This is a genomic window from Frigidibacter sp. MR17.14 (genome assembly GCF_037095735.1).
Lineage (GTDB): Bacteria > Pseudomonadota > Alphaproteobacteria > Rhodobacterales > Rhodobacteraceae > Frigidibacter.
In genome coordinates, this window is the sequence record NZ_JBAWKD010000003.1 from 268,519 (window position 1) to 378,634 (window position 110,116).

General features: G+C 69.3%; 110 protein-coding genes, 2 tRNA genes and 2 pseudogenes (1 of these 114 cut by a window edge). 33 read left to right on the plus strand and 81 right to left on the minus strand.

Going from position 1 to position 110,116, the window contains the following annotated elements:
- Positions 1-45: 45 nt before the first annotated feature.
- From V8J36_RS09935 to V8J36_RS09950, 4 genes and pseudogenes are all read right to left on the minus strand, one after another.
- A complete protein-coding gene (locus tag V8J36_RS09935; protein ID WP_336467136.1) occupies positions 46-591 on the minus strand; it encodes a GNAT family N-acetyltransferase in 546 nt (181 codons plus the stop codon).
- A gap of 244 nt (positions 592-835) precedes the next feature.
- Positions 836-1,105, minus strand: a complete 270-nt coding sequence (rpmA, locus tag V8J36_RS09940) for a 50S ribosomal protein L27 (protein ID WP_336467137.1) — start codon at positions 1,103-1,105, stop codon at positions 836-838.
- 21 nt (positions 1,106-1,126) lie between these two features.
- A pseudogene (rplU, locus tag V8J36_RS09945) lies at positions 1,127-1,492 on the minus strand (50S ribosomal protein L21); the annotation flags it as partial.
- A 234-nt stretch (positions 1,493-1,726) separates the two neighbouring features.
- Positions 1,727-2,689 carry a hypothetical protein gene (locus tag V8J36_RS09950; RefSeq protein ID WP_336467138.1) on the minus strand — a complete coding sequence of 321 codons (963 nt, stop codon included), beginning with the start codon at positions 2,687-2,689 and terminating at the stop codon, positions 1,727-1,729.
- A 171-nt stretch (positions 2,690-2,860) separates the two neighbouring features.
- On the opposite strand from V8J36_RS09950, the gene V8J36_RS09955 reads away from it, so the two are divergent.
- Both V8J36_RS09955 and mqo read left to right on the plus strand, forming a co-directional pair.
- Positions 2,861-2,950: transfer RNA gene (locus tag V8J36_RS09955), tRNA-Ser, on the plus strand.
- A gap of 407 nt (positions 2,951-3,357) precedes the next feature.
- A complete protein-coding gene (gene mqo / locus V8J36_RS09960) occupies positions 3,358-5,067 on the plus strand; it encodes a malate dehydrogenase (quinone) (protein WP_336467139.1) in 1,710 nt (569 codons plus the stop codon).
- A gap of 52 nt (positions 5,068-5,119) precedes the next feature.
- Here mqo and V8J36_RS09965 read toward each other — a convergent pair.
- Positions 5,120-5,194, minus strand: a tRNA-Val gene (locus V8J36_RS09965).
- A gap of 132 nt (positions 5,195-5,326) precedes the next feature.
- Between V8J36_RS09965 and V8J36_RS09970 the strand changes: the two genes are divergently transcribed.
- Positions 5,327-5,878, plus strand: coding sequence for a hypothetical protein (locus tag V8J36_RS09970; protein ID WP_336467140.1), 552 nt, complete (start codon positions 5,327-5,329; stop codon positions 5,876-5,878).
- Positions 5,879-5,899: 21 nt separating this feature from the next.
- Here V8J36_RS09970 and V8J36_RS09975 read toward each other — a convergent pair whose 3' ends face one another.
- The 4 genes from V8J36_RS09975 to V8J36_RS09990 form a co-directional block, all read right to left on the minus strand.
- Complete coding sequence (locus V8J36_RS09975; RefSeq protein ID WP_336467141.1) at positions 5,900-6,748, minus strand: ATP-binding protein; 849 nt, start codon at positions 6,746-6,748, stop codon at positions 5,900-5,902.
- Positions 6,745-7,632, minus strand: coding sequence for a twin-arginine translocase subunit TatC (gene tatC / locus V8J36_RS09980; protein ID WP_336467142.1), 888 nt, complete (start codon positions 7,630-7,632; stop codon positions 6,745-6,747). Before tatC ends, V8J36_RS09975 begins: the two co-directional genes overlap by 4 nt.
- Before the next feature lie 53 nt (positions 7,633-7,685).
- A complete protein-coding gene (tatB, locus tag V8J36_RS09985) occupies positions 7,686-8,261 on the minus strand; it encodes a Sec-independent protein translocase protein TatB (protein ID WP_336467143.1) in 576 nt (191 codons plus the stop codon).
- An 84-nt stretch (positions 8,262-8,345) separates the two neighbouring features.
- Entirely contained in the window at positions 8,346-8,555 is a 210-nt protein-coding gene (locus V8J36_RS09990) for a twin-arginine translocase TatA/TatE family subunit (protein WP_336467144.1), read from the minus strand.
- A 166-nt stretch (positions 8,556-8,721) separates the two neighbouring features.
- Between V8J36_RS09990 and V8J36_RS09995 the strand changes: the two genes are divergently transcribed.
- Together V8J36_RS09995 and V8J36_RS10000 are read left to right on the plus strand one after the other, a co-directional pair.
- Positions 8,722-9,081 carry a helix-turn-helix transcriptional regulator gene (locus tag V8J36_RS09995; protein ID WP_336467145.1) on the plus strand — a complete coding sequence of 120 codons (360 nt, stop codon included), beginning with the start codon at positions 8,722-8,724 and terminating at the stop codon, positions 9,079-9,081.
- Positions 9,082-9,176: 95 nt separating this feature from the next.
- Positions 9,177-9,734 carry a hypothetical protein gene (locus V8J36_RS10000; protein WP_336467146.1) on the plus strand — a complete coding sequence of 186 codons (558 nt, stop codon included), beginning with the start codon at positions 9,177-9,179 and terminating at the stop codon, positions 9,732-9,734.
- Here the strand turns inward: V8J36_RS10000 and V8J36_RS10005 are convergent.
- Positions 9,731-10,825 (minus strand): ABC transporter ATP-binding protein, encoded by a 1,095-nt coding sequence (locus tag V8J36_RS10005; protein ID WP_336467147.1) that lies wholly within the window; start codon positions 10,823-10,825, stop codon positions 9,731-9,733. The genes V8J36_RS10000 and V8J36_RS10005 overlap by 4 nt on opposite strands.
- Before the next feature lie 74 nt (positions 10,826-10,899).
- A complete protein-coding gene (locus V8J36_RS10010; RefSeq protein ID WP_336467148.1) occupies positions 10,900-11,691 on the minus strand; it encodes an SDR family oxidoreductase in 792 nt (263 codons plus the stop codon).
- A 236-nt stretch (positions 11,692-11,927) separates the two neighbouring features.
- Between V8J36_RS10010 and V8J36_RS10015 the strand changes: the two genes are divergently transcribed.
- The 4 genes from V8J36_RS10015 to V8J36_RS10030 all read left to right on the plus strand — a co-directional run bounded on the left by V8J36_RS10015 (position 11,928) and on the right by V8J36_RS10030 (position 16,319).
- On the plus strand, positions 11,928-12,944 hold the full coding sequence (locus V8J36_RS10015) for a Hint domain-containing protein (protein ID WP_336467149.1): 1,017 nt from the start codon (positions 11,928-11,930) through the stop codon (positions 12,942-12,944).
- A 165-nt stretch (positions 12,945-13,109) separates the two neighbouring features.
- On the plus strand, positions 13,110-14,708 hold the full coding sequence (locus V8J36_RS10020; protein WP_336467150.1) for a peptide chain release factor 3: 1,599 nt from the start codon (positions 13,110-13,112) through the stop codon (positions 14,706-14,708).
- A 94-nt stretch (positions 14,709-14,802) separates the two neighbouring features.
- A complete protein-coding gene (locus V8J36_RS10025; protein ID WP_336467151.1) occupies positions 14,803-15,594 on the plus strand; it encodes a VPLPA-CTERM sorting domain-containing protein in 792 nt (263 codons plus the stop codon).
- A 119-nt stretch (positions 15,595-15,713) separates the two neighbouring features.
- Complete coding sequence (locus V8J36_RS10030; RefSeq protein WP_336467152.1) at positions 15,714-16,319, plus strand: hypothetical protein; 606 nt, start codon at positions 15,714-15,716, stop codon at positions 16,317-16,319.
- On the opposite strand, the gene V8J36_RS10035 is transcribed toward V8J36_RS10030, so the two are convergent.
- The 3 genes from V8J36_RS10035 to V8J36_RS10045 form a co-directional block, all read right to left on the minus strand.
- Complete coding sequence (locus V8J36_RS10035; RefSeq protein ID WP_336467153.1) at positions 16,320-17,138, minus strand: transglutaminase-like domain-containing protein; 819 nt, start codon at positions 17,136-17,138, stop codon at positions 16,320-16,322.
- 30 nt (positions 17,139-17,168) lie between these two features.
- The gene (locus V8J36_RS10040; RefSeq protein WP_336467154.1) at positions 17,169-17,588 is read right to left on the minus strand and encodes an OsmC family protein; all 420 of its coding nucleotides are present in this window, start codon (positions 17,586-17,588) and stop codon (positions 17,169-17,171) included.
- A gap of 242 nt (positions 17,589-17,830) precedes the next feature.
- Positions 17,831-19,216 (minus strand): esterase-like activity of phytase family protein, encoded by a 1,386-nt coding sequence (locus V8J36_RS10045; protein WP_336467155.1) that lies wholly within the window; start codon positions 19,214-19,216, stop codon positions 17,831-17,833.
- A 251-nt stretch (positions 19,217-19,467) separates the two neighbouring features.
- On the opposite strand from V8J36_RS10045, the gene V8J36_RS10050 reads away from it, so the two are divergent.
- A complete protein-coding gene (locus V8J36_RS10050) occupies positions 19,468-21,021 on the plus strand; it encodes a DEAD/DEAH box helicase (RefSeq protein WP_336467156.1) in 1,554 nt (517 codons plus the stop codon).
- A gap of 114 nt (positions 21,022-21,135) precedes the next feature.
- On the opposite strand, the gene V8J36_RS10055 is transcribed toward V8J36_RS10050, so the two are convergent.
- The 24 genes from V8J36_RS10055 to V8J36_RS10170 all read right to left on the minus strand — a co-directional run bounded on the left by V8J36_RS10055 (position 21,136) and on the right by V8J36_RS10170 (position 42,879).
- A complete protein-coding gene (locus tag V8J36_RS10055) occupies positions 21,136-22,812 on the minus strand; it encodes a ribonuclease J (protein ID WP_336467157.1) in 1,677 nt (558 codons plus the stop codon).
- Positions 22,809-23,588: a type III pantothenate kinase gene (locus V8J36_RS10060; RefSeq protein WP_336467158.1), complete on the minus strand. Its 780-nt coding sequence runs from the start codon at positions 23,586-23,588 to the stop codon at positions 22,809-22,811. Before V8J36_RS10060 ends, V8J36_RS10055 begins: the two co-directional genes overlap by 4 nt.
- Positions 23,589-23,611: 23 nt before the next feature.
- Complete coding sequence (locus V8J36_RS10065; RefSeq protein WP_336467159.1) at positions 23,612-24,373, minus strand: biotin--[acetyl-CoA-carboxylase] ligase; 762 nt, start codon at positions 24,371-24,373, stop codon at positions 23,612-23,614.
- Positions 24,363-25,805 (minus strand): NADH-quinone oxidoreductase subunit NuoN, encoded by a 1,443-nt coding sequence (gene nuoN / locus V8J36_RS10070; protein WP_336467160.1) that lies wholly within the window; start codon positions 25,803-25,805, stop codon positions 24,363-24,365. Before nuoN ends, V8J36_RS10065 begins: the two co-directional genes overlap by 11 nt.
- 10 nt (positions 25,806-25,815) lie before the next feature.
- Complete coding sequence (locus V8J36_RS10075; protein ID WP_336467161.1) at positions 25,816-27,357, minus strand: NADH-quinone oxidoreductase subunit M; 1,542 nt, start codon at positions 27,355-27,357, stop codon at positions 25,816-25,818.
- 21 nt (positions 27,358-27,378) lie between these two features.
- Positions 27,379-29,517 (minus strand): NADH-quinone oxidoreductase subunit L, encoded by a 2,139-nt coding sequence (gene nuoL / locus V8J36_RS10080; RefSeq protein WP_336467162.1) that lies wholly within the window; start codon positions 29,515-29,517, stop codon positions 27,379-27,381.
- A gap of 7 nt (positions 29,518-29,524) precedes the next feature.
- The gene (gene nuoK, locus V8J36_RS10085) at positions 29,525-29,830 is read right to left on the minus strand and encodes an NADH-quinone oxidoreductase subunit NuoK (protein ID WP_336459646.1); all 306 of its coding nucleotides are present in this window, start codon (positions 29,828-29,830) and stop codon (positions 29,525-29,527) included.
- A gap of 88 nt (positions 29,831-29,918) precedes the next feature.
- On the minus strand, positions 29,919-30,530 hold the full coding sequence (locus tag V8J36_RS10090; protein ID WP_336467163.1) for an NADH-quinone oxidoreductase subunit J: 612 nt from the start codon (positions 30,528-30,530) through the stop codon (positions 29,919-29,921).
- A 24-nt stretch (positions 30,531-30,554) separates the two neighbouring features.
- The gene (locus V8J36_RS10095) at positions 30,555-30,962 is read right to left on the minus strand and encodes a carboxymuconolactone decarboxylase family protein (RefSeq protein WP_336467164.1); all 408 of its coding nucleotides are present in this window, start codon (positions 30,960-30,962) and stop codon (positions 30,555-30,557) included.
- Positions 30,959-31,450: an NADH-quinone oxidoreductase subunit NuoI gene (nuoI, locus tag V8J36_RS10100; RefSeq protein ID WP_336467165.1), complete on the minus strand. Its 492-nt coding sequence runs from the start codon at positions 31,448-31,450 to the stop codon at positions 30,959-30,961. Before nuoI ends, V8J36_RS10095 begins: the two co-directional genes overlap by 4 nt.
- A 4-nt stretch (positions 31,451-31,454) precedes the next feature.
- On the minus strand, positions 31,455-32,492 hold the full coding sequence (gene nuoH / locus V8J36_RS10105; protein WP_336467166.1) for an NADH-quinone oxidoreductase subunit NuoH: 1,038 nt from the start codon (positions 32,490-32,492) through the stop codon (positions 31,455-31,457).
- 15 nt (positions 32,493-32,507) lie between these two features.
- Entirely contained in the window at positions 32,508-32,939 is a 432-nt protein-coding gene (locus V8J36_RS10110; protein WP_336467167.1) for a hypothetical protein, read from the minus strand.
- Positions 32,940-32,943: 4 nt separating this feature from the next.
- Positions 32,944-34,965, minus strand: coding sequence for an NADH-quinone oxidoreductase subunit NuoG (gene nuoG, locus V8J36_RS10115; RefSeq protein WP_336467168.1), 2,022 nt, complete (start codon positions 34,963-34,965; stop codon positions 32,944-32,946).
- Positions 34,966-34,977: 12 nt separating this feature from the next.
- The gene (locus V8J36_RS10120; RefSeq protein WP_336467169.1) at positions 34,978-35,187 is read right to left on the minus strand and encodes a hypothetical protein; all 210 of its coding nucleotides are present in this window, start codon (positions 35,185-35,187) and stop codon (positions 34,978-34,980) included.
- 23 nt (positions 35,188-35,210) lie between these two features.
- Positions 35,211-35,597 (minus strand): hypothetical protein, encoded by a 387-nt coding sequence (locus V8J36_RS10125; RefSeq protein ID WP_336467170.1) that lies wholly within the window; start codon positions 35,595-35,597, stop codon positions 35,211-35,213.
- A gap of 14 nt (positions 35,598-35,611) precedes the next feature.
- Positions 35,612-36,907, minus strand: coding sequence for an NADH-quinone oxidoreductase subunit NuoF (nuoF, locus tag V8J36_RS10130; RefSeq protein ID WP_336467171.1), 1,296 nt, complete (start codon positions 36,905-36,907; stop codon positions 35,612-35,614).
- A gap of 34 nt (positions 36,908-36,941) precedes the next feature.
- Positions 36,942-37,160 carry a DUF5337 domain-containing protein gene (locus tag V8J36_RS10135; RefSeq protein WP_336467172.1) on the minus strand — a complete coding sequence of 73 codons (219 nt, stop codon included), beginning with the start codon at positions 37,158-37,160 and terminating at the stop codon, positions 36,942-36,944.
- A gap of 6 nt (positions 37,161-37,166) precedes the next feature.
- Entirely contained in the window at positions 37,167-38,369 is a 1,203-nt protein-coding gene (locus tag V8J36_RS10140) for an NADH-quinone oxidoreductase subunit E (RefSeq protein WP_336467173.1), read from the minus strand.
- On the minus strand, positions 38,369-39,577 hold the full coding sequence (locus tag V8J36_RS10145) for an NADH-quinone oxidoreductase subunit D (protein WP_336467174.1): 1,209 nt from the start codon (positions 39,575-39,577) through the stop codon (positions 38,369-38,371). Before V8J36_RS10145 ends, V8J36_RS10140 begins: the two co-directional genes overlap by 1 nt.
- Positions 39,578-39,579: 2 nt before the next feature.
- Entirely contained in the window at positions 39,580-40,476 is an 897-nt protein-coding gene (locus tag V8J36_RS10150) for a sulfotransferase (protein ID WP_336467175.1), read from the minus strand.
- 3 nt (positions 40,477-40,479) lie between these two features.
- A complete protein-coding gene (locus tag V8J36_RS10155) occupies positions 40,480-41,097 on the minus strand; it encodes an NADH-quinone oxidoreductase subunit C (RefSeq protein WP_336467176.1) in 618 nt (205 codons plus the stop codon).
- A gap of 10 nt (positions 41,098-41,107) precedes the next feature.
- Entirely contained in the window at positions 41,108-41,632 is a 525-nt protein-coding gene (locus V8J36_RS10160; protein ID WP_336467553.1) for a NuoB/complex I 20 kDa subunit family protein, read from the minus strand.
- Positions 41,632-41,997, minus strand: a complete 366-nt coding sequence (locus V8J36_RS10165) for an NADH-quinone oxidoreductase subunit A (RefSeq protein WP_336467177.1) — start codon at positions 41,995-41,997, stop codon at positions 41,632-41,634. Before V8J36_RS10165 ends, V8J36_RS10160 begins: the two co-directional genes overlap by 1 nt.
- Positions 41,998-42,207: 210 nt before the next feature.
- Positions 42,208-42,879, minus strand: coding sequence for a glutathione S-transferase family protein (locus tag V8J36_RS10170; protein ID WP_336467178.1), 672 nt, complete (start codon positions 42,877-42,879; stop codon positions 42,208-42,210).
- 206 nt (positions 42,880-43,085) lie between these two features.
- Here V8J36_RS10170 and V8J36_RS10175 point away from each other — a divergent pair, with 206 nt between their 5' ends.
- Positions 43,086-43,700 carry an OmpW/AlkL family protein gene (locus V8J36_RS10175; RefSeq protein ID WP_336467179.1) on the plus strand — a complete coding sequence of 205 codons (615 nt, stop codon included), beginning with the start codon at positions 43,086-43,088 and terminating at the stop codon, positions 43,698-43,700.
- A 73-nt stretch (positions 43,701-43,773) separates the two neighbouring features.
- Here the strand turns inward: V8J36_RS10175 and V8J36_RS10180 are convergent, their stop codons facing one another.
- Positions 43,774-44,442, minus strand: a complete 669-nt coding sequence (locus V8J36_RS10180; RefSeq protein ID WP_336467180.1) for an HAD hydrolase-like protein — start codon at positions 44,440-44,442, stop codon at positions 43,774-43,776.
- A gap of 121 nt (positions 44,443-44,563) precedes the next feature.
- On the opposite strand from V8J36_RS10180, the gene glmU reads away from it, so the two are divergent.
- The 7 genes from glmU to V8J36_RS10215 all read left to right on the plus strand — a co-directional run bounded on the left by glmU (position 44,564) and on the right by V8J36_RS10215 (position 51,405).
- Positions 44,564-45,910 (plus strand): bifunctional UDP-N-acetylglucosamine diphosphorylase/glucosamine-1-phosphate N-acetyltransferase GlmU, encoded by a 1,347-nt coding sequence (glmU, locus tag V8J36_RS10185; RefSeq protein WP_336467181.1) that lies wholly within the window; start codon positions 44,564-44,566, stop codon positions 45,908-45,910.
- Positions 45,911-45,912: 2 nt separating this feature from the next.
- Positions 45,913-47,727 (plus strand): glutamine--fructose-6-phosphate transaminase (isomerizing), encoded by a 1,815-nt coding sequence (gene glmS / locus V8J36_RS10190; RefSeq protein ID WP_336467182.1) that lies wholly within the window; start codon positions 45,913-45,915, stop codon positions 47,725-47,727.
- Positions 47,724-48,383: a DNA alkylation repair protein gene (locus V8J36_RS10195; RefSeq protein ID WP_336467183.1), complete on the plus strand. Its 660-nt coding sequence runs from the start codon at positions 47,724-47,726 to the stop codon at positions 48,381-48,383. The genes glmS and V8J36_RS10195 overlap by 4 nt, the downstream gene beginning before the upstream one ends.
- A 116-nt stretch (positions 48,384-48,499) precedes the next feature.
- A complete protein-coding gene (locus V8J36_RS10200) occupies positions 48,500-49,312 on the plus strand; it encodes a class I SAM-dependent methyltransferase (protein WP_336467184.1) in 813 nt (270 codons plus the stop codon).
- Between the two features lie 80 nt (positions 49,313-49,392).
- On the plus strand, positions 49,393-50,394 hold the full coding sequence (gene moaA / locus V8J36_RS10205; protein WP_336467185.1) for a GTP 3',8-cyclase MoaA: 1,002 nt from the start codon (positions 49,393-49,395) through the stop codon (positions 50,392-50,394).
- Between the two features lie 116 nt (positions 50,395-50,510).
- Positions 50,511-50,885, plus strand: a complete 375-nt coding sequence (locus tag V8J36_RS10210; RefSeq protein WP_336467186.1) for an ArsR/SmtB family transcription factor — start codon at positions 50,511-50,513, stop codon at positions 50,883-50,885.
- Positions 50,878-51,405, plus strand: a complete 528-nt coding sequence (locus V8J36_RS10215; protein ID WP_336467187.1) for an SRPBCC family protein — start codon at positions 50,878-50,880, stop codon at positions 51,403-51,405. Before V8J36_RS10210 ends, V8J36_RS10215 begins: the two co-directional genes overlap by 8 nt.
- 160 nt (positions 51,406-51,565) lie before the next feature.
- Here the strand turns inward: V8J36_RS10215 and eno are convergent, their stop codons facing one another.
- The 4 genes from eno to V8J36_RS10235 all read right to left on the minus strand — a co-directional run bounded on the left by eno (position 51,566) and on the right by V8J36_RS10235 (position 55,079).
- Positions 51,566-52,843, minus strand: a complete 1,278-nt coding sequence (eno, locus tag V8J36_RS10220; protein WP_336467188.1) for a phosphopyruvate hydratase — start codon at positions 52,841-52,843, stop codon at positions 51,566-51,568.
- Between the two features lie 32 nt (positions 52,844-52,875).
- Positions 52,876-53,799 (minus strand): DMT family transporter, encoded by a 924-nt coding sequence (locus V8J36_RS10225; protein ID WP_336467189.1) that lies wholly within the window; start codon positions 53,797-53,799, stop codon positions 52,876-52,878.
- Between the two features lie 12 nt (positions 53,800-53,811).
- Positions 53,812-54,240, minus strand: a complete 429-nt coding sequence (locus V8J36_RS10230) for a Fur family transcriptional regulator (protein ID WP_336467190.1) — start codon at positions 54,238-54,240, stop codon at positions 53,812-53,814.
- A gap of 131 nt (positions 54,241-54,371) precedes the next feature.
- Positions 54,372-55,079 (minus strand): endonuclease/exonuclease/phosphatase family protein, encoded by a 708-nt coding sequence (locus V8J36_RS10235; protein WP_336467191.1) that lies wholly within the window; start codon positions 55,077-55,079, stop codon positions 54,372-54,374.
- A gap of 77 nt (positions 55,080-55,156) precedes the next feature.
- Here V8J36_RS10235 and V8J36_RS10240 point away from each other — a divergent pair, with 77 nt between their 5' ends.
- Positions 55,157-55,846 (plus strand): hypothetical protein, encoded by a 690-nt coding sequence (locus V8J36_RS10240; protein ID WP_336467192.1) that lies wholly within the window; start codon positions 55,157-55,159, stop codon positions 55,844-55,846.
- Between the two features lie 150 nt (positions 55,847-55,996).
- On the opposite strand, the gene V8J36_RS10245 is transcribed toward V8J36_RS10240, so the two are convergent.
- Together V8J36_RS10245 and V8J36_RS10250 are read right to left on the minus strand one after the other, a co-directional pair.
- Positions 55,997-57,442 (minus strand): protein adenylyltransferase SelO, encoded by a 1,446-nt coding sequence (locus V8J36_RS10245; RefSeq protein ID WP_336467193.1) that lies wholly within the window; start codon positions 57,440-57,442, stop codon positions 55,997-55,999.
- 26 nt (positions 57,443-57,468) lie between these two features.
- Complete coding sequence (locus V8J36_RS10250) at positions 57,469-58,554, minus strand: NAD(P)/FAD-dependent oxidoreductase (protein ID WP_336467194.1); 1,086 nt, start codon at positions 58,552-58,554, stop codon at positions 57,469-57,471.
- A gap of 71 nt (positions 58,555-58,625) precedes the next feature.
- Between V8J36_RS10250 and V8J36_RS10255 the strand changes: the two genes are divergently transcribed.
- Positions 58,626-59,051 (plus strand): cupin domain-containing protein, encoded by a 426-nt coding sequence (locus V8J36_RS10255; RefSeq protein WP_336467554.1) that lies wholly within the window; start codon positions 58,626-58,628, stop codon positions 59,049-59,051.
- 414 nt (positions 59,052-59,465) lie between these two features.
- On the opposite strand, the gene adh is transcribed toward V8J36_RS10255, so the two are convergent.
- A complete protein-coding gene (gene adh / locus V8J36_RS10260) occupies positions 59,466-60,992 on the minus strand; it encodes an aldehyde dehydrogenase (RefSeq protein ID WP_336467195.1) in 1,527 nt (508 codons plus the stop codon).
- A 659-nt stretch (positions 60,993-61,651) separates the two neighbouring features.
- The gene (locus V8J36_RS10265; RefSeq protein WP_336467196.1) at positions 61,652-62,752 is read right to left on the minus strand and encodes an anhydro-N-acetylmuramic acid kinase; all 1,101 of its coding nucleotides are present in this window, start codon (positions 62,750-62,752) and stop codon (positions 61,652-61,654) included.
- Positions 62,753-62,900: 148 nt separating this feature from the next.
- Here V8J36_RS10265 and tyrS point away from each other — a divergent pair, with 148 nt between their 5' ends.
- A complete protein-coding gene (tyrS, locus tag V8J36_RS10270; protein WP_336467197.1) occupies positions 62,901-64,151 on the plus strand; it encodes a tyrosine--tRNA ligase in 1,251 nt (416 codons plus the stop codon).
- Between the two features lie 79 nt (positions 64,152-64,230).
- Here the strand turns inward: tyrS and V8J36_RS10275 are convergent, their stop codons facing one another.
- The 3 genes from V8J36_RS10275 to V8J36_RS10285 all read right to left on the minus strand — a co-directional run bounded on the left by V8J36_RS10275 (position 64,231) and on the right by V8J36_RS10285 (position 66,784).
- On the minus strand, positions 64,231-65,541 hold the full coding sequence (locus tag V8J36_RS10275; RefSeq protein ID WP_336467198.1) for a VPLPA-CTERM sorting domain-containing protein: 1,311 nt from the start codon (positions 65,539-65,541) through the stop codon (positions 64,231-64,233).
- Positions 65,542-65,718: 177 nt separating this feature from the next.
- Positions 65,719-66,291 (minus strand): peptidylprolyl isomerase, encoded by a 573-nt coding sequence (locus V8J36_RS10280; RefSeq protein WP_336467199.1) that lies wholly within the window; start codon positions 66,289-66,291, stop codon positions 65,719-65,721.
- Positions 66,281-66,784 carry a peptidylprolyl isomerase gene (locus tag V8J36_RS10285; protein ID WP_336467200.1) on the minus strand — a complete coding sequence of 168 codons (504 nt, stop codon included), beginning with the start codon at positions 66,782-66,784 and terminating at the stop codon, positions 66,281-66,283. The genes V8J36_RS10280 and V8J36_RS10285 overlap by 11 nt, the downstream gene beginning before the upstream one ends.
- Positions 66,785-66,951: 167 nt before the next feature.
- On the opposite strand from V8J36_RS10285, the gene V8J36_RS10290 reads away from it, so the two are divergent.
- From V8J36_RS10290 to V8J36_RS10315, 6 genes are all read left to right on the plus strand, one after another.
- The gene (locus tag V8J36_RS10290; RefSeq protein ID WP_336467201.1) at positions 66,952-68,142 is read left to right on the plus strand and encodes a phosphoglycerate kinase; all 1,191 of its coding nucleotides are present in this window, start codon (positions 66,952-66,954) and stop codon (positions 68,140-68,142) included.
- Positions 68,143-68,302: 160 nt separating this feature from the next.
- Complete coding sequence (locus V8J36_RS10295) at positions 68,303-69,193, plus strand: fructose bisphosphate aldolase (protein ID WP_336467202.1); 891 nt, start codon at positions 68,303-68,305, stop codon at positions 69,191-69,193.
- 199 nt (positions 69,194-69,392) lie between these two features.
- Positions 69,393-69,698: an FtsB family cell division protein gene (locus V8J36_RS10300; protein ID WP_442902473.1), complete on the plus strand. Its 306-nt coding sequence runs from the start codon at positions 69,393-69,395 to the stop codon at positions 69,696-69,698.
- A 178-nt stretch (positions 69,699-69,876) separates the two neighbouring features.
- Positions 69,877-70,887, plus strand: a complete 1,011-nt coding sequence (pdhA, locus tag V8J36_RS10305; RefSeq protein WP_336467204.1) for a pyruvate dehydrogenase (acetyl-transferring) E1 component subunit alpha — start codon at positions 69,877-69,879, stop codon at positions 70,885-70,887.
- A 15-nt stretch (positions 70,888-70,902) separates the two neighbouring features.
- Positions 70,903-72,261 (plus strand): pyruvate dehydrogenase complex E1 component subunit beta, encoded by a 1,359-nt coding sequence (locus V8J36_RS10310; RefSeq protein ID WP_336467205.1) that lies wholly within the window; start codon positions 70,903-70,905, stop codon positions 72,259-72,261.
- A gap of 10 nt (positions 72,262-72,271) precedes the next feature.
- Positions 72,272-73,576 (plus strand): pyruvate dehydrogenase complex dihydrolipoamide acetyltransferase, encoded by a 1,305-nt coding sequence (locus V8J36_RS10315; protein ID WP_336467206.1) that lies wholly within the window; start codon positions 72,272-72,274, stop codon positions 73,574-73,576.
- A 125-nt stretch (positions 73,577-73,701) separates the two neighbouring features.
- Here V8J36_RS10315 and V8J36_RS10320 read toward each other — a convergent pair whose 3' ends face one another.
- The 26 genes and pseudogenes from V8J36_RS10320 to fabG all read right to left on the minus strand — a co-directional run bounded on the left by V8J36_RS10320 (position 73,702) and on the right by fabG (position 97,122).
- Positions 73,702-74,565 carry a hypothetical protein gene (locus V8J36_RS10320; RefSeq protein WP_336467207.1) on the minus strand — a complete coding sequence of 288 codons (864 nt, stop codon included), beginning with the start codon at positions 74,563-74,565 and terminating at the stop codon, positions 73,702-73,704.
- Between the two features lie 71 nt (positions 74,566-74,636).
- Positions 74,637-75,446, minus strand: a complete 810-nt coding sequence (gene cysE, locus V8J36_RS10325; protein WP_336467208.1) for a serine O-acetyltransferase — start codon at positions 75,444-75,446, stop codon at positions 74,637-74,639.
- Positions 75,447-75,562: 116 nt separating this feature from the next.
- The gene (locus tag V8J36_RS10330; RefSeq protein ID WP_336467209.1) at positions 75,563-76,270 is read right to left on the minus strand and encodes a DUF2793 domain-containing protein; all 708 of its coding nucleotides are present in this window, start codon (positions 76,268-76,270) and stop codon (positions 75,563-75,565) included.
- Positions 76,271-76,444: 174 nt separating this feature from the next.
- Positions 76,445-80,404 carry a baseplate multidomain protein megatron gene (locus V8J36_RS10335; protein WP_336467210.1) on the minus strand — a complete coding sequence of 1,320 codons (3,960 nt, stop codon included), beginning with the start codon at positions 80,402-80,404 and terminating at the stop codon, positions 76,445-76,447.
- A 37-nt stretch (positions 80,405-80,441) separates the two neighbouring features.
- Positions 80,442-80,903, minus strand: coding sequence for a peptidase (locus V8J36_RS10340; RefSeq protein WP_336467211.1), 462 nt, complete (start codon positions 80,901-80,903; stop codon positions 80,442-80,444).
- 229 nt (positions 80,904-81,132) lie between these two features.
- The gene (locus V8J36_RS10345) at positions 81,133-82,002 is read right to left on the minus strand and encodes a DUF2163 domain-containing protein (RefSeq protein WP_336467212.1); all 870 of its coding nucleotides are present in this window, start codon (positions 82,000-82,002) and stop codon (positions 81,133-81,135) included.
- 11 nt (positions 82,003-82,013) lie between these two features.
- On the minus strand, positions 82,014-82,646 hold the full coding sequence (locus V8J36_RS10350) for a DUF2460 domain-containing protein (RefSeq protein WP_336467213.1): 633 nt from the start codon (positions 82,644-82,646) through the stop codon (positions 82,014-82,016).
- A gap of 512 nt (positions 82,647-83,158) precedes the next feature.
- Entirely contained in the window at positions 83,159-83,821 is a 663-nt protein-coding gene (locus V8J36_RS10355; RefSeq protein ID WP_336467214.1) for a phage tail tape measure protein, read from the minus strand.
- Positions 83,808-84,041, minus strand: coding sequence for a phage tail assembly chaperone (locus V8J36_RS10360; RefSeq protein WP_336467215.1), 234 nt, complete (start codon positions 84,039-84,041; stop codon positions 83,808-83,810). Before V8J36_RS10360 ends, V8J36_RS10355 begins: the two co-directional genes overlap by 14 nt.
- Positions 84,042-84,144: 103 nt before the next feature.
- A pseudogene (locus V8J36_RS10365) lies at positions 84,145-84,468 on the minus strand (gene transfer agent family protein); the annotation flags it as partial.
- A 13-nt stretch (positions 84,469-84,481) separates the two neighbouring features.
- Positions 84,482-84,892: a phage major tail protein, TP901-1 family gene (locus V8J36_RS10370; protein WP_336467216.1), complete on the minus strand. Its 411-nt coding sequence runs from the start codon at positions 84,890-84,892 to the stop codon at positions 84,482-84,484.
- A gap of 81 nt (positions 84,893-84,973) precedes the next feature.
- On the minus strand, positions 84,974-85,381 hold the full coding sequence (locus tag V8J36_RS10375) for a DUF3168 domain-containing protein (protein WP_336467217.1): 408 nt from the start codon (positions 85,379-85,381) through the stop codon (positions 84,974-84,976).
- Positions 85,378-85,719, minus strand: coding sequence for a head-tail adaptor protein (locus V8J36_RS10380; protein WP_336467218.1), 342 nt, complete (start codon positions 85,717-85,719; stop codon positions 85,378-85,380). Before V8J36_RS10380 ends, V8J36_RS10375 begins: the two co-directional genes overlap by 4 nt.
- The gene (locus V8J36_RS10385; protein WP_336467219.1) at positions 85,719-86,330 is read right to left on the minus strand and encodes a head-tail connector protein; all 612 of its coding nucleotides are present in this window, start codon (positions 86,328-86,330) and stop codon (positions 85,719-85,721) included. Before V8J36_RS10385 ends, V8J36_RS10380 begins: the two co-directional genes overlap by 1 nt.
- Positions 86,331-86,415: 85 nt before the next feature.
- The gene (locus V8J36_RS10390; RefSeq protein WP_336467220.1) at positions 86,416-87,597 is read right to left on the minus strand and encodes a phage major capsid protein; all 1,182 of its coding nucleotides are present in this window, start codon (positions 87,595-87,597) and stop codon (positions 86,416-86,418) included.
- Positions 87,587-88,168 carry an HK97 family phage prohead protease gene (locus V8J36_RS10395; protein WP_336467221.1) on the minus strand — a complete coding sequence of 194 codons (582 nt, stop codon included), beginning with the start codon at positions 88,166-88,168 and terminating at the stop codon, positions 87,587-87,589. The genes V8J36_RS10390 and V8J36_RS10395 overlap by 11 nt, the downstream gene beginning before the upstream one ends.
- Complete coding sequence (locus tag V8J36_RS10400) at positions 88,168-88,410, minus strand: GTA head formation protein, RCAP_rcc01685 family (protein WP_336467555.1); 243 nt, start codon at positions 88,408-88,410, stop codon at positions 88,168-88,170. Before V8J36_RS10400 ends, V8J36_RS10395 begins: the two co-directional genes overlap by 1 nt.
- Positions 88,411-88,417: 7 nt before the next feature.
- Complete coding sequence (locus tag V8J36_RS10405) at positions 88,418-89,611, minus strand: phage portal protein (protein WP_336467222.1); 1,194 nt, start codon at positions 89,609-89,611, stop codon at positions 88,418-88,420.
- Positions 89,612-89,763: 152 nt separating this feature from the next.
- Positions 89,764-91,065, minus strand: coding sequence for a DNA-packaging protein (locus V8J36_RS10410; protein ID WP_336467556.1), 1,302 nt, complete (start codon positions 91,063-91,065; stop codon positions 89,764-89,766).
- Position 91,066: 1 nt separating this feature from the next.
- On the minus strand, positions 91,067-91,399 hold the full coding sequence (locus V8J36_RS10415; RefSeq protein WP_336467223.1) for a hypothetical protein: 333 nt from the start codon (positions 91,397-91,399) through the stop codon (positions 91,067-91,069).
- A 311-nt stretch (positions 91,400-91,710) separates the two neighbouring features.
- Complete coding sequence (gene mltG / locus V8J36_RS10420; RefSeq protein ID WP_336467224.1) at positions 91,711-92,904, minus strand: endolytic transglycosylase MltG; 1,194 nt, start codon at positions 92,902-92,904, stop codon at positions 91,711-91,713.
- The gene (gene fabF, locus V8J36_RS10425) at positions 92,904-94,169 is read right to left on the minus strand and encodes a beta-ketoacyl-ACP synthase II (RefSeq protein ID WP_336467225.1); all 1,266 of its coding nucleotides are present in this window, start codon (positions 94,167-94,169) and stop codon (positions 92,904-92,906) included. The genes mltG and fabF overlap by 1 nt, the downstream gene beginning before the upstream one ends.
- Before the next feature lie 48 nt (positions 94,170-94,217).
- Positions 94,218-95,171, minus strand: coding sequence for an arginase family protein (locus tag V8J36_RS10430; protein WP_336467226.1), 954 nt, complete (start codon positions 95,169-95,171; stop codon positions 94,218-94,220).
- 2 nt (positions 95,172-95,173) lie between these two features.
- A complete protein-coding gene (locus tag V8J36_RS10435; protein ID WP_336467227.1) occupies positions 95,174-95,692 on the minus strand; it encodes a GNAT family N-acetyltransferase in 519 nt (172 codons plus the stop codon).
- Positions 95,693-95,875: 183 nt separating this feature from the next.
- Positions 95,876-96,109, minus strand: coding sequence for an acyl carrier protein (locus tag V8J36_RS10440; protein WP_150422503.1), 234 nt, complete (start codon positions 96,107-96,109; stop codon positions 95,876-95,878).
- Positions 96,110-96,384: 275 nt separating this feature from the next.
- Positions 96,385-97,122 (minus strand): 3-oxoacyl-ACP reductase FabG, encoded by a 738-nt coding sequence (gene fabG, locus V8J36_RS10445; protein WP_336467228.1) that lies wholly within the window; start codon positions 97,120-97,122, stop codon positions 96,385-96,387.
- Between the two features lie 293 nt (positions 97,123-97,415).
- Between fabG and V8J36_RS10450 the strand changes: the two genes are divergently transcribed.
- Positions 97,416-97,817 (plus strand): hypothetical protein, encoded by a 402-nt coding sequence (locus tag V8J36_RS10450; protein WP_336467229.1) that lies wholly within the window; start codon positions 97,416-97,418, stop codon positions 97,815-97,817.
- Between the two features lie 7 nt (positions 97,818-97,824).
- Here the strand turns inward: V8J36_RS10450 and fabD are convergent, their stop codons facing one another.
- Complete coding sequence (gene fabD, locus V8J36_RS10455) at positions 97,825-98,769, minus strand: ACP S-malonyltransferase (protein WP_336467230.1); 945 nt, start codon at positions 98,767-98,769, stop codon at positions 97,825-97,827.
- A 181-nt stretch (positions 98,770-98,950) separates the two neighbouring features.
- Here fabD and V8J36_RS10460 point away from each other — a divergent pair, with 181 nt between their 5' ends.
- Positions 98,951-100,198, plus strand: coding sequence for a cytochrome b/b6 domain-containing protein (locus V8J36_RS10460; RefSeq protein WP_336467231.1), 1,248 nt, complete (start codon positions 98,951-98,953; stop codon positions 100,196-100,198).
- A 233-nt stretch (positions 100,199-100,431) separates the two neighbouring features.
- Here V8J36_RS10460 and recA read toward each other — a convergent pair whose 3' ends face one another.
- The gene (recA, locus tag V8J36_RS10465; RefSeq protein WP_336467232.1) at positions 100,432-101,505 is read right to left on the minus strand and encodes a recombinase RecA; all 1,074 of its coding nucleotides are present in this window, start codon (positions 101,503-101,505) and stop codon (positions 100,432-100,434) included.
- 217 nt (positions 101,506-101,722) lie between these two features.
- Here recA and V8J36_RS10470 point away from each other — a divergent pair, with 217 nt between their 5' ends.
- On the plus strand, positions 101,723-102,313 hold the full coding sequence (locus V8J36_RS10470) for a hypothetical protein (protein WP_336467233.1): 591 nt from the start codon (positions 101,723-101,725) through the stop codon (positions 102,311-102,313).
- Between the two features lie 28 nt (positions 102,314-102,341).
- Here the strand turns inward: V8J36_RS10470 and V8J36_RS10475 are convergent, their stop codons facing one another.
- The 3 genes from V8J36_RS10475 to V8J36_RS10485 form a co-directional block, all read right to left on the minus strand.
- Positions 102,342-104,660 carry an ATP-binding protein gene (locus V8J36_RS10475; RefSeq protein ID WP_336467234.1) on the minus strand — a complete coding sequence of 773 codons (2,319 nt, stop codon included), beginning with the start codon at positions 104,658-104,660 and terminating at the stop codon, positions 102,342-102,344.
- Between the two features lie 186 nt (positions 104,661-104,846).
- Positions 104,847-106,040 carry an RsmB/NOP family class I SAM-dependent RNA methyltransferase gene (locus V8J36_RS10480; protein WP_336467235.1) on the minus strand — a complete coding sequence of 398 codons (1,194 nt, stop codon included), beginning with the start codon at positions 106,038-106,040 and terminating at the stop codon, positions 104,847-104,849.
- 557 nt (positions 106,041-106,597) lie between these two features.
- A complete protein-coding gene (locus V8J36_RS10485; protein ID WP_336467236.1) occupies positions 106,598-107,350 on the minus strand; it encodes a Crp/Fnr family transcriptional regulator in 753 nt (250 codons plus the stop codon).
- A 115-nt stretch (positions 107,351-107,465) separates the two neighbouring features.
- On the opposite strand from V8J36_RS10485, the gene V8J36_RS10490 reads away from it, so the two are divergent.
- The 3 genes from V8J36_RS10490 to moaC form a co-directional block, all read left to right on the plus strand.
- Complete coding sequence (locus tag V8J36_RS10490) at positions 107,466-107,828, plus strand: hypothetical protein (protein WP_336467237.1); 363 nt, start codon at positions 107,466-107,468, stop codon at positions 107,826-107,828.
- A 1,120-nt stretch (positions 107,829-108,948) separates the two neighbouring features.
- Positions 108,949-109,770, plus strand: coding sequence for an indole-3-glycerol phosphate synthase TrpC (trpC, locus tag V8J36_RS10495; RefSeq protein WP_336467238.1), 822 nt, complete (start codon positions 108,949-108,951; stop codon positions 109,768-109,770).
- Positions 109,767-110,116, plus strand: partial view of a cyclic pyranopterin monophosphate synthase MoaC gene (gene moaC, locus V8J36_RS10500; protein WP_336467239.1) — the 5' portion only. It continues 130 nt past the right edge of the window; the window shows 350 of its 480 coding nt (coding positions 1-350); it begins with the start codon at positions 109,767-109,769; the stop codon falls past the right edge of the window. Before trpC ends, moaC begins: the two co-directional genes overlap by 4 nt.

A 110,116-nucleotide genomic window follows, 5' to 3' on the forward strand; every position in this document is an offset into this window, starting at 1 on the left:
CCTTGTTCTCAACGGGGGCGAAGCCTCGCCTTGGGACCTTCGGCCTCAGGCCATCTTGCGCAGGTAGGTCCAGGTCGGGACCCGGGCGTTGCGCGCCACGGACCAGCTTTCGGCATCGCCCAGATAGTCGAAGCCGCAGTTGGTCAGCACGCGGGCCGATCCCGGGTTGTCCTGGAAGACCTCGGCGAACAGCGTGCGCGCGCCATGCGGATTGGCCGCGACCAGAGCCGCGACGGCCTCGCTCGCGAAGCCCGTGTTCCAGAAGCCCGGGGCGACCCAGTAGCCGATCTCGGACTGGTCGTTCTCCATCCGGGTCAGCGACACCAGCCCCAGCACCTCGGCCAGCCCCTGCTCGGATCCGTCCATCGCCCAGACGTCCTCGACCCTTCCCGCCGACATGGCACGGGTGACGAAGGCCTCGGTCGCGCCGGGGGGCAGCGGATGCGGAATCGCGCGGGTGCCCTCGGCCACGCGGCGGTCGGCGGTATAGAGCGCGATGAGCCCGGCATCGGACTTGCGCAGCGGTCGCAGCACGAAGCGCTCGGCCTCGATCACCGGTTGGTCCGCCAGCAGGATGGTGTCCTGGATCATCGTCGTCTCCTTCCGCTTGCGCGGTCTCCCTCCACGAGATGTGGCGGGTGTTTACTCATCAATCCACCGCCCAAGGGCGGAAACTTGCCGAAAACCCGGCAATCCGGGGGTTTTTCGCGGCTTTGTGACCCGGAAACCGCAATTCCCGCCACCGCCGCCGTCATCCCCGGCCCCGAGGGCGAAACGAAAAGGGACCGGCCCTGCGGCCGATCCCCCTCTTACAGAAACCCTGTGAAGGTTCGGCTTACTCGGCCGCCTCCGCGAGCGGGAGAACCGAGATGAAGGTGCGCCCCTTGAGGCCCTTCTTGAAGGCGACCTTGCCTTCGGTGACGGCGAAGATGGTGTGGTCACGGCCCATCTCGACGCCCTCGCCCGGCCACCAGGTGGTGCCGCGCTGACGCACGATGATGTTGCCCGGGATCGCAGCCTGGCCGCCATAGAGCTTCACGCCAAGACGGCGACCGGCGCTGTCGCGACCGTTGCGGCTGGAACCGCCTGCTTTCTTGTGTGCCATGGGGGATTACTCCTTCGCTTCGGCGGTCTTGGTGCGCGCACCGACCGCGGCCTTCACGCCCGACTTTTCCGCGCCCGAGGCGAGGACGTCGGTGATGCGGACCAGCGTCAGGGTCTGACGGTGGCCACGGGTCCGCTGCGACGAGTGCTTCCGGCGGCGCTTGTGGAAGGTGATGACCTTGTCGGCCTTGATCTCGTCGATCACTTCCGCCTGCACGGCGGCACCAGCGACCAGCGGCAGACCGAAGACCGGGGCGTCGCCGCCGACCATCAGGATGTCGTTGAACTGGATCTTGTCGCCGGCAACAGCGTTCAGGCGCTCGACGCGGAGCACGTCGCCCGCCTGCACCTTGTATTGCTTGCCGCCGGTCTTGAGGACCGCAAACATGGGTCGTTCCTTTTCAATGTCCGCGTCCTGCGGCCCCCGTTGCCGGGTGTTCGTGACGGGGGATCCCGCCGCCTTCGGACTGCGCGCCCCGCGAGGGGCGTTGGTGTCATAGAGAATCCCGGCGGGTCCCGGGGGGCCGCCGAAGATGCGGGCTTATCCCGGATCGCCCCCCGCCTGTCAAGACGCCGCGTCAACCGCCCGTGCTGTCGCAAGGGGCGCGGTGCTCGCTGCGGGCTAAAGCGTCTGGCCCGCGATGCGATGCGCCGCGGCCACGCCCATCCGGTGCGAGACATCGACGAAGACCGCGTCGAAGCCGGCGAAGATCGCGGTGTTCAGCGCCCGCCCGGGACCCGAGGCCGAGAAGGCGGTGTAGTCGGCCAGCTCGCGCTCGCTCAGCGGCGCATAGGCCAGCGCGAGATAGGCGAAGAGCCAATCGCGCGATTCCGCGCGCAACGCCTCTTCCTGACCCGCGGCCTTGGCCAGCAGGTCTTCTTCGGCCATCGGTTCGGGGAAGGCGCCGCCCTCGGACAGGCCGCGCCAGAAGGCGAGATTCGCGTTCAGCCCGCCGATGACATTGGCCTCGACCATGTCGCCGGCCTCGATGAAGGCACTGAGCGAGCGGAAGCGCGGATCGCGCGCCGCCATCATGTCGCCGGCCTTCAGGGTCGCGTCATCCTCGACATCGGGATCCAGCATCGCCCGCCGGGCCGAGACCTCGAGCGGCACCGCCCGCGCCCCGACCCCGTCGGTGAAGAAGCGCGCCATCGGTTCGAGGTCGCGGGCGCCGAGGCTGTCGCGGAAGGCGCGGAAGAAGATCGGCGACGTTCGCTCGGGCGCGTAGAGCGCGCGGACCTCGTCGATCCAGCCGCCCCCGCCCTTGCCCGGGAACAGCTCGCCCTCGACATCCTCGGCATAGCCCGCGCCCTCGTCCTGCATCAGGGCGATGATCTCGGGCAGCGCGAGCAGCCCGCCCAGCCGCTCGACCGGGTCCTCGGCCGCGGCGGGCGCCTGCCCGGCCTGGGACGTGACAGGGGGCCTGTCGGAAACCGATCCGGGCGCCGGCACCGGTGCTGCCGGGGCAAGCGTGGTGCCTGCCGCCTGCGCCAGCGCCGGTCCCGGCAGCGCAAGCGCCAGAAGCGCCGTCACGGCGAGGGGACGAAGCGGGCGAAGCGGGCGCGGACGGGGTGCGGGAGACATGTCGGAAACGCTAGTGCGGCGCGTGTCGCTTGCCAATGGGGAGGTTCTCCGGCGCGGTGGTTTGCACGGCGGTTTGAGGGGTTGTGAAAATTTCCGCCGCGGGGTGTGAAAATCGGGTTGCAGCCCGCGCGAAGCATCGCTAAATCCCCGCTCCACGACGACCCCTGACGCGGAGAGGTGGCAGAGTGGTCGAATGCGGCGGTCTCGAAAACCGTTGTCGGTGCGAGCCGACCCAGGGTTCGAATCCCTGTCTCTCCGCCACAGGTCGCCGGGTGAAATCCCCCGACATCACAGAACGTTGCGCCTGACCTCAGGCCAGCCTCACGCGCGCTTGGGCACCTTCCGGGCCGTCGCCGGCGCGGCCTGTCCGTCCGCCGTGTCGCACTCCCTGCCCCGCACCGCTGCCGTCCCGGTCATGTCTTCGCGCCAGACGAGGTCCAAGCATCGCGCGACCGGGTCCGGCACCCTGAAAGCATGCGCCGAAGAATCACCCCATCGCGAAAGCGCAAGGATTTTCTTTGCATGGGTGCCATTCTGACGTGACGTTAGATCAGCTTTGACAGGTTCGGCATGCATAAGTATGCCGCCCCTACGGGAGGAAGACCGCCAACCGGCCCGGATCCACGCGATCCCCGGGCCGGAGGGCACCGAAGCTTGGAGTCCTCCCCTTGTCCGATCCCAAAGACACCGCCACGACCGGCGGCACCTTCCGCGTCACCCGCCGCCGCCTGCTGGGCACCGCGCTGGGCGCGGGCGCCGTCCTCGTCGCCTCGAGCCTGCTGTTCGGCGGCCAGTACCGCGCCGAGACCGCGGACCGCAGCGTCGACGTGCTGATGATCGGCGGCGGCATCATGTCGGCGACGCTGGGCGTCTACCTGACCGAGCTGGAACCGGACTGGAGCTACGAGATCTTCGAACGCCTCGACGGCGTGGCCGAGGAAAGCTCGAACGGCTGGAACAATGCCGGCACCGGCCATTCGGCGCTGTGCGAGCTGAACTACTGCCCGATGGACGAACAAGGCAATGTCCAGATCGCCAAGGCGATCCAGATCAACGAATACTTCCAGATCTCGCGCCAGTTCTGGGCCCATCAGGTGACCCGCGGCGTGCTGGGAACCCCGCGCGGCTTCATCAACGCGACCCCGCACATGAGCTTCGTCTTCGGCGAGGAAAATCGCGACTACCTCCACAAGCGATTCGACGCGCTGAAGGCCAGCCCACTGTTCACCGGCATGGAGATCACCGACGATCCCGCGACGATCGCCGAGTGGCTGCCGATCATGATGGAGGGCCGCAAGGGCGACGAGGTCATCACCGTCAGCCGCTCGAACCTCGGGACCGACGTGAACCTCGGCGAGATCACCCGCCAGTTCTACGCCTTCCTCGGCCAGACCGGGAAGGGCCGCGTCACCACCGGCTACGAGGTCCGCTCGATCACCCGCAACGCCAACGGCAGCTGGCGGGTCTCGGCCTTCGACATGGCCGATGACAGCCGGATCCAGACCGTCGACGCGCGCCACGTCTTCATCGGTGCCGGCGGCGCGGCGCTGCCGCTGCTGCAGCTTTCGGGCATCCCCGAGGCCCAGCAGTATGGCGGCTTCCCGGTCGGCGGCGAGTTCCTGGTCACCGACAACCCCGAGATCGCCAAGCGCCACCTCGCCAAGGCCTACGGGCTGGCCTCGACCGGTTCGCCGCCGATGTCGGTGCCGCATCTCGACACCCGCGTGCTCGACGGCAAGACGGTGATCCTGTTCGGGCCCTTCGCGACCTTCGCGCCGAAGTTCCTGAAGAACGGCTCGTATTTCGACATGCTCGAGGCGACGACGATGGAGAACGTCCTGCCGCAGCTGCAGGTCGGCCTGCACGAATTCGCGCTGGTCAAGTATCTGGTCGGCCAGCTGATGCTGTCCAAGGAGCAGAAGATGGACGTGCTGCGCGAGTACATGCCGCTGGCGAAGGACGAGGACTGGCGGCTGTGGCAGGCCGGCCAGCGCGTGCAGATCGTCAAGAACGAGCCGGGCAAGGGCGGCGTGCTGAAGCTGGGGACCGAGGTCGTGGTGTCGGCCGACCGCTCGCTGACCGCGCTGCTCGGCGCCTCGCCGGGCGGCTCGACCTCGCCGGGGATCATGCTGGAACTGCTGGAACGCGCCTTCCCCGAGAAGGTGAAGGCCGAATGGCACGACAAGCTGCTGGCGATCATCCCGAGCTACGGGCGCAAGCTGAACGAGGCGCCCGAGATGCTGCAGGCCGAATGGGACCGCACCGCCGAGGTGCTGGAACTGGCGCTGCCGATGCCGAGCCTCGATGGCGTGGCGCCGGGCGTGAAGCCGGTCGAGGATCCCGCAGCCGTGAAGAAGGTGCCCGACATCCAGCTGTAAGCCGCGGGCGGTCGCGGGTCCGTCCCGCGGCCGCATCTGCATCGAAGGAGGATGGTGGGTGATGAGAGGGTCGAACTCCCGACATCCTCGGTGTAAACGAGGCGCTCTACCACTGAGCTAATCACCCGGTAGGCGCCGTTTAGCCGCCCCGCGCGCGTGGGGCAAGTCCCCGCTCTGTTAGCGTGGCGTTTACCTGACCTGCGCAGGCTTGGGCCGCGGGCGGTCGCGCGTCGCGGCCGCGGGGGACGGAGCGCGCAGCATGCAGAACTTTCAGGGATGGCTCGACCGCGTCGGCAAGACGTTCTTCGACAACGATTTCGACGGCTATGCCGACACGATGATCCTGCCCTTCGTCATGGTGACGGCCCGCCAGACCATGGTGATCCAGAGCCTCGACCAGCAGCGCGAAGGCTTCGACGCCTTCCGGGCGCTGATGGACCGGCTGGGGGCCACCGACCTGTTCCGGCTGGGCGCCGGGGTCTATCCCGTCGGCAGCACGATCCTGTGCGGCAGCTATGAAACCCATCTGCTGCGCAACGGCCAGCGCCTGATCGAGGCGTTCCGGTCCTCTGCAATGCTGCGTCTGGGCGACGACGGGATCTGGCGCGCGGCCTGCATCGCCAACAGCCTGACCAACCTCAGCTGGCCGATCCGCACCCTGCAGAGCGAGGCGAACGATGCCCCCCTCGCCCGCAAGGACCCCAGCCCCGACTGGATGAAGCTGGCCCGCCAGAAGCTGCCGCCCCTGCCCGGCCTGCCGCCGCAGGCCGGCACCTACGACCAGGGCGACCCGGGCGCGCACTGGCCGTAAGCGGCGCAACGTGCCGCCGGTTCAGACGGCGATGCCGCGCCGCCCGGCGAGATCGGTGAAATACTGCCAGGCCACCCGGCCCGAACGCGCCCCGCGCGTGGCCTGCCATTCGATCGCCTCGGCGCGCAGTGTCGCGTCGTCGATCTCGACCCCGTGGGCATCGCAATAGCCGCGGATCATCGCCAAGTAGTCGTCCTGATCGCAGGGATGGAAGCCCAGCCACAGGCCGAAGCGATCCGAGAGCGAGACCTTTTCCTCGACGGCTTCCGAGGGGTTGATCGCCGTCGACCGCTCGTTCTCGATCATGTCCCGCGGCATCAAGTGCCGGCGGTTCGAAGTCGCGTAGAACAGCACGTTCGCCGGCCGCCCCTCGATCCCGCCGTCCAGCACCGACTTCAGCGCCTTGTAGTGCTGGTCGTCATGGCTGAACGACAGGTCGTCGCAGAACAGCACGAAGCGCGTGCCGGCCGCCGCGCGCAGGTGGCCCAAAAGCCGGCCCACCGTCGCCAGATCCTCGCGCGCAAGCTCGACCAGCTTCAGCGGCAGCCCCTCGGACAGAAGCTGCGCATGGATCGCCTTCACCAGGCTCGACTTGCCCATCCCCCGCGCGCCCCAGAGCAGCGCGTTGTTCGCGGCATGGCCCTGCGCGAAGCGGCGGGTGTTTTCCAGCAGCGTGTCCCGCGCCCGGTTCACGCCCACCAGAAGCCCGATGTCGATGCGCGAGACCTGTCCCACCGGCTCGAGCCGGTCAGGCCCGGTGTGCCACAGGAAGGCATCGGCAGCCGCGAAGTCCGGGGCCCGGCCCGGCGCCGGGGCGATGCGCTCCAGCGCCTCGGCGATCCGCGCCAGCGTCTCGGTGTCGAAGCTCATTCGCGCTTCTCCGGCAGGCCGGGCTCTTCCGGGTCCTCGACCCACAGGCCCTCGGCCCGCAGCTTCGCCTCGCGCTTCTTCTCGATGCGCCGGATCAGGTGGATCGAAATTTCGTACAGCGGGTAGATCGCGCAGAACATGATCGACTGGCTCAGCACGTCCGGCGGGGTCGCCAGCGCCGAGACGATCAGGATGCCGACCACCGCGTATTTGCGCACCGAGGCGAGCCCGTCGGCCGAGATCAGCCCCGCCTTGCCCATCAGCGTCAGCAGTACCGGCAGCTGGAAGCACAGGCCGAAGGCCAGCACGAATTTCATCGTCAACCCCAGGTAGGCCTGGACCGACCCCTGGAAGACGATGCCGGCGGGCGGCGCGTTCGGGTTCACCGGCACGTTCGAGGCGGCCTCTGTCGGGGTCGCGGCCAGCGGCCCCTGCTGGAAGCTCAGGAAGAAGTCGAAGGCGATCGGCAGCACGACGTAATAGGCGAAGGCCGCACCGATCACGAACATGATCGGCGAGGCGATCAGGAACGGCAGGAAGGCGTTCTTCTCGGACTTGTAGAGCCCCGGCGCCACGAACCGCCACATCTGGTAGGCGATGATCGGGAAGGACAGCACCAGCCCGCCGAAGAGCGAGATGTTGACGGCGACGAAGAAGCCTTCCTGCAGCGCGATCAGCACCAGCCCGCAGGCCTGCCCGCGGCCTTCGAGCGCGCCGCAGATCGGCACGGTCAGGAAGTTGAAGATCGGGTTCCAGACCATGAAGCAGACGCACATCGCCGCCACGAAGGCGGCGAGCGACCACATCACCCGGGTGCGCAATTCTGCCAGATGCTCGATGAGCGGGGCGGCGCTGTCGTCGATCTCGTCGGTGGAGGCGGTCATGCCCGTCGGTTCCTTGGTCTGTTCTGGTCGGGGGGTTCAGGGGACGGCGGCCCTCAGGCCGCGCCGCCCTCTCCGCCGGCGGTCGTGGGCAGCCCGTCGGCTGGTGCGGCGCTCGGGGCGGCGCTCTCGCGGCTGCGCAGCGTCGCGACCCGGCGCACCGGGTCGGCGGCCGGCGCATCGGCACCCGCGTCCGGGGCGGCGGCGACCGTTTCGGGCACGGCTTCAGGCAGGGCCGAGGCCGGCGTCTGCCCGATGGTGCCGATGCCGACGCCATCCTTGCCCGCGGCGGCCTTCGCGGCCCGCGCATCGGCCAGCGCCTGCGTCGCGGGACCCATCGGCTTCTTGGGAAGCTTCGGGTCCCATTTCTCGAAGCGGTCGGCGGCCTTCTCCAGCGCGTCCAATCCCAGCGACTTCTTCGAGGTCACGTTGCGCAGGTCCTTGGCGACATCGTCGACCCCGGCCTCCTTCGCGGCATCCTCCATCGCGCGGCTGAATTCGCGCGCCATGGACCGCGCCTTGGCGGTGATCCGCCCCAGCTGGCGGAACATTACGGGCAGGTCCTTGGGACCGACCACGACCAGGGCCACGACCCCGATCAGGAGCAGCTCGCTCCAGCCGATATCCAGCATTGTCTCAGCGCCTCCGAGCGCCGCGCCAGAGCGGCGCGGCCACCGTCCATGTGAGCGTCAAACCGATCCTCTCCGCGGCGCGGATCAGACCTTTTCCTTCTCGCTCTCGGGGGTGACGTCGCGGGTGGTGCGCGAGGTCTCGATCTCGTCGTTGCCGTCCTTCACGCCCTGCTTGAAGGCGGTGATGCCCTTGCCGACCTCGCCCATCAGCGACGAGACCTTGCCGCGCCCGAAGAGCACGAGGACGATGACGGCGATCAGAAGCAGGCCGGGCAGGCCGATGTTGTTCAGCATTGTCTTGTTCCCCAGTCAGCCGCGCGCCCATCCGGGGCGGCGGTCACAGAAATCCCGGAAGCCTTGATACGCCCTGCGCAGAGTCGCGAAAAGACGCGCAGGGGCTCGCGCCCGCGCTCAACTGACAGTAATTTGTCAGTTGCACCCAGCCACGGGGGAACCGGCGATGAAGCGCGACCAGAGGCTTTACGACATCGTGCAGCAGATGCGCGACGGCCGGCTGCACACGGCCGAAGAGCTGGCGGCGACGCTGGGCGTGTCGGTCCGCACGATCTGGCGCGACATGGCGATCCTGTCGCAGACCGGGATGCCGGTCTCGGGCGAGCGGGGACTTGGCTACATACTGCGCGCGCCGCTGGTGCTGCCGCCCACGCTGATGACCCCGGACGAGCTGCAGGCGCTGGTCCGCGGCCTGCGCCATGTCGCGGGCGACGAGGCCGACTCCCTCGCCCGCCCCGCCCGCACCCTGCTGGCCAAGGTCGCGACCCTGCTGCCACAGGCGGCGATCGACGAGGGCGAGGGGTGAAACGCCGGGACGCTCGTCAACCGTGGCACCGCATGCTCTAACCAAAGGGGTGATTGCATTCACGCGTGTGCCGAGACCGTGACGGAGAATGACGAGTGACGACGAAGGACAGACAGGCCTGGCTTGAAGAGCAGGTGGCGAAAACCCTGCAGCGGATTGCCGGTGAGACCGACGCGAAGAAGCTGCGCTCCCTTCACACAAACATCACCGCGCACCCCGAGATCAACGAGGACCAGCGCGAACGTCTTGACGATGCCGTGGTGACGCGGCTCTGGGCTGTAGCCCCCAAGGTCGCAAGGGCGGTCAGCGGCCCAAAGGACGGCCCCGGCCGGATTTACCTTCAGAAGGTCCTCGACGAGCTGAACGCTGCGTACGATCTTTCGGGCAACCAAGTCGGTTCGCATGTGAAGACTGGCGGCGACATGCTTGCCGGGCGACTGCATGTCTCGGTCTACATTTCCTACAAGACCATGGACGCACGCAACCTGCGCCTGCGCTGGGCGCAGGATCTGCCGGACAGCGATCCGCGGCTCGAGCTATCGCTGCGCCATCTTGGAAAGACATCGACCTGCACGGACCTGCACGAGACCTCGACCGACGGGACCGCCATGGCCGCCCGCTACCGGGCCGAACTCACGAAACTGCTGGACTAGCCCGGAAAGACGAAGCAACGGTCGCGACGGATTGTCAGCCACAGCGGCGTGCCGGGCTTGGGCAGGAACACCGCCGGCACCGTCGCGCGCAGGATCGAGCCGTCGAACTCCATGCGGAACTCGACGAGGCTCTCGCGCCCGAGGAACCGCGCGCGTTCCACGATGCCGCGCGCCGGCGTGCCGTCCTGCACCGTCGGGTTCGGCCCGCGGCCCGAGCGGTCGAAGTCGATCTTCAGGTGCTGGGGCCGGATCACGATCTCGACCTTGCCGCCCTCGGCATGGCCCGGGGTCAGGAAGGCGCCGAACGGCGTCTCGGTCAGCGCGCCCTGCACCCGCCCCTCGATCACGTTGATGTCCGAGAAGAAGGCCGCCGCCGCCCGGTCGACCGGCGCGTTGTAGAGGTTGTAGGGCGCGCCCATCTGCACCACGCGCCCGCCGCGCATCAGCGCGATCTGGTCGGCCATGCGCATCGCCTCGTGCGGCTCGTGGGTGACCAGCAGCACCGCCGTGCCCTCGGCCTTCAGCACCGACAGCGTGTCGTCGCGGATCCCGTCGCGCAGCCGCTCGTCAAGGCCCGAGAACGGCTCGTCCATCAGCAGGATCCGCGGCCGCGGCGCCAGCGCGCGCGCCAGCGCGACCCGCTGGCTCTCGCCCCCCGACAGCTCGTGCGGATACATGTCGATGTAGCGACGCATCCGCACCTGCTCGAGCAGTTCCTCGACCCGCCGGCGCTTGGCCGCGCGGTCGAGGCCCTTCAGCCCGAAGGCCACGTTCTCGGCCACCGACAGATGCGGGAACAGCGCGAAGTCCTGGAACATCAGCCCGATCGAGCGCTGTTCAGGCGGGCAGTGCAGGGCCCCGTCCGACACCGGCCGCCCCTCGACCAGCACCCGGCCCGCGTCCTGCCGGTCGACCCCGGCGATGATCCGCAGCGTCGTCGACTTGCCGCAGCCCGAGGGGCCGAGCAGGCAGGTCACCTCGCCCGCGGCCAACCGGAACGACACGTCGTCGACCACCGCCCGGCCGGCGAAGCGGCGGGTCAGGTTCTCGACGGCAAGGCGCGGGGCGGCGGGCGGCAGGGACTGGGGCACGGAAGGGCTTCGGCTTTCTGGCAAGGATCGGGGGCGGGCTTAGCAGCCGCCCCCGCCCGGGGCAACGCCAAGGCTCAGAGCGTCGAATTCATCGCGCCGCCGTCCAGCAGCCAGTTCTGCCCGACGATGAAGCCCGCATGGGCCGAACACAGGAAGGCGCAGGCCGCGCCGAACTCCGCGGCTGTGCCATAGCGCCCCGCCGGGATCGTCGCCTCGCGCCGGGCGCGTACCGCGGCCTCGGTCATGCCCTCGCGCGCGGCGGCGCCCTTGTCGAGCGAGGTGCCGCGGTCGGTGTCATGGATCCCCGGCAGCAGGTTGTTGATGGTGACGCCCTGACCTGCCACCTGCCGCGCGGTGCCCGCGACGAAGCCGGTCAGCCCCGCGCGCGCGGCGTTCGACAGGCCAAGCTGCGCGATCGGCGCCTTGACGGATTGCGAGGTGATGTTGACCACCCGCCCCCAGCCGCGCGCCATCATCCCCGGCAGGCAGGCCTGCATCAGCGCGATAGGCGTCAGCATGTTGGCGTCGAGGGCCCGGACGAAATCCTCGCGGTCCCAATCCGACCAGAGCCCGGGCGGCGGGCCGCCGGCATTGGTGACGAGGATGTCGATCTCGCGCCCCTGCCCCAGCGCCGCCTCGAGCACCGCCGCGCGTCCCCCGGCGGTGGTGATGTCGCCCGCCACCGCGGTGACCTCGACGCCGGTCGCGGCGCGGATCTCGGCCGCCGTCGCCTCCAGCGCCTCGGCGCCGCGCGCGTTCAGCACCAGATCGACGCCTGCCTCGGCCAGCGCCAGCGCCGAGCCACGCCCCAGCCCCTTCGAGCTTGCCGTCACCAGCGCGCGCCGTCCCTTGATGCCCAGATCCATGCGGCTCTCCCTTGTCCGGTCTGCCGTGCCCGATGGCCAAGCAGAGCCTTGTCGCGCGCGGGGCGCTGTGACAGGAAAGCCCCGCCGCCGCCGAATTTGGATCAAATATGAAACATTCTTTCGGCAGACACGTATTCGGGGCGACCATGACAAGGTCGGCCCCGGCCCACAACCCCGGAACGCCCCCCGCGCGGCCCCGCGCGCGGGCCACGTGCAGTCGAGACGGACCCCGCAGGATGACCACGCGCCAGAGCCCAGACACCCTTGCCGCCGCGCCGGCCTTCGCGCTGGCGCTGTTCTCGGCCCATGACATCTGGGTGGTCGCCGGCGCGAACCAGGGCGACGGGCTCGACGATCCCGACAGCTGCGAACCCGGCGACATCTACCGCCTCGACCCCGCCGCCGAGCCGCTGACGCTGCGGCTCAGCGCCACCTCGGGCCAGCAATGCGTGGCCGCGGGCTCGGCGCTGGGGGCGGCGGGGGATCCGGTCGCCCCGGTGGCGCTGCTGACCCTGATGGCGCCCGACGGCGACCGGCTCGAACTGCTGGTGATCCGCCACGCGCCGAGCGGCGCGGGCTTCGTGCTGCCCTTCTCGCCGGTCGCGCCGCGCACCGACTACACGCTGATCTCGATCGAACCGCCGCCGGCCGACGTGCGCCTGGCCGATGTCGCCTGCGCCTCCTTCGCGGCCGGGACGATGATCACAATGGCCTCGGGCGCCCAGCGCGCGATCGAGACGCTCTCCCCCGGCGACCGGGTGCTGACCCGCGACAGCGGCGCGCAGCCGGTGGCCTGGGTCGGGCGCGCCACGCTGCGCGCGCAGGGCGGCTTCGCCCCGGTCGCGATTGCGCCGGGCGCGCTCGGCAATGCGGGCGAGTTGCGCGTCAGCCAGCACCATCGCCTCTTCCTCTACCAGCGCGCGGGCGAGCGGCTCGCCCCCACGGCAGAGCTTCTGGTGCAGGCCAAACATCTTGTCGGCGATGACGAGATCCGCGTCGTCGAAGGCGGCTGGGTCGATTACGTGGCGCTGGTCTTCGACCGGCACGAGATCGTCTATGCCGAGGGCATCCCCTGCGAAAGCCTGATGGTCTCCGAAGCGACCCTGAGCCTTCTGCCCCGCGACCTCTCGGACGAGGTCAAGGCGCGCTTCCCCGGCCTCAGCCACCACCAGCATTTCGGCACCGAGGCCGGGCGTGAAACCTTCGACGCCGAGGCCCGCGCCGCCCTCCTGCGCCGCCGCGGCCGGGGCTGAGCCTCCGCCCGGTGGACAGCCGCGCCTCCGGCGGGGATATTTGAGCCAATGAGAAAGCGCCCATTCTCATTGGTCCGAATATCCCGGGGATGAGGGCGCAGCCCGAGGGGGCACCGCCCCCTCTCCGCCATTGCCCAAGAAGCGCGAAGCGGCTATCTGCCGGGCATGCTCGACAATCGCCCCGCCCTTCCGCCCGAAATCGCCCGCCGCCGGACCTTTGCGATCATCTCGCACCCCGACGCCGGCAAGACCACGCTGACCGAAAAGTTCCTGCTCTTCGGGGGCGCGATCCAGATGGCCGGCCAGGTCCGCGCCAAGGGCGAGGCACGGCGCACGCGCTCGGACTTCATGAAGATGGAGCAGGACCGCGGCATCTCGGTCTCGGCCTCGGCGATGTCGTTCGACTTCCGCCAGTACCGCTTCAACCTCGTGGACACGCCCGGCCACTCCGACTTCTCGGAAGACACCTACCGCACGCTGACCGCGGTCGATGCCGCGATCATGGTGATCGACGGCGCGAAGGGCGTCGAAAGCCAGACGCGCAAGCTGTTCGAGGTCTGCCGCCTGCGCGACCTGCCGATCCTGACCTTCTGCAACAAGATGGACCGGGAAAGCCGCGACACGTTCGAGATCATCGACGAGATCCAGGAAAACCTCGCGATCGACGTGGCCCCGGCCTCCTGGCCGATCGGCATGGGGCGCGAGTTCATCGGCGCCTATGACCTGCTGCACGACCGGCTCGAGATCATGGACCGCGCCGACCGCAACAAGGTGGCCGAGACGGTGCAGATCACCGGGCTCGACGATCCGAAGCTTGCCGATCACGTCCCCGCCGACCTGCTCGCGAAGCTGCGCGAAGAGGTCGAGATGGCGCGGGAACTCCTGCCCGCCTTCGACCGCAAGAGCTTCCTCGAAGGGCACATGACGCCGATCTGGTTCGGCTCGGCGATCAACAGCTTCGGCGTGCGCGAGCTGATGGACGGCATGGGCGAATACGGCCCCGAGCCGCAGCCGCAGACCTCGGACAGCCGCCAGATCGGGGCCGAAGAAAGCCCGGTCACCGGCTTCGTCTTCAAGGTGCAGGCCAACATGGACCCCAAGCACCGCGACCGCGTGGCCTTCGTGCGCCTCGCCTCGGGGCATTTCGAGCGCGGCATGAAACTGCTGCACGTGCGTTCGAAGAAGCCGATGGCGGTGACGAACCCGGTGCTGTTCCTCGCCGCCGACCGCGAGCTGGCGGAAGAGGCCTGGGCGGGCGACATCATCGGCATCCCGAACCACGGGCAATTGCGCATCGGTGACGCGCTGACCGAGGGCGAGCCGCTGCGCTTCACCGGCATTCCCAGCTTCGCGCCCGAGCTTCTGCAATCTGTGCGCGCGACGGACCCGATGAAGGCCAAGCACCTGGAAAAGGCGCTGATGCAATTTGCCGAGGAAGGCGCCGCGAAGGTCTTCAAACCCTCGATCGGCTCGGGCTTCATCGTCGGCGTCGTCGGCGCCCTGCAGTTCGAGGTTCTGGCCAGCCGGATCGAGATCGAATACGGCATCCCGGTGCGCTTCGAGCCGACGCAGTTCCAGTCCGCGCGCTGGGTGCAGGGCGACAAGGCGGCGATCGAGAAGATGGTCAACGTCAACAAGCAGCACATCGCCACCGACAACGACGGCGACCTCGTGTTCCTGACCCGCCTGCAATGGGACATCGACCGGGTGCTGCGCGACTACGAAGGCCTGCGCCTGACCGCCACCAAGGAAATGATGGTCTGAAGGCGCCTGCCGCCACGACAATGTGATCCGAATCGGATAGGTCGTTTCCGCACCCGCATTTTCGGGTGCGGTTTTTTTATGATTGGATCATTTGATGCTGCCTATGTTCCCCAAGGCACTGATCGCCGCCGGCGCGATCGCCCTCACCCTTTCCCCCTCCGCACAGGCCGCTTCGGTCGCCGTCTTCGGCGAGCGGTACGACATCAGCGTGATCAACGACTTCTACGATGGCCTCTCGGGGCACAGCTCGTCGATCATCGACACCCTCGAGGACAGCACCCTCGCCTCGGTCGATCTGCTCTGGGCCGTCCAGCCCTCTGACGCTTACACCGACAGCGAGGTCGCCGCGCTGAGCACCTTCCTCGCCGGTGGCGGCCGCATCGCCTTCATGGGCGAACACGGCGGTTACGCCCCGGCCGAGAACAACTACATCACTGCCGTCCTCGCCAGCCTCGGCAGCACCATGTCGATCGTGAACGAGGCCTATGACGGCGGCTATCAGGACGCGACGATCGCCGACGGCCAGATCCTCGAGCATCCGCTGCTCGACGGGGTCGAGGTCTACAACTACGCCGCCTTCGCCCCGCTGCAGCTGGGCGCGAACGGCCAGGCGCTGATGATGGGGGCCGACCTCAGCCATGTGATGATGGCCTACGAGAATGTCGGCGCGGGCTCGATCTTCCTGATCACCGACCAGAACGTCTGGGACAACGTCTATTCGGACTTCAACGACAACGCCCGGATGTTCGAGAACCTGCTGGTCGGCGACGTCGAGAACCCCGAGAACCCAGGGAACCCGGCGCCTGTCCCGCTGCCAGCCGGTGTCTGGCTGCTGGGCTCGGGCCTCGTGGCGGCCGGCGCGCTGCGCCGCCGCAAGACCGCCTGACGTCTCGCGGGTCGCCCCCTCGCGGGGCGGCCCGCCGCCGGCTTCGTAGGCACGTTCTTCCTCGCCATGGCGCCGCCGGCATGATCTGACAGCGGGCAGAACCATGCCGGGGACCGCCGATGCCGCTTCAGAACCGCCTGCTGCCCACGTCCGAGATCGTCTCCGCTCCCGGCCGCGGCCTGTTCATGGGCAACCGCGGCATCCTGCATGACGACCACCGGCAGTTGGGCAAGGCGCGATGGCGCCACCGCAACTGGATCTGCTGTGCGCTGTCCTTCAAGGGTCGCAAGCGCCGCCTGATGGCGCCGGGCTGCTATACGGAACTGTTCTTCCTCGACGAGGCGGCCGCCCTTGCCGCCGGCCACCGTCCCTGCGCCGAATGCCGCCGGACAGACTACCTCGCCTTCCTCGACGCCTGGCAGCGCGCGCGGGGCGAACGCCCGAAAGCGCCGGAACTCGACCGCATACTGCACGCGGCGCGCCTCGACGGTCGCGCGCAACGGCGGTTCGAGGCAGCGGCGCCGGATCTGCCGGCGGGCGCTTTCGTACTGTGGGACGACGTGGCGCACATTCTGATCGACGACGCGATGTTTCGTTATTCGCCAGAAGGTTACACGGCAAAGCTCAAGCGACCTGCGAACAGTGTGACCTGCCTGACCCCGGCCCCGATCGTCGAGGTTCTGAAGGCAGGGTACAAGCCGCTGCTGCACCCCTCGGCCGGGTGATCAGCCCTCCCAGACCTCGTCGGTCCAGACCTCGAATTTCGACAGGACATGCGGCCCGAAGGATTGGATCAGCGGCACATCCGCCGCGTCGCGGCCTCGGGCGGTGACGATCCGGCCGATGCGGCGGGCATGGTGGCGCGGGTCGAGCGTGTACCACTTGCCGGCCACGAAGACCTCCATCCAGGCCGAGAAATCCATCGGATAGGGCGCGACCGGCACGCCGATGTCGCCGAGGTAGCCGTTCACGTAACGCGCGGGGATGTTCATGGCGCGACAGAGCGCGATCCCCAGGTGGGTGAAGTCGCGGCAGACGCCCTTGCATTCCTCGAAGGCGCCGAAGGCGGTGCGGGTCGCGTCGGCGTCCTGATAGTTGAAGGCAATGCGCGAATGCACGAATTCCGAGATCGCCTGCACCCTCTCCCACCCCGGCGCGGTGCGCCCGAACAGTTCCCAGGCGACGGGCGACAGCAGGTCCGTTTCGCAGTAGCGCGAGCCGACGAGGTAAATCAGCACCTCGTCGGGAAGCGCCGCGATCGGGGTGTCGCCGGCCTCGGGCGGCGGCACCTCGTCGATCATGCCGTTGTCGCGCAGCGTGGCGTCCGAGCCGAAGGTATATTCGCCCACGGGCGCCACGAAGCGGCGCACGACATTGCCGAAGATGTCGTAGTAGCTGTGCACCGGCACGTCATCGCGGCTGTTGGTCAGTTTCTCGGGCGCCAGAAGGTCGCCCGAGCGTTCCACATGCGCCGCCGTCAGGCAGAGCATCGGGGTGGGCTGGGTACAGGTGACCGTGAACTCGTGACCGAAGCGGATCAGCATCTTCGCCCTCCCCGGGACTTGGGACCGGGGTCAGACGACCTTGGCATCCATGGTGATCTCGGCGTTCAGCAGCTGCGAGATCGGGCAGCCGGCCTTGGCCTTTTCCGCGCATTCCAGGATCTTGTCGGCATCGGCGGGGGCCGAGATCTCGGTCACCAGATGCACCTTGGTCACCTTCGGGCCGTCGGTCATGTCGAGCGTCACCTTCGAGGTGGTGGCGATCTTCTCGGGCACGATGCCTTCCTGGCCCAGGATGTTCGACAGCGCCATCGAGAAGCACGAGGCATGGGCGGCGCCGATCAGCTCTTCGGGATTGGTGCCGGTCTTGCCCTCGAAGCGGATGGCGAAGCCATAGGGCTGGTCCTTCAGGGCGCCGCTCTCGGTCGAGACGCTGCCCTTGCCCTCTTTCAGGCTGCCGCTCCAGACGGCGGATCCGCTCTTGACGATCATCGGGTCTCTCCTTGGCTGAATTTCGTGCAGGGCCGGTTTAGATAGGTCAGGCCGATCGCCCCGGAGGGTGCCGCACCCCCGACCCCGCCCCCACTGAACGCCCGCATCCGGATCGGGTTGCATGACATTCGAAGGAATTCCGGCGCGCCGTCCACGGGGCGTGATCACGTTCGCCCCATGCCGGCCCGGAAAATGAAGATGCCGCCCGGAAAAGCGCCGGACGGCATCGGGAACGGGCAGTCTCAGCGCGCGTTCAGCAGCTCTGGCACGTCCAGCAGCATGATCTCGTTCGCGGCCGCCTGCGTGAGCTCGCGCCCGGCCGAGAACGGCAGGTTGTTGTCGTTGCCGACCATGATCTGGGTGTCGTTGACGCGACGCACGTCCTCGATCGTGAAGAACGGGAAGGTGAAGACGCCCTCCTGCCCGCCGGCGGACTTCAGCCGCGCGAGGCCCTCGGTATCGGTCACGTTCATCAGGTCGACATGGCCGATGCGGCGGGCGAAGCCTTCGGCATCGAGATCGGCGGTGTCGATCAGCACGATGCGCTTGACCAGTGCCGGCGCCGGGAAGCAGTCGTCGGCCGGGCCGGCGGAGCATTTCAGCGCCGGAACGCCCTCGCCGTTGTCGCGCTCGATGATCATCGCGCGGGTCTCGTCGATGAAGTTGAAATCGCCGATCGCGGTCGCACCCTCGGCCAGCCGGAAGCGGAAGCCGGCGCCGGTCCATTCGCCCTTGGCCGGATCGAAGGCCAGCGCGCGCAGGAAGTCGCCCTCGGGCTGGCCGCCGTCCGCAATCAGCGGCTTCTCGAACATCGCCCACAGCAGGCCGGTGCCCGGCTGCAGGCCCATGCCCTCGTAGCCGCCCGAGCGTTGCGACTGCCAGTCCTTGCCCGCCGCCGCCGGCACCACGAGGCGCGGGTTGTCGGGGCTGCGGATCTCGCGCCCGTCCATCATTGTCGGGAACACGTCCAGCACGCGGCCGTCGAGGCTGGCGCGGATCAGATAGGGGCCGAATTCCTCGCCGATCCAGATCTCGCCATTGACCAGCTGGATCGATTCCGGATCGAAATCGGCGCCGGTCAGATAGCGGCTGTCGGTGCCTTCATAGGCGATGCGGAACGGCACCTTGCGGTCGGGGTCGCGCAGGAAGATCGTCTGCTCCAGACCCATGGTGGCCGCGTCGAAATCCGGGCGGATCTTGTGGAAGAACAGCATCGCGTCGGGCGAGTTCGCCTTGGTGCCGAAGCCGTTGTCGGTCAGCGTGTAGGTCGCGCCATCCCCGGCCAGATCCATCGCATAGCCCGAGAAGCCCTGCACCGGCTGGCCGATGAACGGCAGGAACAGTCCGGTCTTGCGCGATCCGTGCGCCTTGCCCACGTCGCCCTCGACGCTCATCGGCTGGCGCACCGGGCCTGCGCCGGCGGCGAACTTGCCCGAGATCATCGCATCGCGCGGCGCGTCCTCAGGCGGCGCGATCAGGCTCAGCGCCGGCAGCACGGCATGGCCGGCGAGGCGCGCGGGGAAGACCTGCCCGGCGGGGTTCGGCGCGGCGGTCTCGGCGGCCAGCGGCACGGCGGTCGCAAGGCCCATCAGGGCCCCAAGGCCGAGGGCGAAGATCGGTCTGGTCATCGGCGTTCTCCGGTCTGGTGACATCCAGCCAAAGCCTTCCGGGACCGGGTCACGGCGCCGTGAGAGTCCCGCGAAATCTTGATGACAGTGCGAAAACAGGCCGAAATCCTGCACAAAGGTTGACCTGACGCGGAATTTACGCTAGCGGCACCTGAACCCCTGTGGACATTTCTGTTCCGGGGTCCGACGCCCCGGGCGCGTCATGCCAGCGCCCTTCACCTTGCGGCCCGATGCCGCAACCAAGGACGCTGATGACCAAGTTTACCGACCTCGCGCTCGACCCCCGCGTGCTTCAGGCGATTTCCGAAGCCGGCTACGAAACGCCGACCCCGATCCAGGCGCAGGCGATCCCGCACGCGCTCGAAGGCAAGGACGTGCTGGGCATCGCCCAGACCGGCACCGGCAAGACCGCCAGCTTCACGCTGCCGATGATCACGCTCCTGGGCAAGGGCCGCGCCCGCGCCCGGATGCCGCGCTCGCTCGTCCTCGCGCCGACGCGGGAACTGGCCGCGCAGGTGGCCGAGAACTTCGACGTCTATGCCAAGCACACCAAGCTGACGAAGGCGCTGCTGATCGGCGGCGTGTCCTTCGGCGAGCAGGACAAGCTGATCGACCGCGGCGTCGACGTGCTGATTGCGACCCCGGGCCGGCTGCTGGACCATTTCGAACGCGGCAAGCTCTTGCTGACCGGCGTGCAGATCATGGTGGTGGACGAGGCCGACCGGATGCTCGACATGGGCTTCATCCCGGATATCGAACGCATCTTCCAGCTGACGCCGTTCACCCGCCAGACGCTGTTCTTCAGTGCCACCATGGCGCCCGAGATCGAGCGGATCACCAACACCTTCCTGCACTCGCCGGCCCGCGTCGAAGTGGCCCGCCAGGCGACGACCAGCGAGAACATCACCCAGAAGCTGATCGAGCTGACGCCGACCCGCAAGGACATGGCCGCCAAGCAGAAGCGCGAGCTGCTGCGCGCGATCATCGATGCCGAGGGCGAGGCCTGCTCGAACGCGATCATCTTCTGCAACCGCAAGACGGAAGTGGACATCGTCGCCAAGTCGCTGAAGTCGCATGGCTACGACGCTGCGCCGATCCACGGCGACCTCGACCAGAGCCAGCGGATGCGCACGCTCGACGGGTTCCGCGATGGCAGCCTGCGGTTCCTGATCGCCTCGGACGTGGCCGCGCGCGGCCTTGACGTGCCGGCGGTCAGCCACGTGTTCAACTTCGACGTCCCCAGCCATGCCGAGGACTACGTCCACCGCATCGGCCGCACCGGCCGCGCCGGGCGCAAGGGCACGGCCTACACGATCTCGACCCAGGCGGACGAGAAATACCTCGCCGCGATCGAGAGCCTGGTGAAATCCCAGCTGCCGCGCGCCGAGGCGCCCGAAGGCTTCGCGCCGTCGGAAACCGGTCGTCCCGACCGCGATCCGAAGGAAGAGCGCGGGCCGAAAGGCCGCACCCGCAGCCGCGGCGGCCGTGGCCGCGCCCGGGAGGAAGCACCGGTCGAGGCCGTCATGGCCGAGGCCCCGGTGGCCGCGCCCGTCGCAGCACCGGAACCGGTCGTGGCCGAGGCCCAGGCACCGCGCGCGCCCCGTGAAGAACGGCGTGAAGAGCGGCGCGAACCCCGCCGGGAAGAGCGTCGCGAAGAGCGCCGGGATGACCGTCGCGAGGGCCGCCGCGACCGCCGCGACCGCGAGGATGACGTGCCGGTCGTCGGCATGGGCGATCACGTCCCTGACTTCCTGATGCGCGACTTCCGCCTGAAGCCCGCCGCCGAGGCCGACAGCGCGAAGTGACCCGCCGGATCTGACGAAAGCCCCGCCCTCGCGCGGGGCTTTTTTACGCCCGCAGCGCCCCCAAAGCAAAAGGCCCCGCCGATGGCGGGGCCTTTTCAGATCAGGCGACCCGGATCACTCGGCGATCAGCCGCGAGATCACCACGGTCACTTCCGGCTTGCGGCCGATCTCTTCGACCGAGACCTGGCGCACGATCCGGCGGATCTGCTCGTCCATGCGGTCGTCATTGGCGACGGTCTTGGCATCGACGCGTTCCAGGAACTCGGCCAGCTCCTGCTCCAGCGTCTCTTCCAGCCCGGCCTTGCTGCGGCCGACCTCGGGCAGGCCCATGGTCTCGACCCAGGCATCGCCCAGCGGCAGGTCGTCCTCGTCGACGATGATCGTCACCAGCACATGCCCGTTCAGCGCCATGCGGATCCGGTCGCGAACCACGCCGTCCATCGCCCCGATCAGCACCGAACCGTCCAGATAGGTGCGCCCGGTCTCGATATACTCGACCACCTCGGGATAACCGCCCGACAGGTCGATCATCGTGCCGTTGGTCACGATCTCGGACGCGATGCCCTTAGACTCCGCCAGCTTCATGTGCTCGCGCAGGTGGCGGTGCTCGCCATGCATCGGGATCAGGATCTTCGGCTTGATCATCGCATGCGCGGCTTCCAGATCGGGCCGGTTCGCATGGCCCGAGACATGGTAGAGCCCGCCGCGGTCGTCGATCACGTCGACACCCATTTCCGAGAAGGCGTTCATGATCCGGATCACACCCTTCTCGTTGCCGGGAATGATCTTCGACGAGAAGAGGAAGGTATCGCCCTCTTTCATCTCGAGCCCCAGATACTTGCCGCGCGACAGCTGCGCCGAGGCCGCCCGGCGTTCGCCCTGCGAGCCGGTGACGATCAGCATCAGGTTGTCGCGCCCGACCTCTGCCGCCTGTTCGGGCTGCAGCACCGGCGGGAAGTCGGTCAGCACGCCGGTTTCGACCGCGACCGAAACCATGCGCCGCATCGCCCGGCCCAGCAGGCAGATCGAACGACCGGCGGCATGACCGGCCTCTGCCAGCGTCTTCAGGCGGGCAACGTTCGAGGCGAAGGTCGTGGCGACCATCATCCCGCGCTGCTCCTGCACCAGCGAGGTGATCGGCCCGGCTAGCGAGCTTTCCGAGCGGCCCGGCAGCGGCGAGAAGATGTTCGTGGAATCGCACATCATCGCCAGCACCGGCTTTTCGCGCGCGATGCCCTTCCAGACCTCGGGGTCGGTGCGTTCGCCGACGACCGGATCGGGGTCCAGCTTGAAGTCGCCGGTATGCACGATCCGGCCCGCCGGCGTGTCGATCACCAGACCCGAGCTTTCCGGGATCGAATGCGCGATCGGCACGAACTGGACCTTGAACGGCCCGCACTCGATCGTCGCGGGGCGCGGCTCGTGGATGTTGATCACGTCGACGGGCTGGCCGTGATCCTCCATCTTCAGCTTGGCGATGGCGGCGGTGAATTTGCGCGCATGGATCGGCGCCCGCAGCCGCGGCCACAGATGCGCCAGCGCGCCGATGTGGTCTTCATGCGCATGCGTGATGAAGATGCCTTCCAGCCGATCGGCCGCAGCCTCGAGCCACGAGATGTCGGGCATGATCAGGTCGACGCCGGGGCTCGTGTCCATGTCGGGGAAGCTCACGCCCAGATCGACGAGGATCAGGCGCTCTTTCCCCTCGGGCCCATAGCCGTAGACATAGGCGTTCATGCCGATCTCGCCCGCGCCGCCGAGCGGCAGATAGATCAGGCGGTCCTTTTTCATCCGGTCTCCAGTGCCGTGTTGTGCCGGTGGATCAGCACCAGCCCGTGCATGGTCAGGTCATCCTCGATCGCGTCGAAGAGATCCGTGCCCTGGGCAAACAGCGGCGCGAGGCCGCCTGTCGCGATCACCTTCATAGGTCTTTCGCGTTCGATCCTTATCTGGCGCACGATCCCTTCCACAAGCCCGATATAGCCCCAATAGACCCCCGACTGCATGCAGGCGACGGTATTGGTGCCGATGGCGGATTGCGGTTTGGTTACGTCCACGTGAGGAAGCGCCGCCGCGGCCATGTGCAGGGCCTCCAGCGACAGGTTCACCCCCGGCGCGATCACCCCGCCGATATAGGCGCCGTCATCGTCGACGACGTCGAAGGTCGTCGCGGTGCCGAAGTCGACGACCACGATGTTGCCGCCGTGGCGGTCGAAGCCCGCGACGGTGTTCACCAGCCGGTCCGGCCCGACCGTGGTGCCCTGATCGACCCGCGGCGCCACCGGCAGCGCGCATTCCGGCTTGCCCACCTGCAGCGCGCGGCAATCGAAATAGCGGTTGGCAAGGACGCGCAGGTTGAACACCACCCGCGGCACGGTCGACGAGATGATCACCTCGCCGATCCTCACCTCGAGCTTGCGCAGGTTCATCAGCCCCGAAAGCCAGACGTAATATTCGTCGGCGGTGCGGCGGTGATCGGTGCGCATCCGCCAGGTCGACAGGAACTGCGTCCCGTCCCAGATCGAGAACACGGTGTTGGTATTGCCGCAGTCGATGCAGAGCAGCATGGAAACTCCCTCCCGGGGTCGTCTCAGAAGAAGAGGTCGGCGGCGGGCAGCGCGCGGCGACCCTCGGCGGTCATCAGCACGATCGAGCCGTCGGCGTCGATGGTCTCGAACGTTCCCTCGATCGTCTCGGACATGGTGCGCGCGACGATCGGCTGGCCCAGCCGGGTGACGCGGGCCAGGAAGGCCTCGCGCAGCGGGCTGAAGCCATAGGCCAGCAGCTGCGCCTCCCACCGGGCGAAGGCCGGGGCGAGACGGTCCAGCAGCTCTTCGGGCGTCACCGCGATCCCGGTCTCGCCGGCGACGGACACCGGGCGCGGGGCGCGCGGGTCGCGGTCGGCGGGGTCCGGGGCATGGGCAAGGTTCACGCCGATGCCGATGGCGATCTTCTCGCCGCCGGCGATGCCCTCGATCAGGATGCCGGACACCTTGCCGCCATTCAGCAGCACGTCGTTGGGCCATTTCAGCGCCAGCCGCGCCGCGGGGCCCAGCAGGGCCGACAGCGCCTCTTCCAGCGCCAGCGCCGCCACGAAGCTGCGCAGCGCCGCCTGCGACGGCCCGCCCGCCGGGCGCATCACCAGGGTTGCCGCGAAATTGCCCACCGGGTCGACCCAGGCGCGGCCGCGACGGCCACGCCCCGCGGTCTGCCGGTGGGCAAGGATCCAGGCCGGGCGGGTCAGGCTGGGCCCGATCCGCGCGGCTTCCGAATTGGTGCTGTCGACCTCGGCCAGGACGTGGCGCGCCACGCCCTCGGGCCAGGCCCAGCGGTCGCTGTCGTCAGCGGACAAGGGCTTCCGCCGCCAGCGCCGCGGCACCCTCGACACCGAACATGTTCACCACGCCCAGCACCATGATCGCCGCCGAGCCGATCAGCAGGATCCACTGCGCGGCGGGCATGTGGCCATCCAGCGTCTCGCCCTCGGCACCGAAGTACATGAAGAAGACGATGCGCAGGTAGTAATAGGCGCCGATCACCGAGGCGATCACGCCCAGCACCGCCACAAGGCTGTAGCCGGCCGAGACCGCGGCCATCAGCACGCCGTACTTGGCGAAGAACCCGAGCATCGGCGGCACGCCGGCCAGCGAGAACATCAGCACCAGCAGCGCCAGCGCCTTGGTGGGTTCACGCTTGGCATACTGGTTCAGCGCCTTGATGTCGGTGACGGGCTGGCCGTCGCGGCTCATCGACAGGATGAAGGCGAAGGTGCCGATGTTCATCGTGACGTAGATCGCCATGTAGACCAGCATCGCCTTGACGCCGAGCGCGGTGCCCGCCAGCAGGCCCAGCAGCGCGTAGCCCATGTGCGCGATCGAGGAATAGGCCATCAGGCGCTTGATGTTGGTCTGACCGATCGCGGCGACCGAGCCCACGAACATCGACAGCACCGCCAGCAGCGCGATGATCTGGCCCCAGTCGGCGGCGGCCATGCCGAAGCCGTCGAACATCACCCGCGCGAACAGGCCCATCGCCGCGACCTTGGGGGCGGTGGCGAAGAAGGCGGTGACCGGGGTCGGCGCGCCTTCGTAGACGTCCGGCGTCCACATGTGGAACGGCACGGCCGAAACCTTGAAGGCCAGACCCACGATCAGGAACACGAGGCCGAAGAGCAGGCCGATCGGCAGATGCTCGGTCGCGCCGATGGCCTGGGTGATGCCGGCGAAGGTGGTGGTGCCCGAGAAGCCGTAGGTCAGCGAGGCGCCGTAGAGCAGCATCCCCGACGACAGCGCGCCCAGCACGAAGTACTTCAGGCCGGCCTCGGTCGACTTCACGCTGTCGCGGCGGATCGCGGCGACGACGTAAAGCGCCAGCGACTGCAGCTCGAGCCCCATGTAGAGCGTCATCAGGTCGCCGGCCGAGACCATGACCATCATGCCCACCGTCGCGAGCGCGATCAGGATCGGGTATTCGAAGCGGCCCATGTCGCGCTTCATCATGTAGTCATGGCTCATCACCAGCACGGCGGCGCCGGCCAAGAGCAGCGTCACCTTGGCGAAGCGGGCGAAGCCGTCGTCGAGGAACAGGCCCGCGAAGGCCACGCGGCTGCCCTGCCCGCCCAGGCCAATCATCGCCGCCAGCAGCACGAAGACCGCGGCGGTGATCCAGGTGATGGTTCCGGTCAGCTTGTCCTTGCCGCAGCAGACGCCGACCAGCAGCATCACCATGGCGTAGAATGCCAAGAGGGCCTCGGGCAGGACCGTGTTGAAATCGGCGGAGGTCATGTCGGAACCCTCAGTGGCTGGCCGGGGCAGCATCCGCCGTCTGGGCGGGCTGCGCGGCCTGATAGTCGGAAACCAGCGCCTCGACCGAGGGGCCGATGATGTCGGTCACGGCCTTCGGATAGACGCCGAGGAACAGGGTCATCACCACGAGGGGCGCGAAGATCGCCTTCTCGCGGCGGTCCATGTCGGTGATCAGCTTCAGGCTTTCCTTGATCAGGTCGCCGAAGACCACCCGGCGGTAGAGCCAGAGCGCGTAGGCCGCCGAGAAGATCACGCCGGTGGCGGCGACGAAGGTGACCCAGGTGTTGACCTGGAAGACGCCCATGATCGTCAGGAATTCGCCGACGAACCCGCTGGTGCCCGGCAGGCCCACGTTCGCCATGGTGAAGAACATGAACAGCAGCGCATAGGCCGGCATCCGGTTCACGAGGCCGCCATAGGCCGCGATCTCGCGGGTGTGCATCCGGTCATAGATCACGCCGACGCAGAGGAAGAGCGCGCCCGAGATGAAGCCGTGGCTGATCATCTGGAAGATCGCGCCGTCGATCCCCTGCTGGTTCGCGGCGAAGATGCCCATGGTCACGTAGCCCATGTGCGCGACCGAGGAATAGGCGATGACTTTCTTCATGTCGGACTGCGCCAGCGCCACGAGGCTGGTGTAGACGATCGCGATCGCCGAGAGCCACAGCACGAAGGGGCCGAGCAGGTCCGAAGCGATCGGGAACATCGGCAGCGAGAAGCGCAGGAAGCCGTAGCCGCCCATCTTCAGCAGGATAGCGGCCAGCACCACGGAACCGGCGGTCGGCGCCTGCACGTGGGCGTCGGGCAGCCAGGTGTGCACCGGCCACATCGGCATCTTCACCGCGAAGCTGGCGAAGAAGGCGATCCACAGCAGCGTCTGCAGGCCACCGGCGACATGGAAGCCCAGCACCACCATCGGCGCCGACGAGAAGTCGTGCTTCAGAAGCGCGACGATATCGGTGGTTCCGGCGTCGACATACATCGCGATCATCGCGATCAGCATCAGCACCGAGCCGAGGAAGGTGTAGAGGAAGAACTTGAAGGACGCGTAGATCCGGTCCTTGCCGCCCCAGATGCCGATGATCAGGAACATCGGGATCAGGCCCGCCTCGAAATAGGCGTAGAACAGCACCAGATCGAGCGCGACGAAGACGCCGATCATCAGCCCTTCCAGCATCAGGAAGGCGATCATGTATTCCTTCACCCGCTTGTCGACGGTCCAGCAGGACCAGATCGTCAGCGGCATGATGAAGGTGGTCAGCATCACGAACAGGACCGAGATCCCGTCGACGCCGACCTTGTATTTCAGGCCCATGATCCAGTCGTGGTCTTCCACGAACTGGAACCCGGTGTTGCTGGCATCGAAGCCCGCCAGCAGGAACAGCGAGACCAGGAAGGTCACGGTGGTGGCGACCAGCGCCACCCATTTCGCGTTGGCCTGGGCCGCCTTGTCGTCGCCGCGCAGGAAGATCGCAAGGATCAGCGCCGCCACGATCGGCGTGAAGGTGATGATGGAGAGGAGGTTTTCCATTGTCTGTCCCCGGGGCCCTTCTCAGTTTCCGGCCATCAGGGCCGCCCAGGTGATCAGGACCGCAATCCCGATCACCATCGCGAAGGCATAGTGGAAGAGGTAGCCCGACTGCGCCCGCGTCGCGAGGCGGGTGAAGAACGGCACGATCCCCATCGCGACCCCGTTGATCGAGCCGTCGATGACATTCCCGTCGCCGCGCTTCCACAGGAAGGCGCCAAGGCATTTGGCGGGGCGCACGAAGAGCACTTCGTAGACCTCGTCGAAATACCACTTGTTCAGCAGGAACTGGTAGAGAACCGGCTGGTTCGCGGCCAGGCGGCGCGGCAGCGAGGTGTCCTTGATGTAGAACATCCAGGCCGTCACCAGTCCGAGCAGCATCGCGATGAAGGGCGAGACCTTCACCCAGGCCGGGGCGTGGTGCGCCTCGTCCAGCACGTGGTTGTCGGGCGCCATGTAGATCGCGCCGATCGGGCCGATCTCGGCATGGGCCTCGGTCGTCGCGGCCGGCTCGGCGCCATGGGCGGCGGGCGCCTCGCCGGTCGCGGCCTCGGTGGTCGCATGCTCGGTCGCGGCGGCTTCGGTGGTCGCGGCGGGCGCGTGGCCCTCGGCCGCGCCTTCCGACGCCTCGGCGTGATGCGGCATGCCGAAGAAGGCCGACATCTTCTCGTGGTCGCCGAAGAAGCTGTTGTACCAGACCATGCCCGAGAAGACCGCGCCGATCGCCAGCACGCCCAGCGGCACCAGCATCACCATCGGGCTTTCATGCGCGTGGTCATGCGCGTGATGGTCGCCCCGCGGCTTGCCGTAGAAGGTCATGAAGATCAGCCGCCACGAGTAGAACGAGGTGAACATCGCCGCGATCACCAGCATCCAGAAGGCATAGCCGACGCCCGAGGCATAGGCGCTCTCGATGATCGCGTCCTTCGACAGGAAGCCGGCGAAGCCGATGTGGGTCAGCGGAATGCCGACGCCGGTGATCGCCAGCGTGCCGATCATCATCGCCCAGAAGGTCATCGGGATCTTCTTCCGCAGGCCGCCGTAGTTGCGCATGTCCTGCTCGTGATGCATCGCGTGGATGACCGAGCCGGCGCCCAGGAAGAGCATCGCCTTGAAGAAGGCGTGGGTCAGCAGGTGGAACATCGCGGCGCCATAGACGCCCGAGCCCGCGGCCACGAACATGTAGCCCAGCTGCGAACAGGTCGAGTAGGCGATGACGCGCTTGATGTCGTTCTGCACCAGACCGACGGTCGCGGCGAAGAAGGCCGTGGTCGCGCCGATGTAGATGATGAAGGTCTTGGCTTCCGGCGCATATTCGTACAGCGGCGACATCCGGCAGACCAGGAACACGCCGGCGGTCACCATGGTCGCGGCGTGGATCAGCGCCGACACCGGGGTCGGGCCTTCCATCGCGTCCGGCAGCCAGGTGTGCAGCAGCAGCTGCGCCGATTTGCCCATCGCGCCGACGAACAGCAGGAAGGCCAGCACGTTGGCGGCGTTCCAGTCGGTCCACAGGAAGGTGACGGTGCTTTGCGCCAGCGTCGGCGCGGCGGCGAAGATGTCGTCGAAATGGATCGAGTCGACCATGAAGTAGAGGCCGGCGATGCCCAGCAGGAACCCGAAGTCGCCGACGCGGTTCACGATGAAGGCCTTCATCGCCGCCGCGCAGGCCGAGGGCTTGCGGTAGTAGAAGCCGATCAGCAGGTACGAGGCGACACCGACGCCCTCCCAGCCGAAGAACATCTGCAGCAGGTTGTCCGCCGTCACCAGCATCAGCATGGCGAAGGTGAAGAACGACAGATAGGCGAAGAAGCGCGCCTTGTAGTGCTCGTGATGGCCCCAGTTGTCGTCATGGGCCATGTAGCCCATCGAGTAGAGGTGCACGAGGGTCGAGACCGTGGTCACGACGATCAGCATCGTCGCGGTCAGCCGGTCGAGCCGGATCGACCAGGCGGTGTCCAGCGTGCCCGACTGCACCCAGTCGAGGATCTGGATCTGCCGCATCTCGCCGTCGAAGCCGAGGAAGACGATCCAGCTGAACAGGCAGGCCAGCGCCAGCAGGCCGGTGGTCAGATACTGCGCGCCGGTCTCCGAGATCACGCGCCAGCCGAAGCCCGCGATGATCGCGCCGACCAGCGGGGCGAAGAGGATGATCGTTTCCATGTTCGCCTTACCCTTTCATCACGTTGACGTCTTCGACGTCGATCGTGCCGCGGTTGCGGAAGAAGCAGACGAGGATCGCAAGGCCGATCGCCGCCTCGGCCGCCGCGACCGTCAGCACGAACATGGTGAAGACCTGCCCCGCGAGGTCGCCGAGCGCCGCCGAGAAGGCCACCATGTTGATGTTGACCGCCAGCAGCATCAGTTCGATCGACATCAGGATGACGATCACGTTCTTCCGATTGAGGAAGATCCCGAAGATCCCGATCACGAACAGCGCGGCAGCCACGCCAAGGTAGTGGGTCAATCCGATCATTCTCGTCCCTCCGGGTGCGCTTCACCCGCTTCTTTCACCCGGCCCCTGCGGGGGGCCGTATTCTCTTGTCCTGCCGCCGGACCCGGCGTCAGTGCAGGCCCTGCCCCGGCTTCACGTCGCGCATCTCGACGGCTTCCTCGGGCTTGCGGTACATCTGGAACAGCACGTCCTGGCGCTTCACGTCCTTGCGGTGGCGCAGCGTCAGCACGATCGCCCCGATCATCGCGACCAGCAGCACCAGCGCCGCCATCTGGAACAGGAAGACGTACTTGTCATAGAGCAGCGCGCCGAGCGCCGCGGTGTTGGTCACGCCCTCGGGCGTCGGTGCCGCGCGCAGCCCCATCGCCGCCGAGGAGCCTTCCCAGCTGCCGAAGGCAAGGCCCAGCTGCAGCAGGATCACCACGCCGACCAAGAGGCCCAGCGGCATGTAGCGCGCCAGTTCGCCCTTCAGCTCGGCGAAGTCGACGTCCAGCATCATGACCACGAACAGGAACAGCACCGCGACCGCGCCGACATAGACGATGATCAGCAGCATCGCCACGAACTCGGCGCCCATCAGCACGAACAGGCCCGCCGCCGACAGGAAGGCGAGGATCAGCCACAGAACTCCGTGCACCGGGTTCTTCGTCACCACGACCATCAGGCCCGATACCACCGCGATCACCGCGAAGAGGTAGAAGGCAAATTCGAAAAAGGTCATCCCCGGGCCCTCACTTAGCGTCCCTCATTCCGTCTCGTCCAATTCGCGGAACACGCCTTGGGCAAGTTCCAGCGCCTTGGTCATGGCGGGCAGGCCGCCGAACATGCTCATCTGGTAGATCACTTCCGCGATCTCCCGTTTCTTTGCCCCCGCCTCCAGCGCGTGGCGGATCGCAAGCTTCAGCTGCGGTTCCGCATGCGCGCCCAGCACGGTCAGCGCCGCGATCGTCACCAGAAGCCTCGTCTTGGCGTCCAGCCCGTCGCGGTTGAAGGTCTTGCCGAACCACATCTCCATGAAGTCCTTGGACATCGTGGGAATGAGGTTCTCGAACCCCTTGAAGCTGAAATTCTCCATGGCCGGGTTGAAAGCGCGGGCCATTTCCTGGCCCTGCTCCATCATCGTCCGAAACATCTTGGAGAATTCGTCACTCATCTGTAGGGCGCGTCCATCTCGAGGTTGCGGGCGATCTCGGCTTCCCAGCGGGCGCCGTTCGCAAGGAGCTTCTCCTTGTCGTAGAACAGCTCTTCGCGGGTTTCCGTGGCGAATTCGAAGTTCGGCCCCTCGACGATCGCATCGACCGGGCAGGCTTCCTGACAGAAGCCGCAGTAGATGCATTTCGTCATGTCGATGTCGTAGCGCGTGGTGCGGCGGCTGCCGTCCTCGCGCGGTTCGGCATCGATGGTGATCGCCTGCGCGGGGCAGATCGCCTCGCACAGCTTGCAGGCGATGCAGCGCTCTTCCCCGTTGGGATAGCGGCGCAGCGCGTGCTCACCCCGGAAGCGGGGCGACAGCGGGCCCTTCTCGTGCGGGTAGTTGATGGTCTCCTTCGGGGCGAAGAAGTATTTCATCCCCAGGCCGAAGCCCTTGATGAAATCCATCATGAAGAAATAGTGCGCGGCGCGCGCGACATCGAATGCCATGGCGTCAGCCTCCCATCGACCAGCGGGCCCAGAGGCCGCCGAGAACTTCGTAGCGGGCGAGGATCGAGACCAGCACGACCCAGATCAGCGACAGCGGAAGGAACACCTTCCAGCCGATCCGCATCAGCTGGTCGTAGCGGTAGCGCGGCACGATCGCCTTCACCATCGCGAACATGAAGAAGAAGAACCACATCTTCACGAACATCCAGAAGAACCCGTCGGGCAGACCCGGGATCGGGCTCAGCCAGCCGCCGAAGAACAGGATCGACAGCAGGGCGCACATCAGGAAGATCGCGATGTATTCGCCGGCCATGAACAGCAGGAACGGGGTCGAGCTGTATTCGACCTGGTAGCCGGCGACGAGTTCCGATTCCGCTTCCGGAAGGTCGAAGGGCGGGCGGTTCGTTTCGGCCAGCGCCGAGACGAAGAACAGCACGACCATCGGCAGGTGCGGCAGCCAGTACCAGTTGAACAGGCCATAGGCGCCGTCCTGCGCGCGGACGATGTCGCCGAAGCTCATCGAGCCGGTCGAGATGATCACCCCGATGATGATCAGGCCCAGCGACACCTCGTAAGAGATCATCTGCGCGGCCGACCGCAGCGAGCCGAGGAACGGGTATTTCGAGTTCGAGGCCCAGCCGCCCATGATCACGCCGTAGACTTCCAGCGAGGACACGGCGAAGACGAACAGCACGGCCACGTTGATGTCCGACAGCACCCAGCCATCGGCCAGCGGGATCACCGCGAAGGCCATCATCGCCAGCACGAAGCTGAGGATCGGCGCCAGGAAGAAGACGAACTTGTCGGCGCCCGCGGGCACGACGACTTCCTTGAGGATGTATTTCAGCGCATCCGCGAAGGTCTGCATCAGGCCCCAGGGCCCGACGACGTTCGGACCGCGCCGCAGCTGCACGGCAGCCCAGATCTTCCGGTCGCCATAGACCATGAAGATCAGCGAGATCATCACGAAAGCCACCACGCCGATCGCCTGCACGAGGATCAGCAGGAAGGTGCCCAAGGATGTGTTCAGAAACTCAGCCATCTTGCCTTATGTCCCTCAGACCGTCGGTATTCCCTGCGCGGCGCAATCGGCGACGACGACTTCCGCGTCGAGCGTCGAAATGCCGCGGGGCAGCGCTGGCGAGATCGTGTAAACCGCATCCGCCTTCCAAACGCCACCCTCTTCGTCGACATTCGTGCGCACATGGCGCGCGAAGCCGTAGCCCCGGATCAGGGCGTATTGTGCCGCCGCGCAGGCCGCATAGGCCTCCACGTCGGGCAGGCCGCGTGCGCCCGACATCGCCACGCGGAAGTTGACCAGATCACCCGACAGAAGCCGGGTCTCGATTCCCCTGTACTGGGGGGTGTAGTCGGGGCGGGCCGCCCCCTGCCCGACCGTGGCCGGGCTGCCGGTCGCCGCCGGCGCGCAGCCCGACAGCGCGGCCGAAAGGCCGGCTGCGGTCAGCGCGGTGAAGGCGGCGCGCGGCATCAGTTCACTCCGCCGCCATCGGAACCGCGGCGCGCTCGGCGGCAAGCTTCGACAGCTCCGCCATCAGCGCCGAGGCGCGCGCGATCGGGTTCGTGAGGTAGAAGTCCTTGACCGTGGCGCGGAAGTCCGCGGCCGGCAGATCGCGCAGCTCGAGGCTCGGCAGCGCGTTCTCGACCACGGTGTCGACCTTGGCCAGATGCGGCACCGCCGCGACCAGCTTCTGGCGCAGCTGCGCGAGGCTGTCCCAGGGCAGGGTCGCACCCAGCTCGGCCGAGACGGCGCGCAGGATCGCCCAGTTCTCCTTGGCCTCGCCCGGCGCGAAACCGGCGCGGAACGCCAGCTGCGGGCGGCCTTCGGTGTTCACGAACAGCCCGTTCTCTTCGGTATAGGCGGCGCCCGGCAGGATCAGGTCGGCGCGATGCGCGCCCCGGTCGCCGTGGCTGCCCTGATAGATCACGAAGGGACCGGCGGCGATCTCGACCTCGTCGGCGCCCAGCGACCAGATCACCTCGGCGCCCTCGATCGCGGCCGGCAGACCGCCCTCGGTCACCGCGCCCACGTCCATCGCGCCCACGCGGGCGGCAGCGGTGTGCAGGACCAGCACCTTCGAGGCGGTGTTGGCCGCCAGTTTCAGCACCTGCGCCATGACCGCGGCGCCATCGGCCTCGGCCAGCGCGCCGGCGCCGACGATGATCAGCGTGTTCTTGGCGCGGGTCTCGTCCGAGATCTCCTTGTCGGCCAGCGCGACCAGCGCCGCGCGGTCGGTGCCGACATGGGCATAGTCATAAGTCAGGTCCACGGCCTTGCCGATCAGCCCGACCTGTGCGCCGCGCGCCCAGGCCTTGCGGATCCGGGCGTTCAGCACCGGCGCCTCGTCGCGCGGGTTGGTGCCGATCAGCTGGATCATCTCGGCGCTGTCGATGTCCTCGATCGTCGCGTTGCCGACATAGGCGCCACGTTCGCCCGCGACCAGACGCGCACCGTCGGTCCGGCATTCCACCTTGCCGCCCAGCCCCTCGATCAGGGTCTTCAGCGAGAACACTGCCTCGACCGGGGCCAGGTCACCGACCAGACCCGCAACCTTCTTGCCCTTCATGGCAGCGGCGGCGGCGGCCAGCGCCTCGCCCCAGCTCGCCTTCCGCAGCTTGCCGTTTTCACGGATGTAGGGCGTGTCGAGCCGCTGGCGGCGCAGGCCGTCCCAGACGAAGCGGGTCTTGTCGCTGATCCACTCCTCGTTCACCGCGTCGTTGTTGCGCGGCAGGATGCGCATCACTTCGCGGCCCTTGGTGTCGACCCGGATGTTCGAGCCGAGCGCGTCCATGACGTCGATCGTCTCGGTCTTGGTCAGCTCCCACGGACGGGCGGTGAAGGCATAGGGCTTCGAGACCAGCGCGCCCACCGGGCAGAGGTCGATGATGTTGCCCTGCAGGTTCGAGGCCAGCGTCTGGTTCAGATAGCTGGTGATCTCGGCATCCTCGCCGCGCCCGGTCTGGCCCATCTGGTGGATGCCCGCCACTTCCGTGGTGAAGCGCACGCAGCGGGTGCAGGAGATGCAGCGGGTCATGTGCGTCTCGACCAGCGGGCCGAGGTTCAGATCCTCGGACGCCCGCTTCGGCTCGCGGTAGCGGCTGAAGTCGACGCCATAGGCCATCGCCTGGTCCTGCAGGTCGCATTCGCCGCCCTGGTCACAGATCGGGCAATCGAGCGGGTGGTTGATGAGCAGGAACTCCATCACCCCTTCGCGCGCCTTCTTCACCATCGGCGAGTTGGTCTTGATGACCGAGGGCGCGCCATCGGGGCCGGGACGCAGGTCCTTGATCTGCATCGCGCAGGAGGCGGCGGGCTTCGGCGGGCCGCCGACGACCTCGACCAGGCACATGCGGCAGTTGCCGGCGATCGAGAGACGCTCGTGGTAACAGAAGCGCGGCACCTCGATCCCGGCCTGCTCGCAGGCCTGGATGATCGTGAGGTTCGGATCGACCTCGACTTCGCGGTCGTCGATGATGATCTTGCGCAGGTTAGACATGTCTCTCTCCGCTCAGCGGTTGTCGCCCGAGGGCCAGCGTTTCAGCGCCAGCACCCAGAGCGCAATCAGGTTCACGACCGGCAGCAGCGCCAGCAGCACCCACCAGCCCGAATGGCCGGTCCGCTGCAGGATGCGCACCACCGGCCAGAAGACGATCGCGAAGACCACCGCGCTCCAGATCAGCGCGGGGAGTCCGGTCGCCTGGTAGGCAAATCCGTGCATTTCCATTCCGTCACCCGCCGGGTTCATGCGCAGGCCCCCGCAAACTGCCAGGACCCTGCCACGAACCGGCCCTGGGCCGTCGCGTCATAGCGCCGCCCGGCGCCCTCGCAGGCCAGCCGCGCCACGTCCTTGGCGGCCTTGCCTTCGTCATAGCGCATCGCGCCGCCCGCCCGGGTGACGCTGACCATTTCGCCCGAGACCGCCTGCGCGCCCGCGCCGGTGAACCGCAGGCCCGCGGGGCCGCGGGTCACGCCGGCATGGAAGCTTTCGCCCTTGTAGGCGATCGGCGAGCCGGGGCTCATCGCGGTGTGGGTGGCAGAGAATCCCTGCGGGCTCTCGCGCAGGTTCGGGTTGCCGCAGGCTGCGAGAGCCCCGACGCCGACCATGCCGATGATCCCCATGGGTTTCACGTCCGCCCTGCCCCTTACTCGGCCGCCATGGCGCCCATGCGCCCGGTCTTCTTGGCCTTGATGCGGTCTTCGATCTCTTCGCGGTAGTGACGGATCAGACCCTGGATCGGCCAGGCCGCCGCGTCGCCCAGCGCGCAGATCGTGTGGCCTTCGACCTGCTTGGTCACCGACAGCAGCATGTCGATTTCCTCGGGCTCGGCGTCGCCGGTCACCAGACGGTCCATGACCCGCATCATCCAGCCGGTGCCTTCCCGGCAGGGCGTGCACTGGCCGCAGCTCTCGTGCTTGAAGAACTTCGACAGCCGCCAGACGGCTTTGATCACGTCGGTCGACTGGTCCATCACGATCATGCAGGCGGTGCCGAAGGACGACTTCAGCTCGCGCATCCCGTCATAGTCCATGATCGCATCGTCGCACTGGCTGGCGGGGATGATCGGGCAGGACGCGCCGCCGGGGATCACCGCCTTCAGGTTCGACCAGCCGCCGCGCACACCGCCGCCATGCTTCTCGATCAGCTCGCGCATCGAGATCGACATGGTTTCCTCGATGACGCAGGGCGTGTTCACATGGCCCGACATCGCGAACAGCTTCACGCCGGCGTTGTTCGGGCGCCCGAAGGACGCGAACCACTCGCCGCCGCGGCGCAGGATCGAGGGCACGACCGCGATCGATTCCACGTTGTTCACCGTGGTCGGGCAGCCGTAAAGGCCCGCGCCGGCCGGGAACGGCGGCTTCATCCGCGGCATGCCCTTGCGGCCTTCGAGGCTTTCCAGCAGCGCGGTTTCCTCGCCGCAGATATAGGCGCCGGCGCCGTGGTGCAGGAAGACGTCGTGGTCATAGCCCGAACCGGCGGCGTTCTTGCCGATCAGGCCCGCGTCGTAGCATTCGTCGATGGCGGCCTGCAGGGCCTCCTTCTCGCGCACGTATTCGCCACGGATGTAGATGTAGGTCGCCACCGCGTTCATCGCGAAGCCGGCGATCAGCGCGCCCTCGATCAGCGTGTGCGGATCGTGGCGCATGATCTCGCGGTCCTTGCAGGTCGCGGGTTCGGATTCGTCGGCGTTGATGACCAGATAGGCCGGGCGGCCGTCCGACTGCTTCGGCATGAAGGACCACTTGAGACCGGTCGGGAAGCCCGCACCGCCGCGCCCGCGCAGGCCCGACTTCTTCATCTCTTCGATGATCCAGTCGCGCCCCTTCTGCAGGATCGACGCCGTGCCGTCCCAATGGCCGCGCATCTGCGCGCCCTTCAGGCTGCGGTCATGCATCCCGTAGAGGTTGGTAAAGATCCGGTCCTGATCCTTCAGCATCTCACTCTCTCCCCTTCCGGGCCCCTTCCGGGTCTCACTTGCGGGCCAGCTGCCGCTTGATCCGCCATGTCACCACGAGCGCCCAGATGAACGCCGCGATCGCCGCGAGGTCGAACAGGAAGGCGTAACTCGGGTCGAGCCCCAGTGTGCCTCCCAGCCATCCGGCCGCCAACCACGCGATCATCGTCACCGCGATGACCACCGCCACCATCCGCGCCTCGCGCTGAAGGGCCTTCTGGTCGGAACCGGACATCCGGCCTCAGTAGTCGTTCGTCTTGGCCCGGCGCAGGAACTCGTCGCGCCCGACCTCGAGGATCAGCTTCGCCTGCGCCTGCCACCTGTCGCGGGTGACGCGGCCCTTGAAGCCCTTCAGGTTGCCGTCCACCCAGGCGACCTCGGCCGGGCTCCAGCCCGCGATCTGGTCGTAGTGATAGATGCCAAGACCGTGAAGAACCTCTTCCAGTTTCGGCCCGATGCCTTCCAGCACCTTCAGATCGTCGCCGGCGCCCTCGCGCGGGGCGGTCAGGCCCTGCGGCTGCACGCCCTCGCCCTCGGCCTCGACCGGCATCTCGGACGGGCCGGTCGGACCCGCCTCGGGGGTGACCGCCGCCGCGCTGTCGGCCGGGGCCTCCTGCACGGTGATCCCGGTGTCATCGGCGGGCAGGCCCGCACCCGGGGTCGCCTCGGTCGCCGGGTTGGCGGCATAGGGCGGCTGGGCCACGAAATTCGGGTTCGCTTCCCAGACCTGCGGCTGCGAGCCGGCGATCCAGGGCGTGGTGATCGGAACCTCGGTCCCGTCGATGCGCTTCACCGTTTCGCCGATGTCCACCGCGCGCTGCACCGAGCCGTTGAACGGCGCGCCGCCGGTGAACTCGGTCAGGCTGGTCAGGCCGCCCGCCGGTTCCGAGGAATAGCGCCCGATTTCCGAACCCGGGCGCGGCACGGAACCGGCCGCCAGGTCGTCGATCAGCTTTTCCAGCCCCGCGGGGGTCAGGTCCTCGTAATAGTCCTTGCCGATCTGGGCCATCGGCGCGTTGGCGCAGGCGCCCAGGCACTCGACCTCTTCCCAGCTGAACTTGCCGTCGGCCGAAACCTCATGCGCGTGCTTGGCGATCTTCGCCTTGCAGACGTCGATCAGGTCCTCGGCGCCGGTGATCATGCAGGAAGTGGTGCCGCAGATCTGGAAATGCGCAATGGACCCCGTGGGTTGCAGCTGGAACATGAAGTAGAACGTCGCCACTTCCAGCGCCCGGATATAGGCCAGGTCCAGCAGGCCCGCGACATATTCGATCGCCGGGCGGCTCAGCCAGCCCTCCTGCTCCTGCGCGCGGAACAGCAGCGGGATGATCGCCGAGGCCTGACGGCCGGCGGGGTATTTCGAGATCTGGCCCTGCGCCCAGGCGTAGTTCGCGGGCGTGAATTCGAAGCTTTCCGGCTGGACCGGATGCAGGCGACGCAGCATTAGCGGTCCACCTCCCCAAACACGATATCCATGGTGGCGATCAGCGCCGAGACGTCGGCCAGCTGGTGGCCCTTGCCCATCCAGTCCATCGCCTGCAGGTGCAGGTAGCCCGGAGCGCGGATCTTGGCGCGATAGGGTTTGTTCGACCCGTCGGCGACCAGATAGACGCCGAATTCGCCCTTCGGCGCCTCGACGGCGGCATAGACCTCGCCGGCCGGGACGTGGAAGCCCTCGGTGTAAAGCTTGAAGTGGTGGATCAGCGCTTCCATCGAGCGCTTCATCTCGGCCCGCTTCGGCGGCGTGACCTTGCCGCGCGCGAGGACGTCGCCCGGGGTTTTCCGAAGCATGTCACAGGCTTGCCGGCAGATCTTCACGCTTTCGTACATCTCCTTCACCCGGCACAGATACCGGTCGAAGCAGTCGCCATTGGTGCCGACCGGCACCTGGAACTCGAAATCGTCGTAGTTCTCGTAGGGCTGCGAGCGGCGCAGGTCCCAAGCCAGGCCCGAGCCGCGGGCCATCACGCCCGAGAAGCCCCAGTCCAGAACGTCCTGTTCCTTGACCACGCCGATGTCGACGGTGCGCTGCTTGAAGATGCGGTTGTCCGTCACCAGCCCGTCGATGTCGTCGAGCTTCTTCGGGAACTCCTGCATCCACAGGTCGATGTCCTCGATCAGCTTCGGCGGCAGATCCTGGTGCACGCCACCGGGGCGGAAATAGGCCGAGTGCAAGCGCGCGCCGCAGGCACGCTCGTAGAACACCATCAGCTCTTCGCGGGCGACGAAGCCCCAGAGCGGCGGCGTCAGCGCGCCGACGTCCATCGCGCCGGTGGTGACGTTCAGCAGGTGGTTCAGGATCCGGCCGATTTCCGAATAGAGCACCCGGATGATCTGCGCACGCTTCGGCACCTCGACGCCGACCAGACGCTCGATCGCCAGGCACCAGGCATGCTCCTGGTTCATCGGCGCCACGTAGTCGAGGCGGTCGAAATACGGCAGGTTCTGCAGATAGGTCCGCGACTCCATGAGCTTTTCGGTGCCGCGGTGCAGCAGGCCGATATGCGGGTCCGCACGCTCCACGATCTCGCCGTCAAGTTCGAGCACCAGACGCAAAACACCATGCGCCGCAGGGTGTTGCGGGCCGAAGTTGATGTTGAAGTTGCGGATCTTCTGCTCGCCCGTCAGCGCGTCGTCAAAAGTGCCGTCCATGCTCACGCCCCCATCCAGTTGGCCTGCCAGCGTTCCGGCAGCGGGCCGAAATTCTGCGCCACATAGGCATATTGCGGCGCAAGGAAGTCCTGCGCCTGAAGTTTCTGTCCCGGCTCGATCACCAGCCGCACCCCCTCGTGCTCGCGCGCCGAGGTATCGGCCGGCCGGTAGCCGATGCCGAGGAACCCGCAAAGCCGCCGCAGACCGTCCTCGGTCAGCAGCCGCTCGGAAAAGTCGATCATCAGCTGCCCCGCCGGCACCGCCGCGGTCAGCCGCTCGATCGTCGAGCGGTAGTCGCCGCGCGCCGGGATATGCGCCTCGAGCCCGCGCTTGACCACGCGGTTCAGGATCCGGCGCGACTTCAGCGCAAGATCCTCGCCCTCGCGCTGCTGGCGCGCCGCCTGCATCCGCACATGGCTCCAGAGCCGCTCGACCGGATCGCGCATCAGGTAGAGCACCCGCACCGCGCCCGAGAGACCCGCCATCATCGACAGCCGCGCCTGCGACAGCAGCGCGTAGCCCGGCGTGATGTCGGCCACCAGCTTGTCGTCGCCAGGACGGCCCGCCAGGTAGGCCCGATAGGCCGCCACGGCCGCGTCCATGTTGCCGCCACGGGCCAGTTCCAGCACCGCCGTCATCTCGTCGAGATCCGCGATCTGGCGCTGCAGGTTGCCCCGGCGCCAGCCCTCCGCCCCGTCGAGACGGCGTTCGAGATCGCGGCGCAGGCGCGCCCAGGTCTCGAACTGGAAGTCATAGTCGTTGGCATCCACGGTATCGAAGAAATGCAGTTCCTTGATGGACCGCAGGCGGCACTCCGGATGGTCGTGCAGATAGCGGTAAAGCCAGGACGTGCCTGCCTTCGTCGCCCCCACACAGAACAGGATCGCGCCCGCGGCCACGGATCAGGCCTTCGCCTTGTCGTCGCCCGGCAGCACGTATTTCGCGCCCTCCCAGGGCGACATGAAATCGAACTGGCGGTATTCCTGGGTCAGCTTGACCGGCTCGTAGACCACGCGCTTCTCGATCTCGTCATACCGCACCTCGGTATAGCCGGTGGTGGGGAAGTCCTTGCGCAGCGGATGGCCGCGGAAGCCGTAGTCGGTCAGGATCCGGCGCAGGTCCGGATGGCCCGAGAAGATGATCCCGAACATGTCGAAGACTTCGCGCTCGAACCAGTTCGCGGATTTGTGGATCGGCGTGATCGAGGGCACCATCTGGTCCTCGCGCACCGGGACGGTCACGCGGATGCGCTGGTTCCGGTACATCGACAGGAAGTGGTAGACCACGTCGAACCGCTCGGGCCGGGTCGGGTAGTCGACCGCGGTGATGTCCACGAGGCTCGAGAACTTGCAGGTGCCGTCGGTGCGCAGGAACTCGACCAGCGAGATCAGGCCCGCGGTGGTCGCGGTCACCGTCAGCTCGCCGAATTCGACGCGGGTGGACGAGACGGCGTCAGAGCGGCGGCCCTCGATATGGGCGGCAAGCTCGAGCAGGGCGTCGGTGTTGGCGTAGTAGCTCATCGGGCCCTCCTCAGCGCACCAGCGTGCCGGTCCGGCGGATCTTGCGCTGCAGCTGCAGCACGCCGTAGAGCAGCGCCTCGGCCGTGGGCGGGCAGCCGGGGATGTAGATGTCGACCGGCACGACGCGGTCGCAGCCGCGCACCACCGAGTAGCTGTAGTGATAGTAGCCGCCGCCATTGGCGCAGCTGCCCATCGAGATGACGTAGCGCGGTTCCGGCATCTGGTCGTAGACCTTGCGCAGCGCCGGCGCCATCTTGTTGGTCAGCGTGCCCGCGACGATCATCAGGTCGGACTGGCGCGGCGAGGCGCGCGGCGCGGTGCCGAAACGCTCGATGTCGTAGCGCGGCATCGACACCTGGATCATCTCGACGGCGCAGCAGGCCAGGCCGAAGGTCATCCAGTGCAGCGAGCCGTTGCGCGCCCAGTTGATGATGTCCTCGGTCGAGGTGAGCAGGAAGCCCTTGTCCTGAAGCTCGGCGTTCAGCGCCTGGGTCGCGACCTCGCGGTCGGCCTGGGCGGTGTTGGCCCCGGTCATCACTCCCATTCGAGAGCCCCCTTCTTCCATTCATAGGCGAAGCCGACGGTCAGCACGCCAAGGAACACCATCATCGACCAGAAGGCCACTTCGCTCAGGTTCCCGAACGCCACCGCCCAGGGGAAGAGGAAGGCCACTTCGAGGTCGAAGATGATGAACAGGATCGAGACGAGGTAGAAGCGCACGTCGAACTTCATCCGGGCGTCGTCGAAGGCGTTGAAGCCGCATTCGTAGGCCGAGACCTTCTCGGGGTCGGGGTTGCGGACGGCCACGATCACCGCGGCGAGCGTCAGGATCAGGCCAAGTGCGACCGCCAATGCAAGGAAGATCAGGATCGGCAGATATTCGCGAAGCAATCCGTCCACGGCTGGTTCCCCTCCTGTGGCAAGCGGATTGTCGCTTGCAAGAACTCCGGCTGTGGCCCCGTTTACTCTCCAAGGGGGGCGCGGTCAACTGACGCACCCAGGCTTTTCACCGCAGCGCAGCGAAAAGAATGCAATTGTATGCGAATAGTTTACGCGAGGTCAGCACTTGCCGCGACTGCGGCGAAGCGCCGCTGCACCCGCGGCGCTGAGTCACACGCGCGGGGGTGGATCGGGCGGCGGGTAGAACGGGCGCAGGTAGATCTCGGGCGTGCCGTCGCGGGCCGCGGCGTGGGCGAATCCCGGGCGGGCCTGCAGGCGGGCCAGCCAGGCCGCGGTCTTCGGCAGCGCGTCGAGCGCGACGAAGCGCTGGCCGATCCAGGCGGCGTAGCCCATCGCGATGTCGGCCATCGTGAAGCCCGAGGCCAGCAGCCAGTCGCCGGCGATCCGGGTTTCGACCGCGGCAAGCGCGCGTTCGAGCCGCTTCGCCTCGAGCCGCATCAGCACCGGCGAGCGCATGTCATCCTCGCGCAGGACGATGTGCTGCTGGGTGAGATTGGCAATCAGCGCGCCGGCGGTTTCGGCGTAGTGGATCCATTCCAGCCAGTCGGGACGCTCGCCCAGGCCGGGGCCGAGGGCGGCCGCGGTCTCGCTACCCGCCGTCTCGCTCAGGTGCTGCAGGATCGCGCCCGACTCGGCAAGGCTGCGCCCGTCGATCTCGATCGCGGGCACCCGCGAGGCCGGCGAGAGCGCGGTGAACTCGGGCCGGCGCAGCGAGCCGTCGAGCATCGAATGGACCACGAGGTCATAGGGAAGGCCCAACTCCTCGAGCGCCCAGAGCACGCGGAAGGATCGGGTCTGGGCGGCGTGGTGCAGGCGGATCATCGGCGGCGCTCCGGTGCGGGTCAGAGGCGGGGCAAGAGCGGGGGCCGGCCCCCGCACCCCCAGGATATTTGGCGAAAGTCGAAAGCGGCGATAGCGGGACGCCGCGTCAGGCCTGCGACAGGCTGCCACGGGCGGGGTTGATCTGGGTCAAGGAGCGGGGGCGGCGCGCGGGTCTAGGCCGGGGCATCTGATGAAGGAGACGACAGATGACCGCCCGCCACCTCGCGCTTTGCGCCGCCCTCGCCCTGATGCCCGCCACCGGCGCCCTCGCCCAGTCGGCCGGCGACTTCACCTTGGGCTTCGGCCTGCACTCGGTGATGCCGAAGGACGACAACGGGGATCTGGCAGGCTTCTCCTCGCATGTCGGCGACAACGCGCAGCCGACCTTCACCTTCGAATATTTCATCCGCGACAACCTCGGGATCGAGGTGCTGGCGGCGACGCCCTTCTCGCACAACGTCGATCTGGACGGGCTGGGCAAGGTCGCCAAGGTCAAGCACCTGCCGCCGACCGTCAGCCTGCAGTACCACTTCCGGAACAGCTCTGCCGTCACGCCTTTCGTCGGCGTCGGCCTGAACTACACCACCTTCCTGTCGGACAAGGCCACCGGCGCGCTGGCCGGCAATGACCTCGAGCTTGGCGACAGCTGGGGCCTCGCGCTGCACGCCGGCCTCGACTACGCGATCTCGGAGCGCGGGGCGATCCGGGTCGATGCCCGCTGGATGGACATCGACAGCACCGTGAAACTGAATGGCGACAAGATCGGCACCGCCCATATCGACCCGGTGGTGCTGGGCGTGGCCTATGTCCACCGTTTCTGAGACCTGACAAAGCCGACCCTTGCGCGCGGGATCCTGTGGATAACCCGCGCGCATTTGACCTTTTCGAACTTTTTCAGGCCAAAAGCCGATCCGCCAGCCCCGGCAGGTCGTCATAGCTGTCGAGCAGCGCCTCGGGCGCCAGCCGCTCGATCGCGCGGCCCTCGGGGCCGAAGGTGACCAGCGCCACCGGCACCCCTGCCGCCGCCGCGGTGCGCCGGTCGGTCTCGGTGTCGCCGATCAGCATCGACCGGGTGAGCGTGCCCCCTGCCCGCGCCACCGCCGCGACATAGGGCGCGGGGTCGGGCTTGCGGACCGGCAGCGTGTCGGCACCGACCAGCGAGGCGAAAAGATTGCGGATCCCCATCTCGGACAGCAGCTGTTCGGCCAGACCCGCGGGCTTGTTGGTGCAGATCCCGACGGCGAAGCCCGCGTCCCGCAGCGCCTGCACCGCGGCCACCGCGCCGGGATAGGCACGGGTGTGGGTCGCGATGTTCGCGCCGTAATGCGCCAGCAGCGCGGGATACTGCTCGTTCACCTCGGTCTCGTCCGGCGCCTGACTGGTAAGCCGGGTGAAGCCCAGCCGCAGCATCGCCCGCCCGCCGTGGAAGGCGGTCAGCGCATCGCGGGCCGGATCCAGCACATCACCGTGGCCGAGGCTGCGGAAACAGGCGTTCGCCGCGGCGATCAGATCGGCCGAGGTATCGGCCAGCGTGCCGTCGAGGTCGAAGATCACCGTGCGCATCTGGCCCTTTCGCGCCGGAAGGGGCGCTGTAACTTGCGGTAACGTGCTTTGATGCCCCCGCCCCTTGCGACGGCAGGGTCCATCGGTAAATACGGGGGCGAGCAGGAACAAGAGGCGATATATGGCAACCGCCCTGATCATCCTGGCCGCCGGCCAGGGCACGAGGATGAATTCGGACCGCCCGAAGGTGCTGCACCCGATCGGCGGCGTGCCGATGCTGTGGCATGCGATGGCGGCGGGCGACAGCCTGTTCCCGGAAACCACAGTCGTCGTTACCGGCCATGGCGCCGAGGCGGTCGAAAAGGCCGCGAAGACCCATAACCCCGAAGCGATCTGCGTGCTGCAGGCCGAGAGGCTGGGCACCGGCCATGCCGTGCGTCAGGCGATGCCGGCGCTGGAGGGCTTCTCGGGCCGCGCGATCGTGCTCTATGGCGACACGCCCTTCATAACGGCCGAAACGCTGGAACGGCTGGCCGAGGCCCGCGCCGACGTGACGGTGCTGGGCTTCGAGGCCGCGGACCCCGGCCGCTACGGGCGTCTGGTCACGCAGGGAACGGCGCTGGAGCGGATCGTCGAATGGAAGGATGCGACCGAGGCCGAGCGGGCGATCCGGCTCTGCAACTCGGGCGTCATGGCGATCGATGCGGATCTGCTGGCAGGCCTGCTGTCTGAACTGACCAACGACAATGCCGCCGGCGAATACTACCTGACCGATGTGGTGGGCCTTGCCCGCGCCCGCGGGCTTTCGGCCGAGGTCGTCACCTGCGACGAGGCCGAGACGCTGGGCATCAACGCGCGCAGCGAGCTTGCCGCGGCAGAGGTCGCCTTCCAGGCCCGCCGCCGGGCGGACGCCATGGAGACCGGCGTCACCCTGCTGGCGCCGGAAAGCACCTTCTTCAGCTTCGACACCGTGATCGGCCGCGATGCCGTCATCGGGCCGAACGTGGTCTTCGGTCCCGGCGTCACCATCGAGTCCGAGGCCGAGATCCGCGCCTTCTGCCATCTCGAGGGTTGCCACGTCAGCCGCGGCGCGACCGTCGGGCCCTTCGCGCGCCTGCGCCCCGGCGCGGAGCTGGCCGAGGATGTCCATGTCGGCAATTTCGTCGAGATCAAGAACGCGACCCTCGACGAGGGGGTGAAGGTCGGCCACCTGACCTATCTGGGCGACGCCCATGTCGGCGAGCACACCAACATCGGCGCGGGCACCGTGACCTGCAATTATGACGGCGTCTCGAAGCACCGCACCACGATCGGCGCGCGGGCGTTCATCGGCTCGGACACCATGCTGGTGGCGCCGGTCAAGGTGGGCGCCGATGCGATGACCGCCTCTGGCTCTGTCATCACCGCGGATGTGCCCGACGGCGCGCTGGCGGTGGGACGCGCCCGGCAGGAAACAAAACCCGGCCTGGCAGTCAAATTGTTCGAAAAACTGAAGGCCGCGAAGGCCCGCAAGCTGGCGAGGCGCTGAAGATGTGCGGAATTGTCGGGGTTCTGGGAACCCATGAGGTCGCGCCGATCATCCTCGAGGCGCTGAAGCGGTTGGAATACCGCGGCTACGACTCGGCCGGGATCGCCACGGTGAACCATGGCCGGCTGGACCGCCGGCGGGCGGTGGGCAAGCTGATCAACCTGTCGGACCTGCTGGTGCACGAGCCGCTCGCCGGCAAGTCGGGCATGGGCCACACCCGCTGGGCCACCCATGGCGCGGCGACGGTCACCAATGCCCACCCGCACCGCTCTGGCCCGGTCTCGGTCGTGCACAACGGCATCATCGAGAACTTCCGCGAACTGCGCGAGGAACTGGCCGCCGCGGGGCTGACCCCCGAAAGCCAGACCGACACCGAGACGGTGGCGATGCTGACGCGCCTGCATCTGGACCGCGGGATGACCCCGCGCGCGGCTGCGGTGGCGACGCTGGCCCGGCTGGAGGGCGCCTTCGCGCTGCTGTTCCTGTTCGATGGCGAAGAGGACCTGCTGGTTGCGGCCCGCAAGGGCTCGCCGCTGGCGATCGGGCATGGCGACGGCGAGATGTTCGTGGGCTCGGACGCGATCGCGCTCTCGCCGATGACCGACCGGATCACCTATCTGGAAGAGGGCGACCACGCCTTCGTCACCCGTGCCGGCGTCGAGATCTTCGACGCGCGCGGGGCGCGGGCGAACCGCGACATGGGCCGGATCCAGGTCGATGCGACCCGGATCGAGAAGGCCGGCTACAAGCACTTCATGATGAAGGAGATCGCCGAGCAGCCGGTGGTGATCGGCGACGCGCTGAACCGCTACCTGCGCGACGGCGGCATCGACCTGCCCGAGACGCTGGACTTCACCGGCGTCGACCGGCTGATGCTGGTGGCCTGCGGCACCGCCTCCTACGCCTGCATGGTGGCGAAATACTGGTTCGAGACGCTGGCGGGCATCCCCTGCGAGACCGACATCGCGTCCGAGTTCCGCTATCGCGAGCCGCCGCTGTCGCCCGCCTCGATGGCGGTCTTCGTCAGCCAGTCGGGCGAGACGGCGGACACGCTGGCCGCGCTGCGCTACGTGACCGAGAAGGTCGCGAAGGTGGTGTCGGTGGTGAACGTGCCGACCTCGTCGATCGCGCGGGAAAGCGACATCGCGCTGCCGATCCATGCCGGGGTCGAGGTCGGAGTCGCCTCGACCAAGGCCTTCACCTGCCAGCTGACGGTGCTGGCGATGATGGCGCTGAAGGCGGCGGTGGATCGCGGGCGGCTGGATGCGGCGGGTCTTGCCGCGCATCTGGAAAGCCTGCGCGCGCTGCCGGGGCTGATGAACCAGGCGCTTGGCGCCTCGGACGAGATCGCGCGGCTGGCCGGACGGCTGGCCGAGGCGCAGGACGTGCTGTTCCTGGGCCGTGGAGCGCTCTATCCCTTGGCACTGGAAGGTGCGCTGAAGCTGAAGGAAATCAGCTACATCCACGCCGAAGGTTATGCATCGGGCGAACTGAAGCACGGGCCGATCGCGCTGATCGACCGGATGGTGCCGGTGGTGGTGCTGGCGCCGCATGACAAGCTGTTCGACAAGACGGTGTCGAACATGCAGGAGGTGATGGCGCGCCACGGCATGGTTCTGCTGATGTCGGATGCCGAGGGCGTGCGCACCGCCGGCGACGGCACCTGGGCCAGCGTCACGCTGCCCTCCTGCCCGGACCTGATCGCGCCCATTCTCTATGCGGTGCCGGCGCAATTGCTGGCCTATCACACCGCCGTCGCCAAGGGGACCGACGTGGACCAGCCCCGCAACCTTGCCAAGTCGGTGACCGTGGAATGACCTTTGACGATGCGATGACCGCCCTTCAGGGGCTGGACGGGGCCGCGCTCGACCTGCTGGTGCGCGACTGGCGCGCCGATGTGGCCGTCGAAGAGCGCATCGAACTGGCCGCGCAACTGTGGGACACCGGCGAGACCCGGCCGCGGATCGCGGCGGCGAAGCTGCTGACCCAGGCCCGGATCGCCGAGGATGACGAGGTCTGGGCGTTGATCCTCGACTGGGCAGGAGAGCCTCAGGCATTGGCGGAGGGCGCGGTGGCGCAGGCGGTGGCCAAGGCCGGCGAGCGGCGGCTGGCGGCCGATCCCTCGCGGCTGGTCGAGCTGGCGGACCTGATCGACCACCCGGCGCTGGAGCCGCGGCGCACGGCGCTGGCGATGACCCTGCCCTTCGCGAAGATGGCCTTCCCCAAGGACGAGGATCTCGCGATCCGCGAAACGGTGCTCGACTGGGCGGCGCTGTTGTGGGCCACCCGCGCGACACGGCCCGCGGCCGAGGCCTGGGTCGCGGCCCTGGCCCGCCATGACGCGGCCCGTGCCGACCTGTGGCGCAGCGCGCGCGAGGGCGAACGCGACGCGGCGCGCGAGGCCTCGCAGCCGAAGCCGCGGCCGGATGCCGGCGAGGCGCCCGACCCCGACGCCCCCGGCGCCGAGGACTGAGCGCCGGGCCGTGGCCGGCGGCGGCCCGGTCGCGTCCGGACCCGATTTCCACAAGCGCTGACAAGGGATCGCAAAACTGGTATAATGAGTGGGTGAGCCTTTCTGGGAGGTTCCCCATGACGATCCTTGATTCCAGCTTTCAGGGCTCGATCCCCGAGGTCTATGACCGCGCGCTCGTCCCGATCCTGTTCGATGGCTATGCGCAGGACCTCGCGGCGCGTGTCGCCCGCGAGGCGCCCGAGCGCGTGCTCGAGGTCGCGGCGGGCACCGGCGCGGTGACGCGCGCGCTGCTGCCGCTGCTGCCGGGCTGGGCGCGCTATGACGTCACCGACCTGAATGCCGCCATGCTGGACCGGGCGCGGATGCACCTGCGCGATCCGCGGCTGCACTGGCAGGCGGCAGATGCGCTGGCCCTGCCCTTCGACGACGCGGTCTTCGATGCCGTGCTCTGCCAATTCGGCGTGATGTTCTTCCCCGACCGGGTCCGCGGCTATGCCGAGCTGCGCCGCGTGATGCGCCCGGGCGGGCGGCTCGTGTTCAACAGCTGGGGGGCGCTGGCACGCAACCAGTTCTCGGCCATAGCGGTCGAGACGCTGGTCCGCCTGTATCCGCAGGACCCGCCGCTGTTCTTGGCCCGCACGCCCTTCGGCTATTCGGACCCCGAGCAGATCGCCGAGGACCTGCGCGACGCGGGGTTCGAGACCGTCGCGATCGAGCGTCTGGACCTGACCAGCGAGGCCGAGACCGCCGACGATTTCGCCTTTGCCCAGTGCCACGGGTCGCCCCTGAAGCTGGAGATCGAGGCGCGGCCGGGACCCACCCTCGACGAGGTGCGGGCCGCGATCGCCGCCGAGCTTGCTGCGCGATTGGGCGAGCATCCGATCCGCGGCCGGATGTCGGCGCTGGTGGCCGAGGCTGTGGCGCCCTGAACGCCCGCCCGGCGCGGGTGACGAAACTCGGCCGGCTGCCCCTTGCGGCACCGGGGGGCGAGGCATAGGTTCATCGCATCATGGCCTGTCTCATCGATCCCTTCGCCCGCCCGATCTCGTACCTGCGCGTCTCGGTGACGGATCGCTGCGATTTCCGCTGCACCTATTGCATGGCCGAGCAGATGCAGTTCCTGCCCAAGCGCGACCTGCTCACGCTCGAGGAACTCGACCGGCTCTGTTCGACCTTCATCCGGCTGGGCGTGCAGAAGCTGCGCATCACCGGGGGCGAGCCGCTGGTGCGCCGCGACATCCTGCATTTCTTCAAGGGCATGTCGCGCCATCTCGCCTCGGGCGAGCTGCGCGAGCTGACGCTGACCACCAACGGCAGCCAACTTGCGAAATATGCGGGCGATCTGGCGGCGGCGGGGATCCGGCGGATCAACGTCTCGCTCGACACGCTCGATGCCGCGAAATTCACCGAGATCACCCGCTGGGGCCGGCTGCAGCAGGTGCTCGAAGGGCTCGACGCCGCGAAGGACGCCGGCATCCGGGTGAAGATCAACACCGTGGCGCTGAAGGGCTTCAACGAGGACGAGCTGCTCACGCTGGTCGAATGGTGCGGCCGCGAGGGGCACGACCTGACCTTCATCGAGGTGATGCCGATGGGCGAGATGGGCGAAGAGACCCGGCTCGACCAGTACTGGCCGATCCTCGACCTGCGCGCGAAGCTGGCCGAGCACTTCCGGCTGATCGACAGCGACGAGCGTTCGGGCGGGCCGGCGCGCTATGTCCGGCTGGAAGAGACGGGCCAGAAGATCGGCTTCATCACGCCCCTGACCCACAATTTCTGCGAAAGCTGCAACCGGGTGCGGGTGACCTGCACCGGCGAGCTGTACATGTGCCTGGGGCAGGAAGACCGCGCCGACCTGCGCGCGCCGCTGCGGGCCAGTGCCGACGACGCGGCTCTGGAAGCCGCGATCCGCGACGCGATCCTGCGCAAGCCCAAGGGGCATGACTTCGACTATTCCCGGGGCAAGGTCCGCGGCCAGATGCCCCGGCACATGAGCCATACCGGCGGCTGATCCGCTCGCCTCACGCCGATCCCGACGCCCGCCCCTTAGGCGGGCGTTTTCGTTTTCGCGCGCTTCATTCAATGACTCGGTTGACTGACGCAGCGCGATGCGCTTCATTCAACGGCATGGTTGAACAACAGATCCCCCGGCTCGATGCCATCTTCCACGCCCTTGGCGACGCGACGCGGCGGCGGATGCTGGCGGCGCTGGCCGAGGGCGAGAAGACGGTGGGCGAGCTTGCCGCGCCGCATGCGATCTCGCTCGCCGCGGCGTCGAAACATGTGCGGGTGCTGGAGGATGCGGGCCTGCTGACCCGCGAGATCCGCTGGCGCACGCACAGCTGCCGGCTGGCGCCCGAGGCGCTGGGAGCGGCCCACGGCTGGCTTGACGACTACGCGCGGTTCTGGACCGGCCGGCTCGACCGGCTGGAAGAGCTTCTGCGCGCCGAGGAGATCACGCCTGCCCCTGCCAAACCGAAGACGGAGGACGACGATGACTGACGCGATCGACCGCCATGCCAGCTGCGATGCCGAGCAGACGCTGCGCATCGAGCGGCTTCTGCCCGGCTCGCTGGAGCGGGTCTGGGCCTGGCTGACCGAGCCCGCGCTGCGCGCGAAATGGCTGGCCGACGGGCCGATGGAGCCGCGGGTCGGCGGACAGGCCGAGCTGGTCTGGCGCAATGACGAGCTCGCGCCGCCGCCCGCCGAACGCCCCGAGGGCGTGCCCGCCGAGAACCGGATGAGCTGCACGATCACCGCATGGGAGCCGCCGCACCGGCTGGGCTTCACCTGGGCGGGTTCGGGCGGCGTCACCTTCGACCTCGCCCCACGTGGCGACCGGGTGCTGCTGACCGTGACCCATGCCCGCGTCGAGAAGCGCAGCTCGTTGCTCTCCACGGCGGCCGGCTGGCACACGCATCTCGACATCCTCGAAGCCGTGGCCGAGGGCCGCACCCCGCCGCGCTTCTGGCCGAGCTGGGGCGCGCTTCGTGCAACCTATGAAATCCGCTTCGCGGGCTGACAAAGGCGCCCGAGCCGGGGGGACTGCCATCGGTCCGCCATCCGTCCGAGGACCAATGGCAGTGGGGGCCACGCTGGCCCCCCGACCCTGTTTCCGGCGCAGCGCATGAAAAAGGCGCGCCCCCGGAAGGTCGCGCCCCTGTTCATCCGATCGGAAGGCTTCAGGCCTTCAGGATGCCGCGGCCCATGTATTCCGCGGTCTCGCCCAGCATTTCCTCGATGCGGATCAGCTGGTTGTACTTCGCGAGCCGGTCCGAGCGCGCCAGCGACCCGGTCTTGATCTGGCCGCAGTTCGTGGCGACGGCGAGGTCGGCGATGGTCGCGTCCTCGGTCTCGCCCGAGCGGTGGGACATGACGTTAGTGTAGCGGGCGCGGTGGGCCATGTCGACGGCCTGCAGCGTCTCGGTCAGCGAGCCGATCTGGTTGACCTTGACCAGCATCGAGTTCGCGACGCCGCGGTGGATGCCCTCGGCCAGGCGCTTGGGGTTGGTCACGAACAGGTCGTCGCCCACCAGCTGCACCTTGTTGCCGATGGTGTCGGTCAGAAGCTTCCAGCCCTCCCAGTCATCCTCGGCGCAGCCGTCCTCAATCGAGATGATCGGGTAGTCGGCGCAGAGCTTGGCCAGATAGTCGACGTTCTCGGCGGCCGTCAGCGACAGCCCCTCGCCCTTCATCTCGTACTTGCCGCCCTTGAAGTATTCGGTCGAGGCGCAGTCGAGAGCCAGATAGATCTCTTCGCCCGGGGCGTAGCCGGCCTTCTCGATCGCCTTCAGGATGAAGTCGAGCGCCGCGCGGGTCGACGAGATGTTCGGCGCGAAGCCGCCCTCGTCGCCGATGCCGGTCGAGAGGCCCGCGGCCGAAAGCTCTTTCTTCAGCGTGTGGAAGACTTCCGACCCCATGCGGACGGCGTCGCGGATGTTCTCCGCGGCGACCGGCATGATCATGAATTCCTGGATGTCGATCGGGTTGTCGGCATGCTCGCCGCCGTTGATAATGTTCATCATCGGCACCGGCAGGATGCGGGCCGCGGTGCCGCCGACATAGCGGTAGAGCGGCTGCTGGGTGTAGTCGGCGGCGGCCTTGGCCACGGCCAGCGAGACGCCGAGGATCGCGTTCGCGCCAAGGCGGGCCTTGTTCGGGGTCCCGTCCAGCTCGATCATCATCCGGTCGATGGCGACCTGCTCGGTCGCGTCCTCGCCCACGAGGTTCTCGGCCAGCTCGCCGTTCACCGCCTCGACGGCTTCCAGCACGCCCTTGCCGAGATAGCGCGACTTGTCGCCGTCGCGCTTCTCGACCGCTTCATGCGCGCCGGTCGAGGCGCCCGAGGGCACCGCGGCGCGGCCCATGGTGCCGTCTTCCAGCGTGACGTCGACCTCGACGGTCGGGTTGCCGCGGCTGTCGAGGATTTCGCGCGCGTGGATGTCGATAATGGTGCTCATGGCCGTCCTCCGGTGGGGGTCTTGGCGTAGGGTCAGGGCTTGTCTAGCCTGACCGGCGGGGCGAGGGAAGTGGTGGGAACCGCTATTTGCGCTAGCATTTTCCGCCGTTTGCGCTCGCGGGCGAGGGTGTAGAGCCCCGAGGCGATGATCAGCCCCGCCCCCAGAAGCGTCAGCGCGTCGGGCCGTTCGGCGAAGACCACGGCGCCGATGACCAGCGCGAAGAGCAGCCGGCTGTAACGGAAGGGCGTGACCACGGCGATCTCGCCGGTGCGGGCGGCGGCGATCACCGCGCCATAGCCCAGCGTTCCGCTGGCGACGACGCCCAGAAGCAGGCCCGCCTCGGCCGCGTCGGGCATCACCGGGCCGCCCTCGAAGGCCATCATCACCGCGCCCAGCCCGGTCAGCATCGCGCAGGCCGAGAAGGCGATCTGCATGCCGCCGACCTCGGGCGAGACGCGGCGGGTCGCAAGCTCGCGCACGGTGAGGGCGAGCACGCTGACCACCGCCCAGATCGCCTCGGGCTGGAAGGCCTCGGTGCCCGGGCGCAGGATCACCAGCACCCCGGCCATGCCTGCCGCGACCGCGCACCAGCGCCGCCAGCCGACCATTTCGCCAAGGAACAGCGCCGCGAAGAGCGTCATCAGGATCGGCGAGGCCTGCAGGATCGCCGAGGCGAGCGACAGCGGGATCAGCGCCAGCGCGGTGATGTAGCTGAAGCTCGACAAGATTTCAGAGGTATTGCGCAGAAGCGCCATGCCGCCCCAGGCGCCGCGGGCGAAGAGCGCGCGCCCCTGCAGCCGGGCCAGCGTGCCGAAGACCAGCATGCCGGCCACGCAGTTCACGAAGATCAGCTGGCCCAGCGGCAGCCCGGCCGCGGCGGCCTTCAGGAAGGCATCCTCGATCGCGAAGCAGGCCATCGAGGCCACCATCAGCAGGATGCCGCGCAGGTTGTCCATGATACCGGACCCTCAGCCCTTCCTGAGCGGCACGCCGTACAGCTCCATCTTGTGCCCGGTCAGCCGGTAGCCGAGCTTGCGGGCGATCTTCTCCTGCAGCGCCTCGATCTCGGGATCGACGAACTCGATCACCTTGCCGGTCGAGATGTCGATGAGATGGTCGTGATGCTCGCGCGTGGAATCCTCGAACCGCGCGCGGCCATCGCCGAAATCCAGCCGCTCGAGGATGCCGCGCTCTTCGAAGAGCTTCACCGTGCGATAGATCGTCGCCAGCGAGATCCGGGGGTCGATGGCGCAGGCGCGGGCGTAAAGCACCTCGGCATCCGGGTGGTCGGGCGATTCCTCGAGGACGCGGGCGATGACCCGGCGCTGCTCGGTCAGGCGCAGGCCCTTGGCCTCGCAACGCGCGATGATCGACTGGCTGTCGCCGTCATGGCCCATGGCCCTGCCCCCCACCTTTCGTCACGCTGCCGGTCGTCACGCTGCCGGTCGTCACGTTGCCGGTCATCACGTTGCCGGTCCGGGCGGTGTAGCCGCAATCGCCGGACCGGGGAAGAGGCCGGCGCGCAGGCTCACGCCACGACCGGTTCCAGCCGGACGTCGGCCCAGACCGGCAGGTGGTCCGAGGCGACGCGCGCCAGCGGCGTGTCGAGCACGCCCGCCCCCAGCAGGTGCACGCCCTGCGACAGCGCCACCCGGTCGAGCCGGCCCATCGGCTGCGTCGCGGGGTAGCTGCGCCCCGGGGCATGGACGCGAAAGGCCTCGGCCAGCGGTTCCATGCCGCCGCGGCCGGACCATTCGTTGAAATCGCCAAGGATCATCGTCGGCATCGGCGCGGCCGTGTCCAGCCGGGCGCGCAGCGCGGCCAGCTGACGGCGCCGCCAGTGCCGCATCAGCGCGAGATGCACGGTGACGACCCGGAACGGCAGGCCGTCGTCACCGGCGATCTCGACCGCGATCGCGCCCCGCGGTTCCAGCGAGGGCAGATCGATGCGGTCGACGGCCAGCGCGTGCAGGCCGCGGCGCAGCAGGATCGACTGGCCGTGCCAGCCGAGGCTTTCGGGATTGGGGGCGATGGCGACGGGGCGAAGCTGGGTCTCGGCCGCGATCAGCTCGGGCGGCAGCGCGAAGGGGCGCGGGGCCAGCCGGCGATCGACCTCCTGCAGCGCGATCACGTCGGCCGACAACGCGTTGACCACGTCGAGCGTGCGGGCCGGAAGCCGCCGGCGGTCCATGCCAAGGCATTTGCGGATATTGTAACTGGCGAGGCGGATCTGCATCTGGGGACTATAGCCGTGTAGGGATGACTGGAAAGCGACGTTTCCGGTCAGGATCTTGGGGAAGGAACGGAGGTGGGATGCAAAGGTTCCTGCAGTTGAAGGGGGCATTCCGCGCCCAGCCCTATGCCGTGCAGGCGATCTGGGCCAGCCTCTGGCTGGCGGTGATCTTCGCGCTGTGGGAACGGCAGTGGCCGCTGGCCTTCGTGGCGCTGGCGACCTTCGGCGCCTCGGTCGCACCGCTGGTGCTGGTGCGCCGGCTGGGCGTGCGGCTGCCGATGCCCTTCATCGTCGGCATCGTCGCCTTCATCTATGCCACGATCTTCCTGGGCGAGGCCTTCGACTTCTACCACCGCTACGCCTGGTGGGACGTGGTGATGCACGGCGGCTCGGCACTGGGGTTCGGGCTGATGGGGTTCCTCTTCGTCTTCATGCTGTTCGAGGGCGACCGCTACGCGGCGCCGGCCTGGGCGATGGGGTTCATGGCCTTCTGCGTGGCGGTGACGATCGGCGCGGTCTGGGAGATCTTCGAATTCGCGATGGACCAGGCCTTCGGGCTGAACATGCAGAAGTCCGGCCTGATGGACACGATGGGCGACCTGATCGTCGACGTGGTCGGCGGCGGCTTCGGCGCGGCCTGCGGCTTCCTGTTCCTGAAGGGGCGCGAGCTTGGCGGCTTCACCAACGTGCTGGGCCAGTTCGTCATGCTGAACCGCGACCGGTTCCGCCGCCTGCGCGGCAGCCGCCGCCGCGCGCGGCGTGGAGAGTGATCCAGGCAGGGGGCGCTGCCCCCTCTGCGGCTGACGCCGCATTCACCCCCGGGATATTTGAACCAATGAGAAATACAGCTTTCGCACTGGCCCAAATATCCCGGGGGGAGGACCGAAGGTCCCGGGGGGCAGCGCCCCCCGCCCTTACCATCAAGTGCCGCAGAAGGTCCTGAGCACCCGCTGATCCTCGAGCGGTGCAAGGCGGAAGGGGCTGTCCACCGCAACGTCGAAGGGCTGCGACAGCGCCGCACTCAGCGCGTGGAACGGCGCGAGGTCGCCCTCGACCGCCGCCGCGATCGCCTCTTCGACACGGTGGTTGCGCGGGATGATCGCCGGGTTCGCGGCGCGCAGGCGCGCCTCGGCGCCCGCCGGCTCGCGCGCGAGGCGCGCCTGCCAGTCCGCGTGCCAGCCGTCATAGGCGCCGCGGTCGAGGAACTCGTCGCGGGCCGTGCCCTCGGCCAGGCCCCGGAAGCTGCGGGTGAAATCGGCGCGGCCCTCGGCCATCCGGGTCAGCAGCGCCTCGATCAGTTCCAGATCGCCGTCCTCCTCGGTCACGAGGCCCAGCTTGGCCCGGAACCGGGCGAGCCAGGCCTGCTGGTAGAGATCGGCGAAGGCATAGACCGAGGCCGTGGCCTCTTCCACCGCCTCGGCCTCTGGCTTGTCCCAGAGCGGCAGCAGGCAGGTCGCAAGCTGCGCGAGGTTCCAGACCGCGATCTGCGGCTGGTTGGCATAGGCATAGCGGCCATAGGCGTCGATCGAGGAAAACACCGTTTGCGGGTGGTATCCGTCCATGAAGGCGCAGGGGCCGTAGTCGATGGTCTCGCCCGAGACCGCCATGTTGTCGGTGTTCATCACCCCGTGGATGAAGCCGAGGCCCATCCACTGCGCGATGAGGTTCGCCTGCGCGGCGACGGCGGCGTCGAGCAGCGCGCGCGGGGTGCGGGCCTCGGGGAAGTGCCGGGCGCGGACATACTCGGCAAGGATCTGCAGGGCCTCGAGGTCCTGGCGGGCGTGGAAGAACTGGAAGGTGCCGACGCGGATGTGGCTGGAGGCCACGCGCAGCAGCACCGCGCCGGGCAGCGCGCGGCCCTCGCGGATCACCGGCTCGCCCGTCGTGGCCGCGGCGAGTGCCCGGGTCGTGGGCACGCCCAGCGCGGCCATCGCTTCGGACACGATGTATTCGCGGATCACCGGGCCGACCCAGGCGCGCCCGTCGCCGCGGCGCGAGAACGGCGTGGGGCCCGAGCCCTTGAGCTGCAGGTCGAACCGCCGCCCCGCCAGCGGCCCCTCCGCCGGTGCCACGATCTCGCCCAGCAGCATCGCCCGCCCGTCGCCCAGCTGCGGGTTCCAGCCGCCGAACTGGTGCCCGGCATAGGCCTGCGCCAGCGGTTCCGCGCCCTCGGGCACGAGGTTGCCCGCGACCATCGCCACGCCCTCGGGCCCGGCCAGCGCCTGCGGATCGAGGCCGAGCGCCCGGGCAAGCCCCGCGTTCACCGCCAGCGCACCGGGCGCCGCGACGCCCACCGGGTTCTGGCGGGCAAAGAAGCGGCCCGGAAGCCGCGCATAGGAATTGTCGAAGGGAATGTGCAGGGTCATGGGGCGAATATGGGGATCCGCGCCGGTCAGGTCCAGCCGTCGAAACGTCCGGGGCGGTAGGGCGCGAGCAGCGGCTGCGCCTCGCCGCGCAGGATCTCTGCCGCGAGGCTCTCGGCGAGGATCGCCGAGAGCGTCACCCCGGAATGGGTGGTCACGACCGAAAGCCCCGGCGCGACCTCGCCCACCGCCGGGAAACCGTCGGCGGGCATCGGGCGGGTGCCGAGCATCGCGCGCAGCGGCTCGATCGCCACGCCCGGCAGCCGCACCCGCATCGCGGCCAGCAGGCGGTCGCCGAAGCCCAGCGGATCGGTGGTCATCTCGGCCGAATTCGGCCCCTCGCCGAAGAAGACCTCGCCCGCCACGATGCGCCCGTCGGGCTCTTGCCGCAGGTGGACCTCGGGCGTCAGCAGGATGTGGTTCAGGACCGGGGCGACGGGGCGGCTGTGCAGGATGAAACCGGGGCGGTTGTCCATCGGCAGGCGGATGCCCAGCCCTTCGAGGATCCGGCCGGTCGCGGTGCCGGTCGCCAGCACGACGTGATCGGCCCGAAGGGTGCCGAAGCCGGTCCGGGCGCCGGTGATCCGCCCGCCCTCTTCCACCAGCCCCTCGACCGCGGCGCCGTTCAGAACCCGTGCGCCCAGCCGCGCGGCCTCGGCCACCAGCCGCTCGGCCGCGGCGCGTCCGTCGAGCGCGGTCTCGTCCGAGGTCAGGACCGAGACCTCGGGCGGATCGGCCAGCGCGGGTTCCAGCCGGGCGAACTCGTCGCGGTCCACGACGCGGGCGGCATAGGGGCCGTGGCGGGTGACGGCCGCGATCTCGGCCTCGGTCGACCAGTCGCCGGCATACCAGGTCAGCGTGCCCTGCCCCGACAGCCCGATCCCGCCCAGCTCTGCATCAAGGCGGCGCCAGGCGGCCAGCGCCTCGCAGCGCAGCGCGAAATACTCGGGCGTGTCGGGGGCGTTCGCGTTGATCCAGCCGAAGCTGCGGGCCGAGGTGGCGCCGCCGATGGCGCCCATGTCGATCAGCGTCACCTGCGCCCCGGCCTGCGACAGCCGGAAACCGAGGGCGGCGCCGATCAGGCCTGCGCCGATGACGAGGATTTGCTGTGGCATGGCGGGCTCCGTCCGGGGAAGATCGGCGCGACACTGACCGATGCGGAGGCCGAGGGAAACCCATGGATGACATCGAGGCCGAGGCGCTGATCGCTGCGCTGGAGTTGCAGCCGCATCCCGAGGGCGGCTGGTACCGCGAGACCTGGCGGGCGGCGGCGGCGGAAGGTGCACGGGCGGCGGGGACGGCGATCCTGTTCCTGCTGAAGGCGGGCGAGCGCAGCCACTGGCACCGGGTCGATGCGGCCGAGGTCTGGCTGTGGCACCGCGGCGGGACATTGGCGCTGTCGGTGGCCGAGACGGACGCGGGGCCGGCGCTGACCCGGCGGCTGGGCGGCGACATCGCCGCCGGCGAGGCGCCGCAGCTGGTGGTGCCCGCCGGTCACTGGCAGGCAGCCGCGCCCGAGGCGGGGCATGTGCTGGTGTCCTGCGTGGTGGCGCCGGGCTTCGACTTCGCGGGATTCGAGCTGGCACCCGAGGGTTTCGAGATACCGGGCTGACGCCATCGGCGCAGCACCCGCCAGCGGCACCCCCGAAAGGCTGCGTGCGGAAGGTCCGGCTGAGGGCTGAAGGTCGCAGGGTTCGGTCCCAAGATCATGGGACGTCGACCGGCGCTGGCTGTCAGGTGCGGATCGGTCACGGGGCCCGCACGGACAATCCTGTGGACTGTCTCCGCCTTCAGGCCCTTTCGGCGCCCCTTCGCCTGCGAAGGACTCAGGCGCCTTCGGGGCGAGATCCTGCGTCAACCGCAGGCCGGGCCCGATCAAGGGCGCCGGTGCCCGATCTGACGGTGACGGGCCGAAGGCCGCGCGGGACCGCGGCCAGTTCGGGCAGGGAAGATACGAGGGGCGCGCCCCGGCCAGGCCGGAGCGCGCCCCCTTGGTCCCGTCCTCCGGGGAGGATTTGGGACGGGATCAGAAGAAGCCGAGCTTCGAGGTGGCGTAGCTCACCAGCATGTTCTTGGTCTGCTGGTAGTGGTCCAGCATCATGCGGTGCGTCTCGCGCCCGATGCCCGACTGCTTGTAGCCGCCGAAGGCCGCGTGGGCCGGATAGGCGTGGTAGCAGTTGGTCCAGACCCGGCCGGCCTTGATCGCGCGGCCGAAGCGGTAGCAGGTGTTCGCGTCACGGCTCCAGACACCGGCGCCGAGGCCGAAGAGCGTGTCATTGGCGATCGACAGCGCCTCTTCGTGGTCCTTGAAGGTGGTGACCGAAACCACGGGCCCGAAGATCTCTTCCTGGAAGACCCGCATCTTGTTGTGGCCGCGCAGGACCGTCGGCTTGATGTAGTAGCCGCCGTCCAGCTCGCCGCCCAGCATCGAGGCGGAGCCGCCGGTCAGGACCTCGGCGCCCTCCTGGCGGCCGATGTCGAGATAGCCGAGGATCTTTTCCTTCTGCTCGTTCGAAGCCTGGGCGCCGATCATCGTCGCCGCATCGCGCGGGTCGCCCTGCTTGATCGCCTCGACGCGCTTGATGGCGCGTTCCATGAAGCGGTCGTAGATCGACTCGTGGATCAGGGCGCGCGACGGGCAGGTGCAGACCTCGCCCTGGTTCAGCGCGAACATCACGAAGCCTTCGATCGCCTTGTCAAAGAAGTCGTCATCCTCGTTGCAGACATCCTTGAAGAAGATGTTCGGCGACTTGCCGCCCAGCTCGAGCGTGACCGGGATCAGGTTTTCCGAGGCGTATTGCATGATCAGCCGGCCGGTCGAGGTCTCGCCGGTGAAGGCGATCTTCGAGATCCGCGGGCTCGAGGCCAGCGGCTTGCCGGCTTCCAGGCCGAAGCCGTTGACGATGTTCAGCACGCCCGGCGGCAGCAGGTCGGCGATCAGCTCGGCCAGCACCAGGATCGAGGCCGGGGTCTGTTCCGCGGGCTTCAGCACCACGCAGTTGCCGGCGGCAAGCGCGGGCGCCAGCTTCCAGGCGGCCATCAGGATCGGGAAGTTCCACGGGATGATCTGGCCGACGACGCCCAGCGGCTCGTGGAAGTGATAGGCCACGGTGTCGTGGTCGATCTCGGAAATCGTGCCTTCCTGCGCGCGGACGATGCCGGCGAAGTAGCGGAAGTGGTCGATGGCCAGCGGGATGTCGGCGGCCCGGGTCTCGCGGATCGGCTTGCCGTTGTCCCAGGTCTCGGCGGTGGCCAGCAGTTCGAGGTTCTCCTGCATGCGATCGGCGATCTTCAGCAGGATGTTCGAGCGTTCGGTGACCGAGGTCTGGCCCCACTTGTCCTTCGCGGCATGGGCGGCGTCGAGCGCGGCCTCGATGTCGGAGGCGTCCGAGCGGGCGATCTCGCCACAGGCCAGGCCGGTGATCGGCGTGGTGTTGGTGAAGTAGCGGCCGGCGTTCGGCGCGCGGAATTCGCCGTTGATGAAGTTGTCGTAGCGCGGGCGGAACGGAACCGTCATCACGCCGCGGAATTCGCTCGCCATGTCGTTGGCCATGTCATCCTCCTGTGGTCGCCCCCTCCTCGGGGCTGATGGGAGGAGCATGCCGGGGGCGGTTCCGCCGCGATAGCCGGGGGGCCGGGCGCCGTGGGGCCGACTGTCTCGCGGCTGAGACAGGTGCGCGCGCGGAAACCGGAATTGCTGCGGGTGCGAAGGCCGCAAGCCGCGCCGCGGACACCCGCCGCGCCGGTCCGGCCGCTTGTGGCGGATGCGGACAGGCCGGGCCGGCGTCGTCATGGGGCGGCCGGGAGCCGCCGCGCCTGCGCCGGTTCGCCGGGATGGGGACACGACCGGATGGCACCAGAGCGCAGTCCGCGACGACGCAGGCCGCCATCGCCGCCGCGCCCGCCCGTCCCGGCGTTTCCAGCCGGCCCCGCCTGCCGACCACCGCCGTCAGATCGTCGTCGGCTCCCGCGGCACGAAGGGGCCTTGCCCTGATCTCAGCACGCGCTTGTCATAGCGGCCCGCACCTGGACCGCAGATCAGCCGCGCCGACGGCAGCGCGCGCCTCCCCCGGCGTTTCCGGTCCGGCTCCTGCCTGCCAACCGCAGTCTTCGGATCTGGGGCTCCCGCGGCGCAAAGGGGCGCCTGACCTGATCACAGCGAGAGCCCGTCGTGGTGGACGGCACCCGAACAGCGGACCAGCCGCGCGCGTCTCAGGCGCCGGGGCGGCTGATCCGGCCGCCGCCGACCGCGGCGCGCACGCCGGTGGTGCCGGGGGCCGAGGTCGGCAGGCCGCGCAGCACCCGCACCGCCAGATGCGCGAAAGCCTGCGCCTCGAGCATGTCGCCGTCGAGGCCTGCGGCCTCGACCGGCTCGACCGGGCAGTCGAGCTGTGCCGCGATCATCGCCATCATCACCGGGTTGTGCCGCCCGCCCCCGCCGACCAGCAGGCGCGAGGCCGGGGCCGGGAAATGCTCGGCCCCGCGGGCGACGGCGGCCGCGGCGGCGGCGGTCAGGGTCGCGGCGGCATCGGCATCCGACAGCCGTTCGACAGCCGAGAGCCCGGCGTGGAAATCGTTGCGGTCGAGCGATTTCGGCGGGATCTTCAGGAAATAGCCGTGGTCGAGGAAGGCGGCGAAGATCTCTTCATCCACCGTGCCGGTCGCGGCCAGCGCCCCGCCCTCGTCGCGCGACAGCCCCCGGCGGCGGCGCATCAGGTCGTCGATCGGGGCATTGGCCGGACCGGTGTCGAAGGCCAGCAGCGCGCCCGGCGCCTCGGGCGCGCGGGCGGCGGGGTCGATCCAGGTCAGGTTGCCGACGCCGCCGAGGTTCAGGAAGGCCACCGGCCGGTCGGCCCCGATCAGCCGAGCGAGCGCGAAGTGGAAGAAGGGCGCCAGCGGCGCGCCCTGCCCGCCCATCGTCACGTCCGAGCTGCGGAAATCCCAGACCACGGGCAGGCCCAGCACCTCGGCCAGCACGCCGCCGTCGCCAGCCTGATGGGTGCCGCGTCCGGCGGGGTCATGGGCCAGCGTCTGGCCGTGGAAGCCGCACAGCTCGGCCCCCGCGATGCCGGACATAAGCTCGGCATGCGCCGTCTCGACCACCTCGGCGGCATCGAGCACGCCCACCTCGCCCGGCCAGCGCCCCAGCCCCGCGGCGATCACCGCGCGCTCTGCTTCTGAATAGGGCCGATAGCCGCTCTCGCCGAAGCCCGCGATCTCTTCGCCGTCGGTCAAGAGCAGCGCCGCGTCGACCCCGTCGAGCGAGGTGCCCGACATCGTGCCAAGCGCCCAGATCGCGCCGTTGCCTCTCATTGCCGCCCTCTCCACCCGCCGGTCCCGTCCGCGACACTGCACCGGCCCGCCCTCTGGGGGCAAGGCGCCGATGCTTTGCCTTGATGCGCGGGGACGCGGGCGTTACAGCATCGCCACCCGCAGGGGTGTGACCCGAAGGACCATTATCATGAGCTGGCATCCGAAATCCGACTTCCTCTCGATCATGATCGAGCGCGGCTACATGGCCGACTGCACCGATCTGCAGGCGCTCGACCAGGCGCTGATCTCGGGCGTGGTGCCGGCCTATATCGGCTATGACGCCACGGCGGCGTCGCTGCATGTCGGCCACCTGCTGAACATCATGATGCTGCGCTGGCTGCAGAAGACCGGGCACAAGCCGATCACCCTGATGGGTGGCGGCACGACCAAGGTCGGTGACCCCTCGTTCCGCAGCGAGGAACGCCCGCTGCTGGACAATGCCGCGATCGACCGCAACATCGACGGGCTGAAGCAGGTCTTCGCCCGCTACCTCGATTACGGCGACGCCCCGAACGGCGCGCTGATGCTGAACAATGCCGAGTGGCTGGACGGGCTGAACTACCTTGAGTTCCTGCGCGACATCGGCCGGCATTTCAGCGTCAACCGGATGCTGTCGTTCGAAAGCGTGAAATCGCGGCTCGACCGCGAGCAGTCGCTGTCGTTCCTCGAATTCAACTACATGATCCTGCAGGCCTACGACTTCCTCGAGCTGAACCGCCGCTATGGCTGCCTGCTGCAGATGGGCGGCTCGGACCAGTGGGGCAACATCGTCAACGGGATCGACCTGACCCGGCGCGTCGCCGACAACCAGATCTTCGGCCTGACCTCGCACCTGCTGTCGACGAGCGACGGCAAGAAGATGGGCAAGTCGGCCAATGGCGCGGTCTGGCTGAACGGCGACATGCTGAGCCCTTACGAGTTCTGGCAGTTCTGGCGCAACTCGACCGATGCCGACGTGGGCCGGTTCCTGAAGCTTTACACCGAGCTGCCGCTGGACGAGTGCGAGCGGATCGGCGCGCTGCAGGGGTCGGAGATCAACGAGGGCAAGATCATCCTTGCCCGCGAGGTGACGACGCTGCTGCACGGGGCCAAGGCCGCGGCGGCCGCCGAGGCCACCGCGCGCGAGGTCTTCGAGAAGGGCGGGATCGGGGACGACCTGCCGACGCTGGCGCTGTCGGCGGACGAGGTCGGCGAGGGCATCAGCCTTGCGCAGCTTGTCGTGCGCTCGGGCCTCGCGAAGTCCGGCAAGGATGCCAAGCGGCTGATCACCGAGGGCGGGTTGAAGCTGAACGACGCGGCCGAGACCGACGCGGGCCGCATGTTCGCCGCGGGCGATCTGGCCGAGCCGGTGAAGCTGTCGGCCGGCAAGAAGCGCCACGCGCTGGTGACGCTGGGCTGAATGGAAACGGGGGGCCCGAAGGCCCCCCAGCACACACGCTACAACTGTCCGGGGGGGAGAGATCCCCCCGGGCTTTTTCTTAGGCCTTGCGGCGGCGCAGGGCGGCGATGCCGCCAAGGCCCGCCAGCATCAGCCAGCCCGCGGCCGGCAGCGGCACCGGCGCCGGGGTCGTGGCGGCCGCGGCGAACTGCGCGTGGTCGTAGCGGGCGTCGGCGAAGGTGAAGAGATCCCAGTTGGTCAGCGACAGGCTGAACGCATCCGAGAAGGTCAGCGAGAACACGTCATCCAGCAGGGTGAGCGAGGTCAAGTCGCTGAACAGGTAGTCGGCGAAGCTGACGGTGTCGGTATCGGCATCGAGGCCGCCATCGAAGAGGCCGAAGCTTTCGCCGGCGAAGGTGGCCTCGAAGACCAGCTGGTCGGCGCCGGTGCCGAAGAAGCTGTCACCGGTGATCGAGCCGCCAGCCTGCAGGATCAGCGCGTCGTCGCCGCCCCAGAGCATCAGTGCGGTGCCCTGCGTCCCGACAAGGCTGCCGCTGTTGTAGATGGTCTGCACGCCCATCGCGCGCGGATCGCTTTCGATCGCGGCCTCGGCTCCTTGGATCAGGCCCGCGTTCACGACGATGCCGGCGGCGTTCGGAGTGGTTTCCGGATCGTCGTCATTGTCGACATTCGCGTCGAAGTCGATGCCGGCGCTGCCCTCGGCGATGATCGCGCCGGTGTTGATGATCAGCCCCGAGTCGATGTCGATCGCATCCTGAAGGTTCGCGGGGTCAGAGATCACGTTGCGGATCGTGCCCGAGTTCACGATCTGGCCGTTCTGTGCGACCTGCACCGCGTCGTCACCGGCAACGATCGTGCCCGAGTTGTTGATCTGCGCGTCGTTGCCCGACTCGAAGCCCTCGTCGGTGGCCGACTGGATCAGGCCCGAGTTGACCAGCACCGCGTTGTTGCCGTTCTGGTTGCGGATCGCCTTGTCATAGGCCGAGATCGTGCCCGAGTTGAGGACGGTCAGGCCGTTCAGCGCTTCGGCATCGACGCCTTTGTTGGTGGCGGTGATGGTGCCGGTGTTGATGACGGTCAGGTTCGCGCCGCCATCGACGCCGTCGCTGCCGCCATCGGCCTGGTCGTAGGCGCCGTTGATGGTGCCGTTGTTGATCAGCGTGTTGCCGGTGCCGCGCATGCGCACGGCGTCATCGGCGGTGTTGGTCAGGGTCGCGCCGGCGGTGACGATCACGGTCTGGCCGCCGACGGTCTTGCCGAACTTCACCTCGCCGAGGTTGTCGCCGGTGCAGGTGGTCACCGAACCGACGGTCGGGCAGACGGTCGCGGCGGCGGCGGGCATCGCCAGCAGCATGGCGGCGGGCGCGACGGAGAGGAGAAGGTACTTCATGGCTCTGATCCTTGGGGAGGTCTGTCGCCCCCCGCCTAGGTCGGCCGCATGACAGCGCCGTGACAGTGCCGTGATTTCGCCACGTTTTCGCCCGGATCGGGGCGAACGCAGCGTTTCACAAACGGAAACGGCGGCCCGGAGCCCGGACCGCCGCCTTTTCGGTGCAGGTCTGCGCCGTCACTCGGCGACGGTGACCTTGGCCATGTAGTCGGGATCGTCCACGGCGCCATTGGCGGCCTGGTCGCCCTTCTTGATCGCATCGACCACGTCCATGCCCTTCACGACATGGCCGACGATCGTGTACTGGCCGTCAAGGAACGGACCCGGCGCGAACATGATGAAGAACTGGCTGTTGGCCGAGTTCGGGTTCTGCGACCGCGCCATGCCGACCACGCCGCGGTCGAAGGTCTCGCGCGAGAATTCCGCCGGCAGGTCGGGCTTGGACGAGCCGCCCATCCCGGCGCGCGAGGTGTCGTTGCCGTGCTTGCCGTATTCCACGTCGCCAGTCTGGGCCATGAAGCCCTCGATCACGCGGTGGAAGACCACGCCGTCATAGGCGCCTTCCTTGGCCAGCGCGGTGATCTGCGCGACATGCTTCGGCGCGAGGTCCGGCAGCAGGTCGATGACGATCTCGCCCTTGGCCGAGCCGTCGACCTCGATCACCAGGTTCGGGCCCGGGCCGTCCTCGGCAGCGAGGACGGGCGAGGCCAGCGCGGCCAGCGCCGCGGCCAGCGCGAGCTTACGCGACATCGGCCGCCACCCGCACGGTGATCATGGTGTCGGGGGTCGCCGGCGGCTCGCCGCGCACGATCTTGTCGACGAATTCCATGCCCGAGATGACGCGGCCATAGACCGTGTACTGGCGGTTCAGGAAGTGGTTGTCGTTGAAGTTGATGAAGAACTGGCTGTTGGCCGAGTTCGGGTTCTGCGAGCGCGCGGCGCCCAGCGTGCCGCGGTCGTGCGGGATGTTCGAGAATTCGGCCGGCAGGTCCGGCAGGTCCGAGCCGCCGGTGCCGGCGCGGCGCAGGTTCGACGGGTCCTTGCCATGCTCGACATCACCGGTCTGGGCCATGAAGCCGTCGATGACGCGGTGGAAGACCACGCCGTCATAGGCCTTGGCGCGGGCAAGCTCCTTCATGCGCTCGGCATGCTTCGGCGCGATCTCGGGAAGAAGTTCGATGACCACCTCACCGTCCTTGAGCGTGAGGATGATGGTGTTTTCGGGGTCTTTGATGTCGGCCATTGTCGGCTCCCTTCCTTCAGGTCGGGCGGACCCTAATCGGGCCACTCGCGAAGGGGAAGCTGCAATTCCGGGCCGAGATTGACGAAATGGCGAGGATCGGCTTCCCATTGCCCGGCGCGCGGGCCACAAGGGTCCGTGAACACGACAGCATTCCCGAGGAGAGGCGCATGGCCTGGAAAACGCTCGACGACATGGATCTTGCCGGCAAGACCGTTCTGGTCCGGGTCGACATCAACGTGCCGGTCGAGGACGGCCGCGTCACGGATGCCACCCGCATCGAGAAGATCGTGCCGACGGTGAAGGACATCCTCGCCAAGGACGGCAAGCCGGTGCTGCTGGCGCATTTCGGGCGTCCGAAGGGCCAGGTCGTCCCGGAGATGAGCCTGAAGGTCACCCTGCCCGCGCTGGAAGCCGCGCTGGGCGTGCCGGTGAAATTCGCCGAGGACTGCATCGGCGGCCCGGCCAAGACCGCCGTCGCCGCGCTGCAGCCGGGAGAGGTCCTGCTGCTGGAAAACACCCGCTTCCACGCCGGCGAAGAGAAGAACGACCCGACGATGGCGGCCGCGCTGGCCGCGCTGGGCGATGTCTATGTGAATGACGCCTTCTCGGCCGCGCACCGGGCCCATGCCTCGACCGAGGGGCTGGCCAAGCTGCGCCCGGCCTGCGCCGGCCGGCTGATGGAGGAAGAGCTGAAGGCGCTGGACGCGGCACTTGGCAACCCGGTGCGCCCGGTGGTGGCGGTGGTGGGCGGGGCCAAGGTCTCGACCAAGCTCGACCTGCTGGGCAACCTCGTCAGCAAGGTCGACCATCTGGTGATCGGCGGCGGCATGGCGAACACCTTCCTCGTCGCCAAGGGCATCGAGGTCGGCAAGAGCCTGGCCGAGCGCGACATGGCCGCGACCGCGACCGAGATCCTCGAGAAGGCCGCCGCGGCGGGCTGCGAGATCATCCTGCCGATCGACGTGGTGGTGGCGCGCGAGTTCAAGGCAGGCGCCGAGAACCAGACGGTCAGCGCCGAGGCCTGCCCGGCCGATGCGATGATCCTCGACGCGGGCCCGGAAAGCGTGGCGCATATCGCGATGGTCTTCGGCAAGGCCAAGACGCTGATCTGGAACGGCCCGCTCGGCGCCTTCGAGATCGCGCCCTTCGATGCCGCCACCAATGCCGCGGCGGCGAAGGCGGCCGAGCTGACGAAGGCCGGTCAGCTCGTCTCGGTCGCCGGCGGCGGCGACACGGTAGCGGCCCTGAACAAGGCCGGGGCCGCGGCCGATTTCACCTTCATCTCGACGGCGGGCGGCGCCTTCCTCGAATGGATGGAGGGCAAGGACCTGCCCGGCGTGGCGGCGCTGGACGCCTGAGGCGACAGCCTTCGGGCGGCGGTCCGCCGCCGCCCGTTCCTCATTTGTTAGCGTCACCAGAATTGCACATGCAAATTCTAGGCTTATACCCTGTCGCGGGGGAAGACGCCCGAAGTCGGGCCGTCATCCGCAGAACAGATCTTTTCAGGATGGACCACACATGAACGCCAAGCAGGCCGAACAGATGCGCAAAGGCGCGGGCTTCATCGCCGCGCTCGACCAGTCGGGCGGCTCGACGCCGAAGGCCCTGAAGCTCTACGGGGTCAACGAGGACGCCTACGGCTCGGAAGACGAGATGTTCGACCTGATCCACGCGATGCGCTCGCGCATCATCAAGTCGCCGGCCTTCTCGGGCGACAAGGTTGTGGGGGCGATCCTCTTCGAGCAGACCATGGACCGCCAGATCGACGGCATGCCGACCGCCACCTATCTTTGGGAAAAGCGCGGCGTGGTGCCGTTCCTGAAGATTGACAAGGGGCTTGAGGCCGAGGCCGACGGCGTGCAGCTGATGAAGGCGAACCCGACGCTGGACACGCTGCTGGCGCGCGCGGCCAAGGGCGGCATCTTCGGCACCAAGGAACGCTCGGTCATCAACGCCGCGAACCCGGCGGGCATCGCCAAGGTCGTGGCGCAGCAGTTCGAGATCGGCAAGCAGGTCCTGTCGCACGGGCTGGTGCCGATCATCGAGCCCGAGGTGACGATCTCGATCGCCGACAAGGCCGAGGCCGAGGACATCCTTCTGGCCGAGATCCTGAAGGCGCTCGACGACATCCCGGCCGAGACCCCGGTGATGCTCAAGCTGTCGCTGCCGACCAAGCCGAACCAGTACAAGCCGCTGGTCGACCATCCGAAGGTGATGAAGGTCGTGGCGCTGTCGGGCGGCTATTCGCGCGACGAGGCGAACGCCAAGCTCGCCCAGAACACCGGCATGATCGCCAGCTTCTCGCGCGCGCTGACCGAAGGCCTGTCGGCCGGCCAGCCCGATGCCGATTTCGACGTGGTGCTGGGCAAGACCGTCGACAGCATCCACGCGGCCTCGGTCGCCGGCTGATCGGCTACAGCCGTTTTCAAGGAAGGCCGGGCCCCGCGCCCGGCCTTCTGCATTTCGGGCCCGATTGCGCCGATCCTGCCACAGGTCGTCGCCACACCGCCGAGAGCCGCGAGATCTGGGGGATTTCGAATTGCCGCGCGGGCGCTTCATGCTATCCTTGCGCGAAGACCGCCCATCCAAGAGGCGGCGACACGAGGCGATGATGGGCAGATCCAGAAACAGACCCCCGCTGGGCGCGATGTTCTTCTTCGCGCTGGCCTTAGTGCTGGGCGCCTATTTCACCTTCGCCGCCGTCCAGGGCGACTTCGGCGTCTTCCGCCGCGTGCAGCTGAATGCCGAGGCCAAGGCGCTGTCTGCGCAGCGCGACCAGCTCGCCGCCGAGGTGGCCGGGATGGAGAACCTGACCCGGCGCCTGTCGGACGACTACCTCGACCTCGACCTGCTGGACGAGCAGGCCCGCGTGATGCTGGGCTACCTGCGCCACGACGAGATCGTCATCCGCTGATCCCCTGCGCGTCACCGCCAGCGGCCTTTACGCAATTCCTCTACATGCTACGCTGACGCCGCGCGCACCTCCCCGCGCATCGCGATCTCTTGGCGCAATCGGCTCTGGCCCTTGTTTCACCGATGCGCTATGGATCGTTTAACGTTGAACTATCTGCTCACGTAGAGGGAGGACGCCTATGGCCACGCGCAAGGCACCCGAACTGCCGAATGTCTCGAAGGACGAGCTTCTCGGCTATTACCGGGACATGCTTCTGATCCGCCGCTTCGAGGAAAAGGCCGGCCAGCTTTATGGCATGGGCCTGATCGGCGGCTTCTGCCACCTGTACATCGGCCAAGAAGCCGTTGTGGTCGGCCTCGAGGCCGCAGCCGAGGAAGGCGACAAGCGCGTCACCTCCTACCGTGACCACGGCCACATGCTGGCCTGCGGCATGGAAGCCCGCGGCGTGATGGCCGAGCTCACGGGCCGCGAAGGCGGCTATTCGAAGGGCAAGGGCGGCTCGATGCACATGTTCTCGAAGGAGCGCCACTTCTACGGCGGCCACGGGATCGTTGGGGCGCAGGTGCCGCTCGGCGCGGGTCTCGCCTTCGCGGACAAGTACCTCGGCAACGGCCGCGTGACCTTCGCCTATTTCGGCGACGGCGCCGCGAACCAGGGCCAGGTCTACGAGACCTACAACATGGCCCAGCTCTGGGACCTGCCGGTGATCTTCGTGATCGAGAACAACCAGTATGCCATGGGAACGAGCGTGAAACGCTCGACTAAGTCGCCCTCGCTCTGGGAGCGCGGCGCGGCCTATGGCATCAAGGGCGAAGCGGTCGACGGCATGGACGTGCTGAAGGTCAAGGAAGCAGGCGTGCGCGCGGTCGAGCACTGCCGCGCCGGCAAGGGCCCCTACATCCTCGAGGTGATGACCTACCGCTACCGTGGCCACTCGATGTCCGACCCGGCCAAGTACCGCTCGCGCGAGGAAGTGCAGAAGATGCGCGACGAGCGCGACGCGATCGAGCATGTGCGCGAACTGCTGCTGACCGGCGGCCATGCCACCGATGACGACCTCAAGGCGATCGACAAGGAGATCAAGGCGATCGTCAACGACTCGGCGGAGTTCGCCAAGGAAAGCCCCGAGCCGGCGCTGTCCGAGCTCTGGACCGACATCTACGCCGACGTGGCGCCGCAGGACGCCTGAGGGGGAGATCTACGAATGGCTACCGAAATTCTGATGCCCGCGCTTTCCCCGACGATGGAGGAAGGCACGCTGGCCAAGTGGCTGGTGAAAGAGGGTGACGAGGTCAAGTCCGGCCAGATCCTGGCCGAGATCGAGACCGACAAGGCGACGATGGAATTCGAGGCCGTGGATGAAGGCATCCTCGGCAAGATCCTGATCGCCGAAGGCACCGCCGGCGTGAAGGTGAACACGCCGATCGCGATGCTGGTCGAAGAAGGTGAAGACGCCTCGGCCGCCCCGGCGCCGAAGGCCGAAGCCGCCCCGGCTCCCGCCGCCGCGAAGGCCCCGGCCGAGGCCGCGCCGGTCGCGGTCAAGCCCGCCGACACCACGCCGGACTGGCCGGAAGGCACCGCGATGAAGACCATGACCGTGCGGGAAGCCCTGCGCGAGGCCATGGCCGAAGAGATGCGCGGCGACGAGAGCGTCTTCCTCATGGGCGAGGAAGTCGGCGAGTACCAGGGCGCCTACAAGATCAGCCAGGGCCTGCTGGACGAGTTCGGCCCGAAGCGCGTCATCGACACGCCGATCACCGAGCACGGCTTCGCCGGCATCGGCGTCGGCGCGGCCTTCGGCGGCCTGAAGCCGATCGTCGAGTTCATGACCTTCAACTTCGCCATGCAGGCGATCGACCACATCATCAACTCGGCTGCGAAGACGCTCTACATGTCGGGCGGCCAGATGGGTGCGCCGATGGTGTTCCGCGGTCCGAACGGCGCCGCCGCCCGCGTGGGCGCGCAGCACAGCCAGGACTACGCCGCCTGGTACGCGCAGATCCCCGGCCTCAAGGTCGTGCAGCCCTATTCGGCCGCTGACGCCAAGGGCCTGCTGAAACAGGCGATCCGCGATCCGAACCCGGTGATCTTCCTCGAGAACGAGATCCTCTACGGGCGCTCGTTCGAGGTGCCGGTCCTCGATGACTTCACGATCCCCTTCGGCAAGGCCAAGATCTGGCGCGAAGGCACCGACGTGACGCTGATCTCGTTCGGCATCGGCATGGTCCACACGCTGGAAGCCGCCGACAAGCTGGCCGAGCTTGGCATCTCGGCCGAGGTCATCGACCTGCGCACCCTGCGCCCGATCGACTACGACACGATCCTGCGCTCGGTGATGAAGACCAACCGCTGCGTGACCGTCGAGGAAGGCTTCCCGGTCTGCTCGATCGGCAACCACCTCTCGGCCTACATCATGACCAACGCCTTCGATTACCTCGATGCGCCGGTCCTGAACTGCACCGGCAAGGACGTGCCGATGCCCTATGCGGCGAACCTCGAGAAACTCGCGCTCATCACCTCGGACGAAGTCGTCGAGGCGGTGAAAAAAGTCACCTACCGGTAAGGAGGGCGTCATGGCCACTGAAATCCTGATGCCCGCACTGTCCCCGACCATGGAGGAAGGGACGCTTGCTCGCTGGCTGAAGAAAGAGGGCGACACGGTCAAATCCGGCGACATCCTCGCCGAGATCGAGACCGACAAGGCGACGATGGAGTTCGAGGCGGTGGACGAAGGCGTCCTCGGCAAGATCCTGATCGCCGAAGGCACCGCCGGCGTGAAGGTCAACGAAGCCATCGCGATCCTCGTCGAAGAGGGCGAAGAGGTTCCAGCCGCCGGCGCCGCCGCGCCGAAGGCCGAGGCTCCGAAGGCAGAGGCCCCCAAGGCCGAAGCCGCAGCCCCTGCCCCGACCGCTGCCGCTCCGGCACCGGCCGCCAAGGGCGGACGCGTCTTCGCCTCGCCGCTGGCCCGCCGGATCGCGGCCGACAAGGGGATCGACCTCTCGGCGATCACCGGCTCGGGACCGCATGGCCGGATCGTCAAGGCCGATGTCGAGAACGCCAAGCCCGGCGCCGCCGCCGCGGCTGCCCCGGCCGCTGCCGCTGCCCCCGCAGCCAAGGCCGAGGCGCCGAAGGCTTCCATGCCCACTGGCATGGGCGCCGACATGGTCAAGAAGATGTACGAAGGGCGTCCTTACGAGGAGATCCCGCTCGACGGCATGCGCAAGACCATCGCCGCGCGCCTGACCGAGGCCAAGCAGACCATCCCGCATTTCTACCTGCGCCGCGACGTGAAGCTCGACGCGCTGATGAAGTTCCGGGGCGAGCTGAACAAGAAGCTGGAGGGCCGCGGCGTGAAGCTCTCGGTCAACGACTTCATCATCAAGGCCTGCGCCATGGCGCTGCAGTCGGTCCCGACCGCCAATGCGGTCTGGGCTGGCGACCGGGTCCTGAAACTGAAGCCGTCGGACGTGGCCGTCGCGGTCGCGATCGAAGGCGGGCTCTTCACGCCGGTCCTCAAGGACGCCGAGATGAAGTCGCTCTCGGCCCTCTCGGCCGAGATGAAGGACCTGGCCAAGCGTGCCCGCGACCGCAAGCTCGCGCCGCATGAGTACCAGGGCGGCAGCTTCGCGATCTCGAATCTCGGCATGTTCGGCATCGACAACTTCGACGCGGTGATCAACCCGCCGCACGGCGCGATCCTCGCCGTCGGCGCGGGCGTCAAGAAGCCGGTCGTCACCGAAACCGGCGAGATCGGCGTGGCCACTGTCATGTCGATGACGCTCTCGGTCGACCACCGGGTGATCGACGGCGCGCTCGGCGCCGAGCTGCTGACCGCGATCGTCGAGAACCTCGAAAACCCGGTCGCGATGCTCGCCTGAGCGCTTGCGCCAACAAGACCGAAGGGCCGCGGATCTCCGCGGCCCTTTCTTTTGGCGATTTCGCATTGGCGAAAATATCCCGGGGGGCGGTCGCAGACCGCGGGGCAGAGCCCCCTCCGCAGCCGTCAGCCCTCGCGGCGCACCTGAAGAAGGCCGGCCAGCCCCGGCTCGGCAAGCAACCGCAGCCCGAAGGCGTCAAGCGCCGCCTTGATCAGCGCCGGATCGGTCATCCGCCTGCGATCCAGATACATCAGCTTCGAATTGCCCTTGCGGTCCTGAATGTTCTCACCGTGGTTCACGACATAGATCATCGCCGGAAACGGCACCGGGTCCAGCGGTCGCCCCAGCGCCGCGGCACGCTCGACATAGGTCTTGTGCCCCTTCCCGATCAGTCGCAGATGCAAAGGCGCAAGCCGCTCCTTCGCGAAATCGACCGCGAGATAAGCGCAGGATCCGCAATCCTTCCAGAACGGCTTGTCCCCGGGTTCGCCCATCGGCGCCAGATCGCCTGACCGCGCATCGGCCATGAAGCCCTTCTCGACGATATAGCCACATCCATTCCCGTCGCGCGCGATGAAGCCGGGCAGGTCGGGGTGCAGCAGGTCGTCTGCATCCAGATGCGAGAGATAGACGAATTCGCGGAAGGTCTGCGCCGCGTAATCCGTCATCATCTTGATCTTGTGGCGATGGTCGGAAATCCCCTTCGCCAGATTCAGTTGCGGCGCAGGCAGGAAATGAAACCGCGGATCGCCATCCGGGAAGCAAGCCGGTCGATCCTGCGAACACAGCACCAGCGCCCAGTTGTCATACTCCACTGCCTTCACCGAGGCGAGCGTCTCGGCCAGCACAGCACAGGCCCGCTCCCAGTCCCGGCTGTTGGCGCGGCTGACGAACGGCACGAGCCAGACGATCTTGGGTCGGGCACCGGGCACGAGCGTCCGCACGAACATGCGCCCGAAGATCCGTGCCAGCAGGGTTTTGGAATCCATGAGATGTCCGCAATGGTGGCGTCGGCCCCGGGCTAACGCCCGGGCCGCCCGCCGTCAATCTCGGGTGCCGCTCACGCCTGTGCGGCCAGCCGGTGATCCATGCTGATCGAAGGTTGCGAGCATCCGGCCTCGCCCACCACCCGTGCCGGAACGCCGGCCATGGTGGTGCAGGGCGGCACATCGGTCAGCACCACCGACCCGGCCGCGATGCGCGAGCAATGGCCGACATGGATATTGCCCAGAACCTTCGCGCCTGCGCCGATCAGCACCCCATCGCCGATCTTCGGATGACGGTCGCCATCCTCCTTGCCGGTGCCGCCCAGCGTCACCGAATGCAGCATCGAGACATTGTCGCCCACCACCGCCGTCTCGCCGATGACGATCGAATGCGCATGGTCGATCATGATCCCGCGCCCGATCCGGGCATTGGGGTGGATGTCGACCCCGAAGACCTCGGACACGCGCATCTGCACGAAATAAGCCATGTCGATCCGGCCCTGCTGCCAGAGCCAGTGACCGATCCGATAGGCCTGCACTGCCTGATAGCCCTTGAAGAACAGGATCGGCTGCAAATAGCGGTGGCAGGCCGGGTCGCGGTCATAGACCGCCGTCAGGTCGGCCCGCGCCGCCTGCCCGATCTCGGGGTCCTGCGCCAGCGCCTCGTCGGCGATCTCGCGCAGGATCTGCTCGCTCATTTCGCCCGAGGCCAGCTTGAGCGAGAATCGATAGGCCAGCGCCCGTTCCATCGTCGGATGATGCAGCAGGCCCGAATGGATCAGCCCGCCCAGCAGCGGTTCCACGCGCACGGCCTCACGCGCCTCGTCGCAGATCCGGTCCCAGACCGGGTCGATCTGCGCCAGCTTCGCTCTGGTTTCTGCCATGTCCGGCCCTCCGAAATTCGCACCCATCATAGCAGATAGGTCTCCAAGGTCACTCCGGAAGAGGTATGACATTCCGTGATGACCGGGTCCCGGCGGTTCCCCGCGCCCCCGGCGCCTCAGCGCGGCAGGCCAAGCTCGATCACATGCACCGCCAGCGCCACCTCGCCGCCGGCGAAGCTGCCGCCCTCGGCGGTCAGAATGACCTGCGTCGGCGCATAGAAGGCCATCGGCTGGCCCAAGACGCCGCGCGCCCAGCTGCCCAGCCCGATCCCCAGCCCCGAACCATAGCGATCGTCGGCCCCCGGATTGCCCAACCGCCAGCCGCTGAGCGCGCCGGTGATCGCCGCGGTGACGCGCGCGGTGATGCCCAGCACCACCGCCCCGGCCGGGATCAGGAACCCGGGCGAGGAACTCGTCCCGGCCGAGACGGCATGCACCACCTCGATCACCCGGGTCAGCGTCGCGGCCCCGGTCAGGCCCAGCGACAGCGCGCCCGCCACCCAGTCGGTGCCGTCATGGATCGCCGCCAGCCCCTCGTCCAGAATGAAGGCGCGCCAGCCGACCCGCGGCGCGACGAAGATCCAGCCGCCATTGCTGCGGATCGCCAGCATCCAGTCCTGCCCGGCCCAGTCGCCGCCGGCCCCCGCGGGCACCGCCCAGACCGCGCCCTCCTCGGGCGTGACCGGCGGCGCACTCGCCGCGCGCGAGACCAGCACCATCGGCACCAGCCCGTCGAGCCGCACCAGCGCCTCGTTCACCGTCACATGCTTCTGCGCCTGCGCCGCCGCCAGCAGCGGCAGACCAAGCTGTCCGGACTCGGCCATCAGCTCTCTCCTTGGATGAAACGCCGTCTCGCCACGCCCGGGGTCCGGCGTGGGCCTGATCCTTCACCGCTTGCCTTGGCCGCGACCGCACCGCCCCCGTCGAAGCGCGCGCCCCGCCCTTGCGGCCCCTGCGCGACCCGGTCCCCACCGGACCAAGATCCCTCACCGCAGGGCTCAGTCGAAGACCTGAAGCTCCGCCTCGGTCCCCGCGCCCCAGGCGTCCGACAACTGCGCCACACTCACCGTGAAGCCCGCGCCCGCGCCGTCCGCCGCCCGCGCCGTCGCGGAATAGTCGAAGCCCGGTGCCGCCAGCTCGACCTCGCGCCGCACCACGCCGCCCACGACGATCCGCAAGCGGTAGCGCTCGCGCGCCTCGCCCAGGGGCACCTCGGCCACCTCCCAGCTTTCGCCGTTCACCCGGCTCTGCCGGATCCAGCCGATCCGCCCGCCCCCGCCCGGCTCCGCAACCCAGTCCAGATGCGCCGGCGCCAGCGGGCGCTGGCCCTGCCCCCGGAAGCTCTCGACCAGATGGGTGAAGCTCTCGTCATCATAGGGCACGCCGCCCGGGCCCACGCGGTAATGCCGCTCCAGCCCGACCTCGGCCTCGGCCAGCCGGATCTGCGGCACCTCGGCATCGGTGCCCAGCACCACCACCCGGCTGCCCACCGGCCAGTCGCCCGCCATTTCTGCCCCGGTCCCGAACCGCCCGCGCAGCCGCATCGACAGCGCGTAAAGCCCCGGTCCCACCAGCTCGGCCCTCGCCGTCTGGAAGACCTCCCAGCCGCCCGGATCCCCCGACCCGATCGCGAAGAGATTGGCGCCGTTCAGCACCGCTCCCTCCTCGGCCGAGGCGACCGCGCCGGACCACAGCCGGACCAGAAGCGCAGGCCCCCGGTCCCAGACCTCCGGCATCGCCGGTGCCAGCACGCTTTCCGTGGCCCCGATCCTTGCCCGCAGCCGGACCTCGGTGTTCAGCGCATAGCCCTCGTCCGCCGGGGCCGAGAACAGCGCCGCACTCCCCGGCCAGGGACGGGCCGACACCGCGATCCGCGGCGCAAAGGCGCTGTCGCCCTCGGCCAGCATCGGCAGATCGAGGAACAGCGCAAAGACCGGCAGCGGCGCGCCGAAGGGCACCGGGTCCACCACCGGCTCTGCCTCTTCCGAGGCGACATAGACCCCCGGCTCGACCCGAACCGCTTCGATCTCGCGCGCGGCACCGATCTCAACCCGGTCGATGCGGTAGATCTCGGGCGGCGCACCGCTCGGGCTCAGGGCGACCAGATCTCCGGCCCCGATCCCGCTGTCCGAAGGCGGCAGCGCGAACTTGACCCCGTCGCGCGCCACCCGGGCCTCGGCCAGCCAGCGCTCGACCGCGGCCTGCGCCTCGGCGCCCAGCAGGGCCAGCGGATATTCAGTCGCCGCGACCGCCGCCCCGGCTTCCTCGTCGGGCAGCACCGCCTCGACCGCGCGCAGCTCGAACCCGCCCTCGGCTGCGACATAGCTCAGCCGCACCCGGCCCACATACTGCGCCTCGGCGGCGCGGGTGCGCTCGACCACCGGGCGATCCGGCGCGACCCGCGCCACCGCGCCCTCGTCGATCATGCCCGCCAGCGGCCCGCCACCCCGGCTGACGAACACAAGCTCGCCCTCTCGCTCATAGGCATCGAACCCCAGCGCCACCATCAGCGGCTGCAGGGCCGAGCGCGCGGTGCCGGCATCCGACATCGAATACCCCCGCACCAGCCCCGCCAGATGATCGACGTTCAGCGCCCGCTGCCCCGCGCGGCCCGCGATCTCGGCCACGACATTCTCGACCGGCTGCGCCGCCGCGCGCCCGTTCAGCCAGTGGCCATGCGCCCAGTTGCCGCCATCCGACCACAGGTCCATCCGCGCCGGAAACTCGGGCCAGGGCCGCGCGTCCCAGGCCCAGACATGGGCGTTGCCCATATCGACCATCGGCCCGCCATAGATGGGCGAGACCGGGTTGTTCTCCGCCTTGCCCCAGTAGGTCGCGGTCGCGCGAAGGTACTGGTGCAGCATCAGATCGTCGCGCCGCCCGTCCGAAAAATACGGCAAGGCCGATTCCACCGACCGCGGATCGAGGAACTTGTTGGGCTGGTTCGCCCCCTTGTCGATCGCCGCGCAGCCGTATTCGGTGAACCAGATCGGCTTCATGCCGGCCAGCCAGGTCGTCGCCTCTTCGCTGCGCACCCCGCCGACCCGCTCGTAATGGCGGTTCTCCCACCAGCCGCGGATGTCCTTCTGCCGCCAGACCCAGGGCTCGTCATGGCCCGCATCGGTGATCGGCGTGCGGACCTGCGCCGCGCGGTCCGCCTCGCTGGCGTAATACCAGTCGTAGAACTCGCCGCCGCCGATATTGGCCTGCAGGTAGCCCAGATCATGCACCCGGCCCCATTCGGCATCCAGATGCGTGACCCCGTCGCGCCAGTCCGCCGCCGGCAGGTAGTTGTCGATGCCGACGAAGTCGATCTCGGGATCGGCCCAGAGCGCATCGAGCTGGAAGAACCGGTCGCCATTGCCCGGCGCATAGCCCGCATATTCCGACCAGTCGGCCGCATAGCCAAGCTTCGCGCCCGCCCCCAGCACCGCCCGCACCTGCCCGGTCAGCGCGCGCAGCTGCGCCACCGCCGGGAAGGCGCCGCCCGCGCCCCGGATCTCGGTCAGCCCGCGGAATTCGGAGCCCACGCAGAAGGCATCGACGCCCCCCGCGCGCGCGCAGAGATGCGCGCAATGCAGCACGAAGCGGCGATAGGACCATTCTTCGGGCCCCGCATAGGAAATCGCATCGGACCAGGCGTCATCCCCGCCCGCCACCACGAAATCCCCGGCCGAGGCCGCGCCGAAGAACGCCGCCACCTGCGCCTCTGCCGCCGCGGTTTGATCCGGGCTGCCCGGCCGCCCCGGCGCCTTCGACAGCGTGATCCGCCCCCGCCAGGGCAAGGGTGGCTGATCGCCCGCGTCGCTCCAGGGATCGGGCTGGCCGTTCCCGTCGAGGATCTCCATCAGCAGGAACGGATAGAACACCACCCGCTTGCCCGCCGCCCGCAGCGCCCGGATCGCCTCGATCACCGACCCGTCCGAGGGCGTGCCGCCATAGACCGGTCGCCCGTCGATCCGCAGGATCTCCTGCGCATCGCCCCGCCCGATCCCGCCCGACCGCCAGGGCCGCCCCGCGCCGTCGGTCTCGCCCTGCTCGACCTTCGGGCGCACCTCGCACAGCCCGCAACGCAGGTCCGAGCCGAACCAGCACACCACCAGCAGCACGGTCTCGACCCGCGGCAGCTCGACCTCGAGCGTCGCCAGCGAGGCCAGGAAATCGGTCCGCGCGAGCGGGCTGTGCTGGTTGGCAGTCACCGCCTCGCCCTCGCCGAAGTCATAGCGCACCGGGCTCGTGGCCAGCGAATACTCTCCGGTGCCGGGGATCAGCGCCACGCCGCGCACGGTTCCGGCCATGTCCGGCACCTCGATCGCCGGATCGGCCGCCGCCCGCACCACCTCGAAGGAAAACTGCGGCACCCGGTTGCCGAAGGGTCCAAGGTCCAGATCCTCGAAGACCACATAGGCCGTGCCGCGATAGGCCGGGGCCCGCCCGGCGCCCATCCCCGCCTCCACCGCCGGATCGGGCAACTGCCCCTCGTCCCCGCGATAGACCCGCATCGACACGTCCGACCACTTCAGCGGCGCGCCATCGGCCCAGACCCGCTCGACCCCGCGGATCTCGCCCTCGCACAGCGCCAAGGCCAGGCTCACCGAATAGCTGTAGGTGGTCACGCTCGAGCTCTGGCTGCCGCCGCCGCCCTTGCCGCCCGAGGAGGTCGTCTCGGTCTCGGACCGCTCGCGGAACTCCGAGGCCCAGATCACCTGCCCACCGACCCGCATCCGCCCCCAGACCCGCGTCACCGGCGCGCCCTCGCTGGCGCCGGTCAGCCGGAAGCGGTCGATGCGGCCGGTCTCGACCGCGTTCGAGCCGCCACCCATCACCCGCTGGTCGATCAGCTGGCCGATGGTCGCGCCCACCGCGCGCCCGATGACCGCGCCGGACAGGCCCAGCACCGTGCCCCCGAACCCCGCACCGATTGAGGCACCGGCCGCTGCAAACAGGATCGTCGCCATCAGGGCCCCCAAGCCAGATCAGGAAGAGCCAAGGCGCTCAGACAAGCCCCTCGGGAAAATCGAACCGCGCCACCACCCGGCGCGCCCAGGGCGAGGTCAGCGCGCTTTCGCAAACCCCGCGCCCGCTGTAGGCATGAATGAACGAGGCGCCCGCCGGCTCCGCCGCCAGCCGCGCCCGGATCCCCAGATGCTTGGCGACCGAGCCCTCGCGCATCCGGAACAGCAGCACCTCGCCCGGCGCGGGCGCGCGCCAGGCCGGGACCTCGCGCAGATGCCGCCGCGCCGCCGCCCACAGCCGCTCTTCGCGCCCGGGCTCGGACCAGTCCGGCCCATAGGCCGGCACCGGCTCGGGCTCGGCCCCGAAGGCCTCGCGCCAGACCCCGCGCAGAAGGCCGAGGCAATCCGCCCCCGCCCCCCGCACCGATCCCTGGTGCCGATAGGGCGTGCCGATCCAGCCCCGCGCCAGCGCCACCATCTCCGGCCCCGCGATCCCCGTCATCCGCCCCTCCACCCGCCGATATGCATCCGCCCGACGGCGCAGACCACCAGAGCCGGACCGCGCGATCCGCCCCGCGGCGACCGCCACGAACCCGCCGCCACCTGCCGACCGGACCGGCCCGACAGGATTGCGACCCGACCGGGAGATCCGCCGCATGGCAAAGCCGTGCCTCACCCGACCGCCCCACGCGCGCCCGAGGCACCGCGCCCGCGTGCCATGCGCAAAAACCTCAGCGCCGGGACTTCGACGGCGCGACCGTCAGCCAGTCCTCGCCCGGGATCGTCGGGAAGCCGCGAAAGTTCAGCAGGTTGCCGAACTTCCCGCGGCAGGTCTCCGCCAGCTTGTCGCAGCCGGCGGTGATCCGCACCCGGTCCCCCGCCGCCAACGGCGCCCGCAGCCCCTGCCACAGCTCGACCTCGCGCCCGGTCCCCGACAGCCGGTCCGCCTTGACCGCCCCCCAAAGCCCGGCCGCCGCCCCGTCGAGGACGCTGACCCGGCCCTTCTCGAACCAGCGGTCCGCGAAACCGTCGATCGCGCCCCCCGGGGCGAACCACAGCAGCGTGTCACCCTCGACCAGCTCCAGCGCGACCTCGATCCCGAAGGTGGCCGCCGCCAGATCCACCCGGCAGCGGCTGTCGCCCACCACCGCGCCGCAGCGCGCCAGATAGGCCCGCCCCTGCGCCTCGTTCAGCGGCGCCGACAGGCCGCGCAGCTCGGCCGTGAAGCCGCCCGCACCGCGCACCAGATCGCCGAAACTGCCGCGGAACTCGACCATCCGCGCCTCGGGCGCCGACCAGTCGACCAGCCAGGCCGTGACCTCGGCGCCGTCGAAACGGCCCGCCGCGATCTCGGCCTCGGTCAGGCCTGCGGCGCTCAGCGCCCCCGCGGCCTCGGTGTTGTCGACGCCCAGCCCCGTTGTCTGCAACAGCATCCGGGCCGAGATCCCGGTCCCCGCCTTGAAGGTCACGCCCTCGAAGCTCAGGTCGCGGTCGTGGTCGGTGAAGCCATAGGCACGCCCGTCGCGGCGCACCAGCCGCCAGCAGCGGCAGACCGTGGTGGCCCCGCCGCCCAGCCGCGCCAGAAGATCCGTCCGTGACATCCCCGGCCCCCTTACAGCCTGACCTCGACCAGCGGCACCGCCGGCACCTCGCCCGCCTCGAAGGTCGCGACCGAGACCTGCAGCCGGTCGGTGTCGAAGCGCACCGGCACGTCGAACTCGAACCCGGCCGTCACCTCGGACCCCGGCGCCGGCGGCACCGCGAAGGTCACGACGCCGGTCGTCGCATCGACGCTCAGCGCGTCTTCGCCCGCGACCGGCACCCCGTGCACCGCCGCCAGCACCGTGCCCGCCACCGGCTTCGCGATCACCCGCGTCTCGCTCTGCGTGCCAGAGACGTAATGCTTGACCAGCTGGAAGCTGACGGTGACCCCGTCGCCGATCCCGATCCCCTGATCGAAGGCCGAGATCGCCTGCGACGCCGGGGCCGAGCGCCAGTCCGCCCAGTCGCGCCAGCGAAACGCATGCAGCTGCCCGCGCCGCGCCTCGAAGAAGGCGATCAGCCGCTCGAGATCATCGAGCGAGCGCAGCCCCATCCCCGCGTCATAGCGCCGGCGCGACGCGGCCCAGGGCGTGTTGCGCTCTTCATAGCCATTGGCCAGCTCGACGATCTCGACCCGCCGTTCCGGCCCGCCGAGCGCACCGAAGCTCACGTCCACCGCGAAGCGGACCTCGTGAAACGCCATCTCTCGTCCCCTCTGCTCCGCGCGCATCCGCCCTCGGCGCCGCGCAGCCCCAACCCGCCCGCACCGCGGCAGGCGCGCCCGAAGGCCCCGCCCGCCGCGTGCATCGCCAAACGTCGCGTCGCGCCCGGTCCCGCCCCGCATCGCACCTCGCGCGATCCACGGCTTGGTGCGGAGACCGCCACGCCCCTAAGCCACGCGTTGCCCCGCAGCTGAGGGGCCACTGCCGCGCTGGGCAGCGCCCGTCTTGCCTCCCGGCCCGCACCGGCTCGGCCATCCCGCACTGCGGCCCACAGCACTCCCCGCCGCGTCGCAAAATCCGGCAGCACCGTCCGCGACGCCCGTGGCGACGCCGGTCTCGACCTGCCCCGCAGCCCACTGCGCAGCGCACCCACCCGCGCGTCGTGCCGCACGGCCCAATCGCGCCGGGCCTCCCGAAGGGCCGTCATCTGCGCCATCCGACACGGAACAAGGTCGCGCCCGGCTGCCCGCCGCGCCCTGAAAGGCGCACGGCGCTACTGGTTGCGCTCGCCCCGCGCGATCACCCGCGCAAGCCCCGCCGCGATCTGCGCCCGGCTGCGCTGGAAGCCCGCGACATCGGGGGTGGAGACGTTCACCGTCACCCGCGCCCCGCCGCCGCCCGATCCGGCCCGCACCCCCAGCCGCCCGTCCGCGCCGCGCGCGAGCGGCAAGATCGCCTCCGGCCCCGCCTCGCCCATCAGGCCAAGCCCGCCCCGCATCCCGAAGGCCGTGGGCCCGCCGACCACGCCGCCGCGGGCGAAGGCCATGACCCGGCCCTGGCTGATCGCGCCACCTTTGGCGAACGGGAACAGCCCGGACATCAGCCCGTTCATCCCCTGCGCCAGCGCGCCACCCATCGCGTTCTGCACCGGGCGCATCGCGATGCCGTAGACGCTCGCGCTCATCGACCGCGCGACACGCTCCAGCGCGTCCGACAGCCGCATCCCGTCGAAGACCACCCCGTCGAAGGCCGAGCGCAACCCGCGCCCGATGCCAGTCGACAGCAGCGACACCTCGCGGCCGGTGAAGACCATGCTCTCCTGCATCCGCCCCAGCTCGGCGGTGAAGGCTGCGGTCATCGCCTCGGCCCCCGCAAGGCTGCGCTCCAGATCGGAAAAGCCCCGACCGAACCCATCGATCCCGTCAACATCCGCCATTGCCGTCCCCCCCTGCCTTCGTCCGGTCGGGCCAGGCCCGCATCAGTTCCTCGAGCCGGCCGCGCCCGAGCGGCCCGCGGCCCGGGGCGATCCCCAGCATCAGTGCCAGTTCCACCGGGCTCAGCGCCCAGAACCGCACCGGGTCGAGCCCGAGCCCGCCCCTCGCCACCGGTCCCAGACCCGCCCCCAGCATTCCCGGCCAGTCGAGCCGCTCAGCCATCGCCGCCGGCACTCCCCGCCGGCTGCGCCGCGGCCGAGCCGCCCGGGGCCACCCCGCCGCCGCCCGCGCCGCCGACCGGCCCGGCAAGCGGCGACGCGGCACCCTCGGGCCCGCTGAACGCCAGCGTCAGCAGCGCCGCCGCCGCCCGCGCGGCCCCGATCGGGCCGCCCGCGATCTCGGCCCGGCCGAGATCCGCGGCATCGCCCGGCCAGCCGCAGGCGCGCAGCCCCGCGGCCAGCAGCATCAGCACGTCGCGGGCCCGGAAGCGGCTGCCCTCGAACCTCGCGACCAGCGCGGGCAGGCTGTCCTCGCCCAAGGCGGCCTCCAGCTCGGCCAGCGCGCCCAGCGTCAGCTTCGCGCGCAGGTCCTGCCCGTCCACGGTCAGCGCCACCTCTCCGGCCCAGGGATTGGCCCGGGGATTGGCCATCGGACCGGACATCTCAGAGCGCCACGAAGCTGAGCACACCCGCCGAGGCCAGCGCGACCTCGTAGGTCGCCTCGCCGTTGTGGCTGCCCGCATATTCGATCGCGGTGATCTGGAACGGCCCCTCGATCACCCCGAAATCGGGCACGATCACCTGCGCCGCGGGCATCAGCCCCTCGAAGAAGATCTGCCGCGCGCGGGCATCGGTGTCGGCGTCGCGGAACACGCCCGAGCCGGTGATCTGCGCCGAGCGGATCCCCGCCCCGGCCAGCAACTCGCGCCAGCCCGCGCTGTCGAGCGAGGTCACCTCGACCGTCTCGGCATTGAAGGCGAGCCGGGTGGCGCGCAGGCCGGCGAAGGTCTCGAACTGGCCGTCGCCCGTGATGTCGAGCTTCACCAGAAGGTCGCGCCCGTTCTGTACTGCCATCTGTCACTCTCCCTGAGGAAAGGAAGGCCGGGGGCGCTGCCCCCGGACCCCCGGAGTATTTCTGCCAAGCCGAAAGACCGATCAGAGCTCGATCCGGGCCCGGAAGGTCAGGTCGATGCGGCGGGCCTGGCCGGTCTCGACCCGGCGCGCGCGCGATTGCAGGAACCACAGGCTGACCAACCGGCCGCGCGCCAGCGCCAGCGCCGCATTGTCGAGCCGGTCCGAGATCGCCACCGCAACCTCCTTCGCCAGCGAGAATCCGGCCTCGTCGGTGACGACGCTGACGGTGAAATCGTGGCGCGCGCCGGGGCCCGAGCGGTCGGCGGCCTCGCGCACGTCCTCGGGGCCGAGCGAGACATAGGTGCCGGTCACCGTCGCGGGCGGCACGGCGTCGAAGATCCGGGTCCCGACCAGCGCCGCAAGGGCCGGGTCGGCGGCCAGATGCTGATAGACCGCGGCCTGCAGCGCGGCAGATGCGCCAAGGCTCATGCCGGCACCTCCTCGCGCGCAAAGCAGGTCAGGTAGCGGCCCAACCCATCGGCCTCGGTCACCGCGAGGATCCGGAAGATCCGCGCGCCTTCGCGGAAGCGCTGGTCGGCCCGCGGGCGCGAGGGGGCGCCGGGCGGCGCACCGCGCACCGTGATCCGGTAGCCGGTGGTCGAGAGCGTCACGAACTCGCCCGCCCGCTCGCTGCCACGCTCGGACACCACCTCGGCCCAGAGCGTGCCGAGCGCCACCCAGGCCAGTCGCTGGCCGCCGGAATTGTCATTGCTCCGCACCGCCTCTTCAAGCGTCAGCGGCCGGTTCAGAAGCGGCGCCCGCGCCATCACGCGCCCTCCCGCCCGGCCAGAAGCCGGACCGTGCGCCAGCGCTCGATCAGCCCCTGCACCCCGAAGGACATCGTGGCCCCTTCGGCAAAGCCGCCCTCGTGGCGCGCCTCGTGATATTGCGCGGCCAGCAGGAACACCGCCTGCTGCAGATCGGCCGGCACCGCCGCCCAGTCGGGCCCGAAACCGGCGGTGAAGGCGATCTCGACCGCGCCGCCGCAGGGCACCGCCGGCAGATAGCCCGTGCCCTTCGCCGCCAGCCGCGGGCGGTGCAGGTCGCGGATCAGCCGCCAGCGCGAGGGATCGATCACCACCGCCTCCTCCCCGGCATCGAGCACGGTGACAGAGGCCACCGCGGTCACCGGCGCCACCGGCAGCGCCTGTTCGGCGCCCTCGCCCCGCCAGGCGGTCAGGCGCAGCAGGAAATCGCGCGCCAGCAGCACCTTGCCGGTGCGCCCCTCGATCGCCGCCAGCGCCGCGCGCAGATGCGCTTCCAGAAGCCCGTCCTGCAGCGTCTCGTCCGCAAGCCCGGTCCCGAGCCGCAGATGCGCGCGGAACGCGGCCACCGGCAGCGCCTCGGCCGCGACCGTGGTGGTTTCGGTCAGCAACATCGCCTGTCCCCCATGCCGTTCGGAAAAGCCCCAGCGGGCGCGCGCCGGATTGCCCCCGCCGCCCGGCGCGCGCCCCTCGCCGCCGTCAGCTGACGGCGAATTTCAGCAGCTTGATCGCCGCGAAATCGCTGACATCGCCGCCCACGCGCTTCGAGGCATAGAACAGCACATGCGGCTTGGCCGAGAACGGGTCGCGCAGGATGCGGATGTCGGGCCGCTCCGCGATGGTGTAGCCGCTCGCGAAGTCGCCGAAGGCCAGCGCATAGGCATTCGCGCCGATGTCGGGCATATCCTCGGCGATCAGCACCGGATAGCCCATCAGCCGCGCCGGCTCGCCCTCGGCCAGCCCGTCCGACCACAGGAAGCGCCCGTCGGCATCCTTCATCTTGCGCACCGCGCCCGCGGTCTTCGAATTCATCACGAAGGCGCCGTTGGCGCGGTACTCGGCGTTCAGCGCATAGACCAGGTCGACGATCGCGTCGGAGGCGTTCGAGGTGGCGAAATCGCCCGCCGCCCCGGTCGCCACATAACCCAGCGATCCCCAGGCCCAGCTGGCATTGGCCACCGCCGGATGGGCAAGGAAGCCCTTCGGCTTGTCGATGCCATCGCCCGAGACGAAGGCCGCCCCCTCGGCGCGCGAGAATTTCTCGGCGATGCGCGCGGCCAGCCAGCCCTCGATGTCGAAGGCGGAATCGTCCAGCAGCCGCTGGCTGGCCTTCGGCATCGCCGACAGCTCGTAGAGCGGGATCGAGATCCGCTCGATCAGCGGCGTCGCGGTCTCGGTCAGGGCCGCGGTCTCGGTCGCCCAGCCGGCGCCCAGATCGGTGCGGTCGATCAGCACGTCGAAGCTGGTGGCCTCGACATTGACCACGCTCGCCAGCCGGCGCAGCGAGGCGGTCGAGCGCAGGACCGAGCGGATGGTCTCCGAGGTCTGCGGGTCGACCAGATAGCCGCCGTCGGCCGCCACCGCGGTGGTCATGCCCTTGCCCTCGAGCACGAGGCCGCGCAGGCCGTCGTCATCGCCCGAGCGCAGATAGGCGCCGAAGGCCTTCAGGTGCAGCGGCTCCTCGGCCACGGCGGCGGACAGCGCCGGGCGGCGCGGGGGGGTGCTCTTGCGATCCAGCATGGTCAGTCGCTCGTCCTGTTGTTTGAGCCGCGTTTCGATCCCGTCGCGGAAGGCGCCGAAGGCCGAGAGGAACCCCGCCATCGCCGCGCCCGCACGTTCCACAGCCGGGGCATCGGCCCCGGTCGCACCGTCATCCGTCATGTCGTGCTCCCTCTTGCGGGCCCTGCGCGACCAGCGCCGCGCGCCCCCGTTCCAGAACCGCGGCCAGCGCCGCCCAGCCGTCCTCGGGTGCGGCGGCCTTGGCCGCGACCCGCGCCTCGCCCAGCATCGGGAAGGTGACGAGCGAGATTTCCCACAGGTCGATCTCGACCAGCCGCCGCCCCCGCCCCTCGGCGGTGGAGGCGACGGTGCGATAGCCGATCGACAGCCCGTCGAGCGCGCCGGCCTTCACCAGCGCCGCCGCCTCGCGGCCCCGCGCGACGGCGTCGAGCAGCCGGCCGCGGACGCGCAGCCCGCGCGCATCCTCGACCACCTCGTCCCAGACGCCGATCGGCTGGAGGGGGTCATGCTGCCAGAGCATCTTCACCCGGCCCCCGCGCTGCGCCATCCGCGAAAGCGAGGCGCGGTAGGCCCCCGCCGCCACCACATCGCCGCCGCGATCGGGTACCCCGAAGAGCGAGGCGTAGCCCTCGATCACCGCGCCCTCCGCGACCAGCTCGTCACCCAGCCGCAACCCCGCGCCGGCGCCCAGGAATTTCCGTTCCAGCTCCATCAGAGCCCCCCTTTTCCGGGCGCGAGGTCCAGAAGCGACTGCACCCCCTGCACCAGCACCACGGCGACCACGCCGTAGACGGTGACCCAAAGCCGCCGCTCCAGCCGCTCGATCAGCGTCTCGATCCGTTCCAGCCGGCGCTCGACGGCGGCGAACTGGATCTCCATGATCCGCTCGGTCGCCTCGAACCGCTGCTCGTGCACCTCGAAGGGCGCCTTGAGATAGCGCGATCCCCCCTCCATCACCGGCTCACTCCGCCGCCGGGGGCAGGCCCAGAAGCACGCGCTTCTCGGCCGCGGTCAGGAACAGCGCCTCGCCGATGCGGCGCCACTCGCGGTCGCGCTCCTCGGCCAGCGCCGGGATCCGGTCGGGATCGGGGGCCAGGTCGATCGCCGCCCCCCAAGTCCCCAGCCAATGCGCCAGCGCCGCCAGCACGCGGGACGCCAGCGGCAGCACCGTCAGGCGGTAGAAGGCCCGGTGCGCCTCGGCGTAATTGGCATAGGTCGCATCGCCCGGGATCCCCAGCAGCATCGGCGGCACCCCGAAGGCCAGCGCGATCTCGCGCGCGGCCGCCAGCTTCGTCTCGTGGAACTCCATGTCCGAGGGCGAGAATCCCATCGGCTTCCAGTCGAGCCCGCCCTCCAGCAGCATCGGCCGCCCGGCATTGCGCGCGCCCTGGTGATGCAGCTCCATCTCGCTCACCAGCCGGTCGTACTGCTCGGGGCTCAGATGCCCGGTGCCGTCCGGCCCGCCATAAACGATCGCGCCCGAGGGCCGCGCGGCATTGTCGAGCAGCGCCTTCGACCAGGCGCTCGCGGCATTGTGCACCTCGACCGCCACCGCAGCCGCCTGCATCGGCGAAAGCCCATAGTGATCGTCCGCCGGATGGAAGCTGCGGATATGGCAGATCGGGTCGGGACTGCCGCCCATGTCGAAGCGATGCACCCGCCCACCCACGGTATAGTCGCAGGCCACCGGCCAGCCATCCGCCCCCGGCACCAGCGACACCCGGTCCGAGCGCAGCACATGCAGCTCGACCGGCAGCCCGGCACCCGGCTCGCCCACCGCCTCGACATAGGCGTTGCCGGTCAGCAGAAGCTGGCCGAACAGCGCCTCTAGGAACTCGGCCCGCCCCTGGCCCGCGTTCGGCCGCGCCAGAAGCGCCAGCGCCGGATGCTCGACCAGCCGCGCAGCCCCGGGGCCCCCGCAATCGCGCGCCAGCACCGGCAGCGCCGCCGCCGCCTCGGCGATCAGCCGGACAGAGCGGAAGCCTATCGGATTGCCGGTGAAGCCGGCGCGCGTCAGGCTGGCTGCGTCGCGCGGCCCCCAGACCGCCCGCCCACTGAGACTGCGCGCGATCACCCGACCGGTGGCCGAGGCCTTCTGCTCGGGCGCGCCCGCGCCCTCCCCGCCGCGCCCGCGACGGAAGATCCCGAATGCCATGTCGCTCTCCAGAAATCCGTGACAAGGCCGGGGGCGCTGCCCCCGGACCCCCGGGATATTTCCGCCAATGCGAAAGCCCGTTCGCATTGGTCAAAATATCCCGGGGGGAGGCTCCGTGAGGAGCCGGGGGGCAGCGCCCCCCCTTCATCGCTTCAGATCCCGCGCACCCGCGGGTCGCCCTGCCGCCCGCCCGCGTCGAACAGCAGCTCCTGCACCGCCCAGACCAGCGCATCGACCCGGTCGGGCGAGCCCTTGCCCTGATAGCCGTGCCGCGCCATCCGGCACATCTGCTCTTCCAGCCGCGAGAGCCCGCGCAGGTGCCGCACCCGGCCCTGTTCATAAAGCGCCGCCACCGGCTCGGCCCGCGCGGCCTTGCCGACCGCAGCACGCACCGCGCGGTAGGGCACATGCGCATCGACCTGGCGGATCATCGTCTCGACCATGTCGCCGCCCTGGTTCACCTCGGCCACCAGCCGCGCCGCGCCATGCCGCCGCGCCGCCGCCACCGCGGCGTCGGCCCAAGCCCGCGGACCCGCCGCCGACAGCGAGGCATCCTCGAGCACCCAGATCCGCCAGTCCTGCGGCGCCGCCCCCCGGATCTCGACCCCCGCGACCACGATCCCGCAGGCGTCCGAGCTGGTCTTGCCCGAGGCCGGCGGGTCCACCGCCACCACGATCCGGTCGAGCCGCGGCGGTGTCTCGGCCCGCGCGGCCTCGAGCATCTCGGTGGTCCAGAGCGCGCCCTCGACATCCTCGATCAGCTCGCCCTGCAGCTCCTGCCGGCCCAGCCGCGTGCCGCCATAGCGCGCCTCGACCTCGGCCAGGAACGAGGCCGCCAGATGCGCCCGGTTCGCCTCGGTCGGCGCATGGGTCGTCACCGTCGAGGGGTTGCGCAGCACCGCCTTCAGCACGTCGACATTCTTCGGCGTCGTCGTCACCACCTGCTGCGGATGGGGCCCAAGGCGCAGAGCGAACTGCAGCATGTCCCAGGCCTCGGCCCCCTTCTTCCATTTCGCCAGCTCGTCGACCCAGGCCGCGTCGAACTGCGGCCCGCGCAGCGCATCGGGCTCCTGCGCCGAATGCACCGTCGCCACCGCGCCATTCGGCCAGACCAGCCGCCGCCGCGTCGCCTCCCAGGCCGGGCGGCGGTCGGGGGGCGAGCAGGCGAGGATCCCGCTGTCGCCGAAGACCATCACGTCGCGGCCCTGGTCATAGGTCTCGGCCAGAAGCGCCACCCGCTTCGCCTGCCCCGGATCGCCGGGCCGCGCGCCCTCGACCTGCGCCCGCACCCATTCCGCCCCGGCCCGCGTCTTGCCGGCGCCGCGCCCCCCCAGAATGGCCCAGGTCCGCCAAGCGCCTCCGGGCGGCAGCTGGTGGGGCAGCGCCCAGAACTCGAAGAGCCAGGGCAGCGCCATCAGGCTCGCGTCCGACAGCCCGCCGAGAAACCCCTCGATCTCATCTTCCGTCGCGCAGGACAGCCAGGCGGCGCCCGATCTCAGCCCGAGCGGCGTCGAAATCGAGCGTCTGCTCTCGAAGCTGTCCTGCGGCATCCCGTCCAAGCTTCTCGACACGTGACCTCTCCTCCATGGCAAGCTGGAACGCGGCCTTCAGCTCGCGCACCGCGGCCTGGGCCTCGCGGGCCCGGGCCGTGTCTCCCTGCTTGATCTCGCGCAGCACCGCGAAAAGGCTTCGCGCGGCGTCGTCGTAAAGCTCGGCCGTCTCGGCCAGAAGCGAGCCGGGCAGCGGCAGGTCCCTGCCGCCCCCCGGCCTGAACACCGGTTCATCCACCGGGCACCCCCCTTCAGCGAAGGCAGCCGCGCCCGGCTTCGCCGGAGCGGTCCCCCGCGGTCCCTCGGGTCCGGCGGCCAGGCAGCAAAAAACGGCCTCGGGAAGATCCCGGGCCGTTGCCCTGCCTGCCGAACCCACCATGTCCAGCGTGCCAAAAGATATGCCACGGGGCGTTCGCCGGATCAAGTTTGTCGCCTTGGGGTTGCGCAACACCCGGCGCGCGAGCCGTTAGGGAATGTTCGCATCTCGAATGAAGAAAGCGCGGCAACCCACCGGATTACCGCGCTTCTCGTCTCGAAAAACAGTTAACGTCAGTTCCCGGTCTGGGTGCCGGTCTGTGTGCCGCCCTGATCGCTTTCGCCGCGGCTCGCCTCGATCTCGCGCCACTTCCGCACGTTCTGATTGTGCTCGTCCAGCGTCCGGGCGAAGGCATGGCCGCCGCTGCCATCGGCGACGAAATACAGGAAATCGGTCTGATCGGGGTTCAGCGCCGCCCGGATCGACTCGCGGCCCGGGTTGGCGATCGGCCCCGGCGGCAGCCCGTCGATCTGGTAGGTGTTGTAGGGCGTGGGCCGGCGCAGCTCGCTCGCGCGGATGCCGCGGCCCAGCGCGCCCTGGCCCTTGGTGATGCCATAGATCACCGTCGGGTCGGTCTGCAGCCGCATCCCCTGTTCCAGACGGTTCAGGAACACGCTCGCCACCCGCCCGCGCTCGGTCGCGACGCCGGTCTCCTTCTCGACCAGCGAGGCCATGATCAGCGCCTCTTCCGGCGTGTCATAGGGCAGGCTCTGCGCGCGGTTCGCCCAGGCCTCGGCCAGCACGGCCTCCTGCCGGCGCTGCATCTCGGCCAGCAGGTCGGCCCGCGGCTCGCCGCGCTTCACCTCGTAGCTGTCGGGCGCCAGCATCCCTTCGGCCGGAACTTCGCCCGGCTCGCCCGCCAGGAAGTCGGCGCGCTTGAGCGCATCGACCACCTGCCACGAGGTCGCGCCCTCGGCCAGCGTCACCCGCAGCCGGGTGTCGCCATCCTCGGCCACCGCGCGATAGGCATCGGGGGCGGCCTCGGTCGCGGGGTTGAACTTCACCTTCTCGACATAGCGGTTCGTCGCCGCGTCAAGCTCGCGCACCACCACCTCGGCCATCAGCACGCCGATGCGATAGTTGATCTCGGTGCCGCAGGTCGACTGGCCGCCGCGCGTCACCAGATCGACGATCGACTGCATCGAGGCGCCGGCCGGCACCAGGAACGACCCCGCCTTCAGCTGGCCGGACTTCTTCTCGTAATCCGCGCCGACGCGGAAGATGTAGCCCGACGAGATCGCCCCCTGCGCTTCCAGATTGTCCGACACCCGCCCCATGCTCGAGCCGGGCTCGACACGCAGGCAGACCGGATTCGCCAGCGGGCCCGCGTCGACATACTGACGCTGCCCCCAGGCGATCACGCCGCCCACCGCCACCAGGATGACGATGGCCAGCGTCAGGAAGTTCGAGGCGATCGCGCGCCACATCAGCCGGTCACCTTGCCCAGCACCAGCGAGGCATTGGTGCCGCCGAAGCCGAAGCTGTTCGACAGCGCGATGTCGATCTTGCGCTTCACCGCCTTGTTCGGGGCGAGGTCCAGCTTCGGCGTCACCGCCGGGTTGTCGAGGTTGATCGTCGGCGGCGCGATCTGGTCACGGATCGCGAGGATGCAGAAGATCGCCTCGACCGCGCCGGCCGCGCCCAGCAGGTGCCCGATCGAGGATTTGGTCGAGGACATCGTGGCCTTCGACGCGGCCTCGTCGCCCAGCAGACGCTCGACCGCGCCAAGCTCGATCGTGTCGGCCATGGTCGAGGTGCCGTGGGCGTTGATGTAGTCGATCTGGTCCGGGGTGATCCCCGCGCGCTTCAGCGCGGCCTTCATCGCGCGGAAGCCGCCGTCACCGTCCTCGGAGGGCGCGGTGATGTGATAGGCGTCGCCCGAAAGCCCGTAACCCAGCACCTCGGCATAGATCTTCGCGCCGCGGGCCTTGGCGTGCTCGTATTCCTCGAGCACGACCACGCCCGCGCCTTCGCCCATGACGAAGCCATCGCGGTCGGCGTCATAGGGACGCGAGGCGGCTTTCGGATCGTCGGCGCGCTTGGTCGACAGCGCCTTGCAGGCGTTGAAGCCCGCGACGCCGATCTCGCAGATCGGGCTTTCGGTGCCGCCGGCGATCATCACATCGGCATCGCCGAAGCCGATCAGCCGCGCCGCGTCGCCGATGGCATGCGCCCCGGTCGAGCAGGCGGTGACCACCGCGTGGTTCGGCCCCTTGTAGCCGTGCTTGATCGAGACCTGCCCGGACACGAGGTTGATCAGCGCGCCCGGAATGAAGAACGGCGAGACGCGGCGCACGCCCTTCTCCTTGATCAGGACGGCGGTCTCGGCGATCGAGTTCAGCCCGCCGATGCCCGCGCCGATCATGACGCCGGTGCGCTCGAACTCTTCCTCGGTCGCGGGCTTCCAGCCCGAATCCGCGACGGCCTGATCGGCGGCGGCGATGCCGTACAGGATGAAGTCGTCGACCTTGCGGCGGTCCTTCGGCTCCATCCAGTCGTCGGGATTGAAGGTGCCGTTGGTGCCATCGCCCAGCGGAATCTCGCAGGCGTATTTCGTGGCGACGTTCGTCGCATCGAAGCGGGTGATCGGGCCCGCGCCCGACTGCCCGTCCAACAGACGCGACCAGGTCTCCTCGACGCCGCAGGCGAGCGGGGTGACCATGCCAAGACCAGTGACGACGACCCGACGCATGGGCTTCTCCGTTCCGTGTAAGCTCTCGTGGCCGCCCTGATAGCCTCTCTACCCCTGTCGCGCAACAATCCCAAGGATCGCGGCCAGAAGCTGCGCGGCCACCAGCGCGCCCTGACCGTCGATATCGGCTTCGGGCATGAACTCGACCATGTCCGCGGCGACGATCCGACCGCGGGCCGCCGCGCCCTCGACAAGGCCCAGCACGTCCCAGTAGGACAGGCCGCCCGCGGTGCGCGCGATAACCGCCGGCATCACCGCAGGATCGATCGCGTCGCAATCGAGGCACAGTGCGATCCGCGCCCCCTCGGGGATCATCGCCAGCGCCCGGCCGATCCCCTCGCGCGCGACCTCCTGCGCCGGCACGAAGCTCGCGCCCCAGGCGCGGGCATCGGCCACGTCGCCGACCCGGGCGGAACCGATGCCGCGTTGCCCCACCTGCACGATCCCCGCGACATGCGCCATCTCGGAGGCGCGCCGCATGGTCGAGCTCAGCCCCAGCGGCTCGCCATCCACCGCATCGCGCCAGTCGATATGGGCGTCGATCTGCAGGATCCACAGCGGCTCTGGCCCCAGTTCGGCCAGCATCGGCGTCGGGATGGAATCGTCGCCGCCAAGGATCACCGGCACCCCGCCGCAGGCCACGACCTTCGCCACCGCCGCCGCGATCCGCGCCCGGTTCGCCGCGCCCTCGCCATCGACCTGCGGCAGGTCGCCAACATCGGTGACCGTCGCACCCTCGGGGATCACCGGTCCGCCGAGGTCGAAGTTCATGTGGGTCAGGTTCGCGGCATAGCGGCGCGAGGCGGCGCGGATCGCCGCCGGCGCGCCCGCGCAATAGGCGCCGACGCTGGCATAAGAGGTGCAGGCCCCCGCGCCGATCAGCGCGACGCCGCCGGCGAACCCCTCGAGATCGCCCGCGGGCAGACCCATGAAGGTCGTGCCCCCATCCGCCCCGAACATCCGCCCAAGCGCCGACTCCGCGCCCTTGCCTGCCCCCGTCATCCTCAGTCCCTCGCCAGCAGCACCACCGCGTCGCCGCCGAAGCGGTCGTCGCGAAGATGACGGTATCCCAGCCCCTTGGCCAGCCGGATCGACCCGGCATGGCGCGGTTCGATCATCACGAAGCTGCGTCCGAAGCCCGCCGCGTCATACCAGCGGTGCACCGCCTCGGCCGCCTCGCGCCCATAGCCCAGGCCTTGCGCCTTGCGCTGCAGCATCCAGCCGCATTCCGGCACCTCGTCGAGCCCGTGCAGCCCCCGCCGCGCCCGCATGAAGCCGATATGGCCCAAGAAGCCGCCGTCCTCGCGCCGGGTCACCGCCCAGATCCCGTGCCCGAAGAGCGGCCAGAACCCGGCGCAGAGCAGGAACGAACTCCAGCTGCGGTCGGCATCGCGGGTGCCGCCGACATGGGCCGTCACCTCGGGATCCGACCAGAGCGCCGCGTAATCGTCGAAATCCGCGGCGACCAGCGCGCGCAGCACCAGCCGCGGCGTCTCGAGGCGGGGGGCAGCCCCAGGGCTCATCGCATCACCTTTCCGCCGACCCGTTCCGGCTTTCGCATTGGTCCAAATATCCCGGGGGAGGCTCCGCAGAAGCCGGGGGCAGAGCCCCGTTCCACCGCGACCCGCCCCCCCCGAATGCAAACGGCGCCCCCGGATGGGGGCGCCGCAAGCGATGTCGTCCGCGAAAGCGCGATCCTGAAAGGATCAGGCGGCTTCCGAGATGAATTTCACGGCGTCGCCGAAGGTCTGGATGGTCTCGGCAGCGTCGTCCGGGATCTCGATGCCGAACTCTTCCTCGAAAGCCATGACCAGCTCGACGGTGTCGAGGCTGTCCGCGCCCAGATCGTCGATGAACGAGGCGTTCTCGGTCACCTTGTCCTCTTCGACGCCGAGATGCTCGACGACGATCTTCTTCACGCGATCAGCGATATCGCTCATGTCCTGTCCTCATAAAGCGGGCCTTGGGGCCCTGTCCGTTCCGATTGCCCTATCCCATCCGGGACCGGGGCGGTCAAGAGCCCCGGGAACGGGGCAACCGGGGGCTGGCCCCCGGGGTCGGCGCGCCTATAGCACACACTGATATGAAGGCAAACGCTTTCGCAAGCGCCAAATCCCTCGCCCCTTGCGCGCCTTCCGGCAGGGGCACCCGGACCGGGGGGGCGCGGGGGGCCGCGTCGGCCCCCCGACCCTGTTGCGGCCCCTGTTACCGGCCGTCAGACCATCGCCATGCCGCCGTTCACATGCAGCGTGGTGCCGGTGACATAGCCCGCCTCGGCCGAGGCAAGGTACAGCGCCGCGGCCGCGATCTCGTCCGAGGCGCCCATGCGCCCGGCCGGGATCTGGCCCAGGATCTTGCCCTTCTGCTCGTCGTTCAGCTTGTCGGTCATCGCGGTCGCGATGAAGCCCGGCGCGATGCAGTTCACGGTGATCCCGCGCGAGGCGACCTCGTAGGCCAGCGACTTCGACATGCCGACCATGCCGGCCTTGGCGGCGGCATAGTTGCCCTGCCCCGGATTCCCGGTCGCGCCGACCACCGACGAGATGTTCACGATGCGGCCCCAGCGCGCCTTCATCATGCCGCGCAGCACGCCGCGGCACAGCCGGAAGGTCGAGGTCAGGTTGACGTCGATCACCGACTGCCATTCCTCGTCCGACATCCGCATGAACAGGTTGTCGCGGGTGATGCCGGCGTTGTTCACCAGGATGTCGACCGCGCCCATCGCCTCGGCCGCCTGCTTGGGCAGCGCCTCGACCGCGGCCGCGTCCGACAGGTTGCAGGCCAGCACATGGGCGCGCCCGCCCAGTTCGGCCGCCAGCTCTTCCAGCGGGCCGGTGCGCGTGCCCGACAGGGCGACGCTCGCGCCCGCCCCATGCAGGGCGCGGGCGATGGCGGCGCCGATGCCGCCAGAGGCGCCGGTCACCAGCGCCGATTTTCCGGTCAGATCGAACATGTCCGTCTCCTTGATCGTCGCGCGCCCCTTAGCAGGCGCCCGACCCTCGCACCAGCAGGACCTTCCTTTCGCCGCATTCCCCGGGCAGGGTCCGCGACACGGCCGCCGCGGCCGCCCCTGCCAGTGCCCGGATACGACGAATGCCCCGCCGCCCCTCAAATCCTCCTGCGACCCGCTCTTCGAAACGCCGGCCGGACCGCCACGCCGCCGCGACATTCGCCCCGCCCTCCGTCACCATGCCGGCGGCCGCCGCGACTTCGGCCCCCGGAACGGCCACGGGTCAGGACGTGCGGATGCGCGCGGCCTTCAGCCCGGCCGAACTCGACTGGACGCGCATGCTCGACATCGCGCTGGCAGAGCTGGGCCCCGGGCTGCGGCTCGCCCCGCAGCTGGCCCTGAAGAAGATCCTGGAAACCCGCGACGGGTCCGAGCGCGCGCTGCGCCACCGCGTCGACCTCGTGGTGCTCGATGCCGCGGGCCTGCCGGTCGCGGCGCTCGAGATCGCCGCCGGCAATCCCGAGATCGACCGGGAATGGCGCTGGAATGCCAGCCGCCGCCTGCTCGAGCGGGCGGGCGTCGCCTGCTACGAAATCACGGCCGCGACCACGATCGAGCAGCTCTTCACCTGGCTCGACGCGGTCTTCGCCGGCCACCGCGCGCGCCTGCTGCACGGCGGAGACCAGCAGAGCGCCTGATCCGGCCTCAGCCCTTGGCGGCGGCCACGTCTTCGGGGGTGCCGATGGCGCGGGTCGCAGCTTCCTTGGCGATGCGCTTGACCATCCCCGACAGGGCCTTGCCGGCGCCGATCTCCCAGAACTCGGTGACGCCGCCGGGGCCGGCCATCCAGCTCACGCTCTCGCGCCAGCGGACCGAGCCGGTGACCTGGCGCACCAGCAGATCGCGGATCTCGTCGGGGCTTTCGACCGGGGCGGCGGTGACATTGGCCACCACCGGCACCCGCGGCGCGGCGATCGCCACGCCGGCCAGCGCCTCGCGCATCGCCTCGGCCGCGGGCTGCATCAGCGCGCAATGGAAGGGGGCGGACACCGGCAGCAGGATCGCGCGCTTGGCGCCCTTCGCCTTGGCGATTTCGACCGCCCGCTCGACTGCGGCCTTGTGGCCCGAGATCACCACCTGCGCGGGATCGTTATCGTTCGCCGCCTGGCAGATCTCGCCGCGCGGACCGGTAGCCACGGCTTCGCGGGCCACCTCGTCAGCCGCGGCGAAATCCAGCCCAAGCAGCGCCGCCATCGCGCCGATGCCCACCGGCACCGCGCTTTGCATCGAGCGCCCGCGCAGCCGCAGCAGCCGCGCCGTGTCCGACAGCCCCAGCGCACCCGCCGCGCAGAGCGCCGAATATTCGCCCAGCGAATGGCCGGCGACATAGGCCGCGTCGGTCACCTCGATCCCCTCGGCCGCCAGCGCGCGCATCGCCGCCATCGAGGTCGCCATCAGCGCGGGCTGGGCGTTCTCGGTCAGGGTCAGCGTCTCGATGTCGCCCTCCCAGATCAGCGCCGAGAGCTTTTCGCCCAGCGCGGCATCGACCTCGTCGAAGACGGCGCGGGCCTCGGGCCAGGCCTCGGCCAGCGCGCGGCCCATGCCGATCGCCTGGGCTCCCTGTCCGGGGAACACGAATGCACGGGTCATGAAACTTTCTCCTGCAAGCGCCTGTCGTTCCCCCGCCCATAAACCCCGATCACGGTCGAGACAACTCCCCGTCAGGTGCGGCCCCGCCCCGCACAAGCGCTGTGCGGGCGCGGATGCTTTCCGACATCGGCCCGGATCGCGTATCTTCGGTCCCCGAACGATCCCTTCTCCGGAACCCTCCATGCTCTCGAACTCCCCGACAGGTTACGGCGCCGTCGCCCGCACCCTGCACTGGCTGACCGCGCTCGTGATCCTGACCGCGATCGGCCTTGCGCTTTACGGCGAGGACCTGCCGCGCGCCACCGGCGACGAGGTGGCCGCGGTCGCACGCATCTACTCGCTGCACAAGACCCTTGGCGTCACCGCCTTCTTCCTGGCGCTGGCGCGGATCCTCTGGGCGCTGACCCAGTCGCGCCCCGGCGCCCTGCACCCCGAGCGCCGGGCCGAGACCTTCCTTGCCGACCTCGTGCACTGGGCGCTGTACGGCGCGATGCTGGTGATGCCGCTGTCGGGCTGGATCTACCATTCGGCGCTGACCGGCTTCGCGCCGATCCTCTGGCCGCTGCCGCAGGACCTGCCCTTCGTGCCGAAGTCCGAGGCCGTGGCCCATGCCGCGAACGGCGTGCACAAGCTGTCGGCGCTGGTGCTGTATGGCGCGATCGGCCTGCATGTGCTGGGAGCGCTCAAGCACGCGGTGCTCGAACGCGACGGGACGCTCGCGCGGATGGTGAACGGCCGCGGGCCGGTGGCCCCGGCGGGCGGGCACTCGGCGACGCCCGCGCTGACGGCGGTCGGCGTCTGGCTGGCGGTGCTGGGCATCGCGCTGGGCGGGCCGACGCCCGAACCCGCGGCCCCCGCCGACAGCACCACCGCCGCGGTCAGCCAGCCGGCTGCCGTGCCGGGCGCTGTGCAAGAGGCCGTGCCGGATGCCGCGGGCAGCGAGGCCGGTGCGCATCCCTGGACGGTGACCGAGGGCACGCTTGGCCTGTCGCTGAAGCAGATGGGCGCCGAGGTTGCCGGCAGCTTCACCGGCTGGACCGCCAGCATCGACTATGACGAGGCGTCGCGCACAGGTTCGGTCGAGGTGCAGATCCCGCTGACCGGACTGAAACTGGGATCGGTGACCGACCAGGCGCTGGGGGCCGAGTTCTTCGACGCCACCGCGCATCCGACCGCGGTCTTCACCGCCGACATCGCCCCGGATGCGGCGGGCCCGAACCTCGTGGCGACCGGCACCCTGATGCTGCGCGGCACGGCGATGCCGGTGGTGCTGCCCTTCACGCTGACGGTCGAGGGCGATCGCGCGACGATGCAGGGCCAGACCATGATCGACCGCCGCGACTGGGGCATCGGGCCGACCTACAAGGACGAGGCGACCGTGGGCTTCCCGGTCACCGTCTCGGTCGCGCTGACGGCCACCCGCGGCTGATCCGCAGCCCGGCGGCGGCGGACCCCCGGTCCCGCCCCGCCAACCTGCATCCTCCGCGAGCGGCGGCGCCGTCGCGTCACCCCGTCACCGGGGGGGGCCGACGGCCGCCCCCTCGGCCGATCTCGGCGCCGCGTCCCGTCCCCCGGCAGAGGGCGGTCCTGTCCGCCCATCGACCGGCAGCAAACGAAAAGGGCGCCCCGCGGGGCGCCCTGTCGATCTGCGGAACCGGGGCCTCAGGCCTCCATCACGTCGTCGCCGTCCTCGGTCATGTTCGCACCGAAATCGAGCCCGTGGCTGGCGCGGATCTTGTCCTCGATCGCCATCGCCACGTCCGGGTTGTCGCGCAGGAACTGCTTGGCGTTCTCGCGGCCCTGGCCGATGCGCTCGTCGCCATAGGAATACCAGGCGCCCGACTTCTCGACGACGCCGGCCTTCACGCCCAGGTCGACGATCTCGCCGACCTTCGAGATGCCCTCGCCATACATGATGTCGAACTCGACCTGCTTGAACGGCGGGGCGACCTTGTTCTTCACCACCTTCACCCGGGTCGAGTTGCCCACGACCTCGTCGCGGTCCTTGATCGAGCCGATGCGGCGGATGTCGAGGCGGACCGAGGCATAGAACTTCAGCGCGTTGCCGCCCGTGGTGGTCTCGGGCGAGCCGAACATCACCCCGATCTTCATCCGGATCTGGTTGATGAAGATCACCATGCAGTTCGAGCGGCCGATCGAGGCGGTCAGCTTGCGCATCGCCTGGCTCATCAGGCGGGCCTGGGCGCCGACGGTCGCGTCGCCCATGTCGCCTTCGAGTTCCGCCTTCGGCGTCAGCGCCGCGACCGAGTCGACGACGATCATGCTGACCGCGCCCGAGCGCACCAGCGTGTCGACGATCTCGAGCGCCTGCTCGCCGGTGTCGGGCTGCGAGATCAGCAGTTCGTCAAGGTTAACGCCCAGCTTCTTGGCGTATTGCGGATCGAGCGCGTGTTCGGCATCGACGAAGGCGCAGACGCCGCCCTTCTTCTGCTCTTCCGCCACCGCATGCAGCGTCAGCGTGGTCTTGCCCGAGCTTTCGGGCCCGTAGATCTCGATGATCCGGCCCTTGGGCAGGCCGCCGATTCCCAGCGCGATGTCGAGCGACAGCGAGCCGGTCGAGGTCGCCTCGATCTCCATCACCGGGTTGTCGGCCCCGAGCTTCATGATCGAGCCCTTGCCGAACTGCCGTTCGATCTGGGCCAGCGCGCTTTCGAGCGCCTTCTGCTTGTCCGCGTTGCGCTTGTCGTTCATGTCGAAGAGGTTCGCCGCTGCCATGGGTCCCGATCCTTATTTCACAGCCCGCCCCCCGCGGCAATCAATCGCCTGGGCGCCGGCAGATGGGTTATGTTCCGCACTTGTTCTCGTTCTTATGAGATCAAAAAGAGAACAAATCAATCCTATTCTTCGCACTGCCCACTTTTTCCCATCACGGTTAACAGCTAGTTTACGGCCATCGCCGCGGGTCGCGGCGGGACGGAAGCGAAGGACGAAGATGCTGGTGTTCTGGAAGCCGCGGCTGGTGTTTCTTGCCAACAGCCGCACCGGGTCGACCTCGATCGAGATGGCCCTCGAGTCGCTGGCAAACGTGGCGATCGCCCGTCCGCCCGAGCTGAAGCACACCGACGCCCGCAGCTATCGCAGCCACCTTGCCCCGTTCCTGTCAGGCGCGGCGGAGGGGGCGCGGTTCGAGACGGTGGCGGTGATCCGCGAGCCGCTCGACTGGCTCGCGAGCTGGTATCGCGAACGCCACCCCGATGAGGACGAGAACCCCGCCGCCGCCGGCGATTTCGAGGGTTTCGTCGAGGCCTTCCTCGCCGACGGATCCGACCGGCCTCTGGGCATCGAGAGCCAGGCCGCGTTCCTGACCGACGGCGCGGGGGCGCTCTGCGTCGACCACCTGTTCCGCTATGAAGAGATCGGCCAGCTGGTCGAGTTCCTCGAGGATCGGCTGGGCTGCGAGATCACCCTTCCCCGGCTGCGCGCCTCGGCCCCGGCCGAGACCGCGATCTCGGCGGGCCTGCGGACGCGACTGGCCGGACGGCTGGCCGAGGACCGCGCGATCTGGGACGCCGCGCGGCGCTGACCCGGCCCGGAACCAGCGCGACGCGGGCTCAGGCCAGTTCGCGCTCGACGATCGCCGAAAGCTCGGCCAGCGAGAAGGGCTTTTGCAGGAAGGCCGCGGCGCCGATGCGCGCGTCGCGATCCTCGAGCGCGTCCTCGGCATAGCCCGACATGAAGATCACCGGCACCTGCGGGCGATCCTCGAGCGCGCGCTCGACCCAGGCCGGGCCGTCGAGCCCGGGCATGATGACGTCCGACACGAAGAGGTCGATCGCCAGCCCCGGGTCGGCCAGCAACTCGAGCGCGGCCTCGCCGCAGTCGGCCTCGATCACGTCATAGCCCTTCAGCCGCAGCGCGCGCCCCGCGAAGGCGCGCACCGGGGTCTCGTCCTCGACCAGCAGCACCGTGCCCTGCCCCATCCGCGCGGCACGGCGCGGCACCACGGCGGGGGCGGGTTCGGGCTGCTCGGTCGTGCCGGCGGGCAGCGCAGGCAGCCAGATCTCGAAGGCGGTGCCCTGACCCGGCGTGCTGTCGACGAAGATGAAGCCGCTGGACTGCTTGACGATGCCATAGGCCGTGGACAGGCCAAGGCCGGTGCCGTCGCCGCCGCGCTTGGTGGTGTAGAAGGGCTCGAAGATCTTGCCCAGATGCTCGGGCGGGATGCCGGTGCCGGTGTCGATGACCCGGGTCAGGACATAGTCGCCGCGCGGCACCTCGGCCCGGCCGCGGATCATCGGCCGCCCGAGCCGGTGGTTCGAAGTCTCGATCCGCACCGTGCCGCCGTCGGGCATCGCGTCGCGGGCATTGACCACGAGATTGACCAGCACCTGTTCCAGCTGGCGCGGGTCGGCGCGCACCGGCAGCAGGTCGGGCGCCTGGGTGAGGCCCAGCGAGACCTTCTCGCCCACCAGCCGGTTCAGCAGATGCGTCAGGTCGACCACCAGCTCGCGCAGGTCGAGCACCTGCAGATGCAGCGTTTGCTTGCGCGAGAAGGCCAGCAGCTGGCTGACCAGCGCCGCGGCGCGGTTGGTGTTCTGGGCGATCTGGTCGAGATCGGCATAATCCGGGTCGCCGCGGTCGTGGCGCAGCATCAGCAGGTCGCAATGCCCGCCGATCGCGGTCAGCAGGTTGTTGAAGTCATGCGCGACGCCGCCGGCGAGCTGGCCGATGGCCTGCATCTTCTGGCTCTGCGCGATCTGCGCCTCGAGCGTCTTGAGCTGGGTCGCGTCGGCAAGGATGGCGATCAGCGCGGCCTCGCCCTCGCCTTGGCTGCGGCAGAGCGTGACCTGCAGGAATTCCTCGGCCCCGGTGCGGCGCAGGCGCAGAACCTCGGGCCGGCGGTCGATGCGGCCGTTGACGGTGTCGGCGACCCAGTCCCCGATCGGCCGCCCGAGCCCCTCAAGCACCTGCGCCAGCGCGGTCCCGGGCTCGACCCGGCCCAGCATCGCGCGGGCGGGCGGGTTCATCGACAGGATCCGCCCCTCGACCGACAGGCGCAGCATGGCCACCGGCAGCGCGTCGAAACCGGTCAGACCGGCCAGCGGCGCCTCGTCGCGGGCCGGCAGCAGGTAGATCTCGCGCCGCCCGGCCGCGCCCTCGATCTCGACCGGGATCACCCGCGCGGCCGAGCCGTCGGCCAGCGTGATCGTGCTCTCGCCGCCGGGGGCCGTCGACTCGGGGCCCAGCAGCGCCTCGCGCGTGCGGGGGCTGCGCCCGACCATGCGCCGCAGCGCCTCGTTCATGTAGAGGATCGTCCCCGCGCGCGAGACGGCGAGCATCGGCAGCCGGTCGGCCGAGCTGCGCGGATCGGCACCGCGGTCGAGCGATTCCTCGAGCCGCCAGAGATGGGTCTGGTCGGCGATCCGGCGCACCGACAGCCGGACCTGCCCGCGGCGGGTCATGAAATCCTCGCGCGCGGAGCCGTGGCGCTCGACCTTGGCGCCCAGCCGCTGCAGCACCGCGCCCGGATTGGCGAGGATCTCGCCCAGCGCATGTTCCAGCCCGTCATCGCGCGCGAGGCCGTAACGCTCGGTCGCGGCGCGGTTCTGCAGGACCAGCCGGCGCTCGGCCCCCAGCGTGACGAAGCTGGGCGCCAGATCCGCGGCCACCAGCGTGGCGACGCCGCCCAGCGCGCGGTCGCGCCGCAGCCCGTGCAGCGCCGCGAGCCCGCGCATCACCAGCGACAGGCCGATCAGCCCGGCCGCAACCGAGCTTGCGACCACCGCGGCATGGCTGCCCCAATTGGCCAGCGCCCAGAGCCCGGCCAGCGCCGCCCCCGGCAGCAGCCACAATCCCCGATTGGCCAGCGCCAGCGCCGTGCGCACCATCGGGTGCGGGGCGCTGGGGCGATCCGGCAGCGTCTCCGACACCTGCTTCTCCGCGAACGACTCCCGTCCGGATTGGTGCGCGGAAAGCGTTAACCAGACGTTAAGATTTTGGCGGGTGAGGCGTTGGTCGCGGTTCCCCGCGCACAAGCGCGGCGGCACAAGGCAGAGGGATACCCCGATGCCGGCATGGGATCATGACGGCGCCTGCGAACTGCTGCCCGGGGCGCCTCAGGCGGCGGGCGCGCGCAACACCGCCGCATAGAAGCCGTCGCCGCCGTCCAGCGGGGTGAAGCCGCGCTCGGCCTCGAGCCGCCAGCCCGGCCGGCGCGCGAGGAAGGCCGCGACCTGTGCGCCGTTCTCGGCTTCCAGCATCGAGCAGGTGGCATAGCCCAGCACGCCGCCCGGACGCACCAGCGCCGCGACCTCGTCGAGGATCTCGGCCTGCAGGGCGGTCAGCTCGGCCAGACGCGCGGGCGTCAGCGTCCATTTCGCTTCGGGCGCGCGGCGCCAGCTGCCCGAGCCCGAGCAGGGCACGTCGGCCAGCACCAGATCGAAGCGCCGGCCGCCAAGGCTGCCGGGCCGGGCCAGCGCGATCCGCGCGCCGGCGCGGCGCGCGCGCTCGGGCAGGTCGCGCATCCGGCCCGCGTCGATGTCATGGGCCGTCAGCCGCGCCGCGCCGCGCGCCGCCATCGCCAGCGCCTTGCCACCGCCACCCGCACAATAGTCGAGGATCTCGCCGCCCGCGGGCAGCGGCAGCATCTCGACCACCGCCTGGCTCGCGGCATCCTGCAGCTCGACCCGGCCGTCGAGATAGGGGGCGGCGGTGCGCAGGCGCGCGGCGTTGCCGGTGAGCTCGATCGCGGTCGCCGCCAGCGGATGCGGGTGCGCGGCGATACCCTCGGCCTCCAGCGCGGCGATGGCCGCCTCGCGCGGACCACGGGCAAGGTTCGCGCGGGCGAAGACCGGGGCGCGCTCGCGCAGCAGCGCCATCACCGGGGCGAAACCGGTGCCGAGGCTGTCGCGCAGCGGCCCCGCGAGCCAGTCGGGACAATCGAGCGCCACCGCTTCGGGCAGCTCAGCGGGCACGGCGTCAAGGCTCGCGCGTTCGGCCGGGGTCAGGGCGGCGGGGGCATGACCCTCGCCAGTGAAGAGCGTGTCGGGGTCGATGCCGGCGGCCACCAGCCCGCCCAGCACCAGCTGGCGCCCGCTGGCGCGACCGTCCTGCGACCCGCCGCCCCGCGCCCCCTGCGAGCGCGGCGCCCTGAGGGCCGCGAAGACATGGTCGCGGATCGCGGCGCGGTCGCCCGAGCCCGCGAAGCGATGGGTCCGCGCCCAGAGCGTCAGCGCCTTCTCGGCGGGCTCGCCGGCACGCTGGCGGTCGAGGATCTCGATCGCGGCGGCGAGGCGGGCGGCGGGGGTCATCGGCAGGCTCCGTCTGTGGGGTCGGCCCGCTTCTAGACCGAAGCGCGACCGGCGCAAAGCCTTCCGCGGCGGGCGCGTCGTCGCCGCGCACCCGCGCCGGGGCGGCCCGCCAGAAGGAACGGCCCGTCGTGCATCGAAACCTTGCCGAGCCTTGGCGGCGCGCCTAGGGCAGGAGCGCGCCGCCTCGCCGAATCTCCCATCGGCCACGTCCGCGCCCCGCCTCGGATCGCCCGGACCGGGCGTGGGGTGCATGATTTCCGGAAGCCGTCGGCCCTGCCGGGTGACGCCGGGATCGGCCCGAAATCAGACTGGTGAAATGCGCCAAAGCGGGGCGACAGACGACCAGCGCGAGGAAGCTCCCCCGCGGACGGCCCTGATCAGGGACACGAGACGGGCTCGCCATCGGCAGACGCCAAGCGCACCGCCGTGCGAGAGCCGGGTAGGGAAGTGCACAGTCCCCGGGACGGGCGTCGCAGCGCCTTTAGCTTGGGGCGCCAGTGCCCATGCCGGCGGTGACGGTGCCCGGTTGAACGGAATCGCGCCCCGGTTTTCGAGGGTCAGAGCAGCGGTCGCACCGGAACCTCGGCGTCGATCATCGCGATCTCGGCCAGCTTCTGGCGCCCCGGCAGCGCCAGCCGACCCTGCGACCAGTCGGCCAGCCCGTCGGCCCGCAGCCGGGCGAGCGTTTTGTTGGTGTGCACCAGCGACAGGCCCAGCGCATCGGCGAGGTCCTGCTGGCGGTAGGGAAGCACCACCGGCGCGCCGCGCTCGACCAGCGTGCCCGAGGCATCGGCCAGCATCGCCAGCCGGTCGTGCAGCCGCACCAGCGCCCAGGCGATGCGCTGGGTCGCGTCCAGCTGGCCGATGGTGGCCAGCGTCTCGCCCAGGAAGTTCTCCTCGACCGCGGACAGCCAGGTGACGGAATAGGCCCGCTTCGGCTGGTTGCGGAAAAGGTCCCAGAGGCCGTTGCGATCGAACACGCAGAGCGTCATCCGCGTCGTCGCCTCGACCGAATGCTGCATCTCGCCCATCACCGCCGCCTGCAGCCCGACCAGGTCGCCGGGCAGCACGAAGCTGATCACCTGGCGCTGGCCGTTGGGGAATGTCTTCTGACGCAGCCCGAGCCCCTCGAGAACGGTGTAGAACTGGGCCGAGGTCGCCCCCTCCATCATCACCGTCCGCCCGGGTTCCACCGTCAGCTCGCCGATCTTGAAGCCCTGCATGAATTCGAGCTCGTCCTCGGACGGTTTCTCGAACAGCGGGTTGCAGCTCAACGGGCAGGCGAGGCAGGGGACGATCGGTGCATTCACGTGGCGAATTCCTCGGGTGCTATGTCGCAGTTAAATGCGCGAGCCCCTGCGAGGTTCCATTGAAGGGGCGCCTGCGCCGGCCTGAGGCGCGTCTTCCCGAGGCTGTATCCTGCCAATGACCCGTTCCCCCCGGGCCTATCTCGTGCTCACCCGTCATCTCATCGTGGCCGAGGACCTGGCCCAGACCATTGCGCAATTCGATCCGGGCGCAGAGGTCCTGCGCGCCCGCGACCCCGAGGCGGCAGCGGCGTTGTTGGACGGGGCCGCGCGGCTCGACCTCGCCTTCGTCGCCGATGCGCGCGGCCAGGAGGGTTGGGAAGAGTTCGTCGGCATGCTCGAGACCCGCGGCGCGGTGATCGTGCTGATCCCGCGCGACGACGATCGCCCGCCCGCCGATGACGCGCGCCACCTCGCGCTCGAGCGCCCGTTCACGACCGAGATGGTGCTCGATCTGCTCGAGCGCAGCCTGAACGGTTGAATGCCCGCCGCGTCCCCCAAGGCGCGCCCGGCGGGTGCGGGTCCGGCCCGATGGCCGCCCAGCCTGTTTCGGGACGGGGGCGCGAGGCGGAATTTAGCCCCTGCCCGAACCCGCGGCGGCCCGCCGATCCCGTCGCCGCCGGCATCTCGCCGCGCGGGTCTGGCGGTGTGCGCGGCTTCGCGCGCCGCGCTCGACCCGAGGTTGGGGCCGTCGCCGCCGGTGGCCTTCACACGCGACGCCCCGCCTGCCTTGGACACAGGCCTGCGCTCTGGCTCAGGAGCATCCGGCCGATCCCGCCGCGGCAGCCATCCCACCACGCGATTCTGACAGCGTACGATGGGTCGCTCACCGCGCTCAAACTGGCCCCGGAGCCGGCGTCGGCTCGGAGCGCCGTCAGCCGGTCCTTGCCCACCGCCGGTGGCCGCGCCGTCCCGGGCGCGGCGGCGTCTTCACTCGATTCCCCTCGCCCGCAACAGAGACGGACCCGTGCCCCACCGAACGCCACGCGCGTCTGCTCAGCGCCAGCCAGCCGGTTACCGCCACGGCGGTCACCGCACCATGCCTGTCTATCGGTGCGCTGCGGCGGCTCCTTCCCCGCTTTCGTTTCGACCCTGAGACCGGCGCCCCCGCGCAGTCCCGACCGATCCCTGCCTGCTCCCGGCAGCCACGACTCATCAAGCCTCTCCGCTGATCGAGACGGGCCCGCACGTCAGCCAACACCCCGCGCTGCAGCGTAGCAGCCTGCCGATCCCGCAGCGGCGGTCGCATCACCGCGCCTTTCGAGGGGCTCGCAATAACGCCCGCGCGCTTGGCTCGGCTTCGGAACCGTCCTCGTCCCGAAGGGGTGGCCCCTGCGCCGCCTCGATCTGGCGAGCCCCGACCCGAACCCGGCAGCCACGACACGCAACGCCCCGCCGGCAGACGGCACGGGCACGCGGCCGAGCCGCACCCGCCCCGCCTGCTCGAAAGCCGACGGACGGAAAAACCACCGACCATCTGACGCGCGCGAGCCGGCGACGACGCGGGAGTGCCCTGCGCGCAGCGCACCGGCCGGATGGGGCCCGCCACCGCCCACGGCACGGCGCTTTGCAAGCCGGTCCGAAGGCGCTAGGAAGGCGCCATGCATATCCTCGACAAGATCAAGGCCTACAAGCTCGACGAGATCGCCGCCGCCAAGGCGCAGCGGTCGCTTGCCGATCTCGAGGCCGCCGCCCGCTCGCAGTCCCCGACCCGCGGTTTCGCCGCCCGCCTCGCCGAGGCGGAGACGACCGGTTACGGGCTCATCGCCGAAATCAAGAAGGCCTCGCCCTCGAAGGGGCTGATCCGGCCCGATTTCGATCCGCCGGCGCTGGCCCGGGCCTATGCCGCCGGGGGCGCCACCTGCCTGTCGGTGCTGACCGACGGCCCTTCGTTCCAGGGCGCACCCGACTACCTGACCGCCGCGCGCGCCGCCTGCGACCTGCCGGCGCTGCGCAAGGACTTCCTCTATGACACCTACCAGGTCGCGGAAGCCCGCGCCTGGGGGGCGGACTGCATCCTGATCATCCTGGCCTCGGTCGAGGACGCGCTGGCACGCGAGCTTGAAGACGCGGCGATGGGCTGGGGCATGGACGTGCTCGTCGAGGTCCATGACGAGGAAGAGCTCGACCGCGCGCTGGCGCTGAAATCGCCGCTTCTGGGCGTGAACAACCGCAACCTGAAGACCTTCGAGGTCACGCTCGACACCACCCGGCGCCTTGCCGCGCGGGTACCGGCGGACAGGCGGCTGGTCTGCGAAAGCGGGCTCTTCACCCCCGCCGACCTCGCCGAGATGGCCGCGGTCGGCGCGCGCAGCTTCCTGATCGGCGAGGCGCTGATGCGGCAGGACGACGTGACCGCCGCCACCCGCGCGATCCTCGCCGACCCGGTCCCCGCCCCGGTGTCGAGCCGGGCCGACGCATGACCCTGACCCATTTCGACGCCGAGGGGCACGCCCACATGGTCGACGTCTCGGCCAAGGCCGAGACCGCGCGCACCGCGGTGGCCGAGGGCGCGGTGGTGATGGCGCCCGAGACGCTGGCGCTGGTGCTGGCCGGGACCGCGAAGAAGGGCGACGTGCTGGGCGTGGCGCGGCTGGCCGGGATCATGGCGGCCAAGCAGACCTCGGGCCTGATCCCGCTCTGCCATCCGCTGGCGATCGACAAGGTCGCGGTCGAACTGACGCCCGATCCGGCGCTGCCGGGGGTGCGGATCGAGGCCACGGTGAAGACCACCGGCCGCACCGGGGTCGAGATGGAGGCGCTGACCGC

What these genes read in the sequence shown, in the direction of transcription:
- V8J36_RS09935 (WP_336467136.1), bottom strand. Translation starts at nt 591, where the DNA reads ATGATCCAGGACACCATCCTGCTGGCGGACCAACCGGTGATCGAGGCC.
- rpmA (WP_336467137.1), bottom strand. Translation starts at nt 1,105, where the DNA reads ATGGCACACAAGAAAGCAGGCGGTTCCAGCCGCAACGGTCGCGACAGC.
- V8J36_RS09950 (WP_336467138.1), bottom strand. Translation starts at nt 2,689, where the DNA reads ATGTCTCCCGCACCCCGTCCGCGCCCGCTTCGCCCGCTTCGTCCCCTC.
- V8J36_RS09970 (WP_336467140.1), top strand. Translation starts at nt 5,327, where the DNA reads ATGCAGAACTTTCAGGGATGGCTCGACCGCGTCGGCAAGACGTTCTTC.
- V8J36_RS09975 (WP_336467141.1), bottom strand. Translation starts at nt 6,748, where the DNA reads ATGAGCTTCGACACCGAGACGCTGGCGCGGATCGCCGAGGCGCTGGAG.
- tatC (WP_336467142.1), bottom strand. Translation starts at nt 7,632, where the DNA reads ATGACCGCCTCCACCGACGAGATCGACGACAGCGCCGCCCCGCTCATC.
- tatB (WP_336467143.1), bottom strand. Translation starts at nt 8,261, where the DNA reads ATGCTGGATATCGGCTGGAGCGAGCTGCTCCTGATCGGGGTCGTGGCC.
- V8J36_RS09990 (WP_336467144.1), bottom strand. Translation starts at nt 8,555, where the DNA reads ATGCTGAACAACATCGGCCTGCCCGGCCTGCTTCTGATCGCCGTCATC.
- V8J36_RS09995 (WP_336467145.1), top strand. Translation starts at nt 8,722, where the DNA reads ATGAAGCGCGACCAGAGGCTTTACGACATCGTGCAGCAGATGCGCGAC.
- V8J36_RS10010 (WP_336467148.1), bottom strand. Translation starts at nt 11,691, where the DNA reads ATGGATCTGGGCATCAAGGGACGGCGCGCGCTGGTGACGGCAAGCTCG.
- V8J36_RS10015 (WP_336467149.1), top strand. Translation starts at nt 11,928, where the DNA reads ATGACCACGCGCCAGAGCCCAGACACCCTTGCCGCCGCGCCGGCCTTC.
- V8J36_RS10020 (WP_336467150.1), top strand. Translation starts at nt 13,110, where the DNA reads ATGCTCGACAATCGCCCCGCCCTTCCGCCCGAAATCGCCCGCCGCCGG.
- V8J36_RS10025 (WP_336467151.1), top strand. Translation starts at nt 14,803, where the DNA reads ATGCTGCCTATGTTCCCCAAGGCACTGATCGCCGCCGGCGCGATCGCC.
- V8J36_RS10030 (WP_336467152.1), top strand. Translation starts at nt 15,714, where the DNA reads ATGCCGCTTCAGAACCGCCTGCTGCCCACGTCCGAGATCGTCTCCGCT.
- V8J36_RS10035 (WP_336467153.1), bottom strand. Translation starts at nt 17,138, where the DNA reads ATGCTGATCCGCTTCGGTCACGAGTTCACGGTCACCTGTACCCAGCCC.
- V8J36_RS10040 (WP_336467154.1), bottom strand. Translation starts at nt 17,588, where the DNA reads ATGATCGTCAAGAGCGGATCCGCCGTCTGGAGCGGCAGCCTGAAAGAG.
- V8J36_RS10045 (WP_336467155.1), bottom strand. Translation starts at nt 19,216, where the DNA reads ATGACCAGACCGATCTTCGCCCTCGGCCTTGGGGCCCTGATGGGCCTT.
- V8J36_RS10050 (WP_336467156.1), top strand. Translation starts at nt 19,468, where the DNA reads ATGACCAAGTTTACCGACCTCGCGCTCGACCCCCGCGTGCTTCAGGCG.
- V8J36_RS10055 (WP_336467157.1), bottom strand. Translation starts at nt 22,812, where the DNA reads ATGAAAAAGGACCGCCTGATCTATCTGCCGCTCGGCGGCGCGGGCGAG.
- V8J36_RS10060 (WP_336467158.1), bottom strand. Translation starts at nt 23,588, where the DNA reads ATGCTGCTCTGCATCGACTGCGGCAATACCAACACCGTGTTCTCGATC.
- nuoN (WP_336467160.1), bottom strand. Translation starts at nt 25,805, where the DNA reads ATGACCTCCGCCGATTTCAACACGGTCCTGCCCGAGGCCCTCTTGGCA.
- V8J36_RS10075 (WP_336467161.1), bottom strand. Translation starts at nt 27,357, where the DNA reads ATGGAAAACCTCCTCTCCATCATCACCTTCACGCCGATCGTGGCGGCG.
- nuoL (WP_336467162.1), bottom strand. Translation starts at nt 29,517, where the DNA reads ATGGAAACGATCATCCTCTTCGCCCCGCTGGTCGGCGCGATCATCGCG.
- nuoK (WP_336459646.1), bottom strand. Translation starts at nt 29,830, where the DNA reads ATGATCGGATTGACCCACTACCTTGGCGTGGCTGCCGCGCTGTTCGTG.
- V8J36_RS10090 (WP_336467163.1), bottom strand. Translation starts at nt 30,530, where the DNA reads ATGACCTTTTTCGAATTTGCCTTCTACCTCTTCGCGGTGATCGCGGTG.
- V8J36_RS10095 (WP_336467164.1), bottom strand. Translation starts at nt 30,962, where the DNA reads ATGAGTGACGAATTCTCCAAGATGTTTCGGACGATGATGGAGCAGGGC.
- nuoI (WP_336467165.1), bottom strand. Translation starts at nt 31,450, where the DNA reads ATGGCATTCGATGTCGCGCGCGCCGCGCACTATTTCTTCATGATGGAT.
- nuoH (WP_336467166.1), bottom strand. Translation starts at nt 32,492, where the DNA reads ATGGCTGAGTTTCTGAACACATCCTTGGGCACCTTCCTGCTGATCCTC.
- V8J36_RS10110 (WP_336467167.1), bottom strand. Translation starts at nt 32,939, where the DNA reads ATGCCGCGCGCCGCCTTCACCGCGCTGACCGCAGCCGGCCTTTCGGCC.
- nuoG (WP_336467168.1), bottom strand. Translation starts at nt 34,965, where the DNA reads ATGTCTAACCTGCGCAAGATCATCATCGACGACCGCGAAGTCGAGGTC.
- V8J36_RS10120 (WP_336467169.1), bottom strand. Translation starts at nt 35,187, where the DNA reads ATGCACGGATTTGCCTACCAGGCGACCGGACTCCCCGCGCTGATCTGG.
- nuoF (WP_336467171.1), bottom strand. Translation starts at nt 36,907, where the DNA reads ATGCTGAAGGATCAGGACCGGATCTTTACCAACCTCTACGGGATGCAT.
- V8J36_RS10135 (WP_336467172.1), bottom strand. Translation starts at nt 37,160, where the DNA reads ATGTCCGGTTCCGACCAGAAGGCCCTTCAGCGCGAGGCGCGGATGGTG.
- V8J36_RS10140 (WP_336467173.1), bottom strand. Translation starts at nt 38,369, where the DNA reads ATGCTGCGTCGCCTGCATCCGGTCCAGCCGGAAAGCTTCGAATTCACG.
- V8J36_RS10145 (WP_336467174.1), bottom strand. Translation starts at nt 39,577, where the DNA reads ATGGACGGCACTTTTGACGACGCGCTGACGGGCGAGCAGAAGATCCGC.
- V8J36_RS10155 (WP_336467176.1), bottom strand. Translation starts at nt 41,097, where the DNA reads ATGAGCTACTACGCCAACACCGACGCCCTGCTCGAGCTTGCCGCCCAT.
- V8J36_RS10160 (WP_336467553.1), bottom strand. Translation starts at nt 41,632, where the DNA reads ATGACCGGGGCCAACACCGCCCAGGCCGACCGCGAGGTCGCGACCCAG.
- V8J36_RS10170 (WP_336467178.1), bottom strand. Translation starts at nt 42,879, where the DNA reads ATGATCCGCCTGCACCACGCCGCCCAGACCCGATCCTTCCGCGTGCTC.
- V8J36_RS10175 (WP_336467179.1), top strand. Translation starts at nt 43,086, where the DNA reads ATGACCGCCCGCCACCTCGCGCTTTGCGCCGCCCTCGCCCTGATGCCC.
- V8J36_RS10180 (WP_336467180.1), bottom strand. Translation starts at nt 44,442, where the DNA reads ATGCGCACGGTGATCTTCGACCTCGACGGCACGCTGGCCGATACCTCG.
- glmU (WP_336467181.1), top strand. Translation starts at nt 44,564, where the DNA reads ATGGCAACCGCCCTGATCATCCTGGCCGCCGGCCAGGGCACGAGGATG.
- glmS (WP_336467182.1), top strand. Translation starts at nt 45,913, where the DNA reads ATGTGCGGAATTGTCGGGGTTCTGGGAACCCATGAGGTCGCGCCGATC.
- V8J36_RS10195 (WP_336467183.1), top strand. Translation starts at nt 47,724, where the DNA reads ATGACCTTTGACGATGCGATGACCGCCCTTCAGGGGCTGGACGGGGCC.
- V8J36_RS10200 (WP_336467184.1), top strand. Translation starts at nt 48,500, where the DNA reads ATGACGATCCTTGATTCCAGCTTTCAGGGCTCGATCCCCGAGGTCTAT.
- moaA (WP_336467185.1), top strand. Translation starts at nt 49,393, where the DNA reads ATGGCCTGTCTCATCGATCCCTTCGCCCGCCCGATCTCGTACCTGCGC.
- V8J36_RS10210 (WP_336467186.1), top strand. Translation starts at nt 50,511, where the DNA reads ATGGTTGAACAACAGATCCCCCGGCTCGATGCCATCTTCCACGCCCTT.
- V8J36_RS10215 (WP_336467187.1), top strand. Translation starts at nt 50,878, where the DNA reads ATGACTGACGCGATCGACCGCCATGCCAGCTGCGATGCCGAGCAGACG.
- eno (WP_336467188.1), bottom strand. Translation starts at nt 52,843, where the DNA reads ATGAGCACCATTATCGACATCCACGCGCGCGAAATCCTCGACAGCCGC.
- V8J36_RS10225 (WP_336467189.1), bottom strand. Translation starts at nt 53,799, where the DNA reads ATGGACAACCTGCGCGGCATCCTGCTGATGGTGGCCTCGATGGCCTGC.
- V8J36_RS10230 (WP_336467190.1), bottom strand. Translation starts at nt 54,240, where the DNA reads ATGGGCCATGACGGCGACAGCCAGTCGATCATCGCGCGTTGCGAGGCC.
- V8J36_RS10235 (WP_336467191.1), bottom strand. Translation starts at nt 55,079, where the DNA reads ATGCAGATCCGCCTCGCCAGTTACAATATCCGCAAATGCCTTGGCATG.
- V8J36_RS10240 (WP_336467192.1), top strand. Translation starts at nt 55,157, where the DNA reads ATGCAAAGGTTCCTGCAGTTGAAGGGGGCATTCCGCGCCCAGCCCTAT.
- V8J36_RS10245 (WP_336467193.1), bottom strand. Translation starts at nt 57,442, where the DNA reads ATGACCCTGCACATTCCCTTCGACAATTCCTATGCGCGGCTTCCGGGC.
- V8J36_RS10250 (WP_336467194.1), bottom strand. Translation starts at nt 58,554, where the DNA reads ATGCCACAGCAAATCCTCGTCATCGGCGCAGGCCTGATCGGCGCCGCC.
- adh (WP_336467195.1), bottom strand. Translation starts at nt 60,992, where the DNA reads ATGGCCAACGACATGGCGAGCGAATTCCGCGGCGTGATGACGGTTCCG.
- V8J36_RS10265 (WP_336467196.1), bottom strand. Translation starts at nt 62,752, where the DNA reads ATGAGAGGCAACGGCGCGATCTGGGCGCTTGGCACGATGTCGGGCACC.
- tyrS (WP_336467197.1), top strand. Translation starts at nt 62,901, where the DNA reads ATGAGCTGGCATCCGAAATCCGACTTCCTCTCGATCATGATCGAGCGC.
- V8J36_RS10275 (WP_336467198.1), bottom strand. Translation starts at nt 65,541, where the DNA reads ATGAAGTACCTTCTCCTCTCCGTCGCGCCCGCCGCCATGCTGCTGGCG.
- V8J36_RS10280 (WP_336467199.1), bottom strand. Translation starts at nt 66,291, where the DNA reads ATGTCGCGTAAGCTCGCGCTGGCCGCGGCGCTGGCCGCGCTGGCCTCG.
- V8J36_RS10285 (WP_336467200.1), bottom strand. Translation starts at nt 66,784, where the DNA reads ATGGCCGACATCAAAGACCCCGAAAACACCATCATCCTCACGCTCAAG.
- V8J36_RS10290 (WP_336467201.1), top strand. Translation starts at nt 66,952, where the DNA reads ATGGCCTGGAAAACGCTCGACGACATGGATCTTGCCGGCAAGACCGTT.
- V8J36_RS10295 (WP_336467202.1), top strand. Translation starts at nt 68,303, where the DNA reads ATGAACGCCAAGCAGGCCGAACAGATGCGCAAAGGCGCGGGCTTCATC.
- V8J36_RS10300 (WP_442902473.1), top strand. Translation starts at nt 69,393, where the DNA reads ATGATGGGCAGATCCAGAAACAGACCCCCGCTGGGCGCGATGTTCTTC.
- pdhA (WP_336467204.1), top strand. Translation starts at nt 69,877, where the DNA reads ATGGCCACGCGCAAGGCACCCGAACTGCCGAATGTCTCGAAGGACGAG.
- V8J36_RS10310 (WP_336467205.1), top strand. Translation starts at nt 70,903, where the DNA reads ATGGCTACCGAAATTCTGATGCCCGCGCTTTCCCCGACGATGGAGGAA.
- V8J36_RS10315 (WP_336467206.1), top strand. Translation starts at nt 72,272, where the DNA reads ATGGCCACTGAAATCCTGATGCCCGCACTGTCCCCGACCATGGAGGAA.
- V8J36_RS10320 (WP_336467207.1), bottom strand. Translation starts at nt 74,565, where the DNA reads ATGGATTCCAAAACCCTGCTGGCACGGATCTTCGGGCGCATGTTCGTG.
- cysE (WP_336467208.1), bottom strand. Translation starts at nt 75,446, where the DNA reads ATGGCAGAAACCAGAGCGAAGCTGGCGCAGATCGACCCGGTCTGGGAC.
- V8J36_RS10330 (WP_336467209.1), bottom strand. Translation starts at nt 76,270, where the DNA reads ATGGCCGAGTCCGGACAGCTTGGTCTGCCGCTGCTGGCGGCGGCGCAG.
- V8J36_RS10335 (WP_336467210.1), bottom strand. Translation starts at nt 80,404, where the DNA reads ATGGCGACGATCCTGTTTGCAGCGGCCGGTGCCTCAATCGGTGCGGGG.
- V8J36_RS10340 (WP_336467211.1), bottom strand. Translation starts at nt 80,903, where the DNA reads ATGACGGGGATCGCGGGGCCGGAGATGGTGGCGCTGGCGCGGGGCTGG.
- V8J36_RS10345 (WP_336467212.1), bottom strand. Translation starts at nt 82,002, where the DNA reads ATGTCACGGACGGATCTTCTGGCGCGGCTGGGCGGCGGGGCCACCACG.
- V8J36_RS10350 (WP_336467213.1), bottom strand. Translation starts at nt 82,646, where the DNA reads ATGGCGTTTCACGAGGTCCGCTTCGCGGTGGACGTGAGCTTCGGTGCG.
- V8J36_RS10355 (WP_336467214.1), bottom strand. Translation starts at nt 83,821, where the DNA reads ATGGCGGATGTTGACGGGATCGATGGGTTCGGTCGGGGCTTTTCCGAT.
- V8J36_RS10360 (WP_336467215.1), bottom strand. Translation starts at nt 84,041, where the DNA reads ATGGCTGAGCGGCTCGACTGGCCGGGAATGCTGGGGGCGGGTCTGGGA.
- V8J36_RS10370 (WP_336467216.1), bottom strand. Translation starts at nt 84,892, where the DNA reads ATGGCAGTACAGAACGGGCGCGACCTTCTGGTGAAGCTCGACATCACG.
- V8J36_RS10375 (WP_336467217.1), bottom strand. Translation starts at nt 85,381, where the DNA reads ATGAGCCTTGGCGCATCTGCCGCGCTGCAGGCCGCGGTCTATCAGCAT.
- V8J36_RS10380 (WP_336467218.1), bottom strand. Translation starts at nt 85,719, where the DNA reads ATGGCGCGGGCGCCGCTTCTGAACCGGCCGCTGACGCTTGAAGAGGCG.
- V8J36_RS10385 (WP_336467219.1), bottom strand. Translation starts at nt 86,330, where the DNA reads ATGTTGCTGACCGAAACCACCACGGTCGCGGCCGAGGCGCTGCCGGTG.
- V8J36_RS10390 (WP_336467220.1), bottom strand. Translation starts at nt 87,597, where the DNA reads ATGACGGATGACGGTGCGACCGGGGCCGATGCCCCGGCTGTGGAACGT.
- V8J36_RS10395 (WP_336467221.1), bottom strand. Translation starts at nt 88,168, where the DNA reads ATGGAGCTGGAACGGAAATTCCTGGGCGCCGGCGCGGGGTTGCGGCTG.
- V8J36_RS10400 (WP_336467555.1), bottom strand. Translation starts at nt 88,410, where the DNA reads ATGGAGGGGGGATCGCGCTATCTCAAGGCGCCCTTCGAGGTGCACGAG.
- V8J36_RS10405 (WP_336467222.1), bottom strand. Translation starts at nt 89,611, where the DNA reads ATGGCATTCGGGATCTTCCGTCGCGGGCGCGGCGGGGAGGGCGCGGGC.
- mltG (WP_336467224.1), bottom strand. Translation starts at nt 92,904, where the DNA reads ATGTGGCGCGCGATCGCCTCGAACTTCCTGACGCTGGCCATCGTCATC.
- fabF (WP_336467225.1), bottom strand. Translation starts at nt 94,169, where the DNA reads ATGCGTCGGGTCGTCGTCACTGGTCTTGGCATGGTCACCCCGCTCGCC.
- V8J36_RS10430 (WP_336467226.1), bottom strand. Translation starts at nt 95,171, where the DNA reads ATGACGGGGGCAGGCAAGGGCGCGGAGTCGGCGCTTGGGCGGATGTTC.
- V8J36_RS10435 (WP_336467227.1), bottom strand. Translation starts at nt 95,692, where the DNA reads ATGAGCCCTGGGGCTGCCCCCCGCCTCGAGACGCCGCGGCTGGTGCTG.
- V8J36_RS10440 (WP_150422503.1), bottom strand. Translation starts at nt 96,109, where the DNA reads ATGAGCGATATCGCTGATCGCGTGAAGAAGATCGTCGTCGAGCATCTC.
- fabG (WP_336467228.1), bottom strand. Translation starts at nt 97,122, where the DNA reads ATGTTCGATCTGACCGGAAAATCGGCGCTGGTGACCGGCGCCTCTGGC.
- V8J36_RS10450 (WP_336467229.1), top strand. Translation starts at nt 97,416, where the DNA reads ATGCGCGCGGCCTTCAGCCCGGCCGAACTCGACTGGACGCGCATGCTC.
- fabD (WP_336467230.1), bottom strand. Translation starts at nt 98,769, where the DNA reads ATGACCCGTGCATTCGTGTTCCCCGGACAGGGAGCCCAGGCGATCGGC.
- V8J36_RS10460 (WP_336467231.1), top strand. Translation starts at nt 98,951, where the DNA reads ATGCTCTCGAACTCCCCGACAGGTTACGGCGCCGTCGCCCGCACCCTG.
- recA (WP_336467232.1), bottom strand. Translation starts at nt 101,505, where the DNA reads ATGGCAGCGGCGAACCTCTTCGACATGAACGACAAGCGCAACGCGGAC.
- V8J36_RS10470 (WP_336467233.1), top strand. Translation starts at nt 101,723, where the DNA reads ATGCTGGTGTTCTGGAAGCCGCGGCTGGTGTTTCTTGCCAACAGCCGC.
- V8J36_RS10480 (WP_336467235.1), bottom strand. Translation starts at nt 106,040, where the DNA reads ATGACCCCCGCCGCCCGCCTCGCCGCCGCGATCGAGATCCTCGACCGC.
- V8J36_RS10490 (WP_336467237.1), top strand. Translation starts at nt 107,466, where the DNA reads ATGACCCGTTCCCCCCGGGCCTATCTCGTGCTCACCCGTCATCTCATC.
- trpC (WP_336467238.1), top strand. Translation starts at nt 108,949, where the DNA reads ATGCATATCCTCGACAAGATCAAGGCCTACAAGCTCGACGAGATCGCC.